This window comes from Pseudomonas sp. EYE_354 (genome assembly GCF_023148575.1).
Taxonomy (GTDB): Bacteria; Pseudomonadota; Gammaproteobacteria; order Pseudomonadales; family Pseudomonadaceae; genus Aquipseudomonas.
The window spans coordinates 1-91,303 of sequence record NZ_JAHXNQ010000022.1 but is presented as its reverse complement, the minus strand read 5'-3'; the positions used below and the strand labels follow the sequence as shown (position 1 = coordinate 91,303).

85 protein-coding genes and 1 pseudogene are annotated in these 91,303 nt (G+C 60.8%); 43 read left to right on the top strand and 43 right to left on the bottom strand.

Annotated elements, in window-relative coordinates:
- The 11 genes from KZX66_RS24320 to KZX66_RS24270 all read left to right on the top strand — a co-directional run.
- The coding region (locus KZX66_RS24320) for a hypothetical protein (RefSeq protein WP_248083776.1) at positions 1-224 on the top strand (224 nt) is incomplete at its 5' end.
- 315 nt (positions 225-539) lie between these two features.
- A complete protein-coding gene (locus KZX66_RS24315) occupies positions 540-782 on the top strand; it encodes a DUF6124 family protein (RefSeq protein ID WP_248083775.1) in 243 nt (80 codons plus the stop codon).
- 287 nt (positions 783-1,069) lie between these two features.
- Positions 1,070-2,392, top strand: coding sequence for a sugar ABC transporter substrate-binding protein (locus tag KZX66_RS24310; protein WP_248083774.1), 1,323 nt, complete (start codon positions 1,070-1,072; stop codon positions 2,390-2,392).
- A gap of 99 nt (positions 2,393-2,491) precedes the next feature.
- Positions 2,492-3,382 (top strand): sugar ABC transporter permease, encoded by an 891-nt coding sequence (locus KZX66_RS24305; protein WP_248083773.1) that lies wholly within the window; start codon positions 2,492-2,494, stop codon positions 3,380-3,382.
- A gap of 10 nt (positions 3,383-3,392) precedes the next feature.
- Positions 3,393-4,223 carry a carbohydrate ABC transporter permease gene (locus KZX66_RS24300; RefSeq protein WP_003173672.1) on the top strand — a complete coding sequence of 277 codons (831 nt, stop codon included), beginning with the start codon at positions 3,393-3,395 and terminating at the stop codon, positions 4,221-4,223.
- Between the two features lie 36 nt (positions 4,224-4,259).
- Positions 4,260-5,363 (top strand): sn-glycerol-3-phosphate ABC transporter ATP-binding protein UgpC, encoded by a 1,104-nt coding sequence (gene ugpC, locus KZX66_RS24295; RefSeq protein ID WP_248083772.1) that lies wholly within the window; start codon positions 4,260-4,262, stop codon positions 5,361-5,363.
- 18 nt (positions 5,364-5,381) lie between these two features.
- Positions 5,382-6,863, top strand: a complete 1,482-nt coding sequence (locus tag KZX66_RS24290; RefSeq protein ID WP_248083771.1) for a mannitol dehydrogenase family protein — start codon at positions 5,382-5,384, stop codon at positions 6,861-6,863.
- 154 nt (positions 6,864-7,017) lie between these two features.
- Positions 7,018-8,499 (top strand): xylulokinase, encoded by a 1,482-nt coding sequence (gene xylB / locus KZX66_RS24285; protein WP_248083770.1) that lies wholly within the window; start codon positions 7,018-7,020, stop codon positions 8,497-8,499.
- A gap of 12 nt (positions 8,500-8,511) precedes the next feature.
- On the top strand, positions 8,512-9,450 hold the full coding sequence (locus tag KZX66_RS24280) for a carbohydrate kinase (protein WP_248083769.1): 939 nt from the start codon (positions 8,512-8,514) through the stop codon (positions 9,448-9,450).
- Between the two features lie 100 nt (positions 9,451-9,550).
- The gene (locus tag KZX66_RS24275) at positions 9,551-9,808 is read left to right on the top strand and encodes a DUF2790 domain-containing protein (RefSeq protein ID WP_248083768.1); all 258 of its coding nucleotides are present in this window, start codon (positions 9,551-9,553) and stop codon (positions 9,806-9,808) included.
- A 95-nt stretch (positions 9,809-9,903) separates the two neighbouring features.
- A complete protein-coding gene (locus KZX66_RS24270; protein ID WP_248083767.1) occupies positions 9,904-10,296 on the top strand; it encodes a hypothetical protein in 393 nt (130 codons plus the stop codon).
- Here the strand turns inward: KZX66_RS24270 and KZX66_RS24265 are convergent.
- Entirely contained in the window at positions 10,293-10,562 is a 270-nt protein-coding gene (locus tag KZX66_RS24265; RefSeq protein ID WP_248083766.1) for a DUF1652 domain-containing protein, read from the bottom strand. The genes KZX66_RS24270 and KZX66_RS24265 overlap by 4 nt on opposite strands.
- A 254-nt stretch (positions 10,563-10,816) precedes the next feature.
- Positions 10,817-11,815 (bottom strand): annotated as a pseudogene (gene ilvA, locus KZX66_RS24260) (threonine ammonia-lyase, biosynthetic); the annotation flags it as partial.
- 272 nt (positions 11,816-12,087) lie between these two features.
- On the opposite strand from ilvA, the gene KZX66_RS24255 reads away from it, so the two are divergent.
- Together KZX66_RS24255 and map are read left to right on the top strand one after the other, a co-directional pair.
- On the top strand, positions 12,088-12,288 hold the full coding sequence (locus tag KZX66_RS24255) for a ParD-like family protein (RefSeq protein WP_248083765.1): 201 nt from the start codon (positions 12,088-12,090) through the stop codon (positions 12,286-12,288).
- Positions 12,288-13,043, top strand: coding sequence for a type I methionyl aminopeptidase (gene map / locus KZX66_RS24250; RefSeq protein WP_248083764.1), 756 nt, complete (start codon positions 12,288-12,290; stop codon positions 13,041-13,043). The genes KZX66_RS24255 and map overlap by 1 nt, the downstream gene beginning before the upstream one ends.
- A 21-nt stretch (positions 13,044-13,064) precedes the next feature.
- On the opposite strand, the gene sfnG is transcribed toward map, so the two are convergent.
- Positions 13,065-14,150, bottom strand: a complete 1,086-nt coding sequence (gene sfnG, locus KZX66_RS24245) for a dimethylsulfone monooxygenase SfnG (protein WP_248083763.1) — start codon at positions 14,148-14,150, stop codon at positions 13,065-13,067.
- Positions 14,151-14,416: 266 nt separating this feature from the next.
- On the opposite strand from sfnG, the gene KZX66_RS24240 reads away from it, so the two are divergent.
- On the top strand, positions 14,417-15,655 hold the full coding sequence (locus tag KZX66_RS24240) for an acyl-CoA dehydrogenase family protein (protein ID WP_248083762.1): 1,239 nt from the start codon (positions 14,417-14,419) through the stop codon (positions 15,653-15,655).
- Here KZX66_RS24240 and KZX66_RS24235 read toward each other — a convergent pair.
- A complete protein-coding gene (locus tag KZX66_RS24235; RefSeq protein ID WP_248083761.1) occupies positions 15,652-16,437 on the bottom strand; it encodes a sulfite exporter TauE/SafE family protein in 786 nt (261 codons plus the stop codon). The two genes, KZX66_RS24240 and KZX66_RS24235, sit on opposite strands and share 4 nt — an antisense overlap.
- 196 nt (positions 16,438-16,633) lie before the next feature.
- Between KZX66_RS24235 and KZX66_RS24230 the strand changes: the two genes are divergently transcribed.
- From KZX66_RS24230 to KZX66_RS24220, 3 genes are all read left to right on the top strand, one after another.
- Positions 16,634-17,155 carry a DUF3455 domain-containing protein gene (locus tag KZX66_RS24230; RefSeq protein ID WP_248083760.1) on the top strand — a complete coding sequence of 174 codons (522 nt, stop codon included), beginning with the start codon at positions 16,634-16,636 and terminating at the stop codon, positions 17,153-17,155.
- A 78-nt stretch (positions 17,156-17,233) separates the two neighbouring features.
- Positions 17,234-17,764 (top strand): sigma-70 family RNA polymerase sigma factor, encoded by a 531-nt coding sequence (locus KZX66_RS24225; RefSeq protein ID WP_248083759.1) that lies wholly within the window; start codon positions 17,234-17,236, stop codon positions 17,762-17,764.
- Positions 17,761-18,435, top strand: coding sequence for an anti-sigma factor (locus KZX66_RS24220; RefSeq protein WP_248083758.1), 675 nt, complete (start codon positions 17,761-17,763; stop codon positions 18,433-18,435). The genes KZX66_RS24225 and KZX66_RS24220 overlap by 4 nt, the downstream gene beginning before the upstream one ends.
- On the opposite strand, the gene KZX66_RS24215 is transcribed toward KZX66_RS24220, so the two are convergent.
- Together KZX66_RS24215 and KZX66_RS24210 are read right to left on the bottom strand one after the other, a co-directional pair.
- The gene (locus KZX66_RS24215; RefSeq protein ID WP_248083757.1) at positions 18,436-19,737 is read right to left on the bottom strand and encodes an ATP-binding protein; all 1,302 of its coding nucleotides are present in this window, start codon (positions 19,735-19,737) and stop codon (positions 18,436-18,438) included. It lies immediately after the preceding gene.
- 3 nt (positions 19,738-19,740) lie between these two features.
- Positions 19,741-20,442, bottom strand: coding sequence for a response regulator transcription factor (locus KZX66_RS24210; RefSeq protein WP_248083756.1), 702 nt, complete (start codon positions 20,440-20,442; stop codon positions 19,741-19,743).
- A 165-nt stretch (positions 20,443-20,607) separates the two neighbouring features.
- Between KZX66_RS24210 and KZX66_RS24205 the strand changes: the two genes are divergently transcribed.
- From KZX66_RS24205 to KZX66_RS24190, 4 genes are all read left to right on the top strand, one after another.
- Positions 20,608-21,762, top strand: a complete 1,155-nt coding sequence (locus KZX66_RS24205; protein ID WP_248083755.1) for an efflux RND transporter periplasmic adaptor subunit — start codon at positions 20,608-20,610, stop codon at positions 21,760-21,762.
- A gap of 6 nt (positions 21,763-21,768) precedes the next feature.
- Positions 21,769-24,858 (top strand): efflux RND transporter permease subunit, encoded by a 3,090-nt coding sequence (locus KZX66_RS24200; protein WP_248083754.1) that lies wholly within the window; start codon positions 21,769-21,771, stop codon positions 24,856-24,858.
- 44 nt (positions 24,859-24,902) lie between these two features.
- Positions 24,903-25,544 carry a DUF1345 domain-containing protein gene (locus tag KZX66_RS24195; RefSeq protein ID WP_248083753.1) on the top strand — a complete coding sequence of 214 codons (642 nt, stop codon included), beginning with the start codon at positions 24,903-24,905 and terminating at the stop codon, positions 25,542-25,544.
- A 291-nt stretch (positions 25,545-25,835) separates the two neighbouring features.
- On the top strand, positions 25,836-26,267 hold the full coding sequence (locus KZX66_RS24190) for a hypothetical protein (RefSeq protein WP_248083752.1): 432 nt from the start codon (positions 25,836-25,838) through the stop codon (positions 26,265-26,267).
- Positions 26,268-26,336: 69 nt separating this feature from the next.
- Here the strand turns inward: KZX66_RS24190 and KZX66_RS24185 are convergent, their stop codons facing one another.
- From KZX66_RS24185 to KZX66_RS24175, 3 genes are all read right to left on the bottom strand, one after another.
- Positions 26,337-28,601 carry an autotransporter outer membrane beta-barrel domain-containing protein gene (locus KZX66_RS24185; RefSeq protein ID WP_248083751.1) on the bottom strand — a complete coding sequence of 755 codons (2,265 nt, stop codon included), beginning with the start codon at positions 28,599-28,601 and terminating at the stop codon, positions 26,337-26,339.
- Between the two features lie 232 nt (positions 28,602-28,833).
- Entirely contained in the window at positions 28,834-30,840 is a 2,007-nt protein-coding gene (locus KZX66_RS24180; RefSeq protein ID WP_248083750.1) for a hypothetical protein, read from the bottom strand.
- Positions 30,841-30,958: 118 nt separating this feature from the next.
- Positions 30,959-32,941 (bottom strand): hypothetical protein, encoded by a 1,983-nt coding sequence (locus KZX66_RS24175; RefSeq protein ID WP_248083749.1) that lies wholly within the window; start codon positions 32,939-32,941, stop codon positions 30,959-30,961.
- Between the two features lie 234 nt (positions 32,942-33,175).
- On the opposite strand from KZX66_RS24175, the gene KZX66_RS24170 reads away from it, so the two are divergent.
- From KZX66_RS24170 to KZX66_RS24150, 5 genes are read left to right on the top strand one after another with little or no spacing between them, the layout of a single operon-like run.
- Positions 33,176-34,189 (top strand): LacI family DNA-binding transcriptional regulator, encoded by a 1,014-nt coding sequence (locus tag KZX66_RS24170; protein WP_305395134.1) that lies wholly within the window; start codon positions 33,176-33,178, stop codon positions 34,187-34,189.
- Between the two features lie 42 nt (positions 34,190-34,231).
- Positions 34,232-35,014 (top strand): TIM barrel protein, encoded by a 783-nt coding sequence (locus KZX66_RS24165; RefSeq protein WP_248083748.1) that lies wholly within the window; start codon positions 34,232-34,234, stop codon positions 35,012-35,014.
- Positions 35,007-35,948 carry a sugar kinase gene (locus KZX66_RS24160; protein WP_248083747.1) on the top strand — a complete coding sequence of 314 codons (942 nt, stop codon included), beginning with the start codon at positions 35,007-35,009 and terminating at the stop codon, positions 35,946-35,948. Before KZX66_RS24165 ends, KZX66_RS24160 begins: the two co-directional genes overlap by 8 nt.
- 45 nt (positions 35,949-35,993) lie before the next feature.
- A complete protein-coding gene (locus KZX66_RS24155) occupies positions 35,994-37,292 on the top strand; it encodes an MFS transporter (protein WP_248083746.1) in 1,299 nt (432 codons plus the stop codon).
- Entirely contained in the window at positions 37,289-38,266 is a 978-nt protein-coding gene (locus KZX66_RS24150; RefSeq protein ID WP_248083745.1) for an NAD(P)-dependent oxidoreductase, read from the top strand. Before KZX66_RS24155 ends, KZX66_RS24150 begins: the two co-directional genes overlap by 4 nt.
- A gap of 64 nt (positions 38,267-38,330) precedes the next feature.
- On the opposite strand, the gene KZX66_RS24145 is transcribed toward KZX66_RS24150, so the two are convergent.
- Positions 38,331-39,956, bottom strand: a complete 1,626-nt coding sequence (locus KZX66_RS24145; RefSeq protein WP_248083744.1) for a methyl-accepting chemotaxis protein — start codon at positions 39,954-39,956, stop codon at positions 38,331-38,333.
- A 233-nt stretch (positions 39,957-40,189) separates the two neighbouring features.
- Here KZX66_RS24145 and KZX66_RS24140 point away from each other — a divergent pair, with 233 nt between their 5' ends.
- Positions 40,190-41,617 carry a nucleobase:cation symporter-2 family protein gene (locus KZX66_RS24140; protein WP_248083743.1) on the top strand — a complete coding sequence of 476 codons (1,428 nt, stop codon included), beginning with the start codon at positions 40,190-40,192 and terminating at the stop codon, positions 41,615-41,617.
- A gap of 12 nt (positions 41,618-41,629) precedes the next feature.
- A complete protein-coding gene (locus tag KZX66_RS24135; RefSeq protein ID WP_248083742.1) occupies positions 41,630-42,091 on the top strand; it encodes an LEA type 2 family protein in 462 nt (153 codons plus the stop codon).
- A 9-nt stretch (positions 42,092-42,100) separates the two neighbouring features.
- Here KZX66_RS24135 and KZX66_RS24130 read toward each other — a convergent pair whose 3' ends face one another.
- Positions 42,101-43,027, bottom strand: coding sequence for a carbon-nitrogen hydrolase family protein (locus KZX66_RS24130; protein WP_248083741.1), 927 nt, complete (start codon positions 43,025-43,027; stop codon positions 42,101-42,103).
- A gap of 91 nt (positions 43,028-43,118) precedes the next feature.
- On the opposite strand from KZX66_RS24130, the gene KZX66_RS24125 reads away from it, so the two are divergent.
- Complete coding sequence (locus tag KZX66_RS24125; protein WP_248083740.1) at positions 43,119-44,039, top strand: LysR family transcriptional regulator; 921 nt, start codon at positions 43,119-43,121, stop codon at positions 44,037-44,039.
- On the opposite strand, the gene KZX66_RS24120 is transcribed toward KZX66_RS24125, so the two are convergent.
- Positions 44,011-44,265, bottom strand: a complete 255-nt coding sequence (locus KZX66_RS24120; RefSeq protein WP_003190904.1) for a hypothetical protein — start codon at positions 44,263-44,265, stop codon at positions 44,011-44,013. The two genes, KZX66_RS24125 and KZX66_RS24120, sit on opposite strands and share 29 nt — an antisense overlap.
- 164 nt (positions 44,266-44,429) lie before the next feature.
- On the opposite strand from KZX66_RS24120, the gene KZX66_RS24115 reads away from it, so the two are divergent.
- Positions 44,430-44,750, top strand: a complete 321-nt coding sequence (locus KZX66_RS24115) for a DUF883 family protein (RefSeq protein ID WP_248083739.1) — start codon at positions 44,430-44,432, stop codon at positions 44,748-44,750.
- Positions 44,751-44,791: 41 nt separating this feature from the next.
- Here the strand turns inward: KZX66_RS24115 and KZX66_RS24110 are convergent, their stop codons facing one another.
- Positions 44,792-45,829, bottom strand: coding sequence for an Ldh family oxidoreductase (locus tag KZX66_RS24110; protein ID WP_248083738.1), 1,038 nt, complete (start codon positions 45,827-45,829; stop codon positions 44,792-44,794).
- 178 nt (positions 45,830-46,007) lie between these two features.
- Between KZX66_RS24110 and KZX66_RS24105 the strand changes: the two genes are divergently transcribed.
- The gene (locus KZX66_RS24105) at positions 46,008-51,152 is read left to right on the top strand and encodes a DUF6543 domain-containing protein (RefSeq protein ID WP_248083737.1); all 5,145 of its coding nucleotides are present in this window, start codon (positions 46,008-46,010) and stop codon (positions 51,150-51,152) included.
- Between the two features lie 21 nt (positions 51,153-51,173).
- Here KZX66_RS24105 and KZX66_RS24100 read toward each other — a convergent pair whose 3' ends face one another.
- Entirely contained in the window at positions 51,174-51,443 is a 270-nt protein-coding gene (locus KZX66_RS24100) for a PepSY domain-containing protein (RefSeq protein WP_248083736.1), read from the bottom strand.
- Positions 51,444-51,597: 154 nt separating this feature from the next.
- On the opposite strand from KZX66_RS24100, the gene KZX66_RS24095 reads away from it, so the two are divergent.
- From KZX66_RS24095 to KZX66_RS24065, 7 genes are all read left to right on the top strand, one after another.
- The gene (locus tag KZX66_RS24095; protein ID WP_248083735.1) at positions 51,598-52,593 is read left to right on the top strand and encodes a FecR family protein; all 996 of its coding nucleotides are present in this window, start codon (positions 51,598-51,600) and stop codon (positions 52,591-52,593) included.
- Between the two features lie 328 nt (positions 52,594-52,921).
- Positions 52,922-53,380, top strand: coding sequence for a hypothetical protein (locus KZX66_RS24090; RefSeq protein ID WP_248083734.1), 459 nt, complete (start codon positions 52,922-52,924; stop codon positions 53,378-53,380).
- Complete coding sequence (locus tag KZX66_RS24085; RefSeq protein ID WP_248083733.1) at positions 53,377-53,925, top strand: adhesin; 549 nt, start codon at positions 53,377-53,379, stop codon at positions 53,923-53,925. Before KZX66_RS24090 ends, KZX66_RS24085 begins: the two co-directional genes overlap by 4 nt.
- A gap of 67 nt (positions 53,926-53,992) precedes the next feature.
- Entirely contained in the window at positions 53,993-54,736 is a 744-nt protein-coding gene (locus KZX66_RS24080) for a hypothetical protein (RefSeq protein ID WP_248083732.1), read from the top strand.
- 61 nt (positions 54,737-54,797) lie between these two features.
- The gene (locus KZX66_RS24075; RefSeq protein WP_248083731.1) at positions 54,798-55,478 is read left to right on the top strand and encodes a C39 family peptidase; all 681 of its coding nucleotides are present in this window, start codon (positions 54,798-54,800) and stop codon (positions 55,476-55,478) included.
- Positions 55,479-55,516: 38 nt separating this feature from the next.
- Positions 55,517-56,260 (top strand): hypothetical protein, encoded by a 744-nt coding sequence (locus KZX66_RS24070; protein ID WP_248083730.1) that lies wholly within the window; start codon positions 55,517-55,519, stop codon positions 56,258-56,260.
- 49 nt (positions 56,261-56,309) lie between these two features.
- Positions 56,310-57,614 (top strand): hypothetical protein, encoded by a 1,305-nt coding sequence (locus tag KZX66_RS24065; RefSeq protein ID WP_248083729.1) that lies wholly within the window; start codon positions 56,310-56,312, stop codon positions 57,612-57,614.
- 64 nt (positions 57,615-57,678) lie between these two features.
- Here the strand turns inward: KZX66_RS24065 and KZX66_RS24060 are convergent, their stop codons facing one another.
- A complete protein-coding gene (locus tag KZX66_RS24060) occupies positions 57,679-59,001 on the bottom strand; it encodes a sigma-54 dependent transcriptional regulator (RefSeq protein ID WP_248083728.1) in 1,323 nt (440 codons plus the stop codon).
- Between the two features lie 345 nt (positions 59,002-59,346).
- Here KZX66_RS24060 and KZX66_RS24055 point away from each other — a divergent pair, with 345 nt between their 5' ends.
- Positions 59,347-59,607 carry a hypothetical protein gene (locus tag KZX66_RS24055; RefSeq protein ID WP_248083727.1) on the top strand — a complete coding sequence of 87 codons (261 nt, stop codon included), beginning with the start codon at positions 59,347-59,349 and terminating at the stop codon, positions 59,605-59,607.
- A 56-nt stretch (positions 59,608-59,663) separates the two neighbouring features.
- Here the strand turns inward: KZX66_RS24055 and KZX66_RS24050 are convergent, their stop codons facing one another.
- The 3 genes from KZX66_RS24050 to gnd are packed head-to-tail and all read right to left on the bottom strand — an operon-like array spanning position 59,664 to position 62,997.
- Entirely contained in the window at positions 59,664-60,497 is an 834-nt protein-coding gene (locus KZX66_RS24050; RefSeq protein WP_248083726.1) for an HAD family hydrolase, read from the bottom strand.
- The gene (zwf, locus tag KZX66_RS24045) at positions 60,494-62,017 is read right to left on the bottom strand and encodes a glucose-6-phosphate dehydrogenase (RefSeq protein ID WP_248083725.1); all 1,524 of its coding nucleotides are present in this window, start codon (positions 62,015-62,017) and stop codon (positions 60,494-60,496) included. Before zwf ends, KZX66_RS24050 begins: the two co-directional genes overlap by 4 nt.
- Positions 62,014-62,997 (bottom strand): phosphogluconate dehydrogenase (NAD(+)-dependent, decarboxylating), encoded by a 984-nt coding sequence (gene gnd / locus KZX66_RS24040; RefSeq protein WP_248083724.1) that lies wholly within the window; start codon positions 62,995-62,997, stop codon positions 62,014-62,016. The genes zwf and gnd overlap by 4 nt, the downstream gene beginning before the upstream one ends.
- A gap of 271 nt (positions 62,998-63,268) precedes the next feature.
- On the opposite strand from gnd, the gene KZX66_RS24035 reads away from it, so the two are divergent.
- The 3 genes from KZX66_RS24035 to KZX66_RS24025 all read left to right on the top strand — a co-directional run bounded on the left by KZX66_RS24035 (position 63,269) and on the right by KZX66_RS24025 (position 65,782).
- Positions 63,269-63,448 carry a DUF6026 family protein gene (locus KZX66_RS24035; protein WP_282446053.1) on the top strand — a complete coding sequence of 60 codons (180 nt, stop codon included), beginning with the start codon at positions 63,269-63,271 and terminating at the stop codon, positions 63,446-63,448.
- A 160-nt stretch (positions 63,449-63,608) separates the two neighbouring features.
- Positions 63,609-65,366 (top strand): phosphoethanolamine transferase CptA, encoded by a 1,758-nt coding sequence (locus KZX66_RS24030; protein ID WP_248083723.1) that lies wholly within the window; start codon positions 63,609-63,611, stop codon positions 65,364-65,366.
- A 206-nt stretch (positions 65,367-65,572) separates the two neighbouring features.
- Positions 65,573-65,782 carry a hypothetical protein gene (locus KZX66_RS24025; protein WP_248083722.1) on the top strand — a complete coding sequence of 70 codons (210 nt, stop codon included), beginning with the start codon at positions 65,573-65,575 and terminating at the stop codon, positions 65,780-65,782.
- A gap of 100 nt (positions 65,783-65,882) precedes the next feature.
- On the opposite strand, the gene KZX66_RS24020 is transcribed toward KZX66_RS24025, so the two are convergent.
- The 12 genes from KZX66_RS24020 to KZX66_RS23965 form a co-directional block, all read right to left on the bottom strand.
- On the bottom strand, positions 65,883-66,374 hold the full coding sequence (locus KZX66_RS24020) for a GNAT family N-acetyltransferase (protein ID WP_248083721.1): 492 nt from the start codon (positions 66,372-66,374) through the stop codon (positions 65,883-65,885).
- Positions 66,375-66,547: 173 nt separating this feature from the next.
- On the bottom strand, positions 66,548-67,651 hold the full coding sequence (zapE, locus tag KZX66_RS24015) for a cell division protein ZapE (protein WP_248083720.1): 1,104 nt from the start codon (positions 67,649-67,651) through the stop codon (positions 66,548-66,550).
- A gap of 15 nt (positions 67,652-67,666) precedes the next feature.
- A complete protein-coding gene (locus tag KZX66_RS24010; protein ID WP_248083719.1) occupies positions 67,667-68,002 on the bottom strand; it encodes a nuclear transport factor 2 family protein in 336 nt (111 codons plus the stop codon).
- 50 nt (positions 68,003-68,052) lie between these two features.
- Positions 68,053-68,769: a YafY family protein gene (locus tag KZX66_RS24005; protein ID WP_248083718.1), complete on the bottom strand. Its 717-nt coding sequence runs from the start codon at positions 68,767-68,769 to the stop codon at positions 68,053-68,055.
- Between the two features lie 140 nt (positions 68,770-68,909).
- Complete coding sequence (gene pepN / locus KZX66_RS24000; RefSeq protein ID WP_248083717.1) at positions 68,910-71,567, bottom strand: aminopeptidase N; 2,658 nt, start codon at positions 71,565-71,567, stop codon at positions 68,910-68,912.
- Between the two features lie 13 nt (positions 71,568-71,580).
- Positions 71,581-72,411, bottom strand: a complete 831-nt coding sequence (locus KZX66_RS23995) for a DUF2797 domain-containing protein (protein WP_248083716.1) — start codon at positions 72,409-72,411, stop codon at positions 71,581-71,583.
- Positions 72,408-72,668: a DUF1315 family protein gene (locus KZX66_RS23990; RefSeq protein ID WP_017528545.1), complete on the bottom strand. Its 261-nt coding sequence runs from the start codon at positions 72,666-72,668 to the stop codon at positions 72,408-72,410. Before KZX66_RS23990 ends, KZX66_RS23995 begins: the two co-directional genes overlap by 4 nt.
- A gap of 62 nt (positions 72,669-72,730) precedes the next feature.
- A complete protein-coding gene (locus KZX66_RS23985) occupies positions 72,731-73,654 on the bottom strand; it encodes a tetratricopeptide repeat protein (protein WP_248083715.1) in 924 nt (307 codons plus the stop codon).
- Positions 73,654-74,139: a hypothetical protein gene (locus tag KZX66_RS23980; protein ID WP_248083714.1), complete on the bottom strand. Its 486-nt coding sequence runs from the start codon at positions 74,137-74,139 to the stop codon at positions 73,654-73,656. Before KZX66_RS23980 ends, KZX66_RS23985 begins: the two co-directional genes overlap by 1 nt.
- Entirely contained in the window at positions 74,139-75,488 is a 1,350-nt protein-coding gene (locus tag KZX66_RS23975) for an AAA family ATPase (protein ID WP_248083713.1), read from the bottom strand. Before KZX66_RS23975 ends, KZX66_RS23980 begins: the two co-directional genes overlap by 1 nt.
- Before the next feature lie 38 nt (positions 75,489-75,526).
- Entirely contained in the window at positions 75,527-76,498 is a 972-nt protein-coding gene (locus KZX66_RS23970) for a metallophosphoesterase (protein ID WP_248083712.1), read from the bottom strand.
- Positions 76,498-77,388, bottom strand: a complete 891-nt coding sequence (locus KZX66_RS23965; RefSeq protein WP_003217892.1) for an NAD(+) kinase — start codon at positions 77,386-77,388, stop codon at positions 76,498-76,500. The genes KZX66_RS23970 and KZX66_RS23965 overlap by 1 nt, the downstream gene beginning before the upstream one ends.
- Before the next feature lie 146 nt (positions 77,389-77,534).
- Between KZX66_RS23965 and KZX66_RS23960 the strand changes: the two genes are divergently transcribed.
- The gene (locus tag KZX66_RS23960; protein WP_248083711.1) at positions 77,535-78,482 is read left to right on the top strand and encodes a DUF1853 family protein; all 948 of its coding nucleotides are present in this window, start codon (positions 77,535-77,537) and stop codon (positions 78,480-78,482) included.
- Here KZX66_RS23960 and KZX66_RS23955 read toward each other — a convergent pair.
- From KZX66_RS23955 to KZX66_RS23895, 13 genes are all read right to left on the bottom strand, one after another.
- Positions 78,401-81,715 (bottom strand): ImcF-related family protein, encoded by a 3,315-nt coding sequence (locus tag KZX66_RS23955; protein WP_248083710.1) that lies wholly within the window; start codon positions 81,713-81,715, stop codon positions 78,401-78,403. The genes KZX66_RS23960 and KZX66_RS23955 overlap by 82 nt on opposite strands.
- A gap of 94 nt (positions 81,716-81,809) precedes the next feature.
- A complete protein-coding gene (locus KZX66_RS23950) occupies positions 81,810-82,943 on the bottom strand; it encodes a hypothetical protein (RefSeq protein WP_248083709.1) in 1,134 nt (377 codons plus the stop codon).
- Entirely contained in the window at positions 82,940-83,197 is a 258-nt protein-coding gene (locus KZX66_RS23945) for a PAAR domain-containing protein (protein WP_248083708.1), read from the bottom strand. Before KZX66_RS23945 ends, KZX66_RS23950 begins: the two co-directional genes overlap by 4 nt.
- A 28-nt stretch (positions 83,198-83,225) precedes the next feature.
- A complete protein-coding gene (locus KZX66_RS23940) occupies positions 83,226-83,747 on the bottom strand; it encodes a DUF3304 domain-containing protein (protein ID WP_282446052.1) in 522 nt (173 codons plus the stop codon).
- 90 nt (positions 83,748-83,837) lie between these two features.
- Positions 83,838-84,359 (bottom strand): DUF3304 domain-containing protein, encoded by a 522-nt coding sequence (locus KZX66_RS23935; RefSeq protein WP_248083707.1) that lies wholly within the window; start codon positions 84,357-84,359, stop codon positions 83,838-83,840.
- A gap of 90 nt (positions 84,360-84,449) precedes the next feature.
- On the bottom strand, positions 84,450-84,971 hold the full coding sequence (locus KZX66_RS23930; RefSeq protein WP_248083706.1) for a DUF3304 domain-containing protein: 522 nt from the start codon (positions 84,969-84,971) through the stop codon (positions 84,450-84,452).
- A 90-nt stretch (positions 84,972-85,061) separates the two neighbouring features.
- A complete protein-coding gene (locus KZX66_RS23925) occupies positions 85,062-85,583 on the bottom strand; it encodes a DUF3304 domain-containing protein (RefSeq protein WP_282446051.1) in 522 nt (173 codons plus the stop codon).
- Between the two features lie 90 nt (positions 85,584-85,673).
- Entirely contained in the window at positions 85,674-86,195 is a 522-nt protein-coding gene (locus tag KZX66_RS23920; RefSeq protein ID WP_282446050.1) for a DUF3304 domain-containing protein, read from the bottom strand.
- Positions 86,196-86,293: 98 nt separating this feature from the next.
- A complete protein-coding gene (locus KZX66_RS23915) occupies positions 86,294-86,815 on the bottom strand; it encodes a DUF3304 domain-containing protein (protein ID WP_248083705.1) in 522 nt (173 codons plus the stop codon).
- Positions 86,816-86,852: 37 nt separating this feature from the next.
- On the bottom strand, positions 86,853-89,159 hold the full coding sequence (locus KZX66_RS23910; RefSeq protein WP_248083704.1) for a DUF2235 domain-containing protein: 2,307 nt from the start codon (positions 89,157-89,159) through the stop codon (positions 86,853-86,855).
- Positions 89,147-89,632, bottom strand: coding sequence for a DUF3304 domain-containing protein (locus KZX66_RS23905; RefSeq protein WP_248083777.1), 486 nt, complete (start codon positions 89,630-89,632; stop codon positions 89,147-89,149). The genes KZX66_RS23910 and KZX66_RS23905 overlap by 13 nt, the downstream gene beginning before the upstream one ends.
- Positions 89,633-89,673: 41 nt before the next feature.
- Entirely contained in the window at positions 89,674-90,474 is an 801-nt protein-coding gene (locus tag KZX66_RS23900; protein ID WP_248083703.1) for a DUF4123 domain-containing protein, read from the bottom strand.
- Positions 90,471-91,303, bottom strand: an 833-nt coding sequence (locus KZX66_RS23895) for a type VI secretion system Vgr family protein (RefSeq protein WP_248083702.1), incomplete at its 5' end; no start/stop codon positions are given. The genes KZX66_RS23900 and KZX66_RS23895, both read right to left, overlap by 4 nt.

The window sequence follows — 91,303 nt, the reverse complement described above, 5'->3', positions numbered from 1 at the left end:
ATGATGTTGTAGCGCCTCACCTGTGGCGCTCCAGGCAGAAGTCGAGGGTGGCGTTGATTGGGCGAGTTGATTGTTGGATTTGGGTATCAGCGTCCTTCATGTCGCTTCCTTTTTTAGGCGCGCAGGGGATAAAACACCGTCGTGGTGTTGAATCGTGCAAAGAAGATCGCGCCGCTGTGGCGCGCAGGAAGAGGTTGCTGACTGATGGAAAAACCGGCAACTGACCGTTCGGCTAGGTATTGGGAAAAACGGAAACGTCCGACAAGGTTTTGAGGTTGTCCCTAGGACATTCAATCTCTAGTCCACCGCTGCACACGCAGCGGTCGGGCGTCGCGGCCCGGTTTAATCAGACGCAAAGTGCCATTTCCGCTTTCAGTTGACGTTTTTTTATCGTCTACTGTGCGGCCTTATGGTGGCTGTGCGCGGGATACCTTCGGGTATGCCGGTTTCCTGATTCCGGTCCGCGAACCTGCGTACAGCTACCACCCGATCGCGTCGCGGCGGTCAGTGGTAGTTCCACTTAAATCAGGAACTTCACCATGAATAAACCCACCCCAAATCCCCCGATCGAGTCAGCCCCCAGCGTGCTGTTCACCGTGAAAGACGACATCTGCACCCAGGTGGTCAACCTCAGCGAATCACTCGCATCTGCCCACGCGCTCGCCTGCGATTTCGCCTTTGAGCTAGACGGCTCGCGGCGAGAAGGCGCGTTGGGTATTGCGCAGTTGATCGAGATGTCTCGGTTGTTGGCTGAGCGGTTACTGGCTGAAATCGAGGGTTAAGCACAGCACTGATCGTTCCCGCGCTCCGCGTGGTAACGCCGCTTGGGACGCTCCGCGTCCCTGGTGACGCAGAGCGTCACGGTATGCATTCCCACGCAGAGCGTGGGAACGATCAGGTCAGGCAATCAACGAGTGCAAAAAAGTATCAGTGAGCGTGTTCCCAAGGATTTGTCAGCGCGCCTTTAGAAGGCTGTAATCAACGCACACTCTTCCTGACTCCCTGTAGGAAGACACAACAACAATAACTGTCCTTCTGTAGCCCTCTGGGCGCGGAAATGGAGTGCGCGATGAAGTTCACAGCAAAAACGCTGCTTGCCTGTTCCTGCATGACGGCCTGCATGACCCTCAGCGCCGTCAGCCTTGGCGCGCAAACCCTGACGATTGCCACCGTCAATAACAGCGACATGATCCGCATGCAAAAGCTCTCGAAAACCTTCGAGGCCGAGCACCCGGAGATCAAGCTGAACTGGGTGGTGCTCGAAGAAAACGTGCTGCGCCAACGCCTGACCACCGACATCGCCACCCAGGGCGGACAGTTCGACGTGTTGACCATCGGCATGTACGAAGCCGCACTCTGGGGCGCGAAGGGTTGGCTGGAGCCGATGAAAGACTTGCCGGCGTCCTACGACCTCGATGATGTATTTCCTTCCGTGCGCGATGGCCTGTCGGTCAAAGGCTCGCTGTACGCCCTGCCGTTCTACGCCGAAAGTTCGATCACCTACTACCGCACCGACTTGTTCAAGAACGCCGGGCTGAGCATGCCCGAGCACCCGACCTGGAGCCAGATCGGCGAATTCGCCGCCAAACTCACCGACAAAACCAAAGAGCAGTACGGCCTGTGCCTGCGCGGCAAAGCCGGTTGGGGTGAAAACATGGCGCTGATCACCACCCTGGCCAACGGTTACGGGGCGCGCTGGTTCGATGAGAAATGGCAGCCGCAATTCAACGGCCCCGAGTGGAAAGACGCGCTGAACTTCTACGTCGACAACATGAAAAAATCCGGCCCGCCGGGCGCGTCCAGCAACGGTTTCAACGAAAACCTGGCGCTATTCAACAGCGGCAAGTGCGCGATCTGGGTGGATGCCAGCGTCGCCGGTTCATTCGTGACCGACAAGACCCAAAGCAAAGTGGCAGACCACGTCGGCTTCACCTTTGCCCCGCACGAGAAGACCGACAAAGGCACCTCGTGGCTGTACTCCTGGAGCCTGGCGATTCCAGCCAGCTCCAAAGCCAAGGACGCCGCCAAGGTGTTCACCACCTGGGCGACCTCCAAGGAATACGGCGCACTGGTCGCCAAGACCGACGGCATCGCCAACGTACCGCCGGGCACGCGCACCTCGACCTACAGCGACGAATACATGAAAGCCGCGCCATTCGCCAAGGTGACCCTGGAATCGCTGAAAGTCGCGGACCCGACCAGGCCGACGCTCCAGCCCGTGCCGTACATCGGTATCCAGTTGGTGACCATCCCTGAATTCCAGGCGATTGGTACCCAGGTCGGCAAGTTCTTCGCTGGAGCGCTGACCGGTCAGCAGACGGTCGATCAAGCCTTGAGTGCTGCGCAGACCACCACCGAGCGCGAAATGAAGCGGGCCGGTTACCCCAAGTAACCCGGACCTCCGCCCAGTCCAATGCGGGAGGGGCAAGCCCCCTCCCGCACTGACTGCGCTTCGACTCTCGCTTTGCATGCACTTGACTGGTCTATCACCATGAATACAACGCGCAAAAGCCGCCTGGCCAACCCCGGCTGGTTCCTCGTCACGCCCTCGGTCGCCATGCTGCTGTTGTGGATGATCGTGCCGCTGGGCATGACCCTGTACTTTTCGCTGATCCGCTACAACCTGCTCTACCCTGGTGAAAACCAATTCGTGGGGCTGGAGAACTTCACCTACTTCATCACCGATTCGGGCTTCCTGCCTGGAGCCACCAATACCTTGCTGCTGGTGGGCAGCGTGCTGCTGATCAGCGTGGTGTTCGGCGTGTTGATCAGCGCTTTGCTGGAGGCCAGTGAGTTCTTCGGGCGCGGCGTGGTGCGGGTGTTGTTGATTTCGCCGTTTTTCATCATGCCCACCGTGGGCGCGTTGATTTGGAAGAACCTGATTTTCCACCCGGTGTCCGGGGTGCTCGCCGCCGTGTGGAAGCTGTTCGGCGCCGAACCCGTGGACTGGCTGGCACATTACCCGTTGCTGTCGATCATTATCATTGTGTCGTGGCAATGGCTGCCCTTTGCGATCCTGCTGCTGATGACGGCCATGCAGTCCCTCGACCAGGAACAAAAGGAAGCCGCGCGCCTGGACGGCGCCGGTGCCATCGCGATTTTCTGGCACCTGACCCTGCCCCATCTGGCCCGCCCGATTGCCGTGGTGGTGATGATCGAAACGATCTTCCTGCTCTCGGTGTTCGCCGAAATCTTCACTACCACCAACGGCGGCCCCGGCTACGCCTCGACCAACCTCGCCTACCTGATCTACAACCAGGCGCTGGTGCAGTTCGACGTGGGCATGGCCTCGGCCGGCGGCTTGATAGCCGTGGTCATCGCCAATATCGCGGCGATCATCCTGGTGCGGATGATCGGCAAAAACCTGACTGACAAGCCTTGAGGGCCGCGCCATGACGCTTCAACAATCCCGTCGCCTGCAAAGCCTGCTGCTGGGCACGTTGGCCTGGGCCATCGCGATCCTGATTTTCTTCCCGATCTTCTGGATGGTGCTGACCAGCTTCAAGACCGAAATCGACGCGTTCGCCACGCCGCCGCAGTTCATCTTCACGCCGACGCTGGAGAATTACCTGCACATCAACGAGCGCAGCAACTACTTCAGCTATGCGTGGAACTCGGTGCTGATCTCGTTCAGCGCCACCGCGCTGTGCCTGCTGATCTCGGTGCCGGCCGCCTACTCCATGGCGTTCTACGAAACGCAGCGGACCAAGGGCACGCTGCTGTGGATGTTGTCCACCAAGATGCTGCCGCCGGTGGGCGTATTGATGCCGATCTACCTGCTGGCCAAGAGCTTTGGCCTGTTGGACACGCGCATTGCGCTGATCATCATCTACACCCTGATCAACCTGCCGATCGTGGTGTGGATGGTGTACACCTACTTCAAAGACATCCCCAAGGACATCCTCGAAGCCGCCCGCCTGGACGGCGCCACCCTGTGGCAGGAAATGGTCCGGGTGCTGCTGCCGATCGCCAAGGGCGGCCTGGCATCGACCGTGTTGCTGTCGCTGATCCTGTGCTGGAACGAGGCCTTCTGGTCGCTGAACCTGACCTCGTCCGCCGCCGCACCGCTGACCGCGCTGATCGCCTCCTACTCCAGCCCCGAAGGCTTGTTCTGGGCCAAATTGTCCGCCGTGTCGACCCTGGCCTGCGCGCCGATCCTGATCTTTGGCTGGATCAGCCAGAAACAGCTGGTGCGCGGCTTGTCCTTCGGTGCCGTGAAGTAACGGTCTCTCATAAAAATTCAGACGTGGAGGCCCACCATGGCCAACCTGAAAATCAAGAATCTGCAAAAAGGCTTCGAAGGTTTCTCGATCATCAAAGGCATCGACCTGGAAGTGAACGACAAAGAATTCGTGGTCTTCGTCGGCCCGTCGGGCTGCGGTAAGTCCACCCTGCTGCGCCTGATCGCCGGGCTTGAAGAAGTCAGCGACGGCAGCATCGAACTCGATGGTCGCGACATCACCGAAGTCACCCCGGCCAAGCGCGACCTGGCGATGGTGTTCCAAACCTACGCGTTGTACCCGCACATGAGCGTGCGCAAAAACATGTCGTTTGCCCTGGACCTGGCGGGCGTCGACAAAAAGCTGGTGGACAGTAAAGTCAGCGAAGCGGCGCGCATCCTCGAGCTGGGCCCGCTGCTGGAGCGCAAGCCCAAGCAGCTCTCAGGGGGCCAGCGCCAGCGCGTGGCGATCGGCCGCGCGATTGTGCGCAACCCGAAAATCTTCCTGTTCGACGAACCGTTGTCCAACCTCGACGCCGCGCTGCGCGTGCAGATGCGCCTGGAGCTGGCGCGCCTGCACAAGGAACTGCAGGCAACCATGATTTACGTGACCCACGACCAGGTCGAAGCCATGACCCTGGCCGACAAGGTGGTGGTGCTCAACAGCGGCCGCATCGAGCAGGTCGGCTCGCCGCTGGAGCTGTATCACCAGCCGGCCAACCTGTTTGTGGCGGGGTTTCTGGGGACGCCGAAAATGGGCTTCCTCAAGGGCAAGGTCACACGGATTGACGCGCAACACTGCGACGTGCAACTGGACGCCGGCACCTCTGTCAGCCTGCCATTAAGCGGCCCGACCTTAAGCGTGGGCAGCGCCGTGACCCTGGGTATCCGCCCCGAACACCTGGAAATCGCCACCCCCGGCCAGACCACCCTGACCGTCACCGCCGACGTCGGCGAGCGCCTGGGCAGTGACACCTTCTGCCACGTCAACACCGCCAACGGCGAGCCGCTGACAATGCGCATCCGTGGCGACATGGCCAGCCAATACGGCGAAACGCTGCACCTGCACCTGGACCCGGCGCACTGCCATCTGTTCGACACCGATGGCGTGGCCGTGGCCCGCCCACTGCGCGCTGCCGCCTGATTTCGCGAGTACGACGTTATGAAGCTGAATAAACAGAACCTGACCCAGTTGGCATCCAACGTAAAACTGCCGACCTACGCCATTGGCAGCACCTCCCAAGGCATTGCCCACATCGGTGTCGGCGGTTTCCATCGCGCCCATCAGGCGTACTACACCGATGCCTTGATGAACACCGGCGAAGGCCTGGACTGGAGCATCTGCGGCGTAGGCTTGCGCAGCGAAGACCGCAAAGCCCGCGATGACCTCGCCGGCCAGGACTATCTGTTCACCCTGTATGAACTGGGCGACACCGACGACACCGAAGTACGCGTAATCGGCGCCATCAGCGACATGCTGCTGGCCGAAGACGACGCCCAGGCGCTGATCGACAAACTGGCCAGCCCGGCCATTCGCATCGTCTCATTGACCATCACCGAGGGCGGCTACTGCATCGACGACAGCAACGGCGAGTTCATGGCCCATCTGCCGCAGATTCAGCACGACCTGGCGCACCCGAGCGCGCCGAAAACCGTGTTCGGTTTTCTCTGCGCCGCCCTCACCCGGCGCCGCGCGGCCGGCGTTCCGGCGTTTACCGTGATGTCCTGCGATAACCTGCCGCACAACGGCGCCGTCACGCGTAAAGCGCTGCTGGCGTTCGCCGCGCTGCACAATGCCGAACTGCATGACTGGATAGCGGCCAACGTGAGCTTCCCGAACGCCATGGTCGACCGCATCACGCCCATGACCAGCACCGCCCACCGCCTGCAACTGCACGATGAACACGGCATCGACGACGCCTGGCCGGTGGTGTGCGAACCCTTCGTGCAGTGGGTGCTGGAAGACACATTCGTCAACGGCCGCCCGGCCTGGGAAAAGGTCGGCGTGCAGTTCACCGATGACGTGACGCCCTACGAAGAAATGAAGATCGGCCTGCTCAACGGCAGCCACCTGGCTTTGACGTACCTGGGGTTTCTCAAGGGCTACCGGTTTGTCCACGAGACCATGAACGACCCGCTGTTCGTCGCGTACATGCGCGCCTACATGGACCTGGACGTCACGCCGAACCTGGCGCCGGTGCCGGGGATCGACCTGACCGAGTACAAACAGACCCTGGTGGAGCGCTTTTCCAACCAGGCGATTGCCGATCAGTTGGAGCGCGTGTGTTCGGACGGCTCGTCGAAGTTTCCCAAGTTCACCGTGCCAACGATCAATCGCCTGATTGCCGACGGACGCGAGACCGAGCGCGCGGCGCTGGTGGTCGCGGCCTGGGCCTTGTATTTGAAGGGCATGGATGAGAATGGGGTGAGCTACACCATCCCGGACCCGCGCGCGCCGTTCTGCCAGGATCTGGTGCGTGACGATGCCCTGATCAGCCAGCGGTTGCTGGGAGTGGAAGAGATTTTCGGCACGGCTATTCCCAACTCACCTGAGTTTGTGGCAGCGTTCGAGCGGTGCTACGCAAGCCTGCGCGACAACGGCGTCACACAAACCCTGCAAAATGTGCTGAAGAAACCGACTTAACCCTGTGGGACCTTAATTGTTCTGGCGAGCGGGCTTGCCGTGGTGAGCGGGCTTGCCCCGCGCCGGGGCTGCCAAGCAGCCCCCAGACCAATCCGCCCTGCCACAATGAAGCGCGTTACCCATCCCAAATAACAACACTGCTGAGCACACCCTCATGACCCAGCAAAACCTGTTCCTCGGCATCGACTGCGGCACCCAGGGCACCAAGGCCATCGTCCTCGACGCAGCCAGCGGCAAGGTCCTGGGCCTGGGTGCGGCGGCCCACACGCTGATCAGCGGCGCCAATGGTCGCCGTGAGCAACACACCCAGGAATGGCTCGACGCCTTCACCGAAGCCACCCATCGCGCCCTGCAGCAGGCCGGCGTGGATGGCCAGGCGATCCTCGGCATTGGCGTGTCCGGCCAACAACACGGCCTGGTCCTGCTCGACGAGCACGGCCAGGTGCTGCGCCCGGCCAAGCTGTGGTGCGACACCGAAACCGCTGAAGAAAACGACCGACTGCTGCAGCATTTGGGCGGTGAACGCGGCTCCCTGGAGCGCCTCGGCGTCGCCATCGCGCCGGGCTACACCGTGTCCAAACTACTGTGGACCCGCGAGCAACACCCGGATGTGTTCGCGCGCATCGCCCATGTCCTGCTGCCCCACGACTACCTCAACTACTGGCTCACCGGCCGCGCCGTCGCCGAATACGGCGATGCGTCGGGCACCGGTTATTTCAACGTGCGCAGCCGTGAATGGGATGTGGCGTTGCTGCAGCACATCGACCCCAGCGGCCGCCTGGAAAAAGCCCTGCCAACCCTGATCGAAGCCAACCAGGCCGTGGGCACGATCCTGCCTGCCATCGCCGAACGCCTGGGCATCAACCCCCGTGCCATCATCGCCAGCGGCGGCGGCGACAATATGATGGGCGCCATCGGCACCGGCAACATCGCCCCCGGCGTGATCACCATGAGCCTGGGCTCATCGGGCACTGTGTATGCCTTTTCCGACCAGGCCACGGTGAGCCCTCAAGCCTCGGTGGCGACGTTCTGTTCATCCAGCGGCGGCTGGTTGCCCTTGATCTGCACCATGAACCTGACCAACGCCACCGGGGTGATCCGCGAGTTGTTCGAACTGGACCTGGACCGCTTCAACGCCCTGGTCGAGCGCGCGCCGATTGGGGCCGACGGCGTGAGCATGCTGCCGTTTCTCAACGGCGAGCGCGTGCCCGCCCTGCCCCACGCCACCGGCAGCGTGCACGGCCTGACCATGACCAACCTGACCCGCGCCAACCTGTGCCGCGCGGTGGTCGAGGGCACCACCTTCGGCCTGCGTTACGGCCTGGACCTGCTGCGTCAGGGAGGCCTGCAAAGCCAGAGCATCCGCTTGATCGGCGGTGGCTCGAAAAGCCCGGTGTGGCGCCAGATGGTGGCCGACATCATGAACACCGAGGTGGTCTGTACCGAACAAAGCGAAGCCGCAGCCCTGGGCGCGGCGATTCAGGCGGCGTGGAGCCAGTCCGGCGAATCCCTGGCCAGCCTGTGCGACAAATGCGTCAGCGTCGACCCGAACAGCCGTACCCTGCCGGTGGCGGCCAATGTGGTCGCCTATCAACAGGCTTACGAACGCTATCAACAGCACGTGGCAACCCTTTAAGAGCGAACGACTATGTATCTGGTGTGTGGTGAAGCGCTGTTTGATTTTTTCAGCGAGGAGGACGCCAGCGGGCTGGCATCCAAGGTCAACTACAAATCGATTGCCGGCGGCTCGCCGTTCAACGTGGCGGTGGGCTTGCGCCGCCTGGGGATCGAGGCCGGGTTGTTCGGCGGGTTGTCCACCGATTTCCTGGGTCGTCGCTTGTTGCAGGTGCTCAAGGATGAAAGCGTGAGCGAACAGTTTTTAGTCGAGTTCGACGCGCCGACCACCCTGGCGATGGTCGCCGTGGGCGCCAATGGCTCGCCGCAATACAGCTTCCGCGGTGAAGGCTGCGCCGACCGCCAACTGCAGGTGTCGCACTTGCCGGTGCTGGGCGATGAGGTGCGCGGTCTGCATGTCGGCTCGTTCTCGCTGGTGGTGCAGCCGATCGGCGACACCTTGCTGGCACTGGTGCAACGCGAAAGCGGCAAGCGCCTGATCAGCCTCGACCCCAACGTACGGCTCAACCCGCAACCGGACATCCAGTTGTGGCGCGAGCGCGTCGCCGAGCTGGCCAAGCATGCCGACCTGATCAAGGTCAGCGACGAAGACCTGCACCTGCTCTACCCTGGCCAGTCGCCGGAAAGCGTGGTGCAAGGCTGGCTGCAACACCGCTGCCAACTGGTGTTCCTCACCCGGGGCGGCGACGGCGCCAGTGTCTTCAGTCGCAGGCACGGCACCTGGTCGCAACCGGCAGTCAAAGTGGTCATGGCCGACACGGTGGGCGCCGGCGATACCTTCCAGGCGGCGCTGATTGCCTGGCTGACCGAACAGCAGTTGGACTCCGTGGCAGGCGTGCAACAGCTCAGCCGCGATCAAATCGACGCGATGCTGGGCTTCGCGATTCGTGCCGCCGCGTTGACCTGCACCAAAACCGGCCCCGACCTGCCGTATCGTCAGCAGGTGGGCTGAAACCCACGGTTCATGAAGGTTTTTTCAGCAAGGGCGCGATTAATCGATGGTTAATCCCGCGGGTCGAGAGTGAAATCGAACCCACTTGCGGAGCACCTTCATGACACTGCGTACGTTAATGTCTGCCGGCGTACTGGCGCTGGCAGCGGTCGCGGGCCTGGCTCAGGCCGACGACCAAAAGCCCGTGCCTTACGAGTACGGCATGCCGTTACAGATCAAGCACGTGATCGCCATGAACGAAACACCGACAACTGACTGTAAGGTCATCGATGCCGAGATCAAGTTCGTGGACAAGGCCGGAAAAATCGAAGACGTGGGCTATCGCAAGTTGTCGGACGCCTGCACTTTGCAGAATTGAGCCCTGAAGGCCAGGCAGCAGGCCCGCGCAGATAGGCGTATTCTCGCGGGCTCGCCCTTTCTTGTGGGCTTGCCCCAAGGCCGAAAGGAATCGCCATGCCGTTGAGTTTTCGCACCCTCGCCACTGCAACCGCCCTGCTCTGCTTCGCCCTCGCGCTGGTCTGGGGACTGCATCCTCAACTGCTGCTGGATATGTGGCGCATTGACTCTACCGACGCCACCGGGCTGCTCTGCCGACGCAACGCCGCGTTGTTCCTGGCCATCGGCATCATGTTTTACCGCGCACGTCAGGCGCCACCCTCGGATACACGTCGCGCCATGACCCTCGGGTTTATCACCGGTTGCCTGGTGCTGGCCGTGCTGGGCGTGATTGAGTGGATCAATGGCAATGCCGGACCGGGCATCTTTTTGGCCGTGACCACGGAAACCGTACTGGGCCTGGCTTTTATCCAGGCCCACCGGTCGTCGGTGACTCAGCGTCAGGCCTAGTAATGGGCCCTGGCGCCCGCGCGTTGAAAGACGGGGGTCTGGCTGTGTTTGAGGTCTTCACGCAACCCCGCAATCAGATTGCAAATGGCTCGACTGCTGTCGAGCTTGTCCGCATTGATACCTTTGACTTCCAAATGCACCCGGTCACGGTCGCGGTCGTCGTAGACCTTGATCGTCAGCGAAGCATCTTCGGCTTTGGTGCACTCACACCGTTTAGGCAGGAAACTTCCTTCAATAATGCTGCGTAGCTCGAGTTCCGAAAGCATGGTCAACCTCTCCTTTTTTGAGACTGCCAACAGATTGTTATGTATATGCAGACGCGCTCCGGCCTTGGAAGACGCCTTCAAATACCAAGCGTACTCGGCAAAATCCGCCTGTGTTGTAACCTTTCCTCATAAGCACTGCGGTGTTTTATGAAGATGAAATGTGAACTTTTCGGCATTGTTTAAATAATCGTCGAACCACTTCGATTAAACGTTTAACCCTGCACTGTGTATTAAGCGATGGCACGGGCCGCCACTCTTTCTGCAACATGTCGCAAACTATCAAAGTTAATGTTCGCCCCTGAGTTAACGGCCACCAACGTCTGCCCCTGCACACCTCGCTCGGCCACGTACCGGCGAACCCCAGCGACCGCCAAGGCACCGGAAGGCTCGGTGATCGAGCGGGTATCGTCATAGATCAGCTTGATCGCGCTGCACAGTTCATCGTTAGTCACGGTGATGACTTCATCCACCCAGTCCCGGCAGACCTCAAAGCCGTACGCGCCGACCTGCGCGACCGCCGTGCCATCGGCGAAGCCATCGACACTGGGCAGTACCACCCGCTCACCGGCACGTAACGCGGCCAACAGGCAACTGGAGCCTTCAGGCTCGACGCCGATGACGCGCACCTCGGGCCGCAGGTACTTCACATAGGCGGCGATCCCGGCGATCAGGCCACCGCCGCCCACCGGTACGAAAATCGCGTCGAGCGCGCCCTGCTGCTGACGCAGGATCTCGATAGCGACTGTGCCTTGACCGGCGATCACGTCAGGGTCGTCGAAGGGCGAAACGAATGTGCAGCCGGACGTTTCGGCCAGTCTCAGCGCATGGGCCAGGGCGAAGGGGAAGCTCTGGCCATGCAGCACTGCTTCTGCGCCTCTGGAACGTACGCCAAAGACCTTCAGTTCCGGCGTGCTGCAGGGCATGACGATGCGCGCCTGAATCCCCAGCTCCCGCGCCGCCAGCGCCACGCCCTGGGCGTGATTACCGGCCGAGGCGGTCACCACGCCGCGCGCCTTTTGTTCATCGCTGAGCTGCACCAGCTTGTTGTAGGCGCCACGAATCTTGAAAGAAAACGTCGGTTGCAGGTCTTCGCGCTTGAGCAGCAGCGTGTTGCCGAGCAGCGCCGACAATGCCGGTGCCACCTGCAATGGCGTACGCACCGCCAGGTCGTAAACCGGCGCGGCGAGGATCTTTTTGACGTAATGCTCAAGCAGTGCCGTGTCGCGCAACTGCGGGGCTGTTCGGGGGTTCATGGGTGTCTCCTGGCTTTGTGGGCGGCCCTGGAGACGGAAAAACAAAACCCGCCTCTAGGGCGGGTTTGGGTACAGCCGTGCGCTATCCCGCCAAATGAGGAATGGCGGTAATAATGCTTGGCTGGCTACGAAAGGCTTGAAATGTCATGTCACGAAATTAACCGGCGACTGCCAGACCAGTCAATGGCCAAGCACCATTTAGCCGGCAAGGGTTTACCCAGAGCATACGAAACGTATACGCTTTGTATATCAAAGTCTAAATAGTGAAACCCATGGGCATCGTCAAGATCACCGATACACTGCACGAACAACTGCGCGTGGCGAGCGCCGCGATGGACCGCTCGATCAACGCCCAGGCCGAGTTCTGGATCAAGATCGGCTTGCTCGCCGAACTCAATCCCAGCCTGCCTTACAACGAATTGATCAACAAGCTGCTGCTGGATAAACCCGACCTGATCCGGGGGCGCAGTTGATGATCAAGACCGCCGCACAACTGGCCGTGATGCGCGAGTCGGGGCGCCTGCTGGCCCAGGTGTTCACCCTGCTCGACGGCTTTGTCGCCGCCGGCCGTTCCACCCTGGAACTGGACGCCACCGTCGAAGCGTTTATCCGCAATGAGTTAAAGGCGCGCCCCGCAAGCCTGGGGCAGTACGACTACCCCTTTTGCATCAACACCTCGATCAACGAAGTGGTGTGCCATGGCATGCCCAGCGCCAAAGACATCCTCAAGGACGGCGATATCATCAACATCGACATCACCCTGGAAAAAGGCGGCTACATTGCCGACGCCAGCAAGATGTACATGATCGGCACCGTCGCCCCCAAGGCCAGGCGCCTGGTGGAGATGACGTTTGAAGCGATGTGGGCCGGCATCCGTCAGGTCAGGCCGGGTGCGCGCCTGGGTGACATCGGCCATGCGATCCAGAGCCTGGCGCAGGCCAATGGCTACAGCGTGGTACGCGAATACTGCGGCCATGGCATCGGCAAACAGATGCATGAAGAGCCGCAGATCCTGCACTTCGGTCGCCCAGGCACCGGGCTCACACTGCGCGAAGGCATGGTGTTTACCATTGAGCCCATGCTCAACCAGGGCGGCGCCAAAACCCGCAGCCTCAAGGACGGTTGGACGGTGGTGACAGCGGACAACAGCCTGTCGGCACAGTGGGAACACACGGTGGCAGTGACGGCGGATGGGTACGAGGTGTTGACCCTGCAACCCGCCGTTTAAACGCCCGCGTGTTCAAGCCTCTCAGGCCACCTGCTTGATCGCCGCCTTGGCTTCCAGTTCGCGTACCAGGGGCAGCACACGCTTGCCGAAGTACTCCACTTCTTCCTGGAAGTGCAGGAAGCCGGCCAGCACCAGATCGACCCCCACAGCCTTGAGCGCGACGATGCGCTCGGCGATCTGCTGCGGGGTGCCGATCAAATTGGTCTTGAAGCCATCGTTGTATTGCACCAGGTCCTCAAAACTCGACTTGGCCCAGTTGCCCTCGCCTTCCGGCGAGGCTTTGCCCGCCTGCTTCGCCGCATCGCCAAAGGCATTCACCGCTTGCGGATCGGCCTTGTCGATGATGTCGGCGAGCACGGCGCGAGCTTCTTCTTCGGTGTCGCGGGCGATCACAAACGCGTTCACGCCGATTTTGACCGAGTGATGATTCGCCGCCGCCTTGGCGCGAATATCGTCGACCTGCGCCTTGATGCCCTCGGGCGTATTGCCGTTGGTGAAGTACCAGTCCGAGACGCGCGCCGCCATGTCCCGCGCCGCCCGTGAACTGCCGCCCTGGAACACTTCCGGTCGGCCCAATGGCTTGGGTTTGAGGGTGTAATTGTTGAAGCGGTAGAAATCGCCTTTGAAGGTGAAGTCGTCCTGACTCCAGATGCCTTTGAGGGCGCGGATGAATTCTTCGGAGCGGCGATAGCGCTCATCGTGCTCTAACCAGGGTTCGCCGATGGCCTGGAATTCGCCCTTGAACCAACCGCTGACGATGTTCACGGCGATGCGGCCATTGGTCAGTTGGTCGATGGTCGCCAGTTGCTTGGCGGCCAGCGCCGGTTGCCAGGGGCCGGGCAGGATCGCGGCGATCACCTTCAATGTGGTGGTCGCCGCCAGCAGCGCATGGCTGAACGCCACGGACTCATGCTGCTTCTCGGCGCCGTAGCCGGCGGTGAAGCGGATCTGGGTCAGGCCATACTCGAAGCCGGCCGCTTCGGCCAGTTGCGCCAGTTTGCGGTTGTAGTCGATGCCCCAGTGGGTGCGTTGTTCGATCTTGCTGACCACCAACCCACCGCTGACGTTGGGCACCCAATAGGCAAATTTCACGGCTTGCTGACTCATCGAACGCTACCTCATTCACAGGGATGTGAAACAGGCTTGAGCAGCAAGCGTGCCAGCCCCTGGCAAAGGCCCGTGCCACGGGGGTTGCGCCGCCGAAACCGACCGCGCCCGCGGTAATTGCAGCTGTCCTGGATCGCACCGGTTTGTTGGTTTGCTGTTGCCAGGGCAACAGTAAACGCGGTCGAAACCCCGTAAACATTGGCCGTCGCGCCCGGCACGGACTGTGCAATGCCTCTGATATTGACCACTGCCCAGGAACCTTGCCCATGACCGAACACCACGTCATCAACCCGCTGTCCCTCGGCGTCGATTACGCCACCTTGGCCGCACGTTTTCGGCCGATCTTCCAGCGCATCGCCGACGGCGCGGTGCAGCGCGAACACAGCCGCACCCTGCCCCACGAGCCGATCCAGTGGCTGAAGGAAGCGGGTTTCGGCGCCGTGCGCGTGCCGGTGGAGTACGGCGGCGGCGGCGCGTCCCTGCCGCAACTGTTTGAGCTGCTGATCGAACTGGCCGAAGCCGACTCCAACGTGCCACAGGCGCTGCGCGGGCATTTTGCGTTCGCCGAGGACCGCCTGAATGCACCGCCGAGCGCCGGCCGCGACCTGTGGTTCAAGCGCTTCGTCGAGGGCGATCTCGTTGGCTGTGCCTGGACCGAAATCGGCAATGTGGCCATCGGCGACGTGGTCACCCGGGTCACCCGCGACGGCGATCACTGGCGGCTCAACGGTGAAAAGTTCTACAGCACCGGCAGCATCTTTGCCGACTGGATCGACGTGTACGCCCAGCGCAGCGACACCGGCGGCGACGTAATCGCCGCCACCCGCGCGCGCCAGCCCGGCGTGGAGCACAGCGACGACTGGGACGGCTTTGGCCAGCGCACCACCGGCAGCGGCACCTCGCGCTTTACCGAGGCACGGGTGGAGGCGGACAACGTGATCGACTTTGCCAACCGTTTCAAATACCAGACCGCGTTCTACCAACTGGTGCTGCTGGCCAGCCTGGCCGGTATTGGCCGCGCAGCGTTGCGCGATGTGGCCCATCAGGTGCGCAACCGCCAGCGCATCTACAGTCACGGCAATGCGCCCCATGTGAGCCAGGATGCACAGGTGCAACAGGTGGTGGGCGAAGTCGCGGCGCTGGTATATGCCGCAGAGGCCAGCGCCTTGCGCGCGACGCTGCCGGCGCAGCGGGCCTACGTGGCGAGGTTTGGCGGGGATGACGCCGTGGAGCGCGAGGCCAATGTGGCGGCCGAGATTGAATCGGCGACGGCGCAGGTAGTGGTGTCGGACTTGATCCAGAGCGCCACCAGCCAACTGTTCAATGCCCTGGGCGCCTCGGATGTGCGCCAGGGCAAGGCACTGGACAGGCACTGGCGTAACGCGCGTACCGTGTCCTCGCACAACCCCGTGATCTACAAGGCACGCATCGTCGGTGATTGGGTGATCAACGCGGCCGAGCCGCCCTTTGTGTGGCAGATCGGCAATGGTCCGGCCAAGGCCTAGAAGGCCAGCTTGTAGCCGACGGCCATCAACATGATCGCCAGGCACGGACGCAACACGCCGTCCGGGATCTTGCCGGTCATGTGGCTGCCAACATAGATGCCCGGCAGTGAGCCGATCAGCAAAAAGCCCAAGAGGTGCCAGTCCATGTTGCCCATGCCGGCGTGTCCGAGACCCGCCACCAGGGTCAGGGGCACGGCATGGGCGATTTCGGTGCCCACCAACCGGCGCGTGGCCAGGAACGGATACAGGATAAACAACGCCACCGTGCCGAGGGCACCGGCGCCGATGGAGGTCAGGGCGACCATGGTGCCGAGGATGGCGCCAGTGAGCACGGTCAGCGCATTGAGGTTGCGCGGGTTCATGTGGTAGCTGTCGCCGGCGTGGCGCTGGGCGAACGCCAACAGGGTTTTCTTGAACAGAATCGCCAGGGCGGTGAGCAGCAATACCACGCCCAGGGCCTGCTTGATCACCGCGTTCATGGCGCTGGGGTCGGTGTGCAGGCTGGCGAGGAACCACAGGGTCAGCAGCACCGCCGGTACGCTGCCCAGGGTCAGCCAGCCGGTGATGGTCCAGTCGATGTTCTTGTTCTTGCTGTGCACCAGCACGCCACCGGATTTGGTGATGGCCGCATACAACAAGTCAGTGCCCACGGCGGTCGCCGGGTTGATGCCGAACCACAGCAGGATCGGGGTCATCAACGAGCCCCCGCCCACACCGGTCATGCCCACGATAAATCCCACGATCAGGCCGGCAATTACGAAACCAACATTCCCCACATCCATTACAGCTACCCGCGGCCTTATAAATTTTCTGGCGGCAGGATAGCGATTTTTCTTATAACGACTTATACCAATATGATCTGACTTTAGATCTTTTTTGTCTGGGTCATCTTTTTTTTCCCCGCGCTGCATCCAATCGCGATCCTCCTGGGTAGTTCTTGCAGTCACCCTGCTGTTCTACTTGATGGAGAAGCACCTCATGAACGCTAAAGCCCTGCTCTGCCTGACTGCCCTGCTCGCCGCCGCCCCCACCGCTTTCGCCCAGGCCGATTTGCCCGACAGCATCAAAGTGCCGGACGGCCACAAGATCGCGCTGCAAACCACCGGTGTCGGTGAAATCACCTACGAGTGCCGCGACAAAGCCAACGCAGCAGGTCAGACCGAGTGGGCCTTCGTCGGCCCTAAGGCCGTGCTCAATGATCGCAGCGGCAAACAAGTCGGCACCTACTTCGGCCCGCCCGCCACCTGGCAAGCCACGGACGGTTCGACAATCACCGGCACCCAATTGGCCGTGGCGCCGTCGGGGGCGGGTAACCTGCCGTACCAGCTGGTCAAGGCCAACCCGGCCGAAGGCAAAGGCGCGATGAGCGGTGTGACTTATATCCAGCGCGTCGCGCTTAAAGGCGGTGTGGCGCCCGGCACGCAATGCAGCACCGCCAACAAGGGCCAGCAGGCAGTGGTGAAGTACCAGGCCGACTACATTTTCTGGGCAGCCAACTGAGCGAAATCAGCTACGCTGCTGCGGTAGCGCCCCGGCCTTCGGGTCGGGGCATTGTTCTTGGACTGGCGGCGGAAAAACGTGCCTGACACCCTGTTTGATTACGAAGCCTGCCTGCTGGCCTGCGCCCGCGGCGAGCCACGCGCCCTGCGCCGCTTATATGAGCAGGACAGCAGCCACTTGCTCGGCGTGGCCATGCGTATTCTGCGAGACAAGGCTCAGGCCGAAGACGTGGTGCATGACGCGTTTATCAAGATCTGGCGCGGCGCCGGCAGCTTCGACCCGAGCCGAGGGTCGGCACGCGGTTGGGTGTTCAGCGTGACACGGCATCTGGCCTTGAATGTCATACGCAACCACTCCCGCGAAGTGCCGCTGGGCGATGAACATGAGCAGGGTGTCGAGCCCACCGACAGTTTTGAGTTCACCGCACGCTCCGGGCAGATTCACACGTGCCTGGAGCAGCTCGACCCGACCCGTCGCACGTGCATCCTGCATGCCTATGTCGACGGCTATTCCCATAGCGAAATCGCTGCACGCCTGGGCACCCCGCTGGGGACAGTCAAGGCCTGGATCAAGCGTAGCCTCGCCGCGCTGCGGGAGTGCATGGCATGAGCAACCCACTGGACGAACTGGCCAGCGAATATGTGTTGGGCACATTGCCCGCGGAACAACGCGCCGAGATCGAACGACGCCTCAAGCACGACGTCGAGCTGCGTGCAGCGGTGGACGCCTGGGAACAGCGTCTGTTACCACTGACCGCCCTGGCCGAACCGGTGCCGCCGTCGGCCCATCTGTGGCAGCGCATCGAACGCCATCTAGGCACGGCCGACAGCGAGGTGCCTTGGTGGAACCTGCTGGCGCTGTGGCGCGGCCTGGCCGGCGCTGGCCTGCTGACCACGCTGGTGCTGGCGGCGCTGCTGCTGACCCGCCCGCCCAGTGCCGACCCGGCGTTTTTGGTGGTGCTGGTTGCCCCGCAGAGCCAGGCACCGGGCTGGGTGATCCAGGCCAGCAACGATCAACAGATTCAGTTGATTCCACTGGGTGTGATGGACGTGCCGGCCGACAAGGCCCTGCAATTCTGGACCAAGGGCGATGGCTGGCAAGGGCCGGTGTCCCTGGGGCTGGTCAAGCCTGGGCAACGCCTGTCGGTGCCACTGGACAAGTTGCCGCCGCTGGCGCCTGACCAACTGTTCGAACTGACTCTGGAAGACCCGCGCGGCTCGCCGACCGGCAAACCCACCGGGCCGATCCAAGCCATCGGTCGCGCGGTCAAGGTGCTCTGATCAGCCGACGTGCGGCAGCCACAGCCGAAAACGCGCGCCGCCCAAGGGCGATGCCTGGGCCGTCAACGTGCCGCCCTGGGCTTCCAGGGCGCGGCGGCTGATGGCCAGGCCCAGGCCAAACCCGCCGGTACTGCGGTCACGGCTGCGGTCAAGGCGGTAGAACGGTTCAAAGATGCGCTCGCGCTGGTCGGGCGGAATGCCGATGCCATCGTCATCCACCCAGATCTCACAGCCCTTGGGGCACACCTTGACCCCCACCTGGATGCGCGTGTCGCAATACCGCGTGGCATTGCGCAGCAGGTTCTGCAGGGCACGGGCGGTGAGGCGCGGGTCGAGGCTGAAGCGCTCCACGGCGCAGTCGAGCACTACGTCGATGACGATCTCGGGGTTTTCCAGCTCATCGTCGACGCTGCCCAGGACGCTGTCGATAAATTCGTCGAGCACCACCTCGACCCGCTCCGGCAACTGCGCCGGGTTTTGCAGGCGGCTGTAAGACAACAGCTCCAACACCAACTCGTCCAACTCGCGGATATGCGCCACCAGGCTGTGCAGGCGCTCACGGCTGGCGGCGGGCAAGTCTTCGGACAGGGCCAGGGCCAGGCCGAAATCCAGGCGTGTCAGCGGCGTGCGCAATTCGTGGGAGACGGCATTGAGCAGGTCGCGCTGCTGGTTGAGCAAATGCTCGACGTCATCGGCCATGGTGTCGAACACCGCGGCCAGGCTACCGATATTGGAACTGGGTGGAATGTGCGTGCGCTCGGCCAGGTTGCCTTTGCCCAACTGCGCGGCGGTGCATTTCAGGCGCTCCAGGTCACGCCAGTGCGGGCGCAGCCAGAACAGCAGGCAGGCAAGCAACGCCGCGCCGACCAGCACGTTCATCGACCAGTACAGCAGGTTCATGTCCAACGGGTCCGGCGGAATGGTCAACTTGACCACGAACTGGTCGTTGATCGGCGAACTGACTTCCTCCATCCACCCCCACTCGCCCAGGCGAATCACCGGTTTGCCCTGGGCCAGCAGGCTGGCTTCTTCAGGGGTATAGCTGGCGTCCTGGCGCAGCAGCAATTGCACCTTGAGCGGCGCGAAATCGTGGCCCAGTTGCTCGGTGACCTGAGACCAGCGCTCCACCGGCGCGCGCAGGTACTGCTTGACGATCAGCTTCTGCTGGCCGCGGGATTGCTCGACGTTGTAGTCCAGGTAGCGGTGTTCGAACACCAGGATCACCAGCTTGGGAATCAGGTAGATCGCCGCGCTGTAGGTGACGATGGTGATCAGGTAGAGACGCAGCAGGACACGAAACATGGCTCAGCATTCCCACTCGGAACGGCTGAACAGGTAGCCCTTGCCCCATACGGTTTTGATCTTGCGCGCCTCGCCGGCATGGTCGTCGAACTTGCGGCGCAGCTTGGAGATGGCCACGTCCACCGAGCGGTCGGTGCCGTTGAACTCAATACCGCGCAGGCGTTGCAGGATCTGATCGCGACTGAGCACTTCACCGGCATGCCGGGCCAGTACCACCAACAGGTTGTATTCGCCGCTGGACAGCTCCACCGACTGGTCGCGCCAGGTCACGGTGCGCTCCGACAGGTCAATGCACAGGTTGCCCACCAGGATCTGGTCGCTGGCCACCTGCGGTTCGGACAAACTGCTGCGGCGCAGCAAGGTGCGCACACGGGCGAGCAGCACACGGGGCTCGCAGGGTTTGGTCACGTAGTCGTCGGCGCCCATCTCCAGGCCCAACACCTGGTCGTGGCTGTCGTCACGGGCCGTCAACATCAGGATCGGCAGGCCCGCCGAATCGGCGCGCAGCAGGCGGCACACTTGCAGGCCGTCGAGGCCCGGCAGCATCAAGTCGAGGATCACCAAGTCCGGCGGGTTCAGACGCGCACGTTCCCGCACATGGTCGCCACGGCAGAGCACGCTGACGTGGTAGCCATTGCGCTCCAGGTAGCTGGCAATCAGCTCGGAGAGTGCGGCGTCGTCTTCCACCAGGAGAATGTTGGGCATTAAGGTGTTTCCAAATAGTACGGTTTCGCAGGATCGTGCAAGGATATACGCCCCCCGGCCAAGCGTGGGCCGCACCTTACACTTCTTCACACACCACCTACACAGCTTCACAGCACCACGGCGCAGGTGACCTTAGGATGCGCCAGTCACTATTGGGATAAGAGCATGTCGAAGAATCTGTTTGCGCCGTTTTGCCTGTTGGCCCTCACCCTGGCGCTGAGTGCGTGTGACAACTCAACGGCCCAGGCGCCGCAAATGCCACCGGCCAAGGTGCGCATCGAAACCCTGCAGGCCAAACCGTTGGCGATCACCAGCGAACTGAGCGGGCGCATCGCCGCCCCGCGTATCGCCGAAGTGCGCGCACGGGTGGCCGGCGTCGTGATGCAACGGGTATTCAAGGAAGGCCACGACGTGAAACAGGGCGACGTGCTGTTTCGCATCGACCCGGCGCCATTCAAGGCCGACCTGGACAGCGCCCAGGCCAACCTGAGCAAGGCCCAGGCCAATGCGTTTCAGGCACGCCTGCAGGAGCAGCGCTACAGCCGGTTGGTGGAAGGCAACGCCATCAGCGGCCAGGACTACGACAACGCGCGCGCCAACCTGCGTCAGACCAACGCCGAGGTCGCCGCCAATAAAGCCGCGGTCGAGCGCGCCAAATTGAACCTGGGCTACGCCACCGTCACCGCGCCGATTTCCGGGCGTATCGGCCGGGCGCTGGTGACCGAAGGTGCCCTGGTGGGCCAGAACGAGGCGACGCCGCTGGCGGTGATCCAGCAACTGGACCCGATCCACGCCGACCTGACCCAGTCAACCCGCGAGCTGAACGACCTGCGCCGCGCCTTCCGCGCCGGCAGCTTGAAGCAAGTCGGTCAGGACCAGGCCAAGGCCACCTTGATCCAGGACGATGGCAGCCTGTACCCGTTGCCGGGCAAATTGCTCTTCGCCGAGATCAGCGTCGACCCCGGCACTGGGCAAATCATTCTGCGCAGCGAATTCCCCAACCCGGACCTCGACCTGTTGCCCGGCAGCTTTGTACGGGTACGCCTGGAGCAAGCGGTGGACAAGCAAGGCATCAGCGTGCCGCAACGCGCGATCACCCGCGACAGCGCCGGCATCCCCATGGTGCTGCTGCTGGACGCCGAGCAGACCGTCAGCCTGCAACCGGTGGAGTTGGGTGCGGTGATCGACGATCGCTGGGTGGTCAGCCACGGCCTCAAGGCCGGCGATCGCATCGTCGTCGAAGGCCTGCAACATGCGCGCCCCGGTGAAAAAGTAGAAGTGGACGACAGCCCCGCCTCCGGCCAGCCAGTCAAGGAATAACCCGCCATGCCGCAGTTCTTTATTGACCGCCCGGTCTTCGCCTGGGTGGTCGCCCTGTTTATCCTGCTGGCCGGCGCACTGGCCATCCCGCAGTTGCCGGTGGCCCAGTACCCCAACGTGGCACCGCCGAAAGTGGAAATCTACGCGGTGTACCCTGGCGCGTCGGCCCAGACTTTGGACGAAAGCGTGGTCAGCCTGATCGAGCAGGAGCTTAACGGCGCCGATCACCTGCTGTATTTCGAATCCCAGAGCAGCCTCGGCTCGGCGACGATCACGGCGACCTTCCAGCCCGGTACCAACCCGGAAATGGCCCAGGTCGATGTGCAGAACCGGCTTAAGGCCGTGGAGCCACGCCTGCCCCAGGCGGTGACGCAGCAGGGCTTGCAGGTGGAGAAAGTCTCTGCCGGTTTCCTGCTGCTGGTGACGCTGACATCCAACGACGGCAAGCTCGATGACGTGGCGCTCAGCGATTACCTGGCGCGCAACGTGATGAACGAACTCAAGCGCCTGGACGGTGTGGGCAAGGCGCAGTTGTACGGTGCCGAACGCGCCATGCGCATCTGGATCGACCCGCAAAAACTGATCGGTTTCAACCTGACCCCGGCCGACGTCAACGCCGCGATCAGTGCACAAAACGCGCAGGTGTCGGCGGGCAGCATCGGTGATCTGCCGGGGACCAAGACCCAGGAGATCACCGCCGCAATCCTGGTCAAGGGGCAACTGTCGACCCCGGCGGAATTCGCTGACATCGTGCTCAAGGCCAACCCGGACGGCTCGACCGTGCGCATCGGCGATGTGGCGCGGGTGGAAATCGGCAGCCAGGAATACCAGTTCTCTACGCGCCTGAACGGCAAACCGTCCACCGCCGTCAGCGTGCAACTGGCGCCGGGCGCCAACGCGCTGAACACCGCGACACTGGTGCGGGCGAAGATGGACGAACTGTCGCGCTACTTCCCGGCCAATGTGGAATACAAGATCCCGTACGACACCTCGCCGTTCGTCAAGGTCTCGATCACCAAGGTGGTCTACACCTTGCTGGAGGCCATGGCACTGGTGTTTGCGGTGATGTTCCTGTTCCTGCAAAACGTGCGTTATACGTTGATCCCCACCCTGGTGGTGCCGATTGCGCTGATGGGCACCTTCGCCACCATGCTGGTGCTGGGTTTCTCGATCAACGTGCTGACCATGTTCGGCATGGTGCTGGCGATCGGCATCCTGGTGGACGATGCGATCGTCGTGGTGGAGAACGTCGAGCGGATCATGGCCACCGAGGGCCTTTCGCCCAAGGACGCAACCAAGAAAGCCATGGGCCAGATCACCGGCGCCATCGTCGGTATCACCCTGGTGCTGGTCGCGGTGTTCCTGCCGATGGCGTTCATGGCGGGCTCGGTGGGAGTGATTTACCAACAGTTCTCGCTGTCGATGGCCACCTCGATCCTGTTCTCGGCATTCCTCGCCCTGACCTTGACCCCGGCCCTCTGCGCCACCTTGCTCAAGCCGATTACCGAGGGCGAGCACCATGCCAAGGGCGGCTTCTTTGGTTGGTTCAATAAACGCTTTGAGCAACTCACCGACCGCTACGAAGGTTGGGTGGCCTATGCGCTCAAGCGCAGCGGCCGGTATCTGCTGATCTACCTGGTGCTGTTGGTGGGCCTGGGGCTGATGTTCATGCGCCTGCCCGCCTCGTTCCTGCCGGTGGAAGACCAGGGCTACACCATCACCGATATTCAGTTGCCACCGGGCGCGAGCAAAAACCGCACGGTGCAGGTGGCCGAACAGATCGAGGCGCATAACGCCACTGAGCCGGGGGTGGGCGATACCACCATGATCATGGGGTTCAGCTTTTCCGGTTCCGGACAGAACGCGGCGCTGGCGTTCACCACGCTCAAGGATTGGTCGCAGCGCGGCAGCGACGATTCCGCCGCATCGATTGCCGACCGTGCCAACGCGGCGTTCAGTGAGTTGAAGGATGCGGTTGCCTATGCGGTGCTGCCACCGCCGGTGGATGGCCTGGGCACCTCCAGTGGCTTCGAGTTCCGCTTGCAGGACCGCGGTGGTGTCGGCCACGCCGCGTTGATGGCGGCGCGTACCGAATTGCTGGCGGCGGCCGAAAAAAGTCCGATCCTGGCCAATGTGCGCGAAAGCGCCCTGGCCGAAGCGCCGCAGGTGCAGCTTGAGGTGGACCGCAAGCAAGCCAACGCCCTCGGCGTGTCGTTCGCCGATGTGGGCAATGTGCTGTCTTCGGCGATTGGCTCGGCTTATGTCAACGACTTCCCCAATCAGGGCCGCATGCAGCGCGTAGTGGTGCAGGCCGAGGGCGACCAGCGCACCCAGGTGGCGGATTTGATGAAGATCAACGTGCGCAACAACGCCGGCAAAATGGTGCCGCTGTCGGCCTTCGTCGAAGCCAAATGGACCCAGGGTCCGGCGCAGTTGACGCGCTATAACGGCTACCCGGCCATTGCCATCAGTGGTGAAGCGGCGCCGGGGCACAGTACCGGTGAGGCGATGCAAGAGATCCAACGCCTGGTCAGCCAGTTGCCGGCAGGCCTGGGCCAGGAATGGACCGGGCTGTCGCTGCAGGAACGCTTGTCCGGTGCTCAGGCACCCGTGCTGCTGGGGCTGTCGCTGCTGATCGTGTTCCTGTGCCTGGCGGCGCTGTATGAAAGCTGGTCGATCCCAACGTCCGTGCTGCTGGTGGTGCCACTGGGCGTGCTCGGCGCGGTGCTGGCGGTGACCCTGCGCGGCATGCCCAACGATGTGTTCTTCAAGGTAGGCTTGATCACCATCATTGGTCTGTCGGCGAAGAACGCGATTCTGATCATCGAGTTTGCCAAGGACCTGTATGACCAGGGCGAAGACTTGGTCAGCGCCACCTTGAAAGCCGCGCGCCTGCGCCTGCGACCGATCATCATGACCTCGCTGGCGTTTATCCTTGGCGTGGTGCCGTTGGCGATTGCCACGGGCGCCAGCTCGGCGAGCCAGCAGGCGATCGGCACCGGCGTGATCGGCGGGATGATTACCGCAACCCTGGCGGTGGTGTTCGTGCCGGTGTTCTTTGTGGTGGTCATGAAGCTGGTGCGCAAGCGCCGGTAAAAAATGCGCTATGGTGCTCACCACATCCCCTGTCGTGAGCACCTATGGCCTTCCTCGCCCGCACCCACCCTCGCCTTTCGTGCGCCGCCATACTGGGCCTTACCGTGGGTATTCTGGCGCCGGCCGATACGCTCATCAGCAAGGTCCTGATCGGCTGGAACGCCGGGGTCTGGACCTACCTGGCGCTGATGCTGTGGCTGACCAGCCACGCCCACGCCGATGATGTAAAGCGCATCGCCGACATCGAGGATGAAAACGCAGGCCTGGTGTTGTTCATGGTGTGCATCGCGGCGATTGCCAGCCTGGCGACCATTACCCTCAACCTGGCAGGCAGCAAAGACCTGGACAGCACCGCGCGCCTGCTGCATTACGGGTTTACTGTATTGACGGTGATCGGCTCATGGCTGCTGATCGGGGTGATTTTCAGCGTGCACTACGCCCGCCTGTTCTACACGTGGCAAGGCGACGAGCCTGCGCTGCGCTTCGCCGAAGGGTTACGCACCCCCAATTATTGGGACTTCCTGTACTTCTCGTTCACCATCGGTGTAGCGGTGCAAACGGCCGATGTCGGGGTGGCCACGCGCAGTTTGCGCAAGGTGGTGTTGGGGCAGTCATTGATCGGATTTCTGTTCAACACGGCGATCCTGGGTTTCTCGATTAATATCGCTGCGGGTCTGTTTAGCTGAGCGATCAAACGCAGACTCGGTAAAGCGTTATTAAAATTTCTTTTTTTGGGACTGTCACATTTAACGCCCAATGCCGAAGGGGGGCGTTGAGTGGCGTCGCGCCTTCACAATAGCTTTACGACGGCGATGATGCGTTACCCCGCAACCGATGCAAGACAAGACCATAAACCCACTTTTGTAAACTGTGACTTTTGACAGTTACATAAAAATTATTTTTGCGGCTTGATACCCGAAGGCAGAAGCAATCGCGCTTCTGGGCTTCGCATAAACATCATTGATGGAGAGGCGATCATGTCGGCACAAAGTACCCCGCAACGCAAAATCCCCAGTTCATATCCCGCCACAACAGGTGTGGTCGAAGGATCGGTAGGTGAACACACCTTTAAAACATCCGAAATCAATGTCATCCAAGACAACGGTGTTGTCATGGTTACCGCCATTCACCGGGACGATGACGGTAGTTCGGAAGAGATTTATATTCAGTTCCCGGATAACGTCAAACTCGACGAAGAACTGCGTCTTGAAAAATTTAAAAAGACAGTCATCGTCTGGGTTTCATTCAAGGGCATCAAGACACCGCGCGTCTTACCGTACGAGGTAGGTGCTCTGGTCGTGCAAAAATTCTCTTCTCACCCGCTGCAAATTAAGGGCTATGTCGTGACGGGCGATACCATCGTGGAAAAAGACCATGCGTTGAATATCAAATTTGATTTCAGTCTTTAGATACCGAGAACAGCACGCAATAAAAAGCCCTGGTCTTTCGACCAGGGCTTTTTATTGTGCCTTGTTTATTTAAAACGCATAACGCAGGCCCACGTTCACAGCCGCTTTCTGTTTGATTTTGTCGCTGGTGCTGGTCTCAACGTCGGCATGCATTTGCAGATCCTCGGTAAACTTCACCGCCACGCCTGCACCATACTTGCTGCGCGAGCCCGACAAGTCGTTGTTAAAGGCCTGATTGTTAATCAGAACCTTATTATTGTCGGCAAATTCGTGGACCATTGCCGCACGCAGGTAGGGCTTAATGAGCGTGCCATCGTCGAGCTGGAACTCATGCCCAATGGTCGCGCCGGCCTCGGCCGTCCTTGAGCGGGTACGCTCACCGTCCACTTGCAAGCCATTTTTCAGGCTGTACGTTCCACCCTGGACCACAATGGTCGACACACGACCGTACGGTTCAATATAGGAGCTCTCACCGATGTTGATATGACGGCCGAACTCAGCCGACAGACCACCGCCCACATTGCTGTAGTTGCCCTTGGTGGAGGTGTTATCGCTGAGCGTGGCCTTGACCTCATTGTGGAAACGGTTGGCTTTGGCGACCGCATCAAAGTAGAAACCGCTTTCGTCGTCCATCCAGGTTGCATAAGTGCCCAGGAAGTAACTCTTGACCGTACCGGACGAGCCGCGAACGGGGTTCACGTCGGAATTGCTGTGACCACCGAATACACCCACCTTCCACTGGCTATCGCCCAACGGCATGTCAGCACCGATCGAGAAACCTTGCAGGTTCTGCGTGTAGCCAGTCCCTGAACTCTGGGACACATCATATTTGCTGCCGAAACCACGGATCCACAGGCCTGTGCTCTTCGGGGAGTAGCGCAATTCGCCCATACGTGCGCGCAACGAACCCTCTTCAGCTGTCATGACCGTCACCGGAGTGTTGAACAGTGCTGTCACTACGCGAGCACTTCTGCTTATCACGCGGTTTTCGGTGTCCAGGAACCAGTCATTACCTTCCTTTTTCAGGCCATAGGCATAGGCCCCCGCGTCAACCGGACCGCCCTCAAGGGAAAAGACCGCATCACCGCCACCGGTGTGCACAACCTTGGTCTTGACCAATTCGGCACCGCTGGCCGACAACGCCAGGCTATGGCTACCCGTGGCTTCGCCGGTCACATTGATATAATCGGTCTTGCCATCGTTTGGGTGGAAATAAGTGTCCATGACAAAGGTGCCGTTGCCGGACAGCGTCGCGAGGTTCAACTGATAAAACTCATTTGGCGCGCCCATGGTCACGGTGCCGCCGGCCATGTTCAGCGCCCCCACCGAGCTGTCGCCGGTCATGTTCCAGTTGGACGCGTCGCCCACGTTCAAGCTGGAGACATTCTCCAATTTGCCCGACAGCTCGGCATTGTTCCGCAGGGTCAAATGAATCGTGCTCGTGGCGTCGGCAACCACATTACCCAGCAGATTTCGGCTGTTATCAACCGTCATCGTCGCCGAACCACCGCCGGAAACATTTAAAAGATTGCCGTCGCCGCCCTTCAACGTGGAGCCGTTAAGCACGTCTATCGATACCACAGGCGCACGCGCGCCCGCCCCCCTGACCACGATAGCCGAGCCGGCAGTGCCTTCAACCACCGATTGGTCCAACACCAACTTGCCATCTGTGGTGTCGCGGGGATCCCGGATGAACACCACCCCATTACCAGCACCGGTGATTGTACTTTGGCTGGCCGTCGCCGTGCCGCCTTGCAGACTTAGGCCGCTGGCGCCCGCCCCCGTCCCCGATACTTGCGTATTTTGTTTGAAGTTCAACTGGCTGCCGCTGGAAGCTTGCGCGCCGCCTCGAACACCACTAATGGTACTTGCCGTTACATCTACGGAAGAGCCGCGGGGGTCACCTGCAATACCAAGAGCCTGCAAACCTACGCTGCCAGTACTGGTGATCGTACTGTTATTAATTGAAGCCGAACTATTTTCCAAACGCACCGCAGCAAACGTGGTGTTGGTGGAAGATACGCTCGACGAGTTTATATTGACAATTGAACCTGCAACAGCACGGATATCATTCGTCGAACTGCCGGGGTTCATATTCAGCGTAGAGTCTGAAAGGTCTATCACTGTGGCCGATGCGCCATTCATGTCCAGCGTGGACAGACTGGAAAGTTGCCAGTCGGTTACGGGTGTAGTGGAATCGATAGCTCTTTGCTCACCCACTAACGGGACTGCCTGTGCTTGCCCTTGAACCGCAACAAACATGCAGAATGTAATGGTGGGAACCTTCATAATCGCACTCAATGGTTTGAGTTCGAACATATTCAGTGCCGACATGGGCAGTCACTCTCTCTAGCGCTTTGGAAAACGGTTCGGTTCGCGCCATATTTAACAAGGGCGGGCCCAACCTCAGGAGGTGCACAGAGTACGGAGCAACACTCCACTACTCTGTAGGATTAATCCTCTTTGTCCCGTATAAAAAACTTTGAACCGCGTATGAATTAAAAAACAATCATCAGCCCCTCCCCCTTACTACCGCCGGGGAAGGAACTGCTGATCGTTTGGTTTTTTATGGCCCTTCAGGTACCGGCGTCAGGTCACAGTAAGATTGCGACAACACTGAACGCGCATTGACGGTCACAGTGCCGCGTCCTATGACACCTCCGGCAAACATGGTGGAAACGGTAGCCACTGCCACGCCGAGTCGGGCAGTGATGATCAACGGACGGAACGGGATCGTGAAGGTGAAGCCAGTGAGCCTGATAGCCTCCGTTATCATCTGAGGGAACACATCCTGGTTTTCCTCCACCACGGGCCCCACGCGCGGCCGATATACCCTGACGGTCAAATTGAGCATTTGCCCCACTACCATCCGTGGGTCGCCGGCCACGAAGACCTGCGCAAAGTAATCCGGAGGCGTCGACTGTGGAAGTGGGCCCAGTGAGCTGCAGGTCAGTTGACCGGATTGGAGTCGCCGAAAAACCGGAGGCGGCAGTGCCTGCGTCACAGCGTTGATAACAGTGACCGCGGTGGAAGGCCCAAGATTCGGGTTGCTGGTTGTCAATGATTCCACGATGTAGCGGAAGTTCTGAACGGTGTTACCACCGGGCTCAATGTCACTCCATGGGATGGTGAAGGTGAGATCTTCACCCGGAAGTTGGGTGCCGATCGTCTGAGGAGGCAAGATGGAGGTGCCATCAGGCCTCACAACAGTGACGGTTTGTCCGGGCATCGGAGGTGGGACTGTCCACAGCGGGATGACCACGGTGACAGGAAGACCGGCGTCAGACTCATTCAATGTATTCAGAACAGGCGTCGGCCCACCGCCCGTGAACTGCGCAGGTTTCAAATTGGGGTTGACGGTTCCTGGCTCTCCGGGGTTAACCGGCCCCGGCACACTCAAATCTACCTTGACAATTTTGGGGAGCGATTCGAAGGTTTGAGTGCCTTGAACGATTCGGTATAGCACCGTGGTCGGCTGCGGCCCTTCTTTAGTTCCGTATTCGGCCTTAATCAAATCGTTCAGGCCGCTTTTGAAGATCAGGGGGAATGTAGTAAAGGGTGCAGACAGCAAGCTGTAGGGCTGGGAACCCCATTTGATCTCAATTCGATCAATTGGCAGGTGGTTCAGATACGTTCTGACATGCGCTTCGATGCCGGCCACATAGTCTGCAATATTGAGCAAATCGTCGGTGCTGGGGCCAGGCCCAGGCACGGGCTCCGGCGCTGGCGCCAAGGGAAAGAAAATATCTTTTTGCTCTGGTGGGTCCGACAGCACCACCTGGCGAGTTTCGGAAAAGGAAGGGAGGCTGGGGTTGCCTGCTTTGTCGGTAATGACGTGGAACAGATTCATCACGCCACCCGTGGTGTACGCCGATGAGGGCAGTGAATACGGCGTACCCGGAGCTGCCTGCATTGGAACCGGATCGCCGATCTTGTACATGTCCTGCGGAAACAAATTGGGGCTCAGGTAAAATTGAATCATGTCGCCTGGCTGGTACTGACCGCTGGCGATCGTATAGCTGTTGGGGGGAACGATGACCTCGATCGTCGGGTTGGCGTCGAGAAAAGCCTTAGTAATGGGTGTCGGTACAGTCGCCGGGTAGGGTGCGACAGGCGGCTGCACGCTATTACCCAGGCCAGCGGCACGGTATGGACCAATTCTGTCCACGATAAACGGCGTGGCGATGGAGAATTCATCCAGGTCGCCCGCCACACCATCAAAGTCCAGATAGAGCGCATACCTGAGTTCAAAGCGACCGTGCACAAAACCGGCGGTATCGACAGGGGCGGGAATAGGTACCGCCAGCACAGTGTCCTCAGGAACGCCAGTTTGAAAGGGGGCTATCAGCACGCTCCAACCCGTGCTCGGCTGATTGAGGTCCCTTTGCTGAATTTCAATCCAGGTCAGTTCGTCTGAAAATCTGCCCGTGCGACACTCAAGGGTTATACCGATATCGGCGGTGGCGGATGAAATAATGCCCGTCTCATCCAAACGCTCTCTGATATCTGGCTTTGGCAGCGTGGGCACGCTGGCAAGCATAACGGCTGCTACTTTGTCTGAAATCTTGAGCATTTCATATTCTCCTTCGTCACTTGTTATGAACACAGCGCGCAACGGCCTGCCTGTGCAATGCACTACACGTCCTTTAGCTAAACTAATACTTCATAGAAAACTTAAGAATGGCTGAACTTTATTTCTCGCCTGGCCCAATACCGTTAGGCCCACAGTAATTACCCGTGGCGTGCTTACGATCGATAGGCACATAAGCGACCCTTGAAGCCCCGAGCAGGATGTTATTTCGGAACACACTGTAGCGTGCCGATCCTCCTGCATAGTCACTCAACGGTCTGATCAGCGTCTCATAGGGCTGCACCGTAAACTCATGAGTCGTCTGGTTTTCCGCCCATGTATACTCAAATGTTTCATTCGTTGCCGGCAACGGATTACGATCCGGGTAGTTGAGAAAACCCTGCCATGTCAAAATGACCACATCGCCCGGCATTAACACATTCGGAGCGGGGGCAACCAATACGCTTATACCAAGCCAAATGGGTGGCTGTGTGTAACATGTAAGGTACTTATTGGGGTGTTGTAATGACTGAGGAAAACTAGGCGCTGCATACTTGATCGGCGGTACAAGATTGATAAAAACGGTCTGATCGGGTGACAGCTGTTGGTTTACACCATTGTCCGTCCGATAATGAACTAGGGTACTGGCGCTGCTGTTACCGTCCTTGATGACCTGCCAATCGATGAGATTATCAAAGTCGACAACTTTGCCACCGACATCCCCGGCTTTGACGAGATAAGTCGCTACCGGATCCGTCCGGCTTGGCCAATAAAGTAATGCCCGTTCACCGGGCACGGGGTTGTCGAACAAGGTAAACGAGGCCCTCACAGGCTTGTCGGCATCGCGGCTATCCAAACGGTTTGGAATCGGGGAAACCGCGCCATGAATATTGACCAGCGCTAATAGACGATTTAACAGGATGGGTGCCTGAGGGTTCTCCTGGCCCGCAACGGTCATGTCCACAGTGACCTGTTTCAGCGGGGAGCGTACGCCGGGACCTACCGTATCCCCGGCCCGTAGAATGTAATAACGCACCGGTACATTAGTGATGCGACGCAGATTCGCGCCATTGGCGATCAATACACTCCACGGCACCGGCACTGAGAACGGCAGCGTGTCGACCGCCACCGCAGGGAGCTTGATCCCGTCCCACTCGACGACACATTGATCACCCGGCAGTCGGTGGGTGTAGCTACGCACCCTGACCGAGACAATAGTGCGCGCATCCTCGCGATTAACCAGCAGGTCGGCATTATAGGCAGGCACTTCAGGAATAGACAGATTGGCTGGCGCGGGATTGATGAGCAGTGTGGCACTGGCGACCAACGAGTACTGAGCAGACGTATTCCCTGCCCGATCACGTACCCGATAAAACAAATAAAGCACCGGGTTACCGGCAAACTTACGGATCTCCGACACTGGCACCTGCATAAGCATTGTGCCGGTGATGGCGTTAAACACTTGCTCGTGGTTGGCCGGGCGTGTCGGCAGGGTGTCACTGCCACTCAAATAAGTCACTACGGCATCAGCGGTTTTTCGATCCAGATAATCGCCAGGAACTTCGACCGCGAGTGTCGTATTACTCGTTAAATCAAACTCAGTAATCGGATCAATCAGAAATCTTGCGACATTAAACACCTGCCCTCCGCCGGGCGCCGTTCGATCAATAGTAATGGTGGTGATCCAAGACGTTTCGAACGCCTCACTGTCCTGCTCAAGATTGTTGATTCGATAAGAAAGATCAACCACCGCGTTATTTTGAAAGTACGACTGGGGAATATTTACCGTCAGGGGGAATTGATCGGCGGTAATAGGTCCACGCAACTCAATGGGCTCGAGTTCAAACGGCACACTTCCTTGAACATCCCAAATAAAGGTCACCCAGTCGCTCTCGCCTTCCCCCGGCAAAAACCTCCACGGGTCTTTTAACCGTACGGGCAAATCCTCAAATAGATAACGGGTCGGGATCAACCCATCGGGCAATGCGTTAATCAGCTCCGGTGCATCTAAGGTGGGGGTGACAAACGCCTCGATAGACGCAACCTCGATCAAACTGTCGGCCTGGCTATTTATAGGAGTGGTATCCGCTGGAGTTGTGTCCATGTCGTTGTACACCGCGTCGGTAAGGGGTTATAGCAATTGATGTAAGACAGAGTGAATACCCAATAGCGCTCCACCGATACTGTCAAAGTTGACAGGTAACGCTGCCGTTCGTCGGGCGCACCCACCGAGCATTTCCACGTTTGCGCACAAAGGCACTTGACGTTTTTGGGTTGTTGCGGTTTCCTGAAACCGGTTTCACCGCTATACAACATCCAATAAGAAAGGCCTGCCACCGTGACTACTTTTTCCGCCGCCCAGCGCAGCCGCGTCACCATGCTCGATGTGGCCGAGCGCGCCGGCGTGTCCAAGGCCAGTGTGTCGCGCTTTATTGGCGATGACCGTGCCCTGCTCTCCGATGCCACGGCGCTGCGCATCGAACAAGCCATCGAGGAACTCGGCTACCGCCCCAACCAGATGGCCCGCGGCCTCAAGCGTGGGCGCACCCGCCTGATCGGCATGCTGGTGGCCGATATCCGCAACCCCTATTCCATTGCCGTGATGCACGGCGTCGAAACCGCCTGCCGCCAGCATGGCTACAGCCTGGTGGTGTGCAATACCGACCGCGATGACGAGCAGGAACGCCAACACCTGGCGGCGCTGCGTTCGTACAACATCGAAGGGCTGATCGTGAACACCCTCGGCCATCACCTCGACAGGTTGCTGGAATTACAGCGCGAGATGCCCCTGGTGCTGGTGGACCGCAAAGTCGAGCCGCTGCACAGCGACCTGGTGGGGTTGGACAACCCTGCCGCCGTGCGCATGGCCGTGGAACACCTGGAACAGCAAGGCTACCGCGAGGTGTTGCTGGTGAGCGAAGCCACCGACGGCACCAGCTCACGCCTGGAGCGCCTGGCGAGCTTCAAGGCCGAAATTGCCGCGCGCCCCGGCTTGAGCGGCGCGGTGCTGGAACTGGACGACGCGCTGCACATTCACCTGCAAGCCTTTCTCGCAAAACCCGGCGCCAAGGCGTTGTTCTGCGCCAACGGCGTCGCTGCCCTGACCTGCACTCGCGCACTCAAGGCGTTGGGCGTTGACCTGTTTGCCGACGTCGGCCTGATCGCCCTGGATGACCTGGACTGGTATCCGCTGGTGGGTTCCGGCATCACCGCCCTCGCCCAGCCCACCGAAGCGATTGGCGCCAGCGCGTTCGACTGCCTGCTCAAGCGCCTGCGCGGCGACACTGCGCCGACGCGCACCCTGGATTTCCTGCCGGAGCTGATTGTTCGCGGCTCGACACAACCCACTTAAATTTTTTGCACAAAAATGAAACCGGTTTCAGAGGTAACAACAATGCATAAATACCCCGTCTCCATCAGCCTCTCCAGCTACGGCGCCGACCTGGTCCGCCGGCAGGGCCAATTGAGTTTCGTTGAGTTACTGGCCGCCGCCGGGGCGCAACGCATTGAATGGCGTGAAGAGTTGCTTACCGTCGAGAGGCCCACCGAGCTGTCAGCCGCCGCGGCCGCTCACGGCCTTGAAGCCGTGTTCTCATCGCCGCTGGAGCTGTGGGTCGCCGGCCGCGCTCAGCCGAATGCCGAGCTGGCTGCCACCCTGGATCGCGCCCACGCCTTCGGTGCTCGTTGGCTGAAAGTCTCCCTGGGTTACTTCACCGATACCAATGACCTGGACAGCCTGCACGCCCTGCTCAACCGGCACCCGGTCGCGCTGCTGGTGGAAAACGACCAGACCCTGCACGGCGGACGTATCGAGCCGATGCAGCGCTTCTTCAGCGCAGTCGAACGCCTGGGCCTGCCGGTGAAGATGACCTTCGACATCGGCAACTGGCAGTGGCAGGACCAGTCCGCCCTCACCGCTGCACGCCTGCTGGGCCGGCACGTGGACTATCTGCATTGCAAAGCCGTGGCGCGCCGCGCGGACGGCAAACTGGTGGCGCTGCCGCCCGGCGCCACTGACCTGCAACTGTGGGAACAACTGCTCAAGCACATGACTCAAGGCATTACACGGGGCGTGGAATTTCCGCTGCAAGGCGATGACCTGACCGAGGTCACCGCGCAACAGGTCGCCAGCCTCGCCCTGCTTGGCCAACCCCGTGAGGAGAACGCCCATGTCTGATATCGATATCCTGTCGTTCGGCGAAACCATGGCGATGTTTGTCGCCGAGCAGGCCGGTGATCTGGCCCAGGTCACGCAGTTTCACAAACGCATCGCCGGGGCCGACAGCAATGTTGCCATCGGCCTGTCACGCCTGGGCTTCAACGTGGCATGGTTGAGCCGCGTCGGTGACGATTCCCTCGGGCGCTTTGTGGTCGACACCTTGCAGAAGGAAGGCTTGGATTGCCGGCATGTGGCGGTCGATCCCTTGCACCCCACCGGCTTTCAGTTCAAGTCCCGCGAAGACACCGGCGCCGATCCCCAGGTGGAGTACTTCCGCAAAGGCTCCGCCGCCAGCCACTTGTCCATCGCGGCCATCAGCCCGGCGCTGCTGCAGGCGCGCCATTTGCACGCCACGGGCATTCCGCCGGCGCTGTCCGAAGCCACCGGCGAACTGTCCCGCGAGTTGATGACGCAGATGCGCAAAGCCGGGCGCAGCGTGTCGTTCGACCCCAATCTGCGCCCCTCGCTATGGGCCAGCCAGACGCAGATGGTCCGCGAGATCAACGCCCTCGCCGGCCTGGCCGACTGGGTACTGCCGGGCCTGGGCGAAGGCCGTTTACTCACCGGTTTCGACGACCCGGCGGATATCGCCGCGTTTTACCTCGACCGGGGCGCCGAGGCGGTGGCCATCAAGCTCGGTCCCGACGGCGCTTACTTTCGCACCCACATGGACCAAGGTTTTGTCGACGCCGTGCGCGTGGACCGGGTGGTGGACACCGTCGGTGCCGGCGACGGCTTTGCCGTGGGCATGATCAGCGCCCTGCTCGAAAATTCAGGCTTTCGCGAGGCCGTACAACGTGGCAATTGGATCGGCAGCCGCGCCGTGCAAAGCCGCGGCGATATGGAAGGCCTGCCGACCCGCGCCGAATTACCCGCCCGATCCGTTGCGTGACCCACACCCTGTTGCCACAACTACAACAAGCTCAGGAGCAAGCCCATGGACACCGTGAAATTCGCCACCCGCCGCTGGTGGTACATCATGCCCATCGTTTTTATCACTTACAGCCTGGCCTACCTGGACCGCGCCAACTACGGCTTCGCCGCCGCCTCCGGGATGGCCGAAGACTTGATGATCACCCCCGGCATGTCGTCATTGCTGGGGGCGCTGTTCTTCCTCGGTTACTTTTTCTTTCAAGTGCCGGGGGCGATCTATGCGCAAAAGCGCAGCGTCAAAAAACTGATTTTCGTCAGCCTTATCCTGTGGGGCAGCCTGGCCACCCTCACCGGCGTAGTCTCCAACGCCTACATGCTGATCGTCATTCGCTTCATGCTCGGCGTGGTCGAGGCCGCAGTGATGCCGGCGATGCTGGTGTACCTGTGCCACTGGTTCACCCGTGCCGAACGCTCACGGGCCAACACCTTTCTGATCCTCGGCAACCCGGTGACCATGCTGTGGATGTCGGTGGTCTCGGGCTATCTGGTGCAGCATTTCAGCTGGCGCTGGATGTTCATCATTGAAGGCTTGCCGGCGGTGTTGTGGGCGTTTATCTGGTGGCGCCTGGCCGATGAGCGTCCCAAGGACGCCAAATGGCTGAGCGACAGCGAAAAAAATGCCCTGGAAAGTGCCCTCGCCGCCGAACAGGTGGGCATCAAGGCAGTGAAGAACTACGGCGAAGCCTTCCGCTCGCCCAAGGTGATCATCCTGGCGTTGCAGTTTTTCTGCTGGAGCATCGGCGTGTACGGCTTTGTGCTGTGGCTGCCGTCGATCCTCAAGGCCGGTTTGCAAATGGACATGGTCGAAGCCGGCTGGCTGTCGGCGCTGCCTTACCTGGCGGCGGTGATCGGCATGCTGGCGGTGAGCTGGGGCTCGGACAAGCTGCAAAAGCGTAAACGCTTCGTGTGGCCGCCGCTGCTGATCGCCTCGATTGCGTTCTACGCCTCCTACGTCCTCGGCGCCGAACACTTCTGGTGGTCCTACACCCTGCTGGTAATTGCCGGCGCGTGCATGTATGCGCCTTATGGGCCGTTCTTTGCCATCGTCCCGGAAATCCTGCCGGCCAACGTCGCCGGTGGCGCCATGGCGCTGATCAACAGCATGGGCGCGCTCGGCTCGTTCGGCGGCTCGTACCTGGTGGGTTACCTCAATAGCAGCACCGGCTCGCCCGGCGCTTCGTACCTGTTGATGAGCGGTGCGTTGATGCTGTCGGTGGTGCTGACGATTTTCCTCAAGCCCGGCGCCAGTGACCGTGAACGCGCGCCCCTGGCGCCCCTTGAACTGAAGGTGAAAGCCCAATGAAAAAGTCTGTGATTTTATACAAAAAGCTCTCCGCGCCGCTGATGGCCCGGCTGCACGAACAGGCCGACGTCACCCTGATCGACGCGTTGGACGACAGCGGTCTGGCCGCGCTGCGCGACGCCCTGCCCACGGCCCATGGCCTGCTGGGCGCCAGTCTGCGCCTGGATGCCGAACTGCTCGACCTCGCACCGCACCTGGAAGCCGTGGCCAGCGTGTCGGTGGGGGTCGACAACTACGATATTGATTACCTGACCCGGCGCGGCATCCTGCTGAGCAACACCCCCGACGTGCTCACTGAAACCACCGCCGACACCGGCTTTGCGTTGATCCTGGCCACCGCCCGACGCGTGGTCGAGCTGGCGGATATGGTGCGTGCCGGCCAGTGGAACAAGAACATCGGCCCGGCGCACTTCGGCAGCGATGTGCATGGCAAGACCCTGGGCATCATCGGCATGGGCCGTATCGGCGAAGCCCTGGCCCAGCGGGGGCATTTTGGCTTCGGTATGCCGGTGATCTACCACAGCCAGTCCCCCAAGCCCGCCGTGGAGCAGCGTTTTGGTGCGCAGTACCGCAGCTTGCCGGCGTTGCTCCAAGAGGCTGATTTTGTGTGCCTGACGTTGCCGCTCACGGCGCAAACCGAGCGATTGATCGGTGCCGAACAGTTTGCACAGATGGGCGCCGAGACGATATTTATCAATATCTCGCGGGGCAAGGTGGTGGACGAAGCGGCGCTGATCGAGGCGTTGCAGCAGCGCACCATTCGTGCGGCAGGGTTGGATGTGTTCGAGCGCGAGCCGCTGCGTCACGACTCGCCGTTACTGCGTTTGAACAACGTGGTGGCGACGCCGCATATCGGTTCGGCGACCCATGAAACGCGCGAAGCGATGGCCACGTGTGCGGTGGATAATCTGCTGGCCGCGCTGGCAGGCGAAAAACCCAAAAACCTGGTCAATCCATCCGCGTGGAAACCCTGAGCCTCTGTGGCAAGCGGGCTCGCCACAACAGGCCCGTTCGCCGCAAAATGCGCGGTGCCCGGGGTTAAATCACGAAGCGCGCCACCATCCCATTCAGGTCCACCGCCAGGCGCGACAGTTCATGGCTGGCCGCGCTGGTCTGGTTGGCCCCCGCCGCCGACTGGGTGGCCAGGTCACGGATGTTGACGAGATTGCGGTCCACTTCCCGCGACACCTGAGCCTGCTCTTGCGACGCACTGGCGATCACCAGGTTGCGCTCGTTGATCAAGCTGATCGACTGGGTGATCTGCTCCAGCGCCACCCCGGCGGCGCGGGCCATTTCCAGCGTGTTTTGCGTACGCTGATTACTCTGCTGCATGGATTGCACGGCTTCACCGGTGCCGTTCTGGATGCCGGCGACCATTTTTTCGATCTCCTGAGTCGACTGCGCCGTCCGATGAGCCAGGGCCCGCACTTCGTCAGCCACCACCGCAAAACCGCGCCCGGCTTCGCCGGCACGGGCCGCTTCGATGGCGGCATTGAGCGCCAGCAAGTTGGTCTGCTCGGCAATCGCGCGGATCACGTCGAGCACCTTGCCGATGTCGCGGCCTTGGGTGGCCAGGCCTTCGATCATCACGGCGGTGTTTTGCACGTCAAGGGTCATGGTCTGGATCGCGCCGACGGTTTCCATCACCCGGTCGCGGCCCTCGCGCGCGGCACTGCTGGACTGCCCGGACGCTTCGGAAGTGGACACCGCGTTGCGGGCGACTTCTTCCACTGCTGCCGTCATCTCATTGACCGCGGTCGCGGCCTGATCGATTTCATTGTTCTGCTGCTGCAAGCCTTTGGAGGCTTCCTCGGTGACGGCGCTCAGCTCTTCAGCGGCAGACGCCAGTTGCGTGGCCGAACCGGCGATGTGCTGGATGGTCTGGCGCAGGTTGGCTTGCATGGTGGCCAAGGCACCGAGCAGGCGCGCGGGCTCGTCTCTGCCTTCGTCTTCGATGGTTTTGCTGAGGTCGCCGGCGGCAATGGTCTCGGCTACGCCCAGCGCTTTGCGCAACGGCGTGACGATGCTGCGGGTCAGCAGCCAGGCCAGCAGCACAGTGAGCAGCGCGGCGGCGAGCGACACGCCAATCACACCGGCGATAGCGCTGTCGTAACCCTGCCCGGCGTCAGCGTCCGCCGCCTTGGCGTCGGCTGCGTTGATCGCAATCAGCTTGTTCAACTGCTCTCCCATCTTGTCGGTGCCTTCCTTGACGCGGCTGTTGATAAGCGCACGCATCTCTTCAACCTTGCCTTGCCTGGAAAGGACGAGCATGTCGGCCTGGGCCTTCAAATAGTTTTCAAGCGTGGCACTGAAGGTATTGAACAGCGCCGACTCCTCCGGACCGAAGGGCAATGCCGCGTAAGCAGCCTGGGCGGTTTTGACCTTATCGGTCAGTACGCCGATGCGCGCTTCAGCTTCCTGCAGGGCGGCCGGCTCACGGTTGACCAGTACCCGAAATGACAGGATGCGCATGCGCAGCACGTTTTCGGTCATGGTCGCCAGATGCGTCACACTCGGCAACTGGTTGGCACTCATAGCCACCGACGCCTCGCGAATCAGCGTCATGCGGTTGACCGCAAACACTCCCAATACAACGACTAGAAACGCAATAAGCGCGAAACCCAGAGAGGCTCGAGGGGCGATATTCAGCTGGCGAAGGGACATAGACAGATTCTCGGAAGTAGTGTTTGCGCACATCCATGCGGCGAAACGATCGGCGTACGTCAACGCGCAGCGCAGACCCTGGCCACCCCTGTTGTTATTGATCGGTGGGCCTGTAACCGTTATCGGCTGGGTACCGGGTTTTACACAGGACATTCATAAATATTTTTTCACACTTCTGACCACTGGCCGTTTCTGGCATCCTGCGCCTCCATTTTCTGACCCGAGCCCATATTTTGTCTGACGCTCAAGCCCCCCGCCCGCGCTATAAATCCGACCTGATCTATGGCCTTGACGACCGCCCGCATTTCACCGCGGCGCTATTTGCCGCGCTGCAACATGTGCTGGCCAGTTTTGTCGGCATCATCACCCCCACCCTGATCGTTGGCGGCGTGCTTGGCCTGGAAAGCGAGGTGCCGTACCTGGTGAGCATGGCGCTGTTCGTGTCGGGGCTTGGCACCTTTGTGCAGGCGCGTAAGTTCGGTCCGATCGGTTCGGGCTTGCTGTGCCTGCAGGGCACCAGCTTTTCGTTTATCAGCGTGATCCTCAGCGCAGGCTTTATGGTCAAGGCCCGCGGCGGCGGCACCGATGAGATCCTCTCGACGATCTTTGGCATCTGTTTTTTCGCCGCTTTTATCGAGGTGGTGCTCAGCCAGTTCATCGGTAAGCTGCGCAAACTGATCACCCCCGTGGTGACCGGCACCATCATCACGTTGATGGGTTTGTCGCTGATCAAAGTGGCGGTCACCGACATGGCCGGTGGCTTCGGCGCCAGCGACCTCGGCGCGGCCGGTAATATGGGCCTGGCCGCGCTGGTGCTGCTGACCATTGTGGTGCTTAACCGATTCAACAACCCGTTCCTGCGCCTGGGCTCGATTGTGATCGGCCTGACCCTGGGCTTTGTGGTGGCCTGGTGGCTGGGCCGCGTGGACATGGCGGCCTTGCCCCAGGTGCCGTTGATCAGCGTGCCGGTGCCGTTCAAATATGGCTTCTCGTTCGACTGGGTGGCGTTTATTCCAGTGGCGGTGATCTTCCTGATTTCGCCCTTGGAAGCCGCCGGAGACCTGACCGCCAACTCGATGATTTCCCAGCAGCCGGTCAAGGGCCCGCTGTATATCAAGCGCATCAAGGCTGGCCTGCTGGCCGACGGCCTCAACTCGGCGATGGCGGCGACCTTCAACAGCCTGCCGATGGTGACGTTTGCCCAGAACAACGGCGTGATCCAGTTGACCGGCGTGGCCAGCCGCTACGTGGCGTACTTTATTGCCGGCCTGCTGGTGCTGCTGGGCCTGTTCCCGATGATCGGCGCGGTGCTGCAACTGATGCCCAAGCCGGTGCTGGGCGGTGCGACCCTGATTATGTTCGGCACCGTGGCGGTGGCCGGTATCAAGATCCTCGCCGAAGCCGGGCTGCATCGACGCAATGTGCTGATCGTGGCGATCTCCCTGGGCATGGGCCTGGGCGTCGCCGCCGTGCCGCAAGTGCTGCGCGAATTGCCTCAGGCGCTGCATAACATCTTCGAGTCGCCGATAACGGTGGGGGCCTTCTGTGCCATTCTGCTGAACATTTTCCTGCCCGAGGAGTTCATAGAGCTGGAGGAAGATGAATTTGATCCGGAGTCTTCTACCCTCAAAGTCATGCAGGACCCGGATGTCACGAAATAGGAGCACCTGTTAATGCGCAAGCTCATGGTTCTATCGCTGTTGTTGCTGACCTTGAGCGCCTGCGCGCTGTTCCCCAACCGCGACCCGGTCACGGTCAACGTGGTGGGCATCGAGCCGCTGCAAAGCCAGGAGCTGGAAGTGCGCTTCGCGGTGAAACTGCGGGTGCAGAACCCCAACGAAACTGCGATCGATTACAACGGCGTGGCCCTGGACCTGGAGGTCAATGGCCGGCCGTTGGCGTCGGGGGTGAGCGACCAGGCCGGGAGCATTCCACGCTTTTCGGAGCGGGTGCTGATGGTGCCGGTGAGCGTTTCGGCATTCTCGGTGTTGCGCCAGACCCTGGGCCTGAGCCAGACCCAGAGCTTGAACAACTTGCCCTACGTGCTGCGCGGCAAGCTGGCGGGAGGTGTGTTCGGCACCCTGCGGTTTGTGGACCGCGGTACCCTGGACATGCCGAACGCTGCAACCTGGTAGTCACACTGCTCAGTCAGCGATAAACCGCACCCCGGACTTTTCGCGTTCGTCCACCGTCAACTCAAACACATCCGGCCGGGCGTAATGCCCCACCACGTCATAGTCATACCGTGCGCGCACCAGGTCATCGGTATTGATCCGTGCGGTCAGCAGCCCTGCTTTACCCAGCAGCGGACCGGCAAGAATGTCGCCCATCGGACCGACGATCACACTGCCGCCGGCGATCAGTGGGCGGTCTGACGGCCAGTTGGCAATCTCCAGCCCCAACGCCTCAGGCGAGGCCTGCACCTGGCAGGCACTCACCACAAAGCAGCGCCCCTCATGGGCCACGTGGCGCATGCTCACCTGCCACATGTCGCGCTCATCCACCGTGGGCGCACACCACACCTCGACCCCTTTGGCGTACATCGCCGTGCGCAACAGCGGCATCATGTTTTCCCAGCACACGGCGCCGCCGATGCGCCCTACCGCCGCGTCGATCACCGGCAAGGTCGAGCCGTCGCCCTTGCCCCAAATCAGCCGTTCGGTGCCGGTGGGCATCAGCTTGCGGTGCTTGGCCACTAGGCCCCCGGTCGGTTCGATATACAGCATGGTGCAGTACAAGGTGCTGCCGCTGCGCTCGATGACGCCCAGCACCAGGCTCGCGCCGGTACGCGCCGACAGGCCGGCGAGCGACTCGGTCTCGGCGCCCGGCACGTCAATGGCGTTGGCAAAGTAGCGGGCAAAGGCTTCGCGACCCTCGGGCAAGCGGTAGCCCAGTTGCGTGCCGAACCCTTCACCCTTGGGGTAGCCGCCGAGCAACGCCTCGGGCATGACCACCAGTTGCGCGCCACTGCGTTTGATCTCGTCCTCATAGCTCAGGATTTGTTCGAGGGTTTCAGCCTTGCCACTTGGCAGGGAGCCGATTTGCAAAGCAGCCACGGTAGACACAGGCATCACGATCACTCCAAAAAGGGCGGGTTGCGCATTCTGCTGCCAGCCAGGATCATGAATAAAGCCCACCTCAGCACTGAATGATATGAGCCAAATGAATATCGCCCAGGTCGATCTGAACCTGCTCAAAACCTTCGAAGCCCTGCATGACGAGTCCAGCGCCTCCCGCGCTGCATTGCGCCTGGGCGTGACCCAATCAGCCATCAGCGCTGGCCTGCGGCGTTTGCGCCAGGTGTATGGCGACCCGTTATTCGTACGCACCGGCCGCGGCCTGGCGCCGACGCTGCGGGCCAATCAGTTGAAGCCGGTGATCAGTGAGGCGTTGGACCGCTGCCGCCAGAGCCTGGCGATGGTCAATCCGGAACACCCGCACTATCAGGGGCGTTCGGTGGTGGTAGGGATGTCCGACGATTTTGAAATAGCCTACGGCCGTCGGTTGATGTGGGAGATCGCGCAACGTTTGCCGAAACTGCGCGTGATTTTCCGCCAGACCCACAGCCAGATCGTCGCAAGCGCCCTGCTCGAGCGCACGCTGGACCTCGCAATTACGGCCGGTGGCTTTGCCCAGAACCGCTTGAGTCGCCTGGTGTTGGCCGAAGGCGATTACCGCTGCCTGGTGGACCCGGCCACGCTTGCGCCTGAGCAGCACGGCATCAGCCTCGACGATTTTGTCGCCCGCGAGCACGTCTTGGTGTCGTCCGGCGGTTTTATCGGGATTACCGATGAGGGGTTGGCGGCGCTGGGCCTGAGCCGCCAGGTATGCGCCTCGACCAGCCACTTTGCTGCGCTGCCGTTTCTGCTCAAGGGCAGCCAGGCGGTGGCGACCATTCCTGGGCATGCGGCGCAGGCCATCGCCGAGATGACGGGCCTGCGTGTACTGCCCTGCCCCCTGGCGCTACCCCGCTACCCGGTGGAACTGGGTTGGCGCACCCAGGTGCAATTGGACCCGATGTTGCTCAAGGTACGCGAGGCGATCGTGGCGAGTTTTACTTCGCCGCTGCCATCAGCTTGTTGACTTCACTGCGCACCATATTGGAAAACTCCGGCGGCGACATGCCGTCGAGCTCGGCGCGGACCCATTCGGCCCATTTGCCCTTGCGCTTGGCACGCTCACCGAACAACCGCGCGGCTTCGCCCTTGGCCTTGCCCAGGTTGGTTTGCCACAGGTCGTACAGGCGGGACTTTTCATCTTCCAGCTCGGCGCGTTCGGCGAGGGTTTTGTTGGCGAGATTGAAGCTCATGTTGAATTACCTGCTGCACAAATAGGTGACATCTTACACGGTAGGTCGAAACTTCCAGATTCGGATTTAGCTCAAGACGACGCGCGCCTCAAAAAAAACGCAACTTTTGGCACGGCGCGATACTCCATTGTTCACTGTCACATTCACCCGCAAGGAGTCACACAATGGCCCGCAAAACCGCTGCTCAAGCTGCCGAAGACCAAATCAAGGATCAAGCCTTCAGCGAACTCACGGCGCTGATCGAAGAGTCGGACAAGCTGCTCAAGAGCAGCGCCTCACTGGTCGGCGAAGAAGGTGAAACCCTGCGCGAACAAGTGGCGATCAAGCTCAAGCAAGCCCTGGACTCGGTGTCCAACGTGCGCGAGCGCAGCAAGCCGGTGGTGGATGCCACCGAGACCTACATCGGTGGCCACCCGTGGCAGACCGTGGCCATCTCCGCAGGCTTCGGCCTGGTGGTTGGCCTGTTGCTGGGTCGCCGCAACTGACTGGCCGGGCTGCGCCGTTGGCGCAGCCCGTGTTCAATCGTTCAATCCGCCAGCAGAGCCTGCAATTGCGCCAGGTCGCGCGCCCCCAGTTCGATCCCCGCTTCCAACGACTTCGCCCGTGTGCGATGACGTCGATCCCCCGGCAAACGCCGTAACCCCGCCGCATGCATCTGCCGCACCAGTTCCTGGCTGCGCTCGGCAAAGTTTTGCCCGGCGGTTTTGCTCGGGTCAATCACGATCACCAACTGCCCGGTCCAGGGCGTGCGTGCGCCGGGATGATCGGCCCAGTTGAACTCGAAGGAGAAGTTGCCACCGGTCAACGCCGCCGCCAGCAACTCGACCATCATCGACAAGGCCGAGCCCTTGTGCCCGCCAAACGGCAGCAACGCGCCGCCTTCCAGCACGGCCTTAGGGTCCTGGGTGGGCTGCCCGAGGCTGTCCACGCCCATGCCCGGCGGCAAACGCTCGCCTTTGCGCGCGGCAATTTGCACATCGCCGTGGGCAATGGCGCTGGTGGCCAGGTCGAACACAATCGGCGCGCCGTCGGCACGTGGCGCGGCGAAAGCGATGGGGTTGGTGCCGAACAACGGACGGTCGGCGCCATGGGGCACCACGCAGGTCATGCTGTTAACCACGCTCAGCGCCACCAGGCCTTCTTCGGCGAAGGGTTCGACATCGGGCCAGAGGGCGGCGAAATGGTGGGAATTGTGAATAGCCAGCAACGCAATACCGGCACTGCGAGTCTTATCGATCAGCAGCGAGCGCGCCGCCGCCAGCGCCGGCTGGGCGAAGCCATTGGCGGCATCGACCCGCACGAAACCTGAGGCCACATCGGTGACCACCGGCACGGCCTTGCCGTCCACCCAACCGCTGGCCAGGGTGCTGAGGTAGCCGGGGATGCGAAAGATGCCGTGGCTATGAGCGCCGTCGCGCTCGGCGCTGGCGCAGTTGTGCGCCAGAATCGCCGCCACCTCAGGCGAGGTGCCGTGCTTCACAAAGATGGCGTGGAGCAACCCTGTCAGGTCGCTGAAACCAATGAACGCTGTCGCACTGTCGACGATCGGGGACTGGGCAGACATCTGTAGCTCCGATTTTATAATTGGAAGAGACAACAACAATCCAGACCGCCGATTAAACAACGCCTGCGGTGCTTGCTGTCAACGACCGTTGTGAGTCTGGCCCAGTTATCTACCGCCAGCCGCCCAACGATGCCTCCTACCTTGGTGCCTCTACCCCGCCACCTCAATGGAGCGCGCCATGGCGAGCATCACCCCACCGTATTTTTTCGATGAGTTCCTGCATCCACTCAAACGCAAGGAGCCCACCCCAAGAGAGCGCGCACTGGGGCTCACGCTCAAGGATCTCGAATGGCTGCACACCTTGTACTACGCCACCGACAGCGCCCGTCAGGACCGGGCCCTGCACGGGTACCCCATGCGGGTAGAACGCTTACTGGTCAACCCTGAGGGCAAACCCGCCGTGCCGCTGGCCGGCGCTTTCATGATGAGCCCAACGCCTGACGGCCAAAAGGCGGTGCTCTACACACCCAATGGCGGCCTGGAACTGTTCGACAGTCACGCCGCGCTGCTCAACGACGTGACGGAACGCCTGAAACAACCGGCCAAACGCAGCGACCTGCTGCACTGGGTGTCGATCATCGAGCGCGATGCGCTGTCCACAGCCGCGCCGCTGAGAGTCTCCACCGCCGCCATCCCCGGCGCGGTGATGGCGGACCAGGCGCAACTCATCGGCGCCGGCCAGCAGAAAAACGTGGCGGCGATGCTCAATGAGTTACGCAAGCTCCCCAGCCTGAACGGGATGCTTGACACCTTGCTGGCCATCATGGCCCGTTCCGACTTTCCAGCCCTGGACCCTCGCGACACGCAGGTGAATTACTTCACCGGTGCGCAGGTCGGCGATACCAGGCGCTGGGTGGCTTGCGAACCCTTGCGCGACGCGCTGCTCAGCTTCTATGTCAAGCATGCCTGGCCGGCAGGCCAAACCCACACGTTCACCAACCCGGCCTACGACACCGCGGGTCTGACCCAGGCGCAACGCGAACAAAACCTGCAACGCTGGAACAGCGTGGTTGAACAGACCAGCGGCATTCTGTCGAAACTGCTCAGTAGCCTGGTGCAGACCTACTGGAACGAAGACATGCAAAGCGGCCAGTCGCGCCTGCAATTTTTTGCCCAGGCCATGCGCGACAAGTTTCGCGCCGATCTGCTGTTCAAGCATCAGGACCGGGTCGTGACAGGCGATGAAAGCCAAAGCCTGCGAGCCGTGTTCCTGCCGGACCAGAACTCACGCAGCGCGTTGGCCGGCGCCCTGAGCGTCGAAAAAGTACGCGTCCAGGCACCGTTCCAGCACTACGTCGACCTGGCCAGTACCTTGATGATCGGCAATAGCCACGCCTACCTCTACACCCAATCCCGGGGTTTGCAGGTGCTCGAGGACTTTAAGGACCTCAACGATACCCTCCTGGCGATGCTCAAAACCGCCGGGCACGAAGACGAACTGCTCAACTGCCTCTCGCTGGAGGAGCGCGATGTATTGATAGGCATGGACGCGATACAGGTGACGGGGCAGCCGCTAAGCGGCGATATCTTCCAGGAAATGCTCGACGACATTGTCGCCAAGCAATTGGCCAACCTGGAACATGCGCTGGGGTTGTATCGGCGCAGCTCGGCCGGCATCGACCTGGCGGCGCTGCTCGACAGCGCCCTGGACGTGCGCGCGATGCTCGACAGTCGCCTGCTGGAGCACGAGACCGGCGGACGCTGGACCGTGCACCCAATAGCCAGCGGCGTCGGGCACCCCGCCACGGTGCAGGCGGAAAAAGCCAAGCTGCACGTGCAACGACTGCACACGGTGGAAGCGGCCCTCGCGCTGGAGCGCGGCACACACCCGCCCCTGCGTGGGCTGGTGGCGCATGCGCTGGATGCCGAACTGGCCAGAAGGCAATTGGCGCTTAAGGCCGATGAGGTCTATATCAACACCTACGCCAGCAAGGCCGAGGAACGCGAACAGCGCACACCGCAGACGTCCTTGAGCATGGTTGAGCACTTCATCGCCCGCCTGGCACGGCAAGCCGACGCACTGCTTGACGCGCCCCAAACCAAGTTCTACGGCCCGCGCAGTGAGGGCGCTGCGTTTGTGTTGCACAACCTGACCACCGAGACCTTTAACGCCGCAGTCGAGCAGGTGCTGGCCACGTTTGCGCAAAACACTCTGCGCAACCTGCCTCACGGGCTGCGTCACGATAACCAGACGCACCTGAGCCACGCTTTTTTGCAGGGTTTACGCGCAGAGATGGCGCTGAGGCGCCTGGACAAGAGCCTGCCTTCCCAGGCTGTCGCGCTGCTGGACAACGTGCTGCACGCCGACAGCATGACCCGACTGACCCGCCACGGCCTCGACGGTTTTATACCGGACGCATTCAGCCTGACCCTCACCCTCGGCGCGCAGCCCCTCCCCCAGCCGTTGGCCAATTGTTTTGTACTGACCGAACGCGGCGGCACAGACCCCAGCCATTCCGGCGCGGCGCTGTTGTGGACGCCCCGCCGGGGCTACGAAGCGTTCACCTCAATAGAGGCGTTGCGGGTGACACTGGCGCAACGCTTGCAAGACCCCTTGGCGCGACTGGCCCTGGTGGAGAACCTGGCGATCTCCAAACGGGTGCCCCATCAGCTTTATGCGCTTGGCCCGCTGCAACGTATCGACGAGCATCTGCTGCATGACCGCCAGCAGAGCTACAGCGAGTTCACCCGGGCCGAAATTGACCCTCTATTCTCGATGGGACTGAGCGCCACGCGTTTTGAGGGCTGCATGGACCGCCTGATCCGTCGCGTCGCGCCTTCCAATGTGCCAAGATCGATTGCCATCGCGCGTGCGCTAGTCAATCAGCAGGCGCTGCCCGCTTGGCTAGGCATGGCACCGCCCCAAGCGCAAATCCTGCACGCCGAGCTGCTCGAACAGTACCGCCTTAGCGCACCGGACGAGCGTGACTACCTGCACAGCATCACGCCGATACGCGCAGCCGTGGTCAGCGGCCTTTCGACCTTGCTCAATGCTCGCTTTCCCGGCGAGGTGATCAACCCGGACAACATCCTGATCCCCGGCCGTATCGACCTGGAGGGCAACACCCAAAGCCTGGCCGACTTCGCCCTTAGCCACCTGCCCGAGTTGCACGGCGACGCACTCCGACCACGCTCACGCACCACCCTCGCATTACCAGCGGCATTGGACGGCAACGCCATTGTTCAACTGGTTCGACAACTGGACCTGAGCAGCCTCTATCAACAGCAAATCACGGCCCGCCTCGCCGGCCAGAGCACCGATGCGCACGAACGCCGCCGCTTGTTCTGCCGACAATTGCCGTGGCAACTGCTGCAATACGCCCACCAACAACATCTCGAAGAACGACTGTCCGCGTCAGCCTGGAGCTTTGTCAGGCAGGTCTTCGATATGCCCGACGCCCTGGCGCGCGCGGCCGTGCGCGGCACCCAGGCGATGATTCGCCCTCTGGAATTGGTCGCCACCCCCGGCGCAGCGCTGGCCAAGGCGCTGGGGTGCTACCTGATAGGTCCGACGGCTTCGGCTTCCGGGCCTCTTGTGCTGTTTGCGCCCTACAGCCCGCAACACCTGTTATGCGAATACGCCGATGAAAGTGCATTGCTCAATGAGTTCACCACACCCGGCGCGCTGCAGGCGTGGGTATTGGGGCGACTGGCAGCACCGCAGCAGGCGACTTACCGCAACCTGCTCGGCCAGCACCGGCGTGCAGGCGCCTCGGAGATCCGCCTGGGCCGCTCGCCTATCTCGGGCAACCTGCTCAGCCAACTGTTTCAGGACAATCTCGGCATGCTGTCGCAGATGCTCACCTGCCAGTTTGAGCCTACGGGCGAGACGCAATGGGACGCCGTGACCCGCCTGTTCACCGAACACATCCCCAACAGTTTGCAGTTCATCGCCGGCAAACTCACCTATCCGCAAGTGGTGTGGCGCAGCTACAAGCTATTCCAGACCGCTGCCGAGGACTTGCAGCAACAACGCTGGCAACACGCCCTGAAGACCTTCGCCGGCGGTGTGGCTGAACTGGCCTCGCTGCGCACCGAGCTGGACAGGCTACAGCCCCAGACTTCGCCACCGGAAGAACAGCCTTCCCTGGAACAATGGCTGCAAGCGCCGCCACCCGCTGCGCCGTCGCTGGAGGAGCTAACGTTGACCGCCCCGCAACGCACCCGACTGCAGGCGTTTGAATACCACGATGGTGCCTTGGAGAATCTACAGCACAGCGCACAGACCCACGTTTACCGGGACGCGACCACCCGCAGGTTCGTGCCAATGGCGGGCAAGGTGTACTCAGTCAGAAAAGCCGGGAACCATTGGCGCATGAGCCAGGGTGAGCAGCACGGCCCTTACGTGCAGCGCAATACTCAGGGCGAATGGGTGCTGGACCTGGACCGCCATCACCCGCGCTTCGGCAAAACCCTGAGTCGCTACGCCGGCAGGCGCAGTACCCGCGAGGCCGAACGGCAGGCGATGAATATCGAAGCGGTGGGCATGCGCGAAATAGCGGCGCTATCCAGCTGGAAAGCCCTGTGTATCGATGAAGCGCTCAACGTTGCGACGTATTACACCGTGACCTGCAAACGCAACCTGCTGCATTTTGCCGCGCAGCGCAGGCGCGACAGCCGACTTGGGCGGTTCTTCAGTGAATTGTTCGGTGTCGTGACGCTGACGCCCGAGCAAGTGCACCGTATCGAGCGGCGCGTCGACGAGGTGCTCAACGAATTGACCAACCACACCCTGATCGGGCCCGACTCCATGCGCTTTGTCTGCGGCACCCATCGCCAAAGTCCGCAAAACACCTTTGCCTTTATCCTGTCGGACGATGCAGCACAAAAGATCTACCTGCTCGACCGCTTCTTCGACCCGCACATGGACGTGTATCAGAACCGGCTGAACACGCCGTTCAACCTCTCGGCCCACGCACGGGCAACCGTGCTGATCCATGAGATAACCCATCTCAAATCCGCCACCGAGGATTTGGCGTATCTGGACAGCATGCGCCCGTTTGCAGACCTGATTAACGTCAATATAAGGGGTGCACGCATGATGAAAACCGACCTGGCTGACCTGCGTGAAAACGCGCTGTCGCTGTCGACGCCCGTGAGCCTGTTGTTCAAGACGTGGGACGCCTTTACCCAGGAGTGGGACGACTTCGCCAAACCGCTCAAGGATAAGGTGCTCAGTACCACCGGCACGCGCAACCTGGAGGACGCGCGTGCGGTGTTCATGAGCAACAGCGACAAGCGCATAGACACCATCCTGGCCAACGCCGATTCAGTGACCTATATGATCAGTCAATTGGGGCGAGAACTGGATGCGGGAGCCTGAACAGGCTCCCGGCGCGGCAAATCAGTCTTTCTGGTCACGCAGGACATTGCCGGAAGCACCGTCAATGCGCGCTTCGTAGACGGTGCCATCGGATTTACGGCCTTTGACTTCCCAGTAGCCGTTGTCGTCGGCTTCGGCCGCGTAGACTTCGATATAGCCGGCCTTGGTTTTGGCCACTTCAATGGCTTTTTCGATGGTGATCCAGCCGGCACCCGGCTTGTCGGCCAAGGCAGCGCCGGCGCTGAGCAAAGCGGAGGTTGCACACAGGGCGACTAAGGTTTTCTTCAGCATATTCATTCTCCATTGTGGGAAATCACGAACGCTTGTTCCGAGTTTTTTAGGTGCAGGCAAACGAGAATAAGTTCCAATTGATATGCAATCGCCATGATGGCTGTTCTCGCCGTCCACCTGTGGGGGTTAGAATGCGCGAAATCAGGATGAGTAAATGAGCGAAAAGTCCCTTTCAGAAGCCGAATATGACGCCATCACCGACGCCGCAGCGCATTGGTGCATGCGCCTGCACGCTGGGGACTGCACGTCTGCCGAGCGCTTGGCTTTTGAGCAATGGCACGATTCGCACCCGCTGCACGCCTTTGAATACGCGGCCATGCTGGAAATCTGGGAAGTCGCCGACCATCTGCCGCGCGATGAGCGCGATGCGGTTGTCGTGCCGTTCAAGCCGCGTAATCGGCTGCGCACCTACGCCGTCGCTGCGGCGATCTGCCTGGTGGCGTTGCCCCTGGCCGCCTTTACCGGCTGGGAAGCGGGCTGGCTGCCGGACAGCTATGAACGATTCGAAGCCACCAGTGGCTTGCGCCAAGTCACGTTGGGCGATGGCAGCCAGGTGGAACTCAACCTGGGCACCGAGCTGGTCTACAGCAACTACAAGGACCAGCGCCGGGTCACGCTGAAAAAAGGCGAAGCGTTTTTCAAGGTCAGCCATGACCGCACACACCCGTTCATCGTGCACGCCGGCGAAGGCCGTGTGCGGGTGACGGGCACGCAGTTCAACGTATGGAAGTACGGCGATCAGGTGCGGGTGATGTTGCTCGAAGGCTCGGTGCAAATTGCCAGCGATCAAGCCCACGGCAGCGTACCGCTGACCCCCGGCATGCAGGCCAGTTATCAACCCGGTGACACCACCCCGCGCGTCAAAGCGATCAATCCCGATGACACCGCGCTGGCCTGGCGCCAGGGCAAGTTGATCCTCGACAACCTGGCCCTGGCCGATGCGCTGCCGTTGATCAACCGTTACCTGAACAAGCCGGCGATGCTGGCGGACGCCAACACCGGGACCATTCGCATCGGCGGCATCTACAACATCACCGAGGTCAACAACCTCATTCCCTCTCTGCCCAAGGTTTTGCCGATCTACTTGACTCAGAACCAGGAAGGCAACCCGGTACTCAACGCCATCCCCCGCCAAACCCCAAAAGGCTGAGCCCTGGGCTCAGACATGGGCGTTCCTGCGCCTGCAGTGTCCATTTTTGAAACACCTTGCTGCTCTGAAGCGCCCGGCCGGCGCGGATTCACGATTTTGTCATGCGCGCTGTTTCATCGTTGATACAGTCAGGTGAATCGTTTCGGATGTGGCCTGGGCATGCACGCCTCACTGGCAAGTGTCTCATCGGTGAAACACCGCTGGCGGCACTTTGCCCCCAATTTTCTACAACCAGTTGAAGAATAAGAATAAATAAAAAGCGGCACGGCTTCTGCTCTATCCCTTACAGCGCTGTTTAGGGTCGGCGCGAAGACTAAGGAATGCCGCCGTGATCACACTCACTCAAGGTTCGATGAACGTACTGCTGATCAGCTGTGTACTCAGCGTCGGCGTCAGCGCTCCGAGCTTTGCCGATGACGGTGTGATTGTCACAGGCCGCAACGTACAGGCTCACATGTACGGCCGCGCCGCTTTCGGTAAAGACCCCTACCCCAGCACTGCCAACGTCAATCCCAGTCGCGACATCCAAGGTGTCACCGGCGAGCTGAGTGATCGGGACATCGGCGGTGTCAGCAGCGGATCGAGCATCGTACGGGCCATTTCGGCCAACACCAGCATGCCCGGCGTACATGCCACTCAAGGCAGCGTATCGACACTGGGAGCCGGAACGACAGCCGGTCACGGCAGCGGCAGCATGGGCAGCATGGGCGGGCAGATCAGCGATTCGATCGGACGCGGCATGGCGCCTCTGAACAATATCGGCAGCATGATGGGGGGCAAACAATGAACCGGTCCCTGCTGATCCTCGTCCTGCTGGCAGGCGCGCCGGCCTTTGCCGACGACAGCGCCGTGATCACCAACAGTGGCACCCAGTTCGGCGGTGTGCTGTCGATCAACCAGGCAGCCGGCAACAGGAACCAAACATCCAACAGCCGTTCCATCGCCGTGGGTGGCCAGGCCACCAACCTCAACATCCAGCGTATGGACGGCAACGTCGACCCGTCCCTGAACGCCAAGGCGGCGATCCAGGGCCACGCTTTTACCAGCGGCAACGGTGTACTGGGCATTAACCAGTCGGCCGGGGCCAATAACCAATCAATCAATGCCGTGCGGATCAGCATCAACCCTGGCCCGCAAAGCATCGATGACAGCGTCTTGTTGCAACAGAACACGACGCAGTTGACCGACTCAGGGCTCACCCCCACCACTGGCAGCCGCCTTGTCGTGACAAGCGACCAGGCCTTCACAGGCAGCCGAGGAGTGATTCAGGTGAACCAGAGTGCCGGGGTGGGGAACCGAGTGGCTAACACCCTTGGCATCACTATCAAGTAGACGCTTGGTAGTACGCGCTGGACCGTACCAACACTTAACCAACTAATTAGAAGCAAGGAGAAACACCATGAAACCTCAAATGGCTCTGAAACCACTGGTTTTCGCTCTCGCCGCACTCATGGCTGCCGCCGCTCAAGCCGGTAGCTGGCACCCAACGCCACAACCGAGCGGCACCATTGCGGCTGTAGTGACCGATGTACAAAACAGCGCGATCAACAAGTTCGACGACACCAACACCGAAAACAACGCCTCGGCCGATGGCTCGGTAAACGGCAACAGCGGTAACGTTGGCGTCAACACCCAGGCCGGCAGTGGCAACCAGGCAGACAACTCCGCCGCCATCTCCAGCGCCAAAGGCGATGCCGCCACCGTATTCGGTGTGGTCGACGTGAACCAGAACAGCGGCCTGAGCAGCTTCGTCAACAAAGGCACGCAAAACAACGCTTCGCTGGACAACTCGGTTAACGGTAACTCCGGCAACCTGGGTTACAACGGCCAGGCCGGTCAAGGCAACCAAGGCAAAAACAACCTGGCGATCGTGACTGCTGACGGCAAAAACATCGCTGCAGCCGCCAACACCGAGCAAAACTCCCTCGGCAACAGCTACCTCAACGCTGCGGCCACCAGCCACGGTTTTGGCTATGGCAGCAAAGCTCAATACGTGTCCAACAACTCCAGCCTCGACAACTCGGTTAACCGCAACTCCGGCAACGTGGGTGTGAACCTGCAATCGGGTTCGGGCAACCAAGGCAGCAACAGCCTGTCGATCGGTCAAGGTTGCACCGTCTGCGCCAGCGGCGTGCGCTTCTGATCCAACGGGGCCTTGGCGACAAGGCCCTTTTTTATTCCAGTGTCCAACAGGTCATTCGATCATGCGCCTCGTGACCCTCGCCCTCCTGATCTCACTCACCGGCCCTACGTGGGCAGGCACGATGGCGGTCTCCGCCATGCCTGGCGGTGCAGTGATTTTCAAGAAGGTCGAGAGCATCCGTGAGCGCCGGTTCGCCAACCTGGTGGAACAGAAAACCGATTTCAGCTGCGGTGCCGCGGCACTCGCCACCATCCTGCGTCAGGCCTATTGGCTGGACGTCGACGAAGATCACATCATCAAAGGCATGCTGGTCACCGCCGACCAGAACCTGGTACGCACCCAGGGTTTTTCCATGCTGGACATGAAGCGCTACCTCGAAAGCATCGGCATGCGTGCCCGGGGCTACAAAATCACGCCAGACACACTGGTGACCGTGAAGATCCCCGTGGTGGTCCTGCTGGAAATTCGTGGCTATAAGCACTTCGTGGTGCTGCAGCGTAGCGATAAAGACTGGGTCTATATCGGCGACCCGGTACTGGGCCACAAGCGCTATTCGCATGATGATTTCGTCAAGGGCTGGAATGGCATCGTCTTCGCTGTGTTGGGTGAAGGTTACGACAAGACCAATGTCTTGCTTGACCCACCTGCCCCGCTGACCGCCAAGAACCAGTTGAATGAGTTCAGGCCCGTAGGCGATGCCGAGCTGATGGATTTCGGTTTCATCCAGAGCGACTTCTTTTAAGAAGCGCAATAAGGGGCAGGACGCTCCAGGAGCAGAAGATGAACACTTCCCGTTGGCTGACGGTCATGTGTCTGGCAGCCTCAATGCCCGCTTATGCTTCATCGGCGTTCAAACCCATTGAGCTTAAGGATTCAGACATGGCTGAGCTGCGTGGCCGATATGTCATGCCCGGACGCATTATCAGCTTCGGCATTGTCATGAGCAGCACCTGGACCAACGCCGTGGGCGACACCATCACCGGCAAGGCCAGCATGCAGGTCAACGCGTCGACGATCACCCCGCAATTCTATGTGCAGACCACTGGCGCGACCGGCAATGGCACGAACCCCAACACCGGCAGCGGCACGGTCACCGGTGGCGCCGGTTTGGGCAGCGGCCAGGGTGTGACGCAAAGCGTGCGCACCGCCGGCGATGGCAACACCGCCTACAACAATGTCGGGATCACGGTCGAGAACGGTTTTGCGCCCTCCAATATCGTGCAATCAGGCCAAGTACTGGTGGCCGGCGGCACCGTTACCGGGGACAGCGCAGCAGGCCGTGTGAGCGTATCGGCCAACAACGGCGGCGTGCAGATGGCGATCCAGGCCAACCATAACCAAGGCAACAGCCTGCAACAGATCGGGGGCGGGAATGTGCTGCAAGGCACGGTTTTGACGGGTAACACCAACTTCGTCAACAACATGACCCAACTCAACGTGGTAATGAACAATAACGGTTTGAATAACGGCGCATTGAACTGCAACTTGGATCAACTCAAAGGCCTACGCACCCTCGGTTATTGAACTACGCTGACCCTCGACACTTACGCATTAGAAAAGGACGGCTTATTTCATGCATCGATCGTTATCGCTACGTGCGGTGATCTGTTTAAGTACGCTCTTGCCCGCATCCGTTCTGTATGCCGCGCCAGATGCCGATATCGAAACCCTCAAGCGGGAACTCCTGGAGCTCAAACAGCGTTACGAGGTGCAGCAAAAAGCCCTGGCCGTATTGGAACAACGTGTGCGTCAGGTCGAAGACCAGCCGGCGACACCTGCGCCGAGGCGCCTGGCCAAATCCCCGGCGGACTTCCAGAAAGGCGGTGGCGCCACCGTTGCAGGCACCGGCGCGGCCGCGGCATCCGGCGGCGCGGGCGGTGGCGGCAGCTCGTATGGTCAGTCCCTCAAGGACGATTCGGCTCCTGCGCAAAGTGTGAGCAACCTCTATAACGAAGCCAGCGGCTTTTTCGGCAATGGCAAGTTCAGCTTTGAAACCGGCGTGACCTACGCCCGTTACGACGCGCGCCAATTGACCCTCAACGGCTTTCTGGCGCTGGACTCGATTTTCCTCGGCAACATCAACCTGGACCGGATCAAGTCCGATAACTGGACCCTGGACCTCACCGGCCGCTACAACCTCGACAACCGCTGGCAGTTCGACGTGAACGTGCCGGTGGTCTATCGCGATTCCACCTACCAGTCGGCCGGCGCCGGCAACAATGGCACCGCGACGTCGGAACAGTCGGTCACCCGCGACCCGACCATTGGCGACGTCAACTTCGGCGTGGCCTACAAGTTCCTCGACGAAACCCCGACCCTGCCCGATGCCGTAGTCTCGGTGAGGGTCAAGGCACCAACCGGCAAAGAACCCTTTGGTATCAAGCTGATCAATACCCCCGGCAACGACAACCTGTTCGTACCGGAGAGCCTGCCGACGGGTAATGGCGTGTGGTCGGTCACGCCGGGGATTTCCCTGGTCAAAACCTTCGACCCTGCGGTGTTGTTTGGTTCGCTGTCCTACACCCACAACTTTGAAGATTCATTCGATGACATCAGCAGTGACGTCAACCAGAAAGTCGGCGGCAAGGTCAGCCTGGGCGACAGCTTCCAGTTCGGCGTCGGCGTAGCCTTCGCGCTCAACGAGAAGATGAGCATGTCGTTCTCGGTGTCCGACCTGGTGCAACGCAAGAGCAGGCTCAAACCCAATGGCGGCGACTGGCAATCGGTGGTGTCCAGCGATGCCAACGCCGGCTACTTCAACGTGGGGATGACCATTGCGGCGTCGGATAACCTGACCATCGTGCCGAACCTGGCGATTGGCATGACCGACGATGCGCCGGACTTTACCTTCAGCCTCAAATTCCCTTACTACTTCTGACGTCCGCACAAGGAAAAGCCCCGTAACGATAAGGGTCGTTGCGGGGCTTTTCGGTTTACCCGCCCTAGCGGATCTGGTGTTTGTGCAGCAACCGGTAGAACGTGGGCCGGGAAATCCCCAGCACGCGGGCCGCGACACTTAAATTGTCGCTGTGCCGATTGAGCACATCGCACAGCGCCTGACGCTCGGCACGGTGCTTGTAGTCTTCCAGTGTAGACATCGCGGGTGAAATTGCCCGCTCGCCTTGCAGCCCCAGATCAACGGCCTCTATTTGCCGCCCTTCGGCGAGCACCAGGCCGCGGCGCACGCGGTTGGCCAGCTCGCGTACATTGCCTGGCCACGGGTGTTGACCCATGGCAACCAGCGCGTCCTCGCTGAAACTGCGGGGTCGGCGGCCGGTTTCCTGACTGTAGAAACGTGAAAAATGGTTGGCCAGCATCGCCACGTCGCCATGACGCTCGCGCAACGGTGCGGTGACCACTTGCAGCACATTGAGGCGGTAGTACAAGTCCTCGCGGAAACTGCCTTTGGCCACAGCCGCCTCGAGGTCAACGTGGGTGGCCGCCAGCACGCGCACGTCCACCGGAATAGGCTGGCTGCCGCCCACCCGTTCAACCTGCTTCTCCTGGAGAAAACGCAGCAGGTTGGCTTGCAGCTCCATCGGCAAATCGCCGATCTCATCAAGAAACAGCGTGCCGCCATGGGCCGCCTCGATGCGTCCGACCTTGCGTTGATGGGCACCGGTAAACGCCCCCTTTTCATGGCCGAACAGTTCGGATTGGATCAGGTGCTCAGGGATCGCTCCGCAGTTGATCGCCACAAAGGGCTTGGCGTGGCGTTGGGACTGACGGTGCAGGGTTTTGGCCACCAGCTCTTTGCCGGTGCCGCTGTCGCCACGGATCAACACGGGGGACTCGGTGGGGGCCAGCTTGGACAACAATTTGCGCAGCTCACGAATGGGTCGGCTCTCGCCCAGCAGTTCATGCCCTTCGTCCACGGGGGTGTGGCCTTTGGCACGCAACCGCGCCATGCCGAACGCGCGGCCCAGGGTGACTTGCACCCGCGCCACGTCGAACGGCAGGGTATGGAAATCAAAAAACCATTCGCAGACGAAGTCGCCGACGTTTTGCAGGCGCAGCACATCCTGGCTGAGCACGGCGATCCACTCGGTGCCGCTGCGGGCAATCAGTTCCTTGACCGCTTCGGGTCGCTCCAAGTGATACGGCTGCAAGCGCAGCAGGCCGATATCGCAGGAGCGATCGCCCACCGCGTCCAATGCGCAGCTGTCCACCGCCCAACCGGCCGTGCGTAAACCGGGCAATAGCCCATGGCAATCGTCGCAGGGGTCGACCACGAGCAAACGGCGTTGGACAGGAGCCACACCCATGACTATTCCTTGGCGTCAAAGATAAGTAAAACCATTTAGAAACAAAGGCTTGTAATGCCCGCAAGCAACACTAGCAAGTTATTGACGTTACCCTTGTACCGATTGGCTATAAGAGCGGGCAAAAAGCCATCTCTGCGCACTTGCAGCAATAAAGTGTCCGACCGTCAAATACGTTCATTCAGCTTTCAAAACAGCCGCTTACATGATGTTAATCACGAAAAGTTAAAAAATGTTGCTCTAGCATGTGACCCGTACCCCGCCATCGTGCATCAGTACAAGTAACCCGCCGCACGGTCAGCCCAACCGCCGGTATTCACTTGAATGGGCATTTAGAGAGAGACCCACATGAACGCCCCGCTCCGCATCAACGAAGCTCTTTTGATCGCAGACCGTGCTTTCCAGCCCTTTCAGTGCGTGGCCTGGCACGATGGCAACGGCGCCCTCAGCCTGAGCGTCATCGACCGCACCAATACCCGCATCGGCAGCAAATACCTGTCGTCGACCACTTACAGCGACCCGGCGCAATTGGAAGACTTGCTGTTGCAGGCGCGCGCCGAGCTCGATAAAGATGGCTACCAATTGCAATCGTGGGCAATGCCTAAGTAAGTCACCGCTAACTTGCGGTCACTGTAGAACGGTGATCGCAAGTTAGGCCGTAGAACTTAAAGCGTTGATCGGGGTGCGAGAATAAATCGTTCAATCGCCTGCGCAGCGCCATCTTCGACATTGCTGCCGGTGACCACGTTGGCCTGGCGCTTGACGACCTCTTCGGCCTGCCCCATGGCAATCGACAACCCGGCCACGTGAAACATCGCCGGGTCATTGCCGCCGTCACCGATCGCTGCGGTCTGCTCCAGCGGCACGCCAAGGTGAGCCGCCAGCGTTCTCAGCGCATCCCCCTTGTTGGCCAGCATGGCCGTCACATCCAGATAAACCGGTTGCGAACGCGACACCTGGGCCAGGCCTTGCACTTTGGGTTGCAAACGCGCTTCCAGTTCCACCAGCAATGGCGCGTTGAGACTGGCAGCGACGATCTTGTCGATACGATCCAGGTACGGCTCAAAACTCTTCACCACCACCGGACCATAGCCCAGGCCGGCCGCTTCGCGCGGCTCCATAGGGCCCGGCACGTCGCGGCGCAGCCAGTTTCCGTCGGCAAACACCCACACTTCCACCTCTGCTACGCCCGAAAACAACGCCAGCGCGACCAGCGCCGCCTCGGCCGGCAAATGGTGGGCAACCAGGATGCTGCCGTCCGGATTGATCAACGTGCCGCCATTGAAGCCTGCCACCGGGATATCAATGCCAAACGCTTCAACCATATGCAACATGGCTTTGGGCGGCCGGCCGCTGGCCAGGCTGAAGAACACGCCCATCTCGCGCAGCGCGCGAACCGTGTCGATCGTGCGCTGGCTCGGCAAGTGATCGGGGTGCAACAACGTGCCGTCCATGTCACTGAGTACAAATCGGATGGGATGGATCGGTGCGTCACTCATCCGAGGGAGTGCCACGTGCGGCCATCGCGAGCCAGCAATGCATCCGCCGCTGCCGGACCATCTTCACCGGCCTTGTACGCCTGGATTCCGTCGTCCTGCTTCCACGCATCCAGGAAGGGCTGCACCGCACGCCAGCCGTTCTCAATGTTGTCGGCGCGCTGGAACAAGGTCTGGTCGCCGGTCATGCAGTCGTAGATCAGGGTTTCGTACCCGGTCGACGGTTGCATTTCGAAGAAGTCCTTATAGGCGAACCCTAACTGGATATTGGCCATGTCCAGGGTCGGCCCGGGCTTTTTGGCCAACAGGTCGAACCACATGCCTTCATTGGGTTGAATCTGGATTTTCAGGTAGGTGGGCTTGACCTCATCGACCTCGGTGTCGCGAAACTGCGCATAGGGCGCCGGTTTGAAGCAGATCACGATTTCGGTGTCACGCACGCTCATGCGCTTGCCGGTGCGCAGGTAAAACGGCACGCCGACCCAGCGCCAGTTGTCGATCATCACCTTGAGCGCGACGAACGTCTCGGTGCTGCTGTCGGGCGCGACGTTGGCTTCTTCGCGGTAACCGGGCACCGGCTTGCCGCCGATCTCACCGCCGGTGTACTGACCGCGCACCGAGTTGGCCCGCGCATCTTCCAGCGACCAGGGACGCACCGCGCCAATCACCTTGGCTTTTTCCCCACGTACCGCGTCGGCGCCAAACGCCGCCGGTGGTTCCATGGCCACCATCGCCAGCAACTGGAACAGGTGATTGGGCACCATGTCCCGCAGGGTGCCGGTTTTTTCGAAGAAATTGCCCCGGGTTTCCACGCCGACGGTTTCGGCGGCGGTGATTTGCACATGGTCGATGTAATGGTTGTTCCAGAACGCCTCGAACAGCACGTTGGAGAAACGGCTGATCAAGATGTTCTGCACCGTTTCCTTACCCAGGTAATGGTCGATGCGATAGATCTGCTTCTCGCTCATCACCTTGAGCAGGCAGGCGTTCAACGCTTCGGCGGTGGCAAGGTCCGAACCAAACGGCTTTTCGATCACCACGCGGCGGAAACTGTCATCGGTTTCGTTCAGCAGGCCGGCACTGCCCAGGCGCTGCACCACGTCACTGAAGAAGCGCGGCGCGGTGGCCAGGTAGAACACCGCATTGCCGGTGCCGCTGTCGGCGATCTTTTGACCGATGTCGGCATAGGTGCTGTCGTCAAGGAAGTCACCTTCGACGTAGCTGATCCCTTTGGCCAGTTGTGCCCACAACGCAGGATCAAGGGCGTTATCAGCGTTGCCCTTGACCTTGCTGGCGGCCTCGGTGCGGATAAAGTCCTCGAGCTTCTTGGCGAAGTCGGCATCGCTGATGGCATTGTGATCCACCCCGACAATACGCAGGCCATCGCCCAGCAAACCATCACGACTGAGGTTGTACAGCGCCGGCATGAGCAGGCGCTTGACCAGGTCGCCATGGGCGCCGAACAGAAACAAGGTAGTGGGCGGAGCAGGTTCGGCCTTGAGTTTCTTGCCGTTGGCGGTCATTTTTTGGAGGTCTCCACGTGACCACCAAAGCCGAAGCGCATGGCAGACAGCATCTTGTCTCCGTAGGTGCTCTGCTGGCGCGAGCGGAAACGCGCGAACAACGACGTGGACAACACCGGCACCGGCACCGCCTGTTCCATGGCGGCTTCGATGGTCCAGCGCCCTTCGCCGCTGTCCGCGACGGAACCGGAGTAGCCATCGAGTTTCGGGTCGGTGGCCAGGGCATCGGCGGTCAGGTCCAGCAGCCAGGACGACACCACGCTGCCGCGACGCCAGACTTCGGCGATGTCCGCCACGTTCAGGTCAAAACGCTGGTCTTGCGGCAGGTTGTCCGAGTTCTTGGTCTTGAGGATGTCAAAGCCTTCGGCAAACGCCTGCATCATGCCGTACTCGATGCCGTTATGGATCATCTTGACGAAGTGCCCGGCGCCCGCTGGGCCGGCGTGAATGTAGCCCTGTTCGGCACGTTTATCGGCGCTGGCGGAACGGTCCTTGGTGCGCGGAATATTGCCCAGCCCCGGCGCCAGGCTGGCGAAAATCGGGTCGAGGCGCTGCACGGTCTCGGTGTCGCCACCGATCATCATGCAATAACCACGTTCCAGGCCCCATACGCCGCCGGATGTGCCGACATCAACGTAGTGCAGGCCCTTTTCGGCCAACGCCTTGCCACGTCGAACGTCGTCCTTATAGTTGGTGTTGCCGCCGTCGATGATCACGTCACCGTCTTCCAGCAGCTCGCTCAGTTCATTGATCGTGTTTTCGGTCGGGTCGCCTGCTGGCAACATCACCCACACGGCGCGAGGCTTTTGCAGGCCGGCAACCAGTGCTTTCAAGTCGGCAACGCCGGTGGCGCCCTCCTCGCTCAACCCTTTGACAAACGCTTCGTTACGGTCGTAAACAACGGTGGAATGCCCATTGAGCATCAGGCGCCGTGCAATATTCCCGCCCATGCGGCCTAGTCCGATAATCCCCAGTTGCATGTGCTGATGCTCCTAACTACAAAAAAATGTGTGACATAGTTTATAGCGCAATGAGGCTAATGAGGGTTAGTCAGGGGCTGATCAGGGTAGTTTCATGACAAAAAAGTTGCCATCGTTTCACCATCACGGCAGCGAAAGTCACACGACCGTCAAAAATAAAAAAGTTCCATTGCTGTAAAAAAGAATTCAGAATTGCTTCCGACTGTTGCCGAGAACCTCGACTCAAGCGTTCTGGCACACCGCGACACACCGGCTATTTGCGAGGTAAGCAATGAGCACTGCACAGATGACCCGTCCGCCACAGACCCTCTACGTTTCTATCCGTCGCGATGAGTTGCGCCAGTTGAAAGACGAACGCGATCACCTGCAGCAGGAAGTCATGCGCCTGCGCGCTCATATCATCCAAGCCCAGTTGGACCAGCCTGCTGGTGTACAGCCAGCGCTCTGCTAAGCCTCGCCTTCACTTTGTAAGATTACGCCTACAAAAATCTCACAAAGTTTTCACACGCCATTCACGATACTCCCGCCCCCACGGGCCACCCGACATAAGGGTGGCCTACGTTGCGTGCAGCCTGCGCAACGACTGAAAAATCACCGGGTTGGAGCGCTGGATGGCGATGTTCGAACGCAGCACTAAGTCTGCGAAAGGCTTTGATTGGGCCGGTCTTGGCTGGCTATTCCTGTTTTTCTGGTACTTCTCGGGGATTACCCAGCTGCTGATCCAAATCAGCGGCACGTCCGGCTTCAGTGGTTTTCGCCAAGCGTTCTTCATGAGCGCCCTGTGGCTCGCCCCGCTGCTGATCTTCCCACGCCGGACACGCCTGCTTGCGGCGCTGATCGGTGTAGTGCTTTGGGCATGTTCCATGGCCAGCCTGGGTTACTTCTTCATTTACCAGCAGGAATTTTCCCAAAGCGTCATCTTCATCATGTTCGAGTCGAACATCTCCGAAGCTGGTGAATACGCCACCCAGTACTTCGCCTGGTGGATCGTGCTGGCCTTTATTGCCCACACCGCCGTGGCGATTTTCCTGTGGACCCGCGTGCGCCCGGTGTACCTGCCTCGCGGCCAGGCGCTGGTGGCGGCAACGGCAATTATCGTGGGCATCATCGGTTACCCGCTGGTCAAGCAAATCGCCCGCAGCGACACCATGGAAGACGCCCTCGACCGCTTTGAGTCGCGCATCGAACCCGCCGTGCCGTGGCAGATGATCGTCGCCTACCGCCGCTACACCGAGCAGTTGGACAACATGCAAGGCATGCTCGACAGCGCCAGCCAGATCGCGCCCCTGACAAACCTCAAGGACACCATGGCCGGGCAACCCTCGACCCTGGTGCTGGTGATCGGCGAGTCGACCAACCGCCAGCGCATGAGTCTCTATGGCTACCCGCGCAACACCACGCCCGAACTGGACAAGCTACGCGACCAACTGGCGGTGTTCGACAACGTCATCACCCCACGCCCCTACACCATCGAAGCGCTGCAACAGGTGCTGACGTTCGCCGATGAGGAGAACCCGGATCTGTACCTGAAAACGCCGTCGATTGTCAGCGTGATGAAGCAGGCCGGCTACAAAACCTACTGGATCACCAACCAGCAAACCATGACCAAGCGCAACACCATGCTCACGACCTTTTCCGAACAGGCCGACGAGCAGGTGTACCTCAACAACAACCGCAACCAGAACGCCCGCCAATATGACGGCGACGTGCTCGAACCGTTTGCCAAGGCCCTGGCCGACCCGGCTGAGCGCAAGTTCATCGTGGTGCACTTGCTCGGCACGCACATGAGCTACCAGTACCGCTACCCGCCGACCTTCGACACATTCACCGACCGCCAAGGCGTTCCGGCCGGCATCAGCGACGATCAGTTGCCCACCTACAACAGCTACGACAATGCCGTGCTGTACAACGACTTCGTGGTGTCGAGTCTGATCAAGGACTACGCCAAGACCGACCCCAACGGCTTCCTGCTGTACTTGTCCGACCACGGCGAAGACGTGTTCGACTCAGCCGGTCATGCCACGCTGGGGCGTAACGAAGGCAAGCCGACGGCGCCGATGTACACGATTCCCTTCATGGCCTACGCCTCGCCCAAATGGCGCGAAACCCACGACTGGAAATTTGCCGCCGACCTGCAACGCCCTTACAGCAGCTCGCAGTTGATTCACACCTGGGCCGATTTGGCCGGGCTGAGCTTCAATGAGCTGGACCGTAGTAAAAGCGTGGTGAGCGACAGTTTCCAGCCACGCCCCTTGCTGATCGGCAACCCGTACCTGCGCGAGCAAAAAGCGCTGATCGACTTCAGCCTGATCAAGCCGAAGAAGGCGAGCCCGACGGATGTGGTGCTGCAGGAAGTACCCGCTCCGTAACACAAAGCAAACAAGCGCTCTGATTTAAACCAGCGCGCTTTCCAACAGATATATACGCGTTAACACCATGCGTGCATGACTAGCAGAATAGTTAACCTCAAGTCATCTTGAGGTTAACTCCCACTTAATAAGATAGCCCCATAGTCGCGCCATGAATCTGATCATGGAGCGAGCGGATACCTATCACTCTAAATGGGAACACTGCTATGAAACTCTCCACCCTGATGCTTGCCAGCCTTATGACACTGGGCTCCGCCGCCGCGTTTGCAGAGGGCGGCGCAGAGCGCTCGAAGGCGTTTTATCAGGCATTCGCCTTCACTCAGCAACAACTTCATGACAATGCAGAACAAACGGCTTCGGCCGACGGCAAGACATTCAAACGCGACATTAAGGGTCAGGAACAACCGGAAAGTTAATGAATGCTGAGTTAATCCGCTGTTCCCTCTGCCATTGCGCTCCCTTTGGCAGAGGTTTATCAAGGCGCCATTTAATGGCGCCTTTTTTATCGGCTATTTATTAAAGCAGCTTGCTCCAGGACAACATACGCCCGTACGCGGGATCGAACTTCGAATCATCAAAGCCAAACTTACGGTATGCCGACTGGGCGATGGCATTGCCCTCGAGCACTTCCAGGGTGATCTTGCAGCAGCCGCGCTGCCGGGCAATTTCCTCGACCTTGTGCAACATCTTCTGGCTCAGGCCCAGCCCGCGAAACGCGTTCATTACCACCACGTCGTGGACGTTGATCAGCGGCCGACAGGCGAACGTGGAGAACCCTTCAAAGCAATTCACCAGGCCCGCCGGCACGCCCCCGACAAACGCCAGCACACTGAAAGCATGGGGGCGCTTGGCCAGTTCGGCCGGCAGTTGCTCCAACAAATCAGCAGGAAGAGGATGGCCGCCACCCATCGGGTCTTCAGCGTAGTGGTTCAGCACGCAGCCAATGGCTTGAGCGTGCACGGGATTGGTGTAGCTGGCTTGCAGCACCAGGATATCTGGGGTTTCCATTGCCTTCCTCGATCACGACTGCACGGGAGTCGACTCCCTTTGAGGGGCATGATTGTAAGCGCCGGGAACACGCTGCACGAAGGGGATTAACGATAAATATGCGTGCGAAAACGCGAAGGTTAGACCGACAGGAACACGCCACTTGCCGGTTCCGGTGTTTTTTCGTACGGGTCTCAGCCGAAGCGCTGCAACTGCATTTCCTGCAAGCGACTCAGCGTCCGACGGAAAGGAAACGCCAGGTAGCCCTCGGTATAGAGGCGCTCCAGCGGCACTCGGGCTTCGATGAACAAGGGCACCTTGCGGTCGTAGCACTCATCCACCAGGGCAATGAAGCGACGTACGCTGTCATCGTGCACCGACAATTGCGGCAATTGGCGGTCACCCGCCGCCACACGCTCTACACCGTCTTCGGTGCCGCGTGCGATCCGACCCGGACGCTGTTGCGCGCTCAAGTCGGGCACTTCCCCCAGCAGGATTGCCTTGAACCGATCACACAGCAGCATAAAGTCCATCGCCGCCAACGGCTGCTCGCACAAGTCGGCATAGCGGCAACACAGCACGCTGTCGCTGGACTGCACGGCCGTGATACTACGATGCCCCACCACCACCGGGCCGCTGCTCACCCGCTGCCCTTGCGCCAGTTGCCGGAACACATCCGCCAGCGCATCGGGCTGGTTGACCCAATAACGCTGCAGGCCCACGCCGGGATGCAAACGGTGATCCTCCCCGCCGTCCACCGCTACGACGTGCATATGCCGTTTGATCGCAGCGATTCCCGGCAAGAACCGTTCGCGATTGAAACCATCGGCATACAACTGGTCCGGCGGCTGATTGGAGGTGCAGACCATCACCACTCCTTCCTCGAACATCACCTGAAACAGCCGACCCAGGATGATTGCGTCACCGATGTCATTGACGAACAACTCGTCAAAACACAGCACACGCACCTGCTGGCTCAGCTCGCGCGCCAGGGCTTGCAAAGGGTCCGGGGTGCCGGTGAGCTGGAACAAGCGCTGGTGCACCCAACCCATAAAGTGATGAAAATGTTGGCGCCGCGCGGGCACCCGCAGGCTTTGGTAGAACTGGTCCATCAACCAGGTTTTACCGCGCCCCACCGGGCCCCACAGGTATACGCCGGTGATCGGCGTGCGACCTTGGTGCAGCGCTTCATGACAGGTTTGCAGGGCATCCACCGCCCGACGCTGGGCGTCGTCGGCGGCGAATCCCTGCGTGGCGATGGCGTGTTGATAAGCAGTGAGGGGCGAGTCGAAAGTCATGCCCGCGAGTATGACCTACAGCGAGATATCCAGCCGTGAAATCTTGCCCTGCGCGTTCAGGCGAAAGGTATAGCGCAGTTGCAGCGGGCTGCCGGGGAAATTCCCGGACACCACATTGCTGACCAGCACTTTGCCGGTGCGATGCTGCACGTTGAGCACTTCGACGCGCGGTTGATAACGTCGCGTCGTGTCTTCCATCCAGCGTGCAATGGCGGCGGTGCCGACTTGATGCTGGCCTTCATCGAACACATTGGCATCGTCGGCAAAACACTGGTCGACGACCGAGGTGTCGCGGGTATTGGTTGCCGCGATATAGGCCGCAATGGCGGGAGCCAATTCAGGCAGGGACATGGCACAGCTCCTTGTGGGGGTTGATGGCGCCATGCTAAGCCACGGGTGTGTCAGTTTTTGTCAGGAGTGAATGGCGCGGAGTCGTTCTGCTCCATCAACTTGCGCCAGGCGCGCAGCCAGTCGCTGCGCCGCCCCGGATAGCGTTCGCCGTGGGCGTGCGCACTCGCCACCCGATCGGTGCGGAACGTACGATACGCGCCGCGCAATTCGCACCAGGCCACGATCACCCGCACCTCATTGAGAAAGCCCAGCGCCAGGGGCCAGATCAAGCGCTGGCTCTGGGTCTGGCTGGCATCGGCGTAATCAATGTGCAATTTGGCCTGGTGACGTATGGCGTCACGAAACACATTGAGCGGCACACGGTTTTCCGGGTAGCCGAAGCCCGGCGGGCCGGGTAACAACGTCGGGTTGCGCAAGGCTTCCTGGGCGGCCGGGTCGAGCACATCGGCAATCTTGGCCAACGCATTGGCCGCGGCGCGGCTCAGCACCTCATCGCCGCGCTGATCCACATAGCGCAAGCCCAACACAACGGCTTCGGTTTCCTCTGCGTTGAGCATCAACGGCGGCAGAAACAGACCGTTGCGCAACACGTACCCTACTCCGGCCTCACCGAAGATCGGCGCCCCCAGGGCGGTCAACTCGGCGATATCGCGGTACAGCGTGCGCTCGGACACCTCCAGTTGCGCCGCCAGCACAGCAGCGGTTACCGGACGTTTCTTGCCCCGCAGGGCCTGCAACAACGTCAGCAGACGAGTGGTACGCGACACTTGGATCCCACCGTAAAAGGAGAAAGTGGCGCAGCTTAACAGAGCCTCCCGTCAGGATATGGCAGCAGCGAGAAAGACCGGTCTGGGGGATATTCATGGCAAAAAAAACGGCCTGAACAGGCCGTTTTTTAACGTTGCGTTTAAGCGAGGCTCTTACTGACCACCTCGAACACATCACTCGACAGCTCGCCGGACGCGCGAATGCGCTCCAGCTCGGCCTTCATCAAGGCCTGGCGCGCGCTGTCGTATTTGCGCCAGCGCGTCAGCGGCGCCAATTGCCGGGAAGCGATCTGCGGGTTGAAGCCGTTCAACTGGATCACCAGGTCCGCGAGGAAGCGATACCCCGAACCATCGGCCGCGTGGAAGTTGATCAGGTTCTGCCCGGCAAATGCGCCGATCAGCGCCCGCACCTTGTTCGGGTTCTTGAGGTTGAACGCCGGGTGCTGCATCAGTGCCTGCACCCGCGCCAGCCCGCCCGGCAAGGTGCTGGCGGCCTGTACGCTGAACCACTGGTCCATGACCAGTGGGTTGTCCTTGAAGTTTTCGGCGAACACCGCCAATACCTCAGCCTTTTGCGCTTCAAACGGCGAGTTCACCAGCACCGCCAGCGCGGTCAGGCGTTCGGTCATGTTGTCGCTGGTGTCGAACTGATCAAGGGTCGCGGCCAACACTTCGGGTTTACCGCTCAGCATCAGGTACGACAGCGCGATGTTCTGCAACGCACGCCGGGCAAAGTGCTCGGCTGCGGCGACATACGGCGTGTTCCTGGACAGTTCACGATTGGCCTGATAACGCAGCCACAGGCCTTCAAACAGGTTGTCGGCCAGCTGCTGACGCGCAAACTCACGGGCGGCGTGGATGGCATCGACGTCCGCCACTTCGCTGATTTCCGCCAGGTACGCTTCACCGGGCAACGAGAGCATTTCGGCGACCATGGCCTGATCCAGGCGCTCATCGCTCAACACCGTACGCAAGGCGTCGATCAGGCGCTGGTCGAGCTTGAGCGGTTGGCCGGCCTGATGCTGGCCGATCAGTTCCTGCAATACCTGCACCGACAGTTGCTGACCGGCATCCCAGCGGTTGAAGCCGTCGCTGTCATGCTGCATCAGGAACATCAGTTGATCGCGGTTGTACGGGAAGCTCAGTTTCACCGGCGCCGAGAAACCACGCAGCAGCGAAGGCAACGGCTGTTCAGCGATGTCGACGAAGGTGAAGGTCTGTTCAGCTTCGGTCACCGAAATGACCCTGGAAGTACCGACCGCCGCCGCTTCGCCAGCCAGGCACAAGGCAATCTCCCCGCCCTTGCCGTCCAGCAGCCCCAGCTCCACCGGAATCACAAACGGCAGTTTTTCCACCTTGTCCGGGGTGGCCGGGCAGCTTTGGCGGAAGGTCAGGCTGTAGGTCCTGGCCGCAGCGTCGTAGGACTCGCTCACCGCCAGACGCGGCGTACCGGCCTGGCTGTACCAGCGTTTGAACTGGCTGAGGTCGGCGCCGTTGGCGTCTTCCATGGCCTTGATGAAGTCGTCGCAGGTCACGGCCTGGCCGTCGTGGCGTTCGAAGTACAAGTCGCTGCCTTTACGGAAGCCTTCGGCACCGAGCAAGGTGTGGATCATGCCGACCACTTCCGAGCCCTTTTCGTACACGGTCAGGGTGTAGAAGTTGGAGATTTCGATAAAGCTGTCCGGGCGCACGGCGTGGGCCATGGGGCCGGCGTCTTCGGCGAACTGGTGGGTACGCAGGTACGCCACGTCCTGGATACGCTTGACCGTGGCCGAGTTCATGTCGGCGGAGAAGCCCGAGTCACGGAACACCGTGAAGCCTTCCTTGAGCGACAGTTGGAACCAATCGCGGCAGGTCACGCGGTTGCCCGACCAATTGTGGAAGTACTCGTGAGCGACGATGGCTTCGACCCGCTGGTGCGCGGCGTCGGTGGCGGTTTCGGCGCGGGCCAGCACAGCGCTGGAGTTGAAGATGTTGAGGCCCTTGTTCTCCATGGCGCCCATGTTGAAGTCGTTGACCGCCACGATCATGAAGATGTCGAGGTCGTACTCGCGGCCGTAGGTCTCTTCGTCCCAGCGCATGGATTTTTTCAGGCTGGTCATGGCGTGCTGGCACTTGTCGATGTTTTCCGGCTCGACGTAGATGCGCAGCGCCACGGTGCGGTTGGTCATGGTGGTGAAGGTGTCTTCAACGCACCACAAATCACCTGCCACCAGAGCGAACAGGTAGGCCGGTTTCTTGAACGGGTCTTCCCAGGTCGCCCAGTGGCGGCCGTCTTCGCCGGGGCCGCTGGCAATCGGGTTGCCGTTGGACAGCAGCACCGGGTAGCTGTGCTGTTCAGCGATTACCGTGGTGGTGAACGTGCTCATCACGTCCGGGCGGTCGAGGTAATAGGTGATCTTGCGGAAACCCTCGGCCTCGCACTGGGTGCAGAACATGCCGCCGGACTTGTACAGGCCTTCCAGGGCGGTGTTGGTTTCCGGGTGGATCTTGACCGTGGTGTCGAGGGTGAAGGTCTCACTCTGCGGGTGCACGGTCAGGTGGCTGTCGGTCAGTTGGTAGTCGTCGGCTGTGAGGGCCTGGTCCGCCAGGTTGACGCTCAACAGCTCCAACTGCTGGCCATCCAGCACCAGGGGCGGCAAGCCGGCGCCACGCTCAGGGTTGCGGCGCATCACCAGCTGCGCGTGGACCAGGCTGTGGTCCTCGAACAACTCGAAGGTCAGGTGCGTCTCGTCGATCAGGTAGTCCGGCGCCTGATAGTCCTTCAGGTAAATCATCTTCGGTTGTTCGGTGCGCATGGGTGGCATCCTTCTACTGATGCACGGCGAGCTGGTAGGCCGTGTACTTACGAATATTGATAACGCCGGTGTCGAAGATCAGGTATTGGCCCTTGATCCCCAGCAGCGTGCCTTCGGCAATCGGGTTCTTGTCCAGGTTGAAGCTGACGATCTTGGCCGGATACTGCTCCACCGGGTAGCGAATCTCAATCGGCTCGAGGTCGCTCACTGGTTGGATGGCCTGCAGGCCAAAGCGTTCCTGCAAACTCAGCAGGCCGTCTGCGCAGCTGGCGAACAGTTCATCGCGTACCTGCTTGAGGTCCACCGATTGTGCGTCGCCCTTGAGCAGCGCACGCCAGTTGGTTTTGTCGGCCACTTGGCTGCGGAACAGGTCTTCGACGAAGCCGGACTGTTGGCGCGTGGCGACGCGCATGATCGGCAGCGCCTGGCTTGCGCCCTGGTCCAGCCAGCGCGTCGGCAACTGCGTGGCGCGGGTGATGCCGACCTTGATGCCCGACGAGTTGGCCAGGTACACCACATGGTCGGTCATGCAGAACTGCTCGCCCCAGCCGGGATCACGGCAGGTGCCGGCGTCATAATGGCAACGCTCGGGGCTCATGATGCACAGGTCACACTGGGCCAGCTTGGTCATGCACGGGTAGCAGTAACCCTGGCTGAAGCTGGTCTTGGTTTTGCGGCCGCAATGGCTGCAATGGATGGCACCGAGATACTCCAGGCGCACATGGGTGCCGATCAACGGGTTGACCGGCACCTCGGTATCGCCCAGACGAAACGCGTATTGAACGGTCGGCTCACCGAGTTGCGCCGACATTTTGCTGACTGCACCGCGACCGATCTCAATCAATGGATCGCATCCGACTTGAACAGGATGTTCGGCACGGTGGTCGATTTGGACTGGCATTCCTGCGGGCCCATGTAGCCGGTGCGCTGGTCTTCCGGCAGGTTCTGGATTTCCCAGGCGATCACCGCTTGCAGCGACAGTTCGCGCTGCTCGGCGGTGAGCTTGCGGCCATCGGACCACTTGCCGATTTCCACGGCGAGCTTGAGGCTCTCGTAGATGTCCGGGGTGATGTTTTCGATCATTTCAGCAAAAGACGACATGTGAACAACCTCTTATAACGGTCGCTGGTTCAGCGAGAGCATGGGTGACGGGACCTGGCCCGTCAAAAGTCCTTGGAGAGCTTGACCTGGACAAGCTCCTTGTCGAGCAGGCGCCGGAAGATCTGCGGCGCGGCAAACGTATAGGCGGCAAAGGCCAGCCACAGCCAATTGATCATCTCGGCGATCTGCGGGTAACCCTGGGCCGTGAGCGTGATCACTGCTACACGGTAGACCACGAACATCAACAGCAGCAGTACCACCGCTCCGGTGGCGCTGCGCTCGTTCATCCAGCTATTGAAGCGCCACCAGGTCCCGAGGAACACATTGCTGCGCGCCTTGACGGCGGTGAGCAGGTGCAGCGCGGCGACGTTGCTGGCGTTTTCCTGCAAGGCCCAGATCGCATGGTCGCGGGCACCGTTGATGTCGCCTTCGCGCAACAACAGGTGGCCGAGCACTACCACGGCGCCGGCATTGGCCGGGTCGGCCTGCAAGGCCTGGCGGGCGAACTGATGCGCCTGGTCCCAGTGGCCGCTGGCGCGATGGAACTGCGCCATGGCGACCAGGTTTGCCGGATCATCCGGGCCCAGTTGCAAGGCTTTTTCCAACGGTTCGCGGCTCTGCGCCAGGCGACCGGTCAATTGGTACAGATCGGCCAGGCAGCGATAGTTGACGGGGTTGAGGGGTTCCATGTCCAGCAACTGGCTCACGTGGTCCTGGGCCAGTTTGAACTTGCGCTGGGCGATGGCCACCTGCGCGGCTGCATAGTGCGCCAGCGGCAGTTGCGCGTCAGCGGCAAGGGCCAGTTGCACTTCGCGCCTGGCGGCGTGCACCCGGCGCATGTTCATCAAGCAGATCGCCAGCAAGGCATGGGCCTCGGCAGAATGCGGATCGCTGGCGAGCAATTGGCGCAATGCATCGATCGCGCCATCGTTATGGTCAGCTTGCAGGCGCTGGTAAGCCAGGTGCAGCAGGTAGTCGGTATTCATCAGCTCACCACCAGATACCACAGGGTGTACGGCAGCCATTTGACGACCATGCCTTTAAGCACAAAGCCACCAATCAACGCCAAGGGAAAGCCAAAGCGGCTCAGTTCGCCGCCGTAGTACTGGTAAATCTCGATGGTCGCGTTCTGCTGCATGTACAACAGGTAGCCAATGGTCAGTTTCCACACCACCAGCACCAACAAGGCGTATTGGATTTGCGCCTGGGTCTGCAGGTAACCCGCGCCCACCAGTTGCAGCAACCCAAAGCCGATCACGATGCTGCCTACCAACGCCACGCCGGCCAGTATCCACTCACGCACCCGGGTCGGGCTGCCAACGGCAATCGAGTTGAACACGAACCACGGCAAGCCCAGCCAGGCACCGCCGAGCATCAGGCCGAGCAGCGGCCAGAATGGCGAGACCGCAAACTTGGCCAAAGCGCCCGGACGCGGTTCATCTTCGATGCGATACCCACCGTACTGCGCCATCAGCGACCCTTCCCGTGCTTGTCGAGGAACGCCAGCACTTCGTCGTACTGGTTGCCTTCATTGGCGTAGCGCGCGTAATTGCGCGCCGTGGTCAGCCATTCCAGGGTGGTGGCGCGCACTTCTTTCAAGGCCTGCTTGAAATGCCGGTCGCAAATGGATTGCTCGGCGCCACTGTCGATCGAGGCTTCGATGGCTTCATCGGCGGCGGTTTCTACCAGCTCGCTGAGGTCGGCACCGGAGAACCCTGAGGTGTTCTTGGCGAGGAAGGCAAAGTCGATATCGTCGGCCATGGGGCGACCTTTCATCATCGACTTGAGCATGCTTTCGCGCGCCGTGCGATCCGGTGGCGGCACGAACAGCACGCGGTCAAAGCGACCGGGGCGACGGAACGCCGAATCCACCGACCACGGCACGTTGGTCGCGGCGAGGATCAACACGCCATGGTTGTCATTGGTGAAGCCGTCCATCTCGGAGAGGAACTGGCTGACCAGCTTGGAGGAAGTCGACTCGCGGGTATTGGCGCGCTTGCCACCGAGGGCCTCGACTTCGTCAAAAAACATCACCGCCGGCGCCTGGGCCCGCGCCTGTTCGAACAGTGCGTGCAACTTGCGCTCGGACTCGCCGATGTACATGTCCAGTACGTCGGAAATCGCGATATTGAAAAACGTCGCCTTGCACTCCCCGGCCGTTGCGCGGGCCAGCATGGTCTTGCCGCACCCTGGCGGGCCGTACAGCAGCACGCCGCCGCCGACTTTCTTGCGAAAGCGCTGGAACAGACCGGGTTTCTGGTACGGCAGGATGATTTTTTTGTGGATGGTCTTTTTCAGCTCATCCAGGCCGCCGATGTCGTCGAAGGTCAGGGTTTCGTTCTCCGGCACCAGCAGGCGGACCACTTCGCTTTTGTCGGTGTCGTCGTTGGAGATCACCCGCAGTCGAGGACGCCCTTCGGCCCCCGGAAAGTCCACCACCGACACATTCAACTGGCGCCACAGCGCCATGTCTTCGAGTGCCGGGTTGGCGTCCACCGCGGCGCGGTATTCCACCTGGGCCTCTTTGAGACGTTCCAGCGCCGCCAGGGTGCGGGCCCGCAGCAGGCGCGCGACGGGGTCTTGACCTTCGATCAAGGGCAATGCGCGCTCAGCCTGCCCGTCGGCCAGCAACAGTCGAGCCGCCGCTGATTTCAATGCCTGGGCGTCGGCCAGTTTTTCGAAGCCTGGGGGCAGCAACTTGAGTCCGCGCGCATGCTCGCCCCGCTCAAGGCAGGCGCCGAGCAGTACGGTCAGCAGCGCGACGTTACCGGGAGCGGCAGACAGCGCGGCTTCCAGTTGGTCGAACGTCGAATCATCCATGGAGGTTCCTCAAAAGTGCATAGGCAACACGCAGGGGCTCACTTGAGCACCTCCGGCCGCTCGACATCGACCCACACGAATTTACGCGGGTCGAGGCGGGTTTCCTGGTCCAGTCGATACGCCACCAGCTTGCCATACAGCACGGCGCTGTAGTCCAGGCAGGCCAGGTTCGGGCGGATCGGCGCCGGTTTGCCGCTGCGCCAGTAGTGGCCGACGAACAGCAACGGTTCGTCGACGCCATAGCGCAGCAGGGAATTTTTTTGCGTCGGTGACAACGGTGTGCGCGCCACCGGTTCGGGCAGCGCGTCGGGTTGAAACACAATATCGCCGTAGGTTTTCGGGTCGTCTTCCCAGAACTTGGTGCGAAAGAACGAACGCGTCAGGCCATCGCCCCCGGTCAGCGTGAGGCCATCGGGCAGGCGCATATCGGTGCCGCGCAGCAGGCGGTCGAAGGCATTGCAGGCAAAGCTGCCCGGCACGGCGGCGGCTTGCAGGAAGTGCTGGTCGATGCAGCCATCCGGGAAGGTCGCGCGCAGTGGTGCGATAAAGCCGTCGTCCCAGCACGCGTGCACCACGCGAAAACGCCCGGCATCGACGAACAGCGGCATGTCGTAGAACCAGGCCAGAAAATCGTGCCAGTCGGCCGGGTGGTGTTCGAACTGCGTGAGGGTCTCGTGGATCAACCGCTCATGCCGTGGGGTGTGCTCACGCACGAACTGCCGGCCCCTGCCCGGCGGTGCCGGCGTGGCCCAGCCCAGCGCGTTGAACTCATGGTTACCCATGATGCACAGGGCCTGTCCGGCCTCGGCCATGTCGTGGACGATATGCAACGCCTCGCGGATGCGCGGACCACGGTCGATGATATCGCCGAGGAACACCGCCATGCGCGAGGGGTGGCGCCAGGTGCCGCCCTGTTTGTGGTAACCCATCTGGTCGAGCAAATGCTCGAGGGTGTGGGCGCAACCGTGCACGTCACCAATCAGGTCGTAGCTACGCGCGGGATCGAGCATCAGTCGCCTCCACCCCCCAAGCGGCTGCCCCAGCCCAACTTGGTGCGGCACACTTCATAGTAGTTATGGTCCAGCGGGTGGATCAGCCGCAGCTTCTGCGCCTTTTTGCTCACGGTGATGGTGTCACCGGGCGCGCAGGTGAAATGGTTCTGCCCATCGCAGGAGACTTGTGGGTAGATTTGCATGTCTTTGGACACCACGATTTTCAGCTCACTGTTGCCATCGACCACAATGGGCCGGCTGGACAACATATGGGGATACATCGGCACAATCACAATGGCATCGAGCTTGGGGTGCATGATCGGCCCGCCGGCCGACAGCGCGTAGGCGGTGGAACCGGTGGGCGTGGCGACGATCAGGCCGTCGGCCTTCTGGCTGCACACGAACTGGCCGTCGATGTACAGCTCGAACTCGATCATGCGCGTGGATTTGCCGGGGTGCAGCACCACATCGTTAAGCGCATCGCCCTGACCGATAGCTTCGCCGTGGCGACGCACTTCGGCTTGCAGCAGGAAGCGGTTTTCCACCAGGTAATGACCGTCGAGCACCTTGGCCACTTCGACTTCCAACTCATCGGGGCGGATATCCGTGAGAAACCCCAGGCTCCCCCGGTTGATCCCCAGCACCGGCACGTTATGCCGCGCCAGCGCCCGCGCGGCGCCGAGCAGGCTGCCGTCGCCCCCGACCACGATCACCATGTCGCACACCTCGCCGAGCATCTTGCGCGATGAGGTTTGCAGGCCGTGGCCAGGGAGAATTTCGGCGATGGTGTCTTCGAGGATCACATGCAGGTGGCGTTCCAGCAGGAATTTTTTCAGCCGGCGGACGGTGTCCAACACCTGGGTACTGCCCAGGCGACCGATAATGCCGATATTGCGAAATTGCTCCATGGGGCTCCTGCGGGATGTGGGGTGTGGCAAAAAAGAAACGATTATGGGCGAAAGGCCGCGTCAGGCAAAATCCTTTGTCATCGCCAAGCCCCGATGACAACGGTTCTCAGACACCTGCTCACAGCTTAAAAGGCTATGCTCGGACCATGATCGTATTCCCCGACCTGCAGACCTTACCCCGTCAATTACGACACCCCGAGGTGCGCGACCTTGCGTGGGTGATACTCGCCCCGCCGATGCTCGCACACACCCCGTGGCCCCAGCGTCACCCGCTGGCCGGCAGCGACTGGGTGCAGGCGCCCGAGCGGCTCGAACACTGGTTGCGGCAATTGGACCAGGACAGCCATGCCCTTCAGCACTGGCTCAGCCTGTCCCGCACCCGGCGCCTGGGCCTGTACTACGAGCGCCTGTGGCAGTTCGCGGTGCAACACGCACCGGGCGTGGAGCTGCTGGCCGCCAACCTGCCGATCCGCCGCGCCGGGCACACCCTGGGCGAACTCGACATGCTGCTGCGCGACCGCGATGGCGTGCACCACCTGGAACTGGCGATCAAACTCTATCTGGGCCCTCAAGCAGGCGATGGCCAGGACACCGCGCAGTGGCTGGGCCCTGGCTGCCATGACCGGCTGGACCGCAAACTGGCGCATCTGACGCAGCATCAACTGCCGATTTCGGCGCGCGCCGAGAGCCGCGAAGCACTGGCAACGCTGGGGATCGAGCACTTCGACGCGCATTTGTGGCTGGGCGGCTATTTGCTCTATCCCTGGCCGGGGCTGGCAGAATCACCTCGCGGCGCCCATCCGCAGCATTTGCGCGGACGCTGGTTGCACCAGCGCGACTGGCCGGAGTTTGTCGGCGCCGGCCAGCCCGGCCGCTGGCAGCCCCTGCCCCGGCATGCGTGGCTGGCGCCGGCGCATTACCCGGCCGACGAGGTGTGGAGCGAAGCACAGATGCGGCACTGGCTGGCCGACCTGGACCCGATGGCACCGGCGCAGTTGTTGGTGCGCATGGTTCAGAACGCTGAGGGCTGGGAAGAAGCCGAGCGCTTGTTTCTGGTGGCCGATCTTTGGCCCAATGTTCCGGGCAATGCCTGACCCCGCCACTCTGGGGCGGCGTTCTCACTGAGAAATATCTGCTGAGGCAACTTGAACCCCCTTAATTTGAGCAACGCCAGCGGCCCCGCATCCAACTCAGTGCGCAGGTGCCAGATCAGGTTCAGGCCATCGGGCGCCTTGAGTACCATGCGGTAGCGACTGTCAGCATCGTCCAGCGGCGTGACCCGGGCTTTCTCCAGCAAGCGAATCAGGCCCCAGGTGCCGGGGTAATCGCCGAATAACCGTTCGCCGGCCAGCACGCTGGTCCAGCTCAGGCTGACGCCGGGATAGTCACTACGCCCCGGCCAGTTGAAGCGCTGCCAGCTCTCCTTCTGATTGAAGTACTGGTGCTTGTCGCCGTTGAGGATGAAGGTGGTTTGCACCACATCGCGTACCGGTTTGCCCTGCAGTTCAAAACTCAGCCCCATACCGCCATCGGTGTAGAGCACGTCGGCCAAATCACTGAGCTGGTTAATGGCACTCAGAAATTGCGGGTTGAAGCGCAGCCCTTGGCTGTGGCGCGGGTCTGCCACCCAGCGGCTGCCCTCCTTGCGCAACACACCACTCAGTTGCCGCTGCAAAAACTGCTCGATGCGGCCGGAGTCTGCGCGGATCATCTGGCCCAGCATCGGCAAGGACGCATCGCTGGCAGTGGCGGTGAATGGGTAGCGGCTGGCGAAAGCATCATCCCAATGGCTGACGATCGAGCGTTGCCACTGGCTGTTGATGCCCGCCGCCGACGGTTGCAAAACGCGTTGCCAGGCGTGTTCCAGGGGTTGCACGAACAACGTTTGCGCCGCCCCGCCCCACTCGGCCCCCAGGCTGGCGGCCATCAGGCTGCCGTAAGCCTGAGTGTCGGTCAGGTCGATGCTGCGGCCTTGAAACACGGTTTGCGCCAGTGCCTGGGTCATCTCCAGCGGATCGGGCGCCGTGCTGATTTGCTGCAACTTCAAGCGCACCCGCGTCACACGGGTGAGGAAAGATTGGAGACTGAGGCCATCGGCGCCGCTCTTGCCCTCCGGGCCTTTGCCCAGCAGCGCCAGCAAGGGACCAAAAGTGGCGTCCAAGGGGCTGCCGGGCAGGTGGGCCAGTTGGTCGATCAATGGCGCGTTGTCCTGCCCGATCAGCTGTTGCGCGGACTTCACAAGCGAGTCGGCCAACGCTTCGGTGCGGGTACCCGCCTGAGCGTGATAGGCCACCGTGTTCATCAACGCAATCAGTGGGGATTGGCGCACGTCACTCATCAGCGTCAGTTGGTCAATCACTTCGGCGAGGCTGCCGGCCTGCTGCCAGCGCAGGCTGTTGAGCAGTTCCAGCCAGGCACTGGCGTAGTCCTGGAAATAGCGTTCGGTGAGCCGCTCGCGGAGCTGGTCCGGGCTCAAGCGGGTGTCGATGTCGCTGGGTTCGTCGCTAAGTACCCAGTCGATTTCCTCGCGGCGGGCCGCGGCGATCGCGTCGATGGCCTGACGCACCTGACCCTCCCACGCCTGGCGGGTGAAGACGCCCGGCACGCTGGCATCGGTGGAGAACAGGGCCAGTGCATCGGTGTCACCCACCAATTGGTGGAGGCCCAGATCGGCATAGTGATTGGCGGCGTCGTCGAGCAGTTGTTGGTACAGGCTGGCCTCGGCATTGCGTCGGCCCAACTGGCCGAGCAGCACCTGGCGGACCTGTGCCACCAGCCTGGGATCGGTCTCGATGCGCCAGGCGGGGTTTGCGCTCAGGTGTTCGCCGTAGAACTGCCACAGGTTGGGCGCCAGGATTTGCCAAAGCCCGGGTGATATACCTGTGCGCGAGGGCTCAACGTCACTCAGGGTCTTGACCAGGAGACCGGCATCGGCTTTTTCCGGGCGCGCCATCATCAGGTAAGCCTTGAGCTGGGCGTAGGCCTCTTGGGCACGTTCGGCACGCTCGGGGCTGTCCGGCGCCAGCTTGACCAGCGCGTTGAGCTGCTGGCGCAGCGTGGCGGCGGCCGGGTCGCGGATCAAGCGGTTGTTGGCATCGACATAACGTGGCCACAACGTTTCGAGCAGTGCTTGATTTTGGTTCAAGCCGAAGCGTTGGTACCACGGAGCGCCGCCCTGGACGCGATCGTCCAGGCGTGCCAGTTCGCGGACCAGTTCGTTGAGGGCACTCAATTGTTCGTCGCCAGTGCCCGGTTGCTGCAATGTCGCCAGTGCGGTTTGGACCTGCTTGATCAGCACACCATTACTCGCGAACGACAATAACAACCCCGCCCCCCACAGCATGGCCAGGCCCAGCGTCAGCGCGTAAACGACGCGCGGAACACCCCAGCCGAACCTGTGACGGCGCACACGATCGCCCAGCACGCCCTGCCAAACCGGGGTCACCACCCAATGGTTTTCCGTTTCATGGGGAGAACGCTGCACCGGCTGACTGAACCACACACCTCGTAACGGCACACCACAGGCAAACTGGCCGGTCAATGCCGAAAGCGTATGCCGCCAACGCGCAATGCCCTCCTCCTGCAAATCGCGGGACAGGCGTAGCAGGAAGTCATGGCTCATCACCGCGCTCATCTGCGCCAGCCCTTCACGCCGCAAAGGCTCCAGCAGCCGCGTCAAAGCGGTTTCCAGCTGCGCCGGCGTGAAGCGCGCTGACAACAGGCACCCCACCGGCTGCGACTTGCGGGGGGCCTGGGACCATGGACTGTCGCAGATTTGCCAGAGGTAGAGCGGCAATTGCCAGTTCAGGTGGCGGGCCAGGCCTTGCAATTGCCGCACGCCTTTGCCCATCGCAGCGTCATCGGCGGCCTGGGTTTTGTTCAGTGCCCAGACGACGCCGTCCAGCGCTCGCCAGCGGCTGAGGCCGGTCCATTGGTTTTCGAGTGGCTGATCCAGACTCGCTTGGGCACTGCCACCCCAGAGCAGTACGGTGCCTTGTGCTTCCAGCCAGTGTTGTTCGGCCAACGCGGGGGCGATCGCTTGAATTTCGGCGGGCTCGCCGATGACTAAAAGCAGGCGGACTCTGGAGCGCCAGAAGAAGCCGTAGCATTCGCGCAAATACTCAATCAACTCTGCCTGATATTTGCATCCATCGGGTTCGGCGGCGGGCGGTACCGTTAACGACCGAGCCCCCACGACCAACCTGCGTATCCCCTTCTGGATAATCTGCCATGAGACCAGCGCCATGCCGAAAAACACTGCCCATAGCAGAATGCCCCTTAACACGAGATCGCGTATCACGGCCCGACTGGGAAGTTCGGGCTCCATGAATAACCACCAGATCGCGGCGCCCGCTGCCACCAGTACCGCCAGGATCACAGCCAGTAATAGAGCTGTTTTGCCCCTGGATATTGTCGGAGATTCAATTTGTTGAGTCATCGGGTTCCATAACTCCAAGGGCCAGGGTGTGATGGGGGTCGTTTGCCAACCAGGCGCAAGGCACCTGATGCGCTTCGGCATACCAGGCCGCCAGGGTTTGCGCGACCATGGCCTGTAGACGATTCAAAGTGCCGAAGTTGGCGTCTTGCACATGCTGCTTGCAGTTCCAGCCAATGGCCGGCAGGTCAGCCACATCCGGCTGGGCGAACGACACGCACAGCGCAGCAGGCGTCGTCAGGTCACTCTGTTGCAAGGCTCGCTCAGCGACCGTGGTGAGCTGCTCGGTGTCGACCGAAAACCATTCACCTCGCGTAAAGCGCACGCCGCCCTGGGGGCCGAACAACCAGAGCAGCGCCGCTTCCCCGGCCGGCGAATGGCTTTCCTGCTCTGCCGGCGAGGATTGGCAACCGGCACACAGAATACGGGCCGTCGTCGCTGCGCCCTGCAATTGATCAATCACCGAATCGAGGCTACGAATGCCCTCCCACGTCTCGGGCAGTTCGGGTAGTTGAACCTGTGGCGTGCCCAGCGCGACTTGATGGGCGAATGCTTGCCAGGCCGCCTGCGAGCCCTGCCAGTAACAACGCAGCGGCTGAACGACGGCGTTTTCACCACGTTGTTCGTGCCACTGTTGAGCGAGCAAAATCGCCAAGTTGTGTTCGCGTTCTGCAACGTCACTTCCAAACACCTGACAAAGGTGCAGCGTTCGCCCTTGGGGTGTTTCCTGCGGCACCGGCGGCAGATGGTCTGAGCTGAACAGTCTCAGGCCGTTTTCTGCGTTCGTGCAGGCCGCGGATACCAGCACGGATTCGACCAATGCGATGGTCTGCCGATGGTCCTGCCACCACCCCTGGCGCACCTGTTCGACTGCCTCGTGATAGCTCTGCGCGTTATGCCGATTGAAGCGAAAAAATAAAACGCGCAACAACAGCGCGAGCACCCAGATCAGGAACACACCGGCCACACTGCCGATCGCCAATCGCGCTTCAATCATCGGTCGCAATGCCACGCTGATGCTGCCCGAAAAAACCAGCAAGGCCACGCCACTCGCCAGCCAGCGCGAATACAGGGGTGCTTGTACCAGCGGATAGGGGCCAAACTCAGGAGCGGGAATCAAAACGCCACCTCCGTGTCGGGCATTGAGCTGACCAGCGTGCACCCGCACTTGCATCGGTGGCCATGCAAGGCCGCCGGACGGCCGTCAATGTGCAGCAAGTCGCTGCCTTCGGCGATCTCGGTTCCACCGTGCAGGTTACAGCGCACGGCATCACCCAGGCAGGCTATGGGGCTCCCATCACACTCGTAATGCCCCTCCAGCACTTCGCCGCCATATTCCCGCAGTGTGTCGCCTTGACGGATAACCGATTTCATCACCATACCTCCCAATATTGGCCGTGCATTACTTCGAACATGATTGAGGCTCCGGCAACTGCAGCGGCGTTTTGATCGGGTATTCAGGGCTGCCGTAGGCGTAGCAGGAGGTGGTGACCTGGATGTCATCGCAGGGCAGGAAGTGAACGGTGAGGCCGCAGACTTTTTGGTTGGTGTAGTCGGGAACTGGGACTATTTTGGTGAGTTGGCGTTTTTGGGTCTCGATCTTTTCGACCCACGCCAAATACTTTGGCCAATCTCCAGTTCCGGGATATCCCTTCGAACTACCCGCCCCAGTCTCCCAATCAACACGCACCGTCATCCCCGGCTGCCAACGCGCCGGGGCGATATAACAGCAACCGCCTCCGCCGCCCTGATACGGGCCAATGATGTCGATACCTGAGCGACCATCGACACTGAATCGGTTGATCGCCCAGTGGGTGTGGTTGATCGCCTCAAGCGTGCCGGCCTGGGCGCTTTGTAACCAGGCGACACCAGCCAGACAGCAAAGAAAACCCACCCACACATTGCGTGAAAGAGAGGTGTGCATCGGTTTAATTCCTGGAGCGCTGCGTCTCGGAACAGAATCAGATCTGTGCATTGCTCACCTCGCGGAGCCTGGATCGGCATACCTCCCGCATTACTTCGAGCATGACTGAGGCTCCGGCAACTGCAGCGGCGTTTTGATCGGGTATTCGGGGCTGCCGTAGGCGTAGCAGGAGGTGGTGACCTGGATGTCATCGCAAGGCAGAAAGTGAACGGTGAGGCCGCAGACTTTTTGGTTGGTGTAGTCGGGGATGGGAACGTCTTTGCTGTGCTTTCGCGTGAGCCCATCATTTTTTTTAACCCAAGCCAGATACTTGGGTCTATCGGCAAACCCAGGAAAATCATCTGGATAGGCCACTCCAGTCTCCCAATCAACACGCACCGTCATCCCCAACTGCCAACGCGCCGGGGCGACATAACAGCAGCCGCCTCCGCCACCCTGATACGGGCCGATGATGTCGATACCTGAACGACCCTCGACACTGAATCGGTTGATCGCCCAGTGGGTGTGGTTGATCGCCTCAAGCGTGCCGGCCTGGGCGCTTTGTACCCAGGCGGCTCCAGCCAGACAGCAGAGCCAACTCACCCACACATTGCGTGAAAGAGAGGTGTGCATCGGTTTAATTCCGGGAGTGCTGCATCGCGGAACAGAATCAGATCTGTGCATTGCTCACCTCGCCGAGCCTGGATCGGCATACCTCCCGCATTACTTCGAGCATGACTGAGGCTCCGGCAACTGCAGCGGCGTTTTGATCGGGTATTCAGGGCTGCCGTAGGCGTAGCAGGAGGTGGTGACCTGGATGTCATCGCAAGGCAGAAAGTGAACGGTGAGGCCGCAGACTTTTTGGCCGGTGTAGTCGGGGACTGGGACCATTTTGGTGAGTTGGCGTTTTTGGGCTCTAACTTTCTTCGACCAAGCCTCGTATTTGCCTTCATCTGCAAACCCTGGAAATCCATCTGGATAGGCCACTCCAGTCTCCCAATCAACACGCACCGTCATACCCGGCTGCCAACGTGCCGGGGCGACGTAACAGCAGCCACCACCACCGCCCTGATACGGGCCGATGATGTCGATACCTGAACGACCCTCGACACTGAATCGGTTGATCGCCCAGTGGGTGTGGTTGACCGCCTCAAGCGTGCCGGCCTGGGCGCTTTGTACCCAGGCGGCTCCAGCCAGACAGCAGAGCCAACCCACCCACACGTTGCATGAAAGAGAGGTGTGCATCGGTTTAATTCCTGGAGTGCTGCATCGCAGAACAGAATCAGATCTGTGCATTGCTCACCTCGCGGAGCCTGGATCGGCATACCTCCCGCATTACTTCGAGCATGACTGAGGCTCCGGCAACTGCAGCGGCGTTTTGATCGGGTATTCGGGGCTGCCGTAGGCGTAGCAGGAGGTGGTGACCTGGATGTCATCGCAAGGCAGAAAGTGAACGGTGAGGCCGCAGACTTTTTGGCCGGTGTAGTCGGGAACTGGGACTATTTTGGTGAGTTGGCGTTTTTGGGCCTCCATCTTGGCAAGCCAAGCAAGGTATTTGGGGCGATCAGCAAATCCCGGAAAGCCTTTCGAACCTGCTACTCCTGTTTCCCAATCCACACGCACCGTGAGGCCAGACTTCCAGCGCGATGGTGCGACATAACAGCAGCCCCCCCCACCGCCCTGATACGGACCGATGATGTCGATACCTGAGCGACCCTCGACACTGAATCGGTTGATCGCCCAATGGGTGTGGTTGATCGCCTCAAGCGTACCGGCCTGGGCGCTTTGTACCTCGGCGGCCCCAGCCAGACAGCAGAGAAAACCCACCCACGCATTGCATGAAAGAGAGGTGTACATCGGTTTAATTCCTGGAGTGCTGCATCGCGGAGCAGAATCAGATCTGTACATTGCTCACCTCGCCGAGCCTGGACGGGCATACCTCCCGCATTACTTCGAACATGACTGAGGCTCCGGCAACTGCAGCGGCGTTTTGATCGGGTATTCAGGACTGCCGTAGGCGTAGCAGGAGGTGGTGACCTGGATGTCATCGCAAGGCAGAAAGTGAACGGTGAGGCCGCAGACTTTTTGGCCGGTGTAGTCGGGGACTGGGACCATTTTGGTGAGTTGGCGTTTTTGGGCATCGATTTTGTCCAGCCACGCGTCGTACTTAACCTCATCACTAAGGCCAGGATTGTCATAGGAGTAAGCCACCCCAGTCTCCCAATCAACACGCACCGTCATACCCGGCTGCCAACGCGCCGGGGCGACGTAACAGCAGCCGCCACCACCACCCTGATACGGGCCAATGATGTCGATTCCTGAGCGACCCTCGACACTGAATCGGTTGATCGCCCAATGGGTGTGGTTGATCGCCTCAAGCGTACCGGCCTGGGCGCTTTGTACCTCGGCGGCCCCAGCCAGACAGCAGAGAAAACCCACCCACACATTGCGTGAAAGAGAGGTGTGCATCGGTTTAATTCCGGGAGTGCTGCATCGCGGAGCAGAATCAAATCTGTGCATTGCTCACCTCGTTGAGGCTGGAGTAGTTCATCGGCATACCTCCCGCATTACTTCGAACATGATTGAGGCTCCGGCAACTGCAGCGGCGTTTTGATCGGGTATTCAGGACTGCCGTAGGCGTAGCAGGAGGTGGTGACCTGGATGTCATCGCAGGGCAGAAAGTGAACGGTGAGGCCGCAGACTTTTTGGCCGGTGTAGTCGGGGACTGGGACTATTTTGGTGAGTTGGCGTTTTTGGGCTTTAATTTTCTTTTCCCAAGCTAAAAACTTCGGCCAATCACCTATGCCCGGAAAATCTTCTGAACTACCCGCCCCAGTCTCCCAATCAACACGCACCGTCATCCCCGACTGCCAACGCGCCGGGGCGACATAACAGCAACCGCCCCCACCGCCCTGATACGGGCCAATGATGTCGATACCTGAGCGACCCTCGACACTGAATCGGTTGATCGCCCAATGGGTGTGGTTGATCGCCTCAAGCGTACCGGCCTGGGCGCTTTGTACCCAAGCGGCTCCAGCCAGACAGCAGAGCCAACCCACCCATACATTGCGTGAAAGAGAGGTGTGCATCGGTTTAATTCCGGAAGCGCTGCATCGCAGAACAGAATCAGATCTGTGCATTGCTCACCTCGCCGAGCCTGGCGTAATAGGCCGCCCAGTGCGCATCGATGGCCTTGTGAGCCTCAGCCAAACAGTGGGCTTCCATGACCGGGGGTGAAGTTGCAATGACCGCATTCGAGGCAGGTAACGCTGTGATGTCGGCGAGCATCGTCGCTTGGGTTTCGGGATTGAGCGCGAGCTCTCTTCTGCTGGCTTCACCGAAGAACACCATGCGCTCACGGAAATAGCTGCCCATCGGCTCACGGCCCAATGAATAAAGAAACCAGGCGCGGGAGTCGTGGACCTGGTCATCAAACAGCGCACGCAACAGCTCCACCGGTTCATTGGGGTTGGCGGTTTTGTGTACGCGACCATAGGCGTCGGCAGTCAGCCGATTGCGGTAACCAGCGGGCGGCGCAAACAGTTGGTCGACCCTGGCCTGCCCTGCCGCTTTCATTTGCCGGCACTCAACGCGGGCGTCGGCGGTGATGATGCGCAGCACCACCAAGGGCGGCGTGTTCGCCGGTAACACTCGACTCAGGCTGGAGGCCAGGTGATCGGGGTCGCGGTAGGCTGCACCAAACTCCTCGGCGGCCTCGCGCAATTGGGTTTGCCCCATGTCGGCATCGAAGTCCTTGACCCCGGGTTCCAGTGGCCTTTTCGGCGTGCGGCCTTCGCGCTCGATAGCGAGTTGCTGGCGACGGCGTTTTTCGACGGCAGCCTGATTTTGATTGCGTTGGGTCCTGGCTTTTTCACGAGCCACCGTATCGGCTTCGGTATCGCTTGCCTGGAGGTAGAACGGAGTCTGTTTGAGGCTGGCAAGAGCGTAGCGATTGATGCGCCAGGCGGTGATCCAGCCTAACTGGGTCCGTGCGGCTTGTTCCAAGGTGTTGGTGGACGGGAGCGGCTGGTAGCGTTCTATTTGTCCTGTGGGTAGCGGATGATTAACCGGGGGAAGCCCCAGAGTGAGTTGGCGCCAGGCATTGAAGCGGGTAGCCAAGCTTGAAGAAACACCAAACTCTACCTCCACACTTGTTTCCATTGCTCGCCAAAGTTCATGACGCTGCGCTATTGGCAGGGAACCTGGCGGTACTTTCAACGGGGCACCATGTACGAATGCATCGGCATATACATCATGTAGCGCGATTTGTGAGAGCAGCAGACGATCATCCCTACCAACAGCCTTCCCCTGATCCCCCGGCGGATACCCTCCCCCCAAATCCGAATGCACCCCTGGATAAATCACCTCCACACTATTCACCGGGTAAGCACCACTCTCGCGCCGTATCGACTCCAGCGGAAAACACAGTCGCTGCTCAAACGCCGCCGTCAGGTGCAGGCAGCGCTTGACCAGCCCACCACCGGGCAGTTCCTGATTGCCATCGGCCCAGCTCATATGCCCATCCGCCCCCGGCAGGATGTCGGCGATGCCCACCGAGGCCACGGTGTCCAACAACCCCAGGTATTCCACGCTCAGGGGTAGTTCCAGATCACCCAGTTTCAAGTTCGGGCGGTAACGCATCAATGTACTCAACCAACTGACAAACGCCCGCGCTGCGGCTGCCCCCCTGGAAAAACCGTAGACATACACCTTCAGACCCAACAGTTTTGAAGAGCCCGGATTCGGTTGCGCCAAGGCCAGGCGCAACGGCTGTTCGATCAACTTGAGTTGCTTGTTGAACACCGTCGCCCGGTTGGCCTGGCCCTTGATGGATTCCAGCCCTGGCAACGTGCCCATGGCCTGGACCGCTGCCCTCAGGCTCATGTTGTCCTGTCGCGGCAGGCCCAGCGTGCGCCGCAGGGCATCGATCAGCATCAGCAGGGCCCAATTGATCCGCTCTTCGCCAAACCAGGCCCCGGCCAGCCCGGCAGTGGTGTAGTTGAGGTCGCCCACCTCCGCAAACGGTGTGCCGACGCCAGGCATGTAGTACTTGAAGTACTGGCCGTTGCCGGTGCCTGGCGCGTCGGTCAACCGCTGGGCTCTGTCGTTGTGCCCGGTCCCACCGGCATGACCCGCTCCGACGGTGGCCCGAAACAGCCGGGCGATGTTCGTCGGATGCGCTGTCGCAGATTCGTACAGGTCGTTGTTCAGGTTATTGCCGGTACCGTCGAAGAACAGGCTGACGTGCAAGGTCTTGCAGCACGGTGGCGTTACCCGGCGACCGGCGGCCAGACACAGTGCATCGTGATAACCCCGCTCCTGCTCGCACTGGCGCAGGATATTTTGCTGAACCTGCCCAACCCGACGGGGCAGACGCCCCTCCAGAGGAAACGGTGGCGGGTAGCAGACACTGGCATGTTTCATTTCGGACATGACTGAGGCTCCGGCAACTGCAGAGGGGTTTTGATCGGGTATTCGGGACTGCCGTAGGCGTAGCAGGAGGTGGTGACCTGGATGTCATCGCAGGGCAGGAAGTGAACGGTGAGGCCGCAGACTTTCTGGCCTGTGTAGTCGGGAACAGGGACTATTTTGGTGAGTTGGCGTTTTTGGGAGTCGATCTTTTCGATCCACGCATAGTATTTTTCCCGATCCGCGAAGCCTGGAAATCCAGCTGAACTACCCGCCCCACTCTCCCAATCAACACGCACCGTCATCCCCGGCCGCCAACGCGCCGGGGCGACATAACAGCAGCCGCCCCCACCACCCTGATACGGGCCAATGATGTCGATGCCTGAGCGGCCATCGACACTGAATCGGTTGATCGCCCAGTGGGTGTGATTGATCGCCTCGAGCGTGCTGGCCAAACCGTTTTGCGCACACAAAGCGCCCGCCAGAGCACCGAGCATGGCAAGGCGAGGTCTGCCGTCCCTGGATCTGTACATACCGTTCATGTCCTGTCTTCGCTGGGGTGTGGCGCGCAAAGGGTGCGCAGCCTGTCGAGGGTGTGGGCTTGACGCTCAGGCGCCAGCAACAACCCCACATGGGTGGCGTCGAGCATGGCGGCGTAGCACGCTTGAAAGTGCTGCTCGGCGCTCCACTCAGGCGGCAGTGCCTCGGCCAGGCTCACCATGGCTGTCGTGGCGTCACTGGCGCAGCACAGCGTTTCCAGTTGTTTATCGCTGAGTTCAATCGGTGCAAGGTCCTGCGGCAGCTCCAGCGCATCGGCCCTCCCCTTGAGCTGCCTGGGAATGCCGTCGCGATCCAGCCAACTCCAGAACACAGCAGGGCACAGCAACCGGTGTTGCTGCTCGGGTTCAAGTACATGGCTGAACAGCAACGGGAAGACACGCGGGTCGTAATAACGCAGCAAGCCCAGGTGCCCGCCATTGCGCACTTCCAGGCATTGCCCCAGGTGTTCGGCCAATTCCTGGAAAGGCCAGAAGGAGGCCAGCACCAGCAGCTGGGAGCGCCCCTTCAGCGCTTGCGCCAGCCCGATAAGCCACTGGCGTTGCCGGGGTTGCGCCAGGTCGACACGCACCAGCAACGGCGCCAGCTCGCTGGCGGCGGCCTCAGGCAAGCCGGTAAATAACGAGTACCAAGGCAGTGCAGGCTCCACGCCAAGTACGCTGGGCAATAAAGGAGACTCGCTGCCGGCCTGATCGATGATGATATCCAGGCAGGTGACGGACACTTCTGCGCAGGAGACTTCCAGCAGCTCTACCCAGGTATCGCAAGGAGCCGCACTCATGCTTGCACCTCCCTGGGAACGAAGCCTTGTCCGGTTGCCTGCGCCTTCCTCAGGCATTCCTTGCAAACCGAGCCGGGCAACTCCGGCAACGGAAATTGTTCACTGGTCCCTGGATTCAACCGATGTTTGCCCTTGAGGCTGAGCAAACCCGGGCCATGAATATGGATATCGCCTTGCGGCGTAAGCCGGATATAGGCACCGCCACAGCCCAGGGTGATGCCATTTTTGGCCGTCAGTTGCAGATGGCCCTGTACCGACTGTTGAGTGATGTCCTGTTGGGCAATCAGTTTCATCACGTCGCCGTGGGATTCGATCTCCAGGGGGCCCTTGCCGGAAACCAGGCGCATGCCTTCTTGCTGGGCCAATAGGGAGATGGCTTCGTTTGCATGGACCGACAGGCGCTGGGCGGCGGCCAGGTTGATCTCATCGCTGCTTTGCACGTACAGCGACTTGCCGCTTTTGAGCAGCATACTGGCCGGTGTCACCGCACCAATGCCCTCGGGCGCACTGAGCAGCATGGCCGAGGCGCTGAGGTCCTTGGCACTGTCCTGAAACTGCTGCAAACCCTCGATTGCCGGCTGACGACTATGGTGAGCCTGGGCGATTTCCTGCCAGTCGGCGATTTGCTGCTTTGCATCTGCCACCCCCCCTGAGGCAGGTGCCATGGCCAGCATGTTATCCGACGCCATCGCCTGCTCATCGGCACTGATAAACAAACCCTTGCCACCACGAATCGCTCCCCAACCATCGGTACGCAGCTCGAAACCTTCACCACGCTTTTCGCGCCCGGCATCCACCAGATGCCCAAGATTGAGCTGGCTCTTGCCAC

Excerpts from the sequence above, each read along its gene's own strand:
- KZX66_RS24315 (WP_248083775.1), top strand. The coding sequence starts at position 540 with ATGAATAAACCCACCCCAAATCCCCCGATCGAGTCAGCCCCCAGCGTG.
- KZX66_RS24310 (WP_248083774.1), top strand. The coding sequence starts at position 1,070 with ATGAAGTTCACAGCAAAAACGCTGCTTGCCTGTTCCTGCATGACGGCC.
- KZX66_RS24305 (WP_248083773.1), top strand. The coding sequence starts at position 2,492 with ATGAATACAACGCGCAAAAGCCGCCTGGCCAACCCCGGCTGGTTCCTC.
- KZX66_RS24300 (WP_003173672.1), top strand. The coding sequence starts at position 3,393 with ATGACGCTTCAACAATCCCGTCGCCTGCAAAGCCTGCTGCTGGGCACG.
- ugpC (WP_248083772.1), top strand. The coding sequence starts at position 4,260 with ATGGCCAACCTGAAAATCAAGAATCTGCAAAAAGGCTTCGAAGGTTTC.
- KZX66_RS24290 (WP_248083771.1), top strand. The coding sequence starts at position 5,382 with ATGAAGCTGAATAAACAGAACCTGACCCAGTTGGCATCCAACGTAAAA.
- xylB (WP_248083770.1), top strand. The coding sequence starts at position 7,018 with ATGACCCAGCAAAACCTGTTCCTCGGCATCGACTGCGGCACCCAGGGC.
- KZX66_RS24280 (WP_248083769.1), top strand. The coding sequence starts at position 8,512 with ATGTATCTGGTGTGTGGTGAAGCGCTGTTTGATTTTTTCAGCGAGGAG.
- KZX66_RS24275 (WP_248083768.1), top strand. The coding sequence starts at position 9,551 with ATGACACTGCGTACGTTAATGTCTGCCGGCGTACTGGCGCTGGCAGCG.
- KZX66_RS24270 (WP_248083767.1), top strand. The coding sequence starts at position 9,904 with ATGCCGTTGAGTTTTCGCACCCTCGCCACTGCAACCGCCCTGCTCTGC.
- KZX66_RS24265 (WP_248083766.1), bottom strand. The coding sequence starts at position 10,562 with ATGCTTTCGGAACTCGAGCTACGCAGCATTATTGAAGGAAGTTTCCTG.
- KZX66_RS24255 (WP_248083765.1), top strand. The coding sequence starts at position 12,088 with ATGGGCATCGTCAAGATCACCGATACACTGCACGAACAACTGCGCGTG.
- map (WP_248083764.1), top strand. The coding sequence starts at position 12,288 with ATGATCAAGACCGCCGCACAACTGGCCGTGATGCGCGAGTCGGGGCGC.
- sfnG (WP_248083763.1), bottom strand. The coding sequence starts at position 14,150 with ATGAGTCAGCAAGCCGTGAAATTTGCCTATTGGGTGCCCAACGTCAGC.
- KZX66_RS24240 (WP_248083762.1), top strand. The coding sequence starts at position 14,417 with ATGACCGAACACCACGTCATCAACCCGCTGTCCCTCGGCGTCGATTAC.
- KZX66_RS24235 (WP_248083761.1), bottom strand. The coding sequence starts at position 16,437 with ATGGATGTGGGGAATGTTGGTTTCGTAATTGCCGGCCTGATCGTGGGA.
- KZX66_RS24230 (WP_248083760.1), top strand. The coding sequence starts at position 16,634 with ATGAACGCTAAAGCCCTGCTCTGCCTGACTGCCCTGCTCGCCGCCGCC.
- KZX66_RS24220 (WP_248083758.1), top strand. The coding sequence starts at position 17,761 with ATGAGCAACCCACTGGACGAACTGGCCAGCGAATATGTGTTGGGCACA.
- KZX66_RS24215 (WP_248083757.1), bottom strand. The coding sequence starts at position 19,737 with ATGTTTCGTGTCCTGCTGCGTCTCTACCTGATCACCATCGTCACCTAC.
- KZX66_RS24210 (WP_248083756.1), bottom strand. The coding sequence starts at position 20,442 with ATGCCCAACATTCTCCTGGTGGAAGACGACGCCGCACTCTCCGAGCTG.
- KZX66_RS24205 (WP_248083755.1), top strand. The coding sequence starts at position 20,608 with ATGTCGAAGAATCTGTTTGCGCCGTTTTGCCTGTTGGCCCTCACCCTG.
- KZX66_RS24200 (WP_248083754.1), top strand. The coding sequence starts at position 21,769 with ATGCCGCAGTTCTTTATTGACCGCCCGGTCTTCGCCTGGGTGGTCGCC.
- KZX66_RS24195 (WP_248083753.1), top strand. The coding sequence starts at position 24,903 with ATGGCCTTCCTCGCCCGCACCCACCCTCGCCTTTCGTGCGCCGCCATA.
- KZX66_RS24190 (WP_248083752.1), top strand. The coding sequence starts at position 25,836 with ATGTCGGCACAAAGTACCCCGCAACGCAAAATCCCCAGTTCATATCCC.
- KZX66_RS24185 (WP_248083751.1), bottom strand. The coding sequence starts at position 28,601 with ATGTCGGCACTGAATATGTTCGAACTCAAACCATTGAGTGCGATTATG.
- KZX66_RS24180 (WP_248083750.1), bottom strand. The coding sequence starts at position 30,840 with ATGCTCAAGATTTCAGACAAAGTAGCAGCCGTTATGCTTGCCAGCGTG.
- KZX66_RS24175 (WP_248083749.1), bottom strand. The coding sequence starts at position 32,941 with ATGGACACAACTCCAGCGGATACCACTCCTATAAATAGCCAGGCCGAC.
- KZX66_RS24165 (WP_248083748.1), top strand. The coding sequence starts at position 34,232 with ATGCATAAATACCCCGTCTCCATCAGCCTCTCCAGCTACGGCGCCGAC.
- KZX66_RS24160 (WP_248083747.1), top strand. The coding sequence starts at position 35,007 with ATGTCTGATATCGATATCCTGTCGTTCGGCGAAACCATGGCGATGTTT.
- KZX66_RS24155 (WP_248083746.1), top strand. The coding sequence starts at position 35,994 with ATGGACACCGTGAAATTCGCCACCCGCCGCTGGTGGTACATCATGCCC.
- KZX66_RS24150 (WP_248083745.1), top strand. The coding sequence starts at position 37,289 with ATGAAAAAGTCTGTGATTTTATACAAAAAGCTCTCCGCGCCGCTGATG.
- KZX66_RS24145 (WP_248083744.1), bottom strand. The coding sequence starts at position 39,956 with ATGTCCCTTCGCCAGCTGAATATCGCCCCTCGAGCCTCTCTGGGTTTC.
- KZX66_RS24135 (WP_248083742.1), top strand. The coding sequence starts at position 41,630 with ATGCGCAAGCTCATGGTTCTATCGCTGTTGTTGCTGACCTTGAGCGCC.
- KZX66_RS24130 (WP_248083741.1), bottom strand. The coding sequence starts at position 43,027 with ATGCCTGTGTCTACCGTGGCTGCTTTGCAAATCGGCTCCCTGCCAAGT.
- KZX66_RS24125 (WP_248083740.1), top strand. The coding sequence starts at position 43,119 with ATGAATATCGCCCAGGTCGATCTGAACCTGCTCAAAACCTTCGAAGCC.
- KZX66_RS24120 (WP_003190904.1), bottom strand. The coding sequence starts at position 44,265 with ATGAGCTTCAATCTCGCCAACAAAACCCTCGCCGAACGCGCCGAGCTG.
- KZX66_RS24115 (WP_248083739.1), top strand. The coding sequence starts at position 44,430 with ATGGCCCGCAAAACCGCTGCTCAAGCTGCCGAAGACCAAATCAAGGAT.
- KZX66_RS24110 (WP_248083738.1), bottom strand. The coding sequence starts at position 45,829 with ATGTCTGCCCAGTCCCCGATCGTCGACAGTGCGACAGCGTTCATTGGT.
- KZX66_RS24105 (WP_248083737.1), top strand. The coding sequence starts at position 46,008 with ATGGCGAGCATCACCCCACCGTATTTTTTCGATGAGTTCCTGCATCCA.
- KZX66_RS24100 (WP_248083736.1), bottom strand. The coding sequence starts at position 51,443 with ATGCTGAAGAAAACCTTAGTCGCCCTGTGTGCAACCTCCGCTTTGCTC.
- KZX66_RS24095 (WP_248083735.1), top strand. The coding sequence starts at position 51,598 with ATGAGCGAAAAGTCCCTTTCAGAAGCCGAATATGACGCCATCACCGAC.
- KZX66_RS24085 (WP_248083733.1), top strand. The coding sequence starts at position 53,377 with ATGAACCGGTCCCTGCTGATCCTCGTCCTGCTGGCAGGCGCGCCGGCC.
- KZX66_RS24080 (WP_248083732.1), top strand. The coding sequence starts at position 53,993 with ATGAAACCTCAAATGGCTCTGAAACCACTGGTTTTCGCTCTCGCCGCA.
- KZX66_RS24075 (WP_248083731.1), top strand. The coding sequence starts at position 54,798 with ATGCGCCTCGTGACCCTCGCCCTCCTGATCTCACTCACCGGCCCTACG.
- KZX66_RS24070 (WP_248083730.1), top strand. The coding sequence starts at position 55,517 with ATGAACACTTCCCGTTGGCTGACGGTCATGTGTCTGGCAGCCTCAATG.
- KZX66_RS24065 (WP_248083729.1), top strand. The coding sequence starts at position 56,310 with ATGCATCGATCGTTATCGCTACGTGCGGTGATCTGTTTAAGTACGCTC.
- KZX66_RS24060 (WP_248083728.1), bottom strand. The coding sequence starts at position 59,001 with ATGGGTGTGGCTCCTGTCCAACGCCGTTTGCTCGTGGTCGACCCCTGC.
- KZX66_RS24055 (WP_248083727.1), top strand. The coding sequence starts at position 59,347 with ATGAACGCCCCGCTCCGCATCAACGAAGCTCTTTTGATCGCAGACCGT.
- KZX66_RS24050 (WP_248083726.1), bottom strand. The coding sequence starts at position 60,497 with ATGAGTGACGCACCGATCCATCCCATCCGATTTGTACTCAGTGACATG.
- zwf (WP_248083725.1), bottom strand. The coding sequence starts at position 62,017 with ATGACCGCCAACGGCAAGAAACTCAAGGCCGAACCTGCTCCGCCCACT.
- gnd (WP_248083724.1), bottom strand. The coding sequence starts at position 62,997 with ATGCAACTGGGGATTATCGGACTAGGCCGCATGGGCGGGAATATTGCA.
- KZX66_RS24035 (WP_282446053.1), top strand. The coding sequence starts at position 63,269 with ATGAGCACTGCACAGATGACCCGTCCGCCACAGACCCTCTACGTTTCT.
- KZX66_RS24030 (WP_248083723.1), top strand. The coding sequence starts at position 63,609 with ATGGCGATGTTCGAACGCAGCACTAAGTCTGCGAAAGGCTTTGATTGG.
- KZX66_RS24025 (WP_248083722.1), top strand. The coding sequence starts at position 65,573 with ATGAAACTCTCCACCCTGATGCTTGCCAGCCTTATGACACTGGGCTCC.
- KZX66_RS24020 (WP_248083721.1), bottom strand. The coding sequence starts at position 66,374 with ATGGAAACCCCAGATATCCTGGTGCTGCAAGCCAGCTACACCAATCCC.
- zapE (WP_248083720.1), bottom strand. The coding sequence starts at position 67,651 with ATGACTTTCGACTCGCCCCTCACTGCTTATCAACACGCCATCGCCACG.
- KZX66_RS24010 (WP_248083719.1), bottom strand. The coding sequence starts at position 68,002 with ATGTCCCTGCCTGAATTGGCTCCCGCCATTGCGGCCTATATCGCGGCA.
- pepN (WP_248083717.1), bottom strand. The coding sequence starts at position 71,567 with ATGCGCACCGAACAACCGAAGATGATTTACCTGAAGGACTATCAGGCG.
- KZX66_RS23990 (WP_017528545.1), bottom strand. The coding sequence starts at position 72,668 with ATGTCGTCTTTTGCTGAAATGATCGAAAACATCACCCCGGACATCTAC.
- KZX66_RS23985 (WP_248083715.1), bottom strand. The coding sequence starts at position 73,654 with ATGAATACCGACTACCTGCTGCACCTGGCTTACCAGCGCCTGCAAGCT.
- KZX66_RS23980 (WP_248083714.1), bottom strand. The coding sequence starts at position 74,139 with ATGGCGCAGTACGGTGGGTATCGCATCGAAGATGAACCGCGTCCGGGC.
- KZX66_RS23975 (WP_248083713.1), bottom strand. The coding sequence starts at position 75,488 with ATGGATGATTCGACGTTCGACCAACTGGAAGCCGCGCTGTCTGCCGCT.
- KZX66_RS23970 (WP_248083712.1), bottom strand. The coding sequence starts at position 76,498 with ATGCTCGATCCCGCGCGTAGCTACGACCTGATTGGTGACGTGCACGGT.
- KZX66_RS23965 (WP_003217892.1), bottom strand. The coding sequence starts at position 77,388 with ATGGAGCAATTTCGCAATATCGGCATTATCGGTCGCCTGGGCAGTACC.
- KZX66_RS23960 (WP_248083711.1), top strand. The coding sequence starts at position 77,535 with ATGATCGTATTCCCCGACCTGCAGACCTTACCCCGTCAATTACGACAC.
- KZX66_RS23955 (WP_248083710.1), bottom strand. The coding sequence starts at position 81,715 with ATGGAGCCCGAACTTCCCAGTCGGGCCGTGATACGCGATCTCGTGTTA.
- KZX66_RS23945 (WP_248083708.1), bottom strand. The coding sequence starts at position 83,197 with ATGAAATCGGTTATCCGTCAAGGCGACACACTGCGGGAATATGGCGGC.
- KZX66_RS23940 (WP_282446052.1), bottom strand. The coding sequence starts at position 83,747 with ATGCACACCTCTCTTTCACGCAATGTGTGGGTGGGTTTTCTTTGCTGT.
- KZX66_RS23935 (WP_248083707.1), bottom strand. The coding sequence starts at position 84,359 with ATGCACACCTCTCTTTCACGCAATGTGTGGGTGAGTTGGCTCTGCTGT.
- KZX66_RS23930 (WP_248083706.1), bottom strand. The coding sequence starts at position 84,971 with ATGCACACCTCTCTTTCATGCAACGTGTGGGTGGGTTGGCTCTGCTGT.
- KZX66_RS23925 (WP_282446051.1), bottom strand. The coding sequence starts at position 85,583 with ATGTACACCTCTCTTTCATGCAATGCGTGGGTGGGTTTTCTCTGCTGT.
- KZX66_RS23920 (WP_282446050.1), bottom strand. The coding sequence starts at position 86,195 with ATGCACACCTCTCTTTCACGCAATGTGTGGGTGGGTTTTCTCTGCTGT.
- KZX66_RS23915 (WP_248083705.1), bottom strand. The coding sequence starts at position 86,815 with ATGCACACCTCTCTTTCACGCAATGTATGGGTGGGTTGGCTCTGCTGT.
- KZX66_RS23910 (WP_248083704.1), bottom strand. The coding sequence starts at position 89,159 with ATGTCCGAAATGAAACATGCCAGTGTCTGCTACCCGCCACCGTTTCCT.
- KZX66_RS23905 (WP_248083777.1), bottom strand. The coding sequence starts at position 89,632 with ATGCTCGGTGCTCTGGCGGGCGCTTTGTGTGCGCAAAACGGTTTGGCC.
- KZX66_RS23900 (WP_248083703.1), bottom strand. The coding sequence starts at position 90,474 with ATGAGTGCGGCTCCTTGCGATACCTGGGTAGAGCTGCTGGAAGTCTCC.